The sequence below is a fragment of the Thermosyntropha tengcongensis genome, assembly GCF_055381335.1.
Genome location: NZ_AP042437.1, coordinates 115343 through 230685, shown reverse-complemented (window position 1 = coordinate 230685; position 115343 = coordinate 115343). Strand labels below are relative to the sequence as shown.

The 115343-nt window shown below is 46.2% G+C and carries 107 protein-coding genes, 1 other RNA gene and 1 pseudogene (2 of these 109 running past the window's edge); 25 read left to right on the top strand and 84 right to left on the bottom strand.

Annotated features, from left to right (window positions below; translation table 11 throughout):
- Positions 1–1357, top strand: partial view of a long-chain-fatty-acid--CoA ligase gene (locus tag ACZ42E_RS01135; RefSeq protein WP_464892629.1) — the 3' portion only. 275 nt of this gene lie to the left of the window's left edge; only the last 1357 of its 1632 coding nucleotides appear in the window; its start codon lies beyond the left edge, outside the window; it ends in the stop codon at positions 1355–1357.
- Positions 1358–1427: 70 nt separating this feature from the next.
- Here the strand turns inward: ACZ42E_RS01135 and ACZ42E_RS01130 are convergent, their stop codons facing one another.
- The 3 genes from ACZ42E_RS01130 to guaD all read right to left on the bottom strand — a co-directional run bounded on the left by ACZ42E_RS01130 (position 1428) and on the right by guaD (position 3796).
- The gene (locus tag ACZ42E_RS01130) at positions 1428–1895 is read right to left on the bottom strand and encodes a hypothetical protein (protein WP_464892628.1); all 468 of its coding nucleotides are present in this window, start codon (positions 1893–1895) and stop codon (positions 1428–1430) included.
- 3 nt (positions 1896–1898) lie between these two features.
- Positions 1899–2408 carry a macro domain-containing protein gene (locus ACZ42E_RS01125; protein WP_464892627.1) on the bottom strand — a complete coding sequence of 170 codons (510 nt, stop codon included), beginning with the start codon at positions 2406–2408 and terminating at the stop codon, positions 1899–1901.
- Positions 2409–2509: 101 nt separating this feature from the next.
- Positions 2510–3796 carry a guanine deaminase gene (guaD, locus tag ACZ42E_RS01120; RefSeq protein ID WP_464892626.1) on the bottom strand — a complete coding sequence of 429 codons (1287 nt, stop codon included), beginning with the start codon at positions 3794–3796 and terminating at the stop codon, positions 2510–2512.
- 477 nt (positions 3797–4273) lie between these two features.
- Here guaD and ACZ42E_RS01115 point away from each other — a divergent pair, with 477 nt between their 5' ends.
- The 5 genes from ACZ42E_RS01115 (at position 4274) to ACZ42E_RS01095 (ending at position 8448) form a co-directional block, all read left to right on the top strand.
- Positions 4274–5002 carry a MerR family transcriptional regulator gene (locus ACZ42E_RS01115; RefSeq protein ID WP_464892625.1) on the top strand — a complete coding sequence of 243 codons (729 nt, stop codon included), beginning with the start codon at positions 4274–4276 and terminating at the stop codon, positions 5000–5002.
- Complete coding sequence (locus ACZ42E_RS01110) at positions 4995–5696, top strand: cytochrome b/b6 domain-containing protein (RefSeq protein ID WP_464892624.1); 702 nt, start codon at positions 4995–4997, stop codon at positions 5694–5696. Before ACZ42E_RS01115 ends, ACZ42E_RS01110 begins: the two co-directional genes overlap by 8 nt.
- 25 nt (positions 5697–5721) lie before the next feature.
- On the top strand, positions 5722–6057 hold the full coding sequence (locus ACZ42E_RS01105; RefSeq protein WP_464892623.1) for a 4Fe-4S dicluster domain-containing protein: 336 nt from the start codon (positions 5722–5724) through the stop codon (positions 6055–6057).
- 80 nt (positions 6058–6137) lie between these two features.
- Positions 6138–6899, top strand: a complete 762-nt coding sequence (locus tag ACZ42E_RS01100; RefSeq protein ID WP_464892622.1) for a molybdopterin-containing oxidoreductase family protein — start codon at positions 6138–6140, stop codon at positions 6897–6899.
- Positions 6900–7041: 142 nt separating this feature from the next.
- Positions 7042–8448 (top strand): molybdopterin-containing oxidoreductase family protein, encoded by a 1407-nt coding sequence (locus tag ACZ42E_RS01095; RefSeq protein WP_464892621.1) that lies wholly within the window; start codon positions 7042–7044, stop codon positions 8446–8448.
- 384 nt (positions 8449–8832) lie between these two features.
- Here the strand turns inward: ACZ42E_RS01095 and ACZ42E_RS01090 are convergent.
- From ACZ42E_RS01090 to ACZ42E_RS01065, 6 genes and pseudogenes are all read right to left on the bottom strand, one after another.
- Positions 8833–10053 (bottom strand): annotated as a pseudogene (locus ACZ42E_RS01090) (IS256 family transposase).
- Positions 10054–10142: 89 nt separating this feature from the next.
- The gene (locus ACZ42E_RS01085) at positions 10143–10343 is read right to left on the bottom strand and encodes an IS3 family transposase (protein ID WP_464893450.1); all 201 of its coding nucleotides are present in this window, start codon (positions 10341–10343) and stop codon (positions 10143–10145) included.
- 357 nt (positions 10344–10700) lie between these two features.
- Positions 10701–11015 carry a transposase gene (locus ACZ42E_RS01080; protein ID WP_464892620.1) on the bottom strand — a complete coding sequence of 105 codons (315 nt, stop codon included), beginning with the start codon at positions 11013–11015 and terminating at the stop codon, positions 10701–10703.
- Positions 11016–11076: 61 nt separating this feature from the next.
- On the bottom strand, positions 11077–11958 hold the full coding sequence (locus ACZ42E_RS01075; protein WP_464892619.1) for a DNA adenine methylase: 882 nt from the start codon (positions 11956–11958) through the stop codon (positions 11077–11079).
- 11 nt (positions 11959–11969) lie between these two features.
- Positions 11970–13376, bottom strand: a complete 1407-nt coding sequence (locus ACZ42E_RS01070; protein WP_464892618.1) for a DNA double-strand break repair nuclease NurA — start codon at positions 13374–13376, stop codon at positions 11970–11972.
- Positions 13377–13406: 30 nt separating this feature from the next.
- Positions 13407–15425, bottom strand: a complete 2019-nt coding sequence (locus ACZ42E_RS01065; RefSeq protein WP_464892617.1) for an ATP-binding protein — start codon at positions 15423–15425, stop codon at positions 13407–13409.
- 824 nt (positions 15426–16249) lie between these two features.
- Between ACZ42E_RS01065 and ACZ42E_RS01060 the strand changes: the two genes are divergently transcribed.
- Positions 16250–17389, top strand: coding sequence for an ISL3 family transposase (locus tag ACZ42E_RS01060; RefSeq protein WP_464892616.1), 1140 nt, complete (start codon positions 16250–16252; stop codon positions 17387–17389).
- 169 nt (positions 17390–17558) lie between these two features.
- Here ACZ42E_RS01060 and ssrA read toward each other — a convergent pair.
- From ssrA to ACZ42E_RS00995, 13 genes are all read right to left on the bottom strand, one after another.
- Positions 17559–17914, bottom strand: a transfer-messenger RNA (tmRNA) gene (gene ssrA, locus ACZ42E_RS01055).
- Between the two features lie 78 nt (positions 17915–17992).
- Positions 17993–18463 carry an SsrA-binding protein SmpB gene (gene smpB, locus ACZ42E_RS01050; RefSeq protein ID WP_464892615.1) on the bottom strand — a complete coding sequence of 157 codons (471 nt, stop codon included), beginning with the start codon at positions 18461–18463 and terminating at the stop codon, positions 17993–17995.
- A 106-nt stretch (positions 18464–18569) separates the two neighbouring features.
- The gene (gene rnr, locus ACZ42E_RS01045) at positions 18570–20687 is read right to left on the bottom strand and encodes a ribonuclease R (RefSeq protein ID WP_464892614.1); all 2118 of its coding nucleotides are present in this window, start codon (positions 20685–20687) and stop codon (positions 18570–18572) included.
- A gap of 68 nt (positions 20688–20755) precedes the next feature.
- Positions 20756–21307, bottom strand: a complete 552-nt coding sequence (locus ACZ42E_RS01040; RefSeq protein WP_464893552.1) for an HDIG domain-containing metalloprotein — start codon at positions 21305–21307, stop codon at positions 20756–20758.
- The gene (locus ACZ42E_RS01035; RefSeq protein ID WP_464892613.1) at positions 21264–22085 is read right to left on the bottom strand and encodes an alpha/beta hydrolase; all 822 of its coding nucleotides are present in this window, start codon (positions 22083–22085) and stop codon (positions 21264–21266) included. The genes ACZ42E_RS01040 and ACZ42E_RS01035 overlap by 44 nt, the downstream gene beginning before the upstream one ends.
- A 91-nt stretch (positions 22086–22176) precedes the next feature.
- Complete coding sequence (locus ACZ42E_RS01030) at positions 22177–24159, bottom strand: sodium-translocating pyrophosphatase (protein WP_464892612.1); 1983 nt, start codon at positions 24157–24159, stop codon at positions 22177–22179.
- A 37-nt stretch (positions 24160–24196) separates the two neighbouring features.
- Complete coding sequence (gene secG / locus ACZ42E_RS01025) at positions 24197–24421, bottom strand: preprotein translocase subunit SecG (RefSeq protein ID WP_464892611.1); 225 nt, start codon at positions 24419–24421, stop codon at positions 24197–24199.
- Positions 24422–24454: 33 nt separating this feature from the next.
- A complete protein-coding gene (eno, locus tag ACZ42E_RS01020; protein WP_464892610.1) occupies positions 24455–25792 on the bottom strand; it encodes a phosphopyruvate hydratase in 1338 nt (445 codons plus the stop codon).
- Between the two features lie 28 nt (positions 25793–25820).
- Positions 25821–27362, bottom strand: a complete 1542-nt coding sequence (gpmI, locus tag ACZ42E_RS01015; RefSeq protein WP_464892609.1) for a 2,3-bisphosphoglycerate-independent phosphoglycerate mutase — start codon at positions 27360–27362, stop codon at positions 25821–25823.
- Positions 27355–28119 carry a triose-phosphate isomerase gene (tpiA, locus tag ACZ42E_RS01010; RefSeq protein WP_464892608.1) on the bottom strand — a complete coding sequence of 255 codons (765 nt, stop codon included), beginning with the start codon at positions 28117–28119 and terminating at the stop codon, positions 27355–27357. The genes gpmI and tpiA overlap by 8 nt, the downstream gene beginning before the upstream one ends.
- A gap of 96 nt (positions 28120–28215) precedes the next feature.
- Complete coding sequence (locus tag ACZ42E_RS01005; protein WP_464892607.1) at positions 28216–29418, bottom strand: phosphoglycerate kinase; 1203 nt, start codon at positions 29416–29418, stop codon at positions 28216–28218.
- Between the two features lie 35 nt (positions 29419–29453).
- Positions 29454–30458, bottom strand: a complete 1005-nt coding sequence (gap, locus tag ACZ42E_RS01000) for a type I glyceraldehyde-3-phosphate dehydrogenase (RefSeq protein ID WP_464893551.1) — start codon at positions 30456–30458, stop codon at positions 29454–29456.
- A 1-nt stretch (position 30459) separates the two neighbouring features.
- Positions 30460–31497 (bottom strand): sugar-binding transcriptional regulator, encoded by a 1038-nt coding sequence (locus ACZ42E_RS00995; RefSeq protein WP_464892606.1) that lies wholly within the window; start codon positions 31495–31497, stop codon positions 30460–30462.
- Between the two features lie 274 nt (positions 31498–31771).
- On the opposite strand from ACZ42E_RS00995, the gene ACZ42E_RS00990 reads away from it, so the two are divergent.
- The gene (locus ACZ42E_RS00990; RefSeq protein WP_464892080.1) at positions 31772–33211 is read left to right on the top strand and encodes an IS1182 family transposase; all 1440 of its coding nucleotides are present in this window, start codon (positions 31772–31774) and stop codon (positions 33209–33211) included.
- Between the two features lie 225 nt (positions 33212–33436).
- Positions 33437–34801 carry a rhodanese-like domain-containing protein gene (locus tag ACZ42E_RS00985; RefSeq protein WP_464892605.1) on the top strand — a complete coding sequence of 455 codons (1365 nt, stop codon included), beginning with the start codon at positions 33437–33439 and terminating at the stop codon, positions 34799–34801.
- A gap of 83 nt (positions 34802–34884) precedes the next feature.
- Here ACZ42E_RS00985 and ACZ42E_RS00980 read toward each other — a convergent pair whose 3' ends face one another.
- The 4 genes from ACZ42E_RS00980 to ACZ42E_RS00965 form a co-directional block, all read right to left on the bottom strand.
- Positions 34885–35571, bottom strand: coding sequence for a TVP38/TMEM64 family protein (locus tag ACZ42E_RS00980; protein WP_464892604.1), 687 nt, complete (start codon positions 35569–35571; stop codon positions 34885–34887).
- Positions 35572–35591: 20 nt separating this feature from the next.
- A complete protein-coding gene (locus ACZ42E_RS00975) occupies positions 35592–36263 on the bottom strand; it encodes a VTT domain-containing protein (RefSeq protein ID WP_464892603.1) in 672 nt (223 codons plus the stop codon).
- Between the two features lie 17 nt (positions 36264–36280).
- Positions 36281–37249 (bottom strand): sulfurtransferase, encoded by a 969-nt coding sequence (locus tag ACZ42E_RS00970; RefSeq protein WP_464892602.1) that lies wholly within the window; start codon positions 37247–37249, stop codon positions 36281–36283.
- A 97-nt stretch (positions 37250–37346) separates the two neighbouring features.
- Entirely contained in the window at positions 37347–37772 is a 426-nt protein-coding gene (locus ACZ42E_RS00965) for a hypothetical protein (RefSeq protein WP_464892601.1), read from the bottom strand.
- A 124-nt stretch (positions 37773–37896) separates the two neighbouring features.
- Here ACZ42E_RS00965 and ACZ42E_RS00960 point away from each other — a divergent pair, with 124 nt between their 5' ends.
- The 10 genes from ACZ42E_RS00960 to ACZ42E_RS00915 all read left to right on the top strand — a co-directional run bounded on the left by ACZ42E_RS00960 (position 37897) and on the right by ACZ42E_RS00915 (position 48214).
- Positions 37897–39033, top strand: coding sequence for a (Fe-S)-binding protein (locus ACZ42E_RS00960; RefSeq protein ID WP_464892600.1), 1137 nt, complete (start codon positions 37897–37899; stop codon positions 39031–39033).
- A gap of 3 nt (positions 39034–39036) precedes the next feature.
- On the top strand, positions 39037–39717 hold the full coding sequence (locus ACZ42E_RS00955; RefSeq protein WP_464892599.1) for a TVP38/TMEM64 family protein: 681 nt from the start codon (positions 39037–39039) through the stop codon (positions 39715–39717).
- A gap of 14 nt (positions 39718–39731) precedes the next feature.
- Positions 39732–40979: an ABC transporter substrate-binding protein gene (locus ACZ42E_RS00950; RefSeq protein WP_464892598.1), complete on the top strand. Its 1248-nt coding sequence runs from the start codon at positions 39732–39734 to the stop codon at positions 40977–40979.
- On the top strand, positions 40963–41841 hold the full coding sequence (locus ACZ42E_RS00945; RefSeq protein WP_464892597.1) for an ABC transporter permease: 879 nt from the start codon (positions 40963–40965) through the stop codon (positions 41839–41841). The genes ACZ42E_RS00950 and ACZ42E_RS00945 overlap by 17 nt, the downstream gene beginning before the upstream one ends.
- On the top strand, positions 41841–42644 hold the full coding sequence (locus ACZ42E_RS00940) for an ABC transporter permease (RefSeq protein ID WP_464892596.1): 804 nt from the start codon (positions 41841–41843) through the stop codon (positions 42642–42644). Before ACZ42E_RS00945 ends, ACZ42E_RS00940 begins: the two co-directional genes overlap by 1 nt.
- Positions 42645–42657: 13 nt before the next feature.
- A complete protein-coding gene (locus ACZ42E_RS00935) occupies positions 42658–43683 on the top strand; it encodes an ABC transporter ATP-binding protein (RefSeq protein WP_464892595.1) in 1026 nt (341 codons plus the stop codon).
- Positions 43684–43731: 48 nt separating this feature from the next.
- The gene (locus tag ACZ42E_RS00930; RefSeq protein WP_464892594.1) at positions 43732–44316 is read left to right on the top strand and encodes a CDP-alcohol phosphatidyltransferase family protein; all 585 of its coding nucleotides are present in this window, start codon (positions 43732–43734) and stop codon (positions 44314–44316) included.
- Between the two features lie 299 nt (positions 44317–44615).
- Positions 44616–45230, top strand: coding sequence for an ABC transporter ATP-binding protein (locus tag ACZ42E_RS00925; RefSeq protein WP_464893550.1), 615 nt, complete (start codon positions 44616–44618; stop codon positions 45228–45230).
- Positions 45220–46908 (top strand): COG1361 S-layer family protein, encoded by a 1689-nt coding sequence (locus tag ACZ42E_RS00920; protein ID WP_464892593.1) that lies wholly within the window; start codon positions 45220–45222, stop codon positions 46906–46908. The genes ACZ42E_RS00925 and ACZ42E_RS00920 overlap by 11 nt, the downstream gene beginning before the upstream one ends.
- Positions 46895–48214 carry an ABC transporter permease gene (locus ACZ42E_RS00915; protein ID WP_464892592.1) on the top strand — a complete coding sequence of 440 codons (1320 nt, stop codon included), beginning with the start codon at positions 46895–46897 and terminating at the stop codon, positions 48212–48214. Before ACZ42E_RS00920 ends, ACZ42E_RS00915 begins: the two co-directional genes overlap by 14 nt.
- A 69-nt stretch (positions 48215–48283) precedes the next feature.
- On the opposite strand, the gene rpoN is transcribed toward ACZ42E_RS00915, so the two are convergent.
- The 29 genes from rpoN to ACZ42E_RS00770 form a co-directional block, all read right to left on the bottom strand.
- On the bottom strand, positions 48284–49672 hold the full coding sequence (rpoN, locus tag ACZ42E_RS00910) for an RNA polymerase factor sigma-54 (protein ID WP_464892591.1): 1389 nt from the start codon (positions 49670–49672) through the stop codon (positions 48284–48286).
- 64 nt (positions 49673–49736) lie between these two features.
- Positions 49737–50681 carry a DNA-binding protein WhiA gene (gene whiA / locus ACZ42E_RS00905; protein ID WP_464892590.1) on the bottom strand — a complete coding sequence of 315 codons (945 nt, stop codon included), beginning with the start codon at positions 50679–50681 and terminating at the stop codon, positions 49737–49739.
- A 54-nt stretch (positions 50682–50735) separates the two neighbouring features.
- Complete coding sequence (locus ACZ42E_RS00900; protein ID WP_464892589.1) at positions 50736–51692, bottom strand: gluconeogenesis factor YvcK family protein; 957 nt, start codon at positions 51690–51692, stop codon at positions 50736–50738.
- 23 nt (positions 51693–51715) lie between these two features.
- Positions 51716–52585, bottom strand: a complete 870-nt coding sequence (rapZ, locus tag ACZ42E_RS00895) for an RNase adapter RapZ (protein WP_464892588.1) — start codon at positions 52583–52585, stop codon at positions 51716–51718.
- Positions 52552–53334: a PHP domain-containing protein gene (locus tag ACZ42E_RS00890; protein WP_464892587.1), complete on the bottom strand. Its 783-nt coding sequence runs from the start codon at positions 53332–53334 to the stop codon at positions 52552–52554. Before ACZ42E_RS00890 ends, rapZ begins: the two co-directional genes overlap by 34 nt.
- Positions 53335–53358: 24 nt before the next feature.
- Entirely contained in the window at positions 53359–54393 is a 1035-nt protein-coding gene (locus tag ACZ42E_RS00885; RefSeq protein ID WP_464892586.1) for a bifunctional phosphoglucose/phosphomannose isomerase, read from the bottom strand.
- Positions 54394–54474: 81 nt separating this feature from the next.
- A complete protein-coding gene (locus ACZ42E_RS00880) occupies positions 54475–55278 on the bottom strand; it encodes a Cof-type HAD-IIB family hydrolase (protein WP_464892585.1) in 804 nt (267 codons plus the stop codon).
- 18 nt (positions 55279–55296) lie between these two features.
- The gene (locus ACZ42E_RS00875) at positions 55297–56100 is read right to left on the bottom strand and encodes a Cof-type HAD-IIB family hydrolase (RefSeq protein WP_464892584.1); all 804 of its coding nucleotides are present in this window, start codon (positions 56098–56100) and stop codon (positions 55297–55299) included.
- Positions 56101–56180: 80 nt separating this feature from the next.
- Entirely contained in the window at positions 56181–56534 is a 354-nt protein-coding gene (locus ACZ42E_RS00870; RefSeq protein WP_464892583.1) for a phage holin family protein, read from the bottom strand.
- An 89-nt stretch (positions 56535–56623) separates the two neighbouring features.
- Positions 56624–58417, bottom strand: coding sequence for an excinuclease ABC subunit UvrC (uvrC, locus tag ACZ42E_RS00865; protein WP_464893549.1), 1794 nt, complete (start codon positions 58415–58417; stop codon positions 56624–56626).
- 12 nt (positions 58418–58429) lie between these two features.
- On the bottom strand, positions 58430–61291 hold the full coding sequence (gene uvrA, locus ACZ42E_RS00860) for an excinuclease ABC subunit UvrA (protein ID WP_464892582.1): 2862 nt from the start codon (positions 61289–61291) through the stop codon (positions 58430–58432).
- Between the two features lie 42 nt (positions 61292–61333).
- Positions 61334–63313, bottom strand: a complete 1980-nt coding sequence (gene uvrB, locus ACZ42E_RS00855; protein WP_464892581.1) for an excinuclease ABC subunit UvrB — start codon at positions 63311–63313, stop codon at positions 61334–61336.
- A gap of 107 nt (positions 63314–63420) precedes the next feature.
- Positions 63421–64479 (bottom strand): hypothetical protein, encoded by a 1059-nt coding sequence (locus ACZ42E_RS00850; protein WP_464892580.1) that lies wholly within the window; start codon positions 64477–64479, stop codon positions 63421–63423.
- Between the two features lie 14 nt (positions 64480–64493).
- The gene (locus tag ACZ42E_RS00845) at positions 64494–65441 is read right to left on the bottom strand and encodes a hypothetical protein (protein WP_464892579.1); all 948 of its coding nucleotides are present in this window, start codon (positions 65439–65441) and stop codon (positions 64494–64496) included.
- Positions 65442–65479: 38 nt separating this feature from the next.
- Entirely contained in the window at positions 65480–66628 is a 1149-nt protein-coding gene (locus tag ACZ42E_RS00840; RefSeq protein WP_464892578.1) for a S41 family peptidase, read from the bottom strand.
- 134 nt (positions 66629–66762) lie between these two features.
- Positions 66763–67917 carry a murein hydrolase activator EnvC family protein gene (locus ACZ42E_RS00835; protein ID WP_464892577.1) on the bottom strand — a complete coding sequence of 385 codons (1155 nt, stop codon included), beginning with the start codon at positions 67915–67917 and terminating at the stop codon, positions 66763–66765.
- A gap of 23 nt (positions 67918–67940) precedes the next feature.
- Positions 67941–68813, bottom strand: a complete 873-nt coding sequence (gene ftsX, locus ACZ42E_RS00830) for a permease-like cell division protein FtsX (protein ID WP_464892576.1) — start codon at positions 68811–68813, stop codon at positions 67941–67943.
- Positions 68810–69490 carry a cell division ATP-binding protein FtsE gene (gene ftsE, locus ACZ42E_RS00825; protein WP_464893548.1) on the bottom strand — a complete coding sequence of 227 codons (681 nt, stop codon included), beginning with the start codon at positions 69488–69490 and terminating at the stop codon, positions 68810–68812. The genes ftsX and ftsE overlap by 4 nt, the downstream gene beginning before the upstream one ends.
- Before the next feature lie 78 nt (positions 69491–69568).
- The gene (locus ACZ42E_RS00820) at positions 69569–70510 is read right to left on the bottom strand and encodes a transketolase family protein (protein WP_464893547.1); all 942 of its coding nucleotides are present in this window, start codon (positions 70508–70510) and stop codon (positions 69569–69571) included.
- Between the two features lie 24 nt (positions 70511–70534).
- Complete coding sequence (locus ACZ42E_RS00815) at positions 70535–71368, bottom strand: transketolase (protein ID WP_464892575.1); 834 nt, start codon at positions 71366–71368, stop codon at positions 70535–70537.
- A gap of 51 nt (positions 71369–71419) precedes the next feature.
- A protein-coding gene (prfB, locus tag ACZ42E_RS00810) for a peptide chain release factor 2 (protein ID WP_464892574.1) occupies positions 71420–72521 on the bottom strand; the annotation gives its coding sequence in 2 pieces (ribosomal slippage) (positions 71420–72451 and positions 72453–72521; 1101 coding nt in all).
- Between the two features lie 30 nt (positions 72522–72551).
- Positions 72552–75041: a preprotein translocase subunit SecA gene (gene secA / locus ACZ42E_RS00805; RefSeq protein WP_464893546.1), complete on the bottom strand. Its 2490-nt coding sequence runs from the start codon at positions 75039–75041 to the stop codon at positions 72552–72554.
- 105 nt (positions 75042–75146) lie between these two features.
- A complete protein-coding gene (gene hpf / locus ACZ42E_RS00800; protein WP_464892573.1) occupies positions 75147–75686 on the bottom strand; it encodes a ribosome hibernation-promoting factor, HPF/YfiA family in 540 nt (179 codons plus the stop codon).
- Positions 75687–75947: 261 nt separating this feature from the next.
- The gene (locus ACZ42E_RS00795; protein ID WP_464892572.1) at positions 75948–76241 is read right to left on the bottom strand and encodes a zinc-ribbon domain containing protein; all 294 of its coding nucleotides are present in this window, start codon (positions 76239–76241) and stop codon (positions 75948–75950) included.
- A 141-nt stretch (positions 76242–76382) separates the two neighbouring features.
- The gene (locus tag ACZ42E_RS00790) at positions 76383–77123 is read right to left on the bottom strand and encodes a DUF5698 domain-containing protein (RefSeq protein WP_464892571.1); all 741 of its coding nucleotides are present in this window, start codon (positions 77121–77123) and stop codon (positions 76383–76385) included.
- Positions 77124–77174: 51 nt separating this feature from the next.
- The gene (gene flgN / locus ACZ42E_RS00785; RefSeq protein ID WP_464892570.1) at positions 77175–77645 is read right to left on the bottom strand and encodes a flagellar export chaperone FlgN; all 471 of its coding nucleotides are present in this window, start codon (positions 77643–77645) and stop codon (positions 77175–77177) included.
- A 68-nt stretch (positions 77646–77713) separates the two neighbouring features.
- Complete coding sequence (locus ACZ42E_RS00780; protein WP_464892569.1) at positions 77714–78127, bottom strand: hypothetical protein; 414 nt, start codon at positions 78125–78127, stop codon at positions 77714–77716.
- Positions 78128–78134: 7 nt separating this feature from the next.
- Positions 78135–78557: a flagellar export chaperone FliS gene (gene fliS / locus ACZ42E_RS00775; RefSeq protein WP_464892568.1), complete on the bottom strand. Its 423-nt coding sequence runs from the start codon at positions 78555–78557 to the stop codon at positions 78135–78137.
- 93 nt (positions 78558–78650) lie between these two features.
- Positions 78651–79043: a flagellar protein FlaG gene (locus tag ACZ42E_RS00770; RefSeq protein WP_464892567.1), complete on the bottom strand. Its 393-nt coding sequence runs from the start codon at positions 79041–79043 to the stop codon at positions 78651–78653.
- A 294-nt stretch (positions 79044–79337) separates the two neighbouring features.
- Here ACZ42E_RS00770 and ACZ42E_RS00765 point away from each other — a divergent pair, with 294 nt between their 5' ends.
- The 4 genes from ACZ42E_RS00765 to ACZ42E_RS00750 all read left to right on the top strand — a co-directional run bounded on the left by ACZ42E_RS00765 (position 79338) and on the right by ACZ42E_RS00750 (position 82530).
- Positions 79338–80249, top strand: coding sequence for a formate/nitrite transporter family protein (locus ACZ42E_RS00765; protein ID WP_464892566.1), 912 nt, complete (start codon positions 79338–79340; stop codon positions 80247–80249).
- A gap of 111 nt (positions 80250–80360) precedes the next feature.
- Entirely contained in the window at positions 80361–81008 is a 648-nt protein-coding gene (locus ACZ42E_RS00760) for a rhomboid family intramembrane serine protease (protein WP_464892565.1), read from the top strand.
- 212 nt (positions 81009–81220) lie between these two features.
- Positions 81221–81346 (top strand): hypothetical protein, encoded by a 126-nt coding sequence (locus tag ACZ42E_RS00755; protein WP_464892564.1) that lies wholly within the window; start codon positions 81221–81223, stop codon positions 81344–81346.
- A 134-nt stretch (positions 81347–81480) separates the two neighbouring features.
- Positions 81481–82530: a hypothetical protein gene (locus tag ACZ42E_RS00750; RefSeq protein ID WP_464892563.1), complete on the top strand. Its 1050-nt coding sequence runs from the start codon at positions 81481–81483 to the stop codon at positions 82528–82530.
- Between the two features lie 128 nt (positions 82531–82658).
- Here the strand turns inward: ACZ42E_RS00750 and ACZ42E_RS00745 are convergent, their stop codons facing one another.
- From ACZ42E_RS00745 to ACZ42E_RS00660, 18 genes are all read right to left on the bottom strand, one after another.
- Positions 82659–84098 (bottom strand): IS1182 family transposase, encoded by a 1440-nt coding sequence (locus ACZ42E_RS00745; protein ID WP_464892080.1) that lies wholly within the window; start codon positions 84096–84098, stop codon positions 82659–82661.
- Positions 84099–84233: 135 nt separating this feature from the next.
- Positions 84234–84431 carry a YjfB family protein gene (locus ACZ42E_RS00740; RefSeq protein WP_464892562.1) on the bottom strand — a complete coding sequence of 66 codons (198 nt, stop codon included), beginning with the start codon at positions 84429–84431 and terminating at the stop codon, positions 84234–84236.
- Between the two features lie 14 nt (positions 84432–84445).
- A complete protein-coding gene (locus ACZ42E_RS00735) occupies positions 84446–84811 on the bottom strand; it encodes a DUF8042 domain-containing protein (protein ID WP_464892561.1) in 366 nt (121 codons plus the stop codon).
- Positions 84812–84897: 86 nt separating this feature from the next.
- On the bottom strand, positions 84898–86361 hold the full coding sequence (gene fliD, locus ACZ42E_RS00730) for a flagellar filament capping protein FliD (protein ID WP_464892560.1): 1464 nt from the start codon (positions 86359–86361) through the stop codon (positions 84898–84900).
- 42 nt (positions 86362–86403) lie between these two features.
- Positions 86404–86652 (bottom strand): carbon storage regulator CsrA, encoded by a 249-nt coding sequence (csrA, locus tag ACZ42E_RS00725; RefSeq protein WP_464892559.1) that lies wholly within the window; start codon positions 86650–86652, stop codon positions 86404–86406.
- Between the two features lie 3 nt (positions 86653–86655).
- Positions 86656–87123, bottom strand: coding sequence for a flagellar assembly protein FliW (fliW, locus tag ACZ42E_RS00720; RefSeq protein ID WP_464892558.1), 468 nt, complete (start codon positions 87121–87123; stop codon positions 86656–86658).
- A gap of 21 nt (positions 87124–87144) precedes the next feature.
- Complete coding sequence (locus tag ACZ42E_RS00715; RefSeq protein WP_464892557.1) at positions 87145–87705, bottom strand: DUF6470 family protein; 561 nt, start codon at positions 87703–87705, stop codon at positions 87145–87147.
- Between the two features lie 28 nt (positions 87706–87733).
- Positions 87734–88639: a flagellar hook-associated protein FlgL gene (flgL, locus tag ACZ42E_RS00710; RefSeq protein WP_464892556.1), complete on the bottom strand. Its 906-nt coding sequence runs from the start codon at positions 88637–88639 to the stop codon at positions 87734–87736.
- Positions 88640–88663: 24 nt separating this feature from the next.
- Positions 88664–90571 (bottom strand): flagellar hook-associated protein FlgK, encoded by a 1908-nt coding sequence (gene flgK, locus ACZ42E_RS00705; protein ID WP_464892555.1) that lies wholly within the window; start codon positions 90569–90571, stop codon positions 88664–88666.
- Positions 90572–90610: 39 nt separating this feature from the next.
- A complete protein-coding gene (flgN, locus tag ACZ42E_RS00700) occupies positions 90611–91117 on the bottom strand; it encodes a flagellar export chaperone FlgN (RefSeq protein ID WP_464892554.1) in 507 nt (168 codons plus the stop codon).
- Positions 91118–91134: 17 nt separating this feature from the next.
- A complete protein-coding gene (flgM, locus tag ACZ42E_RS00695; RefSeq protein ID WP_464892553.1) occupies positions 91135–91431 on the bottom strand; it encodes a flagellar biosynthesis anti-sigma factor FlgM in 297 nt (98 codons plus the stop codon).
- 161 nt (positions 91432–91592) lie between these two features.
- Complete coding sequence (locus ACZ42E_RS00690) at positions 91593–92009, bottom strand: TIGR03826 family flagellar region protein (protein WP_464892552.1); 417 nt, start codon at positions 92007–92009, stop codon at positions 91593–91595.
- A gap of 30 nt (positions 92010–92039) precedes the next feature.
- Positions 92040–92759 (bottom strand): double zinc ribbon domain-containing protein, encoded by a 720-nt coding sequence (locus tag ACZ42E_RS00685; protein ID WP_464892551.1) that lies wholly within the window; start codon positions 92757–92759, stop codon positions 92040–92042.
- 399 nt (positions 92760–93158) lie between these two features.
- Positions 93159–93755, bottom strand: a complete 597-nt coding sequence (locus ACZ42E_RS00680; protein ID WP_464893545.1) for a response regulator transcription factor — start codon at positions 93753–93755, stop codon at positions 93159–93161.
- Between the two features lie 38 nt (positions 93756–93793).
- Positions 93794–95221 carry a phosphoglucomutase/phosphomannomutase family protein gene (locus ACZ42E_RS00675; RefSeq protein ID WP_464892550.1) on the bottom strand — a complete coding sequence of 476 codons (1428 nt, stop codon included), beginning with the start codon at positions 95219–95221 and terminating at the stop codon, positions 93794–93796.
- Between the two features lie 112 nt (positions 95222–95333).
- Positions 95334–96446 (bottom strand): non-hydrolyzing UDP-N-acetylglucosamine 2-epimerase, encoded by a 1113-nt coding sequence (gene wecB, locus ACZ42E_RS00670; RefSeq protein ID WP_464893544.1) that lies wholly within the window; start codon positions 96444–96446, stop codon positions 95334–95336.
- A 78-nt stretch (positions 96447–96524) separates the two neighbouring features.
- Positions 96525–96746: a hypothetical protein gene (locus ACZ42E_RS00665; RefSeq protein ID WP_464892549.1), complete on the bottom strand. Its 222-nt coding sequence runs from the start codon at positions 96744–96746 to the stop codon at positions 96525–96527.
- An 86-nt stretch (positions 96747–96832) separates the two neighbouring features.
- Positions 96833–97252, bottom strand: a complete 420-nt coding sequence (locus ACZ42E_RS00660) for a hypothetical protein (RefSeq protein WP_464892548.1) — start codon at positions 97250–97252, stop codon at positions 96833–96835.
- Between the two features lie 385 nt (positions 97253–97637).
- Here ACZ42E_RS00660 and ACZ42E_RS00655 point away from each other — a divergent pair, with 385 nt between their 5' ends.
- Together ACZ42E_RS00655 and ACZ42E_RS00650 are read left to right on the top strand one after the other, a co-directional pair.
- Positions 97638–98054: a 4Fe-4S binding protein gene (locus ACZ42E_RS00655; RefSeq protein WP_464892547.1), complete on the top strand. Its 417-nt coding sequence runs from the start codon at positions 97638–97640 to the stop codon at positions 98052–98054.
- Positions 98047–99801 carry an aldehyde ferredoxin oxidoreductase N-terminal domain-containing protein gene (locus tag ACZ42E_RS00650; protein ID WP_464892546.1) on the top strand — a complete coding sequence of 585 codons (1755 nt, stop codon included), beginning with the start codon at positions 98047–98049 and terminating at the stop codon, positions 99799–99801. Before ACZ42E_RS00655 ends, ACZ42E_RS00650 begins: the two co-directional genes overlap by 8 nt.
- A gap of 52 nt (positions 99802–99853) precedes the next feature.
- Here ACZ42E_RS00650 and ACZ42E_RS00645 read toward each other — a convergent pair whose 3' ends face one another.
- The 11 genes from ACZ42E_RS00645 to ACZ42E_RS00595 form a co-directional block, all read right to left on the bottom strand.
- Entirely contained in the window at positions 99854–102661 is a 2808-nt protein-coding gene (locus ACZ42E_RS00645) for an S-layer homology domain-containing protein (RefSeq protein ID WP_464892545.1), read from the bottom strand.
- A 131-nt stretch (positions 102662–102792) separates the two neighbouring features.
- Positions 102793–103557: a transposase gene (locus tag ACZ42E_RS00640; protein ID WP_464892544.1), complete on the bottom strand. Its 765-nt coding sequence runs from the start codon at positions 103555–103557 to the stop codon at positions 102793–102795.
- A gap of 169 nt (positions 103558–103726) precedes the next feature.
- Positions 103727–104128 (bottom strand): hypothetical protein, encoded by a 402-nt coding sequence (locus tag ACZ42E_RS00635; RefSeq protein ID WP_464892543.1) that lies wholly within the window; start codon positions 104126–104128, stop codon positions 103727–103729.
- On the bottom strand, positions 104121–104981 hold the full coding sequence (locus ACZ42E_RS00630) for a ParA family protein (protein WP_464893543.1): 861 nt from the start codon (positions 104979–104981) through the stop codon (positions 104121–104123). The genes ACZ42E_RS00635 and ACZ42E_RS00630 overlap by 8 nt, the downstream gene beginning before the upstream one ends.
- 10 nt (positions 104982–104991) lie before the next feature.
- Positions 104992–105114, bottom strand: a complete 123-nt coding sequence (locus ACZ42E_RS00625) for a hypothetical protein (RefSeq protein WP_464892542.1) — start codon at positions 105112–105114, stop codon at positions 104992–104994.
- Positions 105111–108269 carry a S8 family serine peptidase gene (locus ACZ42E_RS00620; RefSeq protein WP_464892541.1) on the bottom strand — a complete coding sequence of 1053 codons (3159 nt, stop codon included), beginning with the start codon at positions 108267–108269 and terminating at the stop codon, positions 105111–105113. The genes ACZ42E_RS00625 and ACZ42E_RS00620 overlap by 4 nt, the downstream gene beginning before the upstream one ends.
- A 90-nt stretch (positions 108270–108359) precedes the next feature.
- Positions 108360–108932 (bottom strand): TetR/AcrR family transcriptional regulator, encoded by a 573-nt coding sequence (locus tag ACZ42E_RS00615; RefSeq protein WP_464892540.1) that lies wholly within the window; start codon positions 108930–108932, stop codon positions 108360–108362.
- An 81-nt stretch (positions 108933–109013) separates the two neighbouring features.
- On the bottom strand, positions 109014–112103 hold the full coding sequence (locus ACZ42E_RS00610; RefSeq protein ID WP_464892539.1) for an efflux RND transporter permease subunit: 3090 nt from the start codon (positions 112101–112103) through the stop codon (positions 109014–109016).
- Positions 112104–113195: an efflux RND transporter periplasmic adaptor subunit gene (locus tag ACZ42E_RS00605; protein ID WP_464892538.1), complete on the bottom strand. Its 1092-nt coding sequence runs from the start codon at positions 113193–113195 to the stop codon at positions 112104–112106.
- A gap of 115 nt (positions 113196–113310) precedes the next feature.
- Positions 113311–114384 carry a TolC family protein gene (locus ACZ42E_RS00600; RefSeq protein ID WP_464892537.1) on the bottom strand — a complete coding sequence of 358 codons (1074 nt, stop codon included), beginning with the start codon at positions 114382–114384 and terminating at the stop codon, positions 113311–113313.
- Positions 114385–114508: 124 nt separating this feature from the next.
- Positions 114509–115343, bottom strand: the 3' portion of a protein-coding gene (locus tag ACZ42E_RS00595; protein ID WP_464892536.1) for a copper amine oxidase N-terminal domain-containing protein. The gene runs 1376 nt beyond the window's last position; 835 of the gene's 2211 nt are visible here — the last part of the coding sequence; its start codon lies beyond the right edge, outside the window; the stop codon is at positions 114509–114511.

Sequence of the window (115343 nt, the reverse complement as noted above, 5' to 3'; positions counted from 1 at the left end):
CCTCTATAAAATTGGGGCTATAGCCGTCCCCATGAACCCCAACTATACCCTGCACGAACTTACCCATCAGTTCAATGACAGCGGAAGCGAAACAGTAATCATAGCTGCCCCGTTTGCCAGCAAGGCTGTGGAACTGCGCTCAAGCAATAAAACCCCGCTCAAAAACATAATTGTGGTGGATTTGGCCTCCAGCAGCCTTGACCAGCCTGACCTAATCGACTTTTACGCCCTGATAGAAAAATCTCCAGAAATTGAGCCGGATATAGAAGTATTCCCGGAAGATATAGCCATGCTGCAGTATACCGGAGGCACTACCGGATTGTCCAAAGGCTGCTGCCTTACCAACTTCAACCTTTTAGCCATAGCCTACCAGGATTATGTATGGTTCAAGCCGGCCTTTCCTGACAACAATATGGTTAATCTGGCAGCTATCCCTTTCTACCACATTTACGGCTTTAATACCAGCATAAACATTAACATGATAGCCGGCGGCACTATCGTAATCGTCGACCTGCCTACTCCCGACAACCTCCTGGAAAATATAAACCATTTCAAACCCAACTTCTTCGCTGCTGTCCCTGCCATGATATACGCGCTTAACCAGCACCCGGGAATAACCAGTTCGGAGATAAAATCTATAAAAGGGATGATATGCGGTTCATCTCCCCTGGCTGTGGAAGCCATGAAAAAATTTGAGGAACTGGCCCAGACGGTCATAACAGAAGGATACGGCATGTCTGAAACCTCCAATGTTCTAACCTGCAATCCCATGTTTACCAAGCGCAAACCAGGGACTGTCGGCATACCCTGGCCGGATGTCGACATAAAAATTGTGGACCTGGAAGATGGAGTTACTGAAGTTCCTATCGGCGAACCAGGGGAACTTATTGCCCGCGGACCCCAGATAATGATCGGCTACTGGCAAAATCCCGAAGAAACTGCCAAGGTATTCCGCGACGGCTGGCTCTACACCGGCGACATTGCCACCATGGATGAAGACGGGTATATAACTATTGTCGACCGCAAGAAAGATATGATTCTGTGCAGCGGCTTTAATGTTTATCCGCGGGAGATTGATGAAGTGCTTTACGGCCATCCTAAAGTGCTGGATGCCTGTACTATAGGCATTCCCGACCCCAAACGGGGCGAAACCCCTAAAGCGTTCATCGTTCTAAAACCTGGCGAAACCATGACCGAAGAAGAAGTAAAAGAATACTGCCGCCAGTTCCTGGCCCCTTATAAAGTACCTACAGAAGTGGCATTTATTGACGAACTCCCCCGCACTTCCGTAGGCAAACCTATGCGCCGCGCCCTGCGGGACCAGGAATTAGCCAAACTAAAAGAAAAGCAGCAGTAGCGTTTATCCCCTTTTCTCTCCAAATAAAAATCAGCCAGAGCCGGGAATCCCCGGTTCTGGCTGATTCATTTCATTCTTCCGCCTCCGGCTTTCTGTCGTCATGCCCCTTGGGCACCGTTATAACCCGGGTAACCCCTCCTGCTACATAGGTTCTCCCGCATTCCGGGCAGGTGCCTATGATAAAATTGACACTTACCCCTGCCACTTCCCGGCCTTCCCTTTCTGCTCTGGCCTTTTCCCTCACCACATGTTCATTTTCATGCCTGGCGACTGCCACCCCGGACATGCCAGCAGGGACATAGGCCGGTGTCTTAAAAGATACCCCGGGATCATTTGAAACATCAACATAGCGGCGCGATTTGCAGGTTTTGCACTCCTTAATCCCCAGCTGTTTATCTATCCTGTCTTTCGCGTCTACGATTTCCCTAACCTCTTTCTCCTTATCCGGAATATACATACCCGCAAACCTTTGTGCATAAACACTATTATTTATCCCTGCACCATCCATTAAACATCCCTTTCCTTCGCCTACAAGCACCTTCTAAACCCACAGCTCCGGAAACATCTCCCGGCTCAGGCTTACCGCCTCTTCATCCAGCAGAACCAGGCAGACCTGCATATCTTCCTTTTGCAAAAACTCTCTTATAGCTGAAACCGCGATTTCTAAAGCCTCTTTTTTGGGATATCCGAATATGCCGGCAGAAATGAGGGGAAAAGCAACCGAATGGCATCCTTTCTCCCTGGCCAGCTTAAGGGAATTGAGGTAGCAGGAATAGAGCAGCTTATCTTCTCCTCTACTTCCTCCCTGCCACACCGGTCCCACGGTATGGATTATATAGCGGGCAGGAAGCCGGTAGCCTCCGGTTACCACCGCTTTCCCGACATCGCATCTCCCTATCCTGTCGCACTCTGCCTGCAGCTCCCCTGCCCCGGCAGCAGCAAAAATAGCCCCACATACCCCTCCTCCCCGCTGCAGGGAAGAATTGGCAGCATTCACCACCGCATCAACCTCTATCCGGGTTATATCCCCCTTTATTATCTTGAGCGGCAAACAAGCTCCCCCCTTTCTTATCGCCTTGTAATTTAATTTTATATAAAATGCTGTTTTTTACCAACAAAAAAAGGGAGGCTTTTCGCCTCCCTTCCCGTCATCTAAAACTGGGGTTCCTCCACTTTCTGTCCGGCTACATATCTGGCTACGATATTCCGGTCATCTCCGATATAGATAAACCTCTGCAGCCTTTCCTCAATAGTGCGCGGGTTTACATCAGCAAGGGAACTGTCGTCGATAACCAGGGCATCAAACTCATACCCTTCTTCAAAGCTTCCCACCTTGCCGAAGAAGCTGCCTCCTCCCTTGGTGGCCAGGTAGAAGAGCTCTGCTGTCGACAGCGGATCCCCATTCTGGCTGTTTTCCACCCATTTCAGCTTGGAAACCTGGGCAGCGGCTACCATAACGCTGGGAATCGATACATCATGGCCTCCCGATATATCGCTGGCCAGCCCTACCGGCACCCCTGCCTCTACCAGCTTCCTTATCGGTGATATCCCGCTTGACAGATTATTGTTGGAATGGGGTGAGTGGGCCACATACACTTTATTTTTGGCCATCAAGGCAATCTCCTCATCAGTCAAATAGATGCAGTGCGCCATTACCGTCGGCTGCTGGCCAAAGAGCCCGAATACATCATATACACTGGCGTAATTGGCACATTCCGGATGCAGTTCCTTAACCCAGGCTACTTCCGACCTGTTTTCCGACAGGTGGGACTGAACCGGCACATTATACTTTTTGGCAAGTTCTGCCAGACCTTTCATGAGATCAGGGGAACAGGTCGGAACAAACCGGGGGGTAACTATCGGTTTAACCTTTTCATACCTGTTTACCGTCGCCTTCAAAAATTCTTCCGTATCCCGCAAAGAATCCTCGGTAGACTCAATCAATATGTCAGGGGAATTCCTGTCCATATTGACCTTGCCTACATAAGCGGAAAGCCCTGCCTTGTCCAGCAAATCCATCAGCTTGATGGTGGCATCCTTATGAATGGTGGCAAACAGAACTACCCGGGTAGTCCCCATTTTCCACAATTCCTTGACCACCTTTTTATACGCCTTTTCCGCATATTCCAGATCCTTATATTTGGATTCTTCCGGGAAAGTGTAAGTTTCCAGCCAAGGCAAAAGCTCTTTATCAAGCCCCAGACCCCGGTTTACAAACTGGGGGGCATGAAAATGCAAATCCACAAAGCCCGGAATTATGAGCTTATCGCCATAGTCTACCACTTCACAGTTCTGATATTCTGCCGGTAAAGCCTGATAAACGCCCTTTACCCTGCTTCCTTCCACTGCAATATAGCCGTTTTCGATTATTTCGTACCTGCCAAATGCAGGAGTAAAAACAACATGTCCCTTATAAACCTTTACATCCACTGCCGACATCTGACCATCTCCTTAATTTTTTTAAAGTAAAAAAAGCCTGCTCTGACTAAAATTATGCCCCTTCACTATTGATTTAATTTGCTGGCAACCATAAGCCTATTTAATTTTTCCGCCCGCAACCTGGATTATGCTGCCGTTTTTTCCGCTTCCAATTCCCCCTTGCCTTTCTAATATTATCCAAATAAAAAGGGCAGGTATGCCTGAAATACCCGCCCAAGTATATCCTTTTTATTATTTTTCATGCCTGAAGCCTGCTATATACAAGCTTTTCCTTATTTATAAAAAATTATCCCCTGACTTTATTCCATCACACCATGGTTAATTATATCACAGGAAGGGGATAAAGTGGTTTAAAATTTTTTATTAATCTATCATTCGCCAAAATATCCCATAAAAAGAACTTCCTCCAGTAGATCTCTTGACAAAGTGTATAGTGTATATATACACTATACATAACTAGGGTTAAGGGGGGCAGTCATGACAAAAGAAACCAAATTATACAAAATGAGTGATTTAGTACGTTTATCTGGCGTATCTAAACAGACAATCCACTTCTACATCCGAGAAGGTCTATTGTTGCCACCGATACGTACCAGCAAAAATATGGCCTATTACGATGAGTCAACAGTGGAGGATATCCGCTTCATCAAAGAACTGCAGGAAAAACGTTACTTACCCCTGGCAGTTATCAAAAAAATCCTGGAGGCAAAGCGTGAAGGCCATGATCTCTTAGAAGAAGATCACCTTATTTTATTTGATCATCTATTCAACCAAACCCAAGTTGATGGACCTAACCAGCAATTTGATAAGTCATCTTTTTTAGCAGAAACCGGCCTTAGCGACAGGGATTTGAACCAGTTGATCGATATGGGGCTCTTCTCCCCGTCTTTTGAAGAAAATGGCTTTCAGTTTAACAGGTTTGATCTTATGGTAGCACGAGCCTTAAAAGAATTAATATCCATGGGTATGAAACTACAGGATCTCGAAATCTATAGCATTTTCCTGCAATGCGCCCGCAAGGAAGCTGAGCTAGTTCATGACAGGATCATTCACCAAGATAAGGAAGAACAACACCCACCCATCAAGGAAATTTATTCAAGGTTAGAAAAAATAAAAAGCTTGCTTACAGCTAAAGCCTATCGTGAGTATTTTATCACCCATGACCATGCTGAAAAGGTTAAGAAAGGAGCATATGGAAATGATTGAGTTTTACGGTTCACACAAGTTGTTGGTATGGAGCACTGCTATCCTTCTATCCATAGCAAGTTGCCTGCTCTATTATATAAATTTCGGGCCTCATCCAATATCCAGCGATGAGAACAGTCCAGATATTCTGGTACGTAGATTCAGGCCCCGGGAATGGATTTCTCATTGGTTAATGCTGCTTGGATTTTTAATATTAGCAATTACTGGTTTGATACAGGTTATTCCCAGTATAAAAATGGGACATTTAGGCCCATTTCATGGCTGGCTGGGATTTATATTTTTTATCATTTCATTGATAACTTTGGTCGGGTGGATTCCTGATGCCCTTTTTAAGAGGTATGATTGGTCCTGGCTACTAAAAATGGGTGGATATTTTTCCCATAATACTGAACCAATAGTAGCTGGGCGATTTAATGCTGGGCAAAAGATATATTACTGGTCCATATTACTGGTCTTGATCGGCTTACTGGTCACCGCTATTGTGATGGAACATGGTTCTCATAGTTCGGCAGGGAGAAAAGAATTGTTCTGGTGCCTTCATAGGCTGCTCGGCTGCCTGGCCACCATGATGGTTATAGTTCATGGCTTTCTTGCTCTTTTCGTCAATCCTGATACATCTCGGGTATTAAGAGATGGACGAATTTCCAAAGCATATATTGATAAGCATCATCCACTCTGGAAAATCCCACAGTAGGTCAATAAAGGAGGTAACTAGCAAAATGGGCAAATCTACGGATTATATTTTGATAAACACAAAAAATTGCGATTCCTGCGGCAAATGTATTGAAGTCTGTCCAAAAAAAGTACTTGGTACAGTAACTGTTATTTTTCACAAACATGTCCATATAGACGAACCAGAACAGTGCATAGGATGCTTGAAATGTGTCAAAACATGTCCACAGAACGCTATAATCTCTCGCCGCGATACAGAAAAAGAGAATACATCATATGCTACTCCTGCCCATAGGTATAGGAGAAACCGCCATCTTAAACATTGGGATATTAATATAGACCTAATATCTTACCCAAAACACTCTAGGCTTTTAATATCTTGAAAATTAACAATCAAGCAATGACTTTCAATTAAAAGCTACAATAATTAACCAGCTATATTGGCTGGCCGGAGGTGAACAATATGCAAAATACCAGGATAATTAAATCAGCATGTCGTATGTGCCACGGAGTATGTCAGGTTCTGGTTCATATGGAAGGAGAACGGGTGGTAAAAATCACTGGAGATCCGGAAAGCCCTACCAGCCGCGGCTACATCTGCCGCAAGGGGGCTGCTTCTGTAGAGTTGCTGTATCACCCTGACAGAGTACTGCAGCCGTTGCGCAGAGCAGGTAAACGCGGCGAAAACAAATGGACGCCAATATCTTGGGATGAAGCGCTGGATGAGATGGCGGAGCGGCTGCTCAAAATAAAACGCGAAAGCGGACCGCAGTATTTTGCTATGATGCACGGAACAGGACGGCCTTACGAAAACCTGGGGGCTCGGTTTGCCAACGCTTTTGGTACTCCTAACTTCACTGGCGTAGGCCACATTTGTTTCTGGCCGCGCGTTTACGCTAATATATTTACTCAGGGAATGTCTGAGCTGCCGGTGTGCGATGTCTACGGACAGGGTGGAGTGGCCCCCCAATGTGCAGTTATATGGGGATGCAACATCACTGGTCCTAAGGGGCATAATTCGTCCGATGGAATGTGTGAGGCACTACTGCAAAAGGCTATAAAAAATGCCCAAAAAGTAATAGTAGTAGATCCCAGACGCATTTCCCCTGCGGAAAATGCCGACCACTGGCTGCAATTGAGGCCCGGGACTGATGGAGCATTGGCGTTGGCTATGATCCACGTCATTATTGTTGAAGACTTGATCGAGCAGGAATTCGTTAGTTAGCAAATATACTGTTGGATTTGAACGTCTAAAAGCGCATATAAAGCATTTTACACCTGAATGGGCAGAAAAAATAACCTGGGTAAGAGCTGAAGATATCCGGGCAGCAGCAGCACGTACTTACGCTACTGTCAAACCAGCCTGTATGCAATGGGGAAATGCCATCGATCACAGTATGTGCAATTTTCATACAGCACGCTCGCTGTTGATACTGCGGGCAATCACAGGCAACTTACATGTACCTGGTGGAGATATTATATTTGAGCGTCCTCAGGGGTTGCGCGTGAAATTTCCCTACCTGGACCCTGATTTTGCTGGGTTTCGTTTTATGCCTTTGCAGAATTACCAGTATGCCTTGGATGGGAATCATGTAAAACAAAATACATCTTCAGGGAAAAGATTTATCCAGGATCTAGCACTTCAGTCTTTGAACTTACTGAAATACAATTTTTACCCGTTACTCAAAAAGTCTACCCAGGGAGAAATACAGGCAATTAAACTGATATCCAAATTAAAAGGTGCACGTTATCCCTTAAGTCCAGTTATTCATCCGCCGACCTTCTGGAAATCCATCGTCAACAATGACCCATATCGCATTCGCGCTTTGTGGATTATAGGGGCTAATCCCCTCCTCACCATGAGCAATTCATTATTAATAGAAGAAGCTTTAAAACTAATCGAGTATGTTGTAGTTTCCGATTTCTTTATAACTCCAACAGCTCAATATGCCGACTTATTTCTTCCCGCATCAACATGGCTGGAATATGACGAGGTTCACAACTCCGGTGCGCACACATTTAGTGTATTTCCAAGGAAAAAAGTTGTCCAAATAGGGGATACCCGTGATGACCAGGAAGTCATCATACAATTGGCCAGGCGGCTAGGCATGCATGATGCTTTTCCCTGGCGCAGCCATCAGGAACTTACCGATTGGATGCTGAAAGGCACCGGTCTTAGTTTTGAAGAATTTTGTGAAAAAGGCATCTTAACCGGTAAGGCCAAATATTATGCTTATGAAAAAGCGAAACACTTTTTCCGCACGCCTTCAGGAAAATTTGAGATATATTCTAAGACTCTGGAGTCTATGGGAATTTCTCCGCTACCCATTTATCGTGAGCCGGCTTTTTCTCCAGTTTCAACTCCCCAAGTTGCCGAAAAGTATCCTTTGATACTGATTGGCGGGGTAAAAATAGCCGATTATTTCCACAGCGAAGGCCGCCAGATAAGTTCGCTGCGCCGTAAAAATCCAGATCCACTGGTCGAAATAAATCCGAAAACTGCTGCATCTATCGGATGTTCCGATGGTGATTGGGTTTGGATCGAAACCCCACATGGCAGGGTAAAAATGCGGGCCAAACTATTTGACGGCATAGCTGAGAATGTAGTATGCGCTCAATATACATGGTGGTTTCCTGAGGAAACACCGCCTGAATACGGCTGGAAAAAATCAAGTGTCAACCTAATTTTCGGTGAGATGGATTATGATCCGGAAACCGGATCGGAATCATTAAAAAGTATGTTATGTAGAATATACCCGGTACAAGATAGTTAAATGGCTTTACATACCGCCCACCTTAGCACATTATTTATGTAAAAAATCTGTTTAAATCTAATACCCTTTAAAAATTACATAAAATCACAGGCTACTGGGGAAATAAGTTTGAGGCTGTAAAAAATTTTGTGCTTTTATAAAAGCTAAGCCTTACTCCAGTCTGGCAAAATTTATTTCCCAGTTTTAAAAAGCCAGAATTTTATAGGGATTTGCCTTTTATAGGACTTATTTTTTCTTTTTAAAGCTTTTTTATTCATAAAAATGAATCCAAAAGGAAATAATTATTAATAATGGGGTATTTTGCATGAAAATTGAATTTTAGCAACTTAGGCACATTTATTTTCCTTAAGGGGATATTTCGCCTTAAGGAACCCTTGCTATTATTTACTGCATATAGGGCTCAAGCCTGTCCTCAAAATAAATTAACAGCTGATTTAATACTAAGTTCCAGTTTTTATACCGTGTAGTCCATTTTCTAATTACGTTTTGAGCTGCCAAATAAAGCATTTTTCTAATGCCTGGCCTGATGTAAATACTGCTTTTGTCCTGGTTGCTTTCCTGAATTGCCGGTGTACACTTTCTATATTATGTTAGTGGTATACATTATTTTTCTTATTTCATCAGGAAACTTGAAAAACGGCGATATTACATTCCAATTGTTATACCAGCTTCTTAAGGCAAACGGATATTTCTTACCCCACTTTTCTTCCAGCTCTTCTAATGCTTTATATGCTGTTACTGCGGTATAAACATTTTTGAAGTCTTTTGCAAATTCTTTTATATCTTTGTAAGATACATATTTGAAATTTGAAAGAATTTCTTAGCTGATGAATTATGCATCTTTGCATCTCCGCTTTTGGATATACAGCCTGTATTGCTTCCTTTATCCCACCTAACCCATCAACACTAAAAATTAATACATCTAAAACTCCTCTATTCTTTATTTCATTTAAAACTCCCAGCCAAAATTTTGAACTCTCATTCCCACCTATCCAGATACCTGAAATATCCTTGTTGCCTTCCAGAGTTATTCCCACTACTGAATAAGCCGCTTTGTTCTGTATTTGATTATCCTGCCGTACTTTGAAATGAATGGCATCCATGAATATAAAAGGGTAGATGGATTCTAACGGCTGGTTTTGCCATTCTCTTATCTGAGGCAATATATTATCTGTTATCTTGCTTACCATTTCTGCTGAGACTTCTATACCGTATAAGTCTTTTATTTGTTCATGTATATCCCGGGCGCTCATTTCCCCGGGCGTAAAGTAATATTATTTTATCTTCCATGCCAGCAATGTCCCGTTTGTTCTTGGGAGCTATTATGGGTTCAAATTCCCCATTGCGGCCTCTTGGAATTTCAAGTTCCATTTCCCCAGTACTGGTTTTTACAGTTTTTTCGGTATACCCGTTGCGGCGGTTATCGGTATTTTTGTTTTTCCGATCTCCTTTACTATACCCGAGTTCTGCCTCCATTTCTGCTTCTAAAAGTTCCTGGATAAATTCTTTTAAAAGATCTTTAAAGTAATTGTTGAGATCCTGGGCAGTTCTGATGTTTTCCTGTTTGGCAATTTCTCTTATTAATTCTTTTGGTATAGTTCCCATTTTTATACTCCTTTCTGTTTATTGTTATTTTTGCCAGAAAGGAGTATATTTTCCCTAAAGCACAAATTTTTCACACTACCATAAGTTTATTAAGTAACAGATACCAAAATATCTTTATCCCTGTTAAGCTCATAATAATCAGCAAGGTTATGGTATCCTAAGCTTCCATGTATTCTCCGGTTGTTATAATACTCTATATACTGGCTGATAATTTCATACGCTTCCCTGAAATTTAAAAATTCATTACAGGCATAACATTCTTCTTTCAAAATAGAACGAAATGCTTCTATATAAGTAATTAATATTAGGAGTTTTTACAGGTATTCTATCATGAATCAGCTTTAATTCCTGATACTTTTTTCAAACTCGGCTACTATAAACTATGGCCCATTATACATAGGCAAGAACATAGCCGGATATTATTAAGGATTATTTTTTCATCGCTTATTTTTTCACCAGTTTTATTTAAAGAATGGCTTGGTATTTGACGGTCCCTTTTTTCAGGATTAGTTCATTTATCTGAGGTTGTTTTTTCAGTTTTCTTTATATAAGCATAATAGGTGGATTGGGTTATTTAGGCAGAGTTAAGGACTTTACAGGTTTTATATCCTTTTTCTATCCACCTTCTGGCTATATTAACTCTGCCTTCACCTCGGGTTTTTGGTATTAGTCAACTCTTTTAAAATAGCAAGTTCTAATTCTTTTTCAGCAAGTAATCTTTTTAGCCTGTCGTTTTCAATGCTTACTTGTTGAAGCTGCTTTTCCAGGATTTTATTTCTATCCTTTTCGCCTCTGGGTAAGGTTTTCATAGACCCGGTTTTGCGATATTTTTTAATCCAGGAATGAATAGTGTTGGATGAAATATTATAGCGCCGGGCTACAATAGCTACATTGCCTGTTTCCTGACATTCTTTAATGATTTGTTCTTTTAGTTCATCGCTATACTGCTTTTTACCGCTCATTAATATCTACCCCCATTTGCTTAAAAGTTATCATATTAGATACAGATTTTCTTCAAAGGTTTTAGGGGGCTAAATAGACCTCATTTGTTCTTATTCGTGGAGGTATTCTAAGATTTGATATTAAAAGTTCCGGCTCTTTTTTTCTGCATCTTAGAACATAATCAACATAGATTCGTCTTAAAAAAGTATCCTGGCAGTATAATCCTCTTATATCCTCATGATCGTCATAACTGACCAGCCAGGGTACTTTTGAACGCAACAGTATCTCGGCTAATCGCTCATGTTGAAGCTTGTTATGCCAATAACGATATAAAATCTTTCCTTTATTATAGTAAGGGGGATCCACATACAAAAAAGTTCCCTGAGAAGAAAAATTGTCAAGGTTTTCGGTCAAAAAATTAAGAGCATCACCAAAATGTAACTTTACTCTCTTTCTTAGAGTCGATATCTTCTGTATCTGTTTAATAACAGTGGTCTTGTTAAAACGACAGCTTATTGAATACTGGGATTCTTGCTTTTGTCCTCCCAATGGTCCAGCATTAAGAATTCCAGAATAGTTACACCGGTTATAAAATAATCCTGCTAATCCCATATCTATAATTGGATAAGTAGTAATGTCATCCGTACGCAAGTAAGGCTGAAATTCATGCCATGTTTCAAGGGTTATTGGCGTTTGTTCGATTTTATGAATTAATTCATCAGTTTTTTCGAATACGCAAAACCAAAATGAATATATAAGCGGATCGCGTTCAACCAAAACAGCTCTTTCCATTGTTCCATTAAATAAAGAAAGAATAGAAATTATAGCACTTCCTGCATAAGGTTCTATTATCGTACAGCCAGCAAGATTATTCTCAAAAATTATTGCCTGAATGTAATCAAACAGTAACGCTTTGCTTCCTGGATATCGCAGAGGACTAATATGCTGAACTCTAGCAGGCATAGTCGAAACACCTACCTTTGCTGGTTTGATACAAAATTCTTTGTTAACAAATCCAATACTTTTCCACCGGGCTGCAGACTGATAGCAGTATATTTATGTGCCAATGCAACTGGAATAAGCGCATTTTCGTACAGTTCAGTTTCAAAATTTTTTATTATTTTTAATGCCTTTGGTAATCCAGGATAATTGTTTATATTTATCTTGTTTCTTAAAAACGTGTCTTTATCAGGCACGTTTTTTTCAGCACAATAATATGGCAGAGCGAATACAAACATTTTTCCTGAAGAAGTCTTATAAATAAAATCCTGACCATAATAAGTCTCATAACCAAAACCGTTTGAAGAACGTTCTCTGCTTGGGGTTATATAATTGTAACGGTAGTCATCGCTCACAGGGAGCAAACTTTCATTAGGAACATATTTATCTATCAAATTTAAATGCTCATAAATTTGGCCACTTTTTTGCAGCCCAATTACTAAAACTTCCGGCAATCCTCTATCTTTTAATTCATTATTAACTTTGTGTAGGTATTTCAACATTACTGCATGTAGCCAGGCGCCATTTCCGTAAATGGCTAAAGGCCCATCAATAATGAAAGTTACTGCAGATAAAGCATTTAGAGAAAGTTCTCTTAAAATGCGAATATAATGAAAAGTTAGCAAATGTTCCATTTGTTGCATCAAACGAGTTATCGCCACCGTATTAGACTGATATTCATGTACTTCTTCCCAAACTCTTAAACAATCTGAAGGATAAACATGCTTGTTACAGTAAGGACAAGATTGTTCATCGGGTATATCGCGTACTTCTACTGGCCCCTGCTTACATGAAGGACAAGTATGTAGCAATATGCTTTGAGGCTCCCCAGTTTTCAAAGGTCCTGATCTTAAGGCAGCTAAAGCAAACAGTGTACTTCTCAGGCTGGTTTCTGGTTTTGTATTATCGGACCTTATTTCATATAACTGTTTGTCCAGAGCTGCTCTGAAACTGTCACAGACTGAAGAATACCCCTTTTTTATTACATTGGAGCTTGGCAAAACTAATGATATGGAAGCATTATCTTTCTGTATTTCGGCAAATTTGAACGGATCTATAAATTTACGATTATACGCCCATAAGTTGCTTAATTTCTGAGTATCTATCAGTAAACAGCTAAATTTTAGATAAATTATTCTGGTACTTGGAAACCTATCATCAATACTAGCTTCATATGAACTACCGTCAGTTGCGAGTATATATCTCGGTATATCTATTTCGGAAAAATTTGGTACAGATATAAACATCCTTGCTATTCTTTCGCCTTCTATGTCTGAAGGAGGAGTCATAAGCTGACAGTTTTCTAAAAAAACTTGTACATCCGAGTTTTTTATTATATCCACATGAGAAGTTTTGCTCGCCTTTTCATTCTTATATCCCATCTGCATCCTCCCGATTAATTACAAGCTACTTTAACCTTCTTGAATCGAATTAGTAGAAATGTCTATAAAACTGCTAGGATCAAATCTATCAATTTGAACAGGTACTACAAAAGGACTTGAAAGCATTTTAACCCTATCAAAACCTACGTCTTGGGCCCTTAGAATTGACCGTTTAAAGTCATCGAAATCATAAAAACGTGCCAGTTCATTTATTTCTCGAGCATTGTTAAGATGGGAAATAAACCAGTTTTCTGTATTGGCCAAAATATTCGGATGTATTGATGATACTTCCTGGGTAGCATAAACTAGTGCAATTCGATACTTTGCGCCTTCTTTAGCCAGCCGGGGCCATGTATCGGTCAATTCATTATCTTTACCAATCAAGTTGTGAGCTTCTTCAATGTAAAAGACTATGTTTGGAGGAATGTTGCCCTCTACAAAAATATGCATGGATCGGTTAAAGATATATTCTGCAATCTGTTTGCTGATTTTATCACGAAGCAAAGGATCTCCAACTGACAGATCAAGAATAACAATACGACCATTAACAAGATGCTCATATATTTCTTCCCCTACCTCTCGATTGCGCCGAGGTGAATGATATGGTCTTGCATCAATGATTGTCTGATACCCTCGAATATATTGTCCATGGTTGTTTTTCTGAACAATAAGGTTTAACAGAGCATTAGTAGCTTCGTCAAGCCAGGGGCCTCCACTTGAACTAAGCAGTGTTTGGCGGCTATTTGCTTCACGTGCAGCAATGAACCACTGTACAGCCTGTTGCAAATTCAATCCATTATTAGGATCAGGAACATAAAGTTTGCGCTCTGCTAACACTTTGTTAACAGCCTCTCTGACTTCCTGATTTGCTGGAAATCTAACTGTATGATTGGGAGGAGCTTCAAATCCTGCTATGAAAAGAAGTGCTTGATAGGCAGCCGTTCTGACCTGCCATCTATTATGCTCGCTATATTCTTGAGGACTCGGTTCATCAAGTGACATTAATGTCAACTGGTTAACATCCGGCTGATTATCATAACCTCGTTCTCTGACTACACGAGCGATTTGGCTCAAACCCTCGTTAAGTTGCAGGTAAAAATTATTCTGCAGTTCATTGAAACCGGGCGTTCTTAACATCCTGTACCTTACTGTTTCGGTCGGATAGATATTGGCCAGTGCCCCTCGGTCCTGTTGGTTAGCATTAGCGTATTCCCCGTTTATATCATAAATAATCTGTCCAATATTTACCCCGCTTTGGCGAGATACCCTATGAACTACTGATACCAGTTGTTTAATCATATTTGATTTGCCGGTTCGAGTCATGCCTAATACTGCGGTTCTCCGGGCTAAGAAATCTCCTGGTTGAATATATACGGGAACCAGTTCTTCAGCAGAACTCCTATGTAAGCGATCAGTTGAAGTATATCTTACCGTCCCAATTTTGAAAGGCTCTATAGTTTGTGTGATTCCCATAGCTGCAAGTTCTTCTTTAATCCTATTTCTTTGAACAGGATCTACATAATTTACAATAGTTCTAAGCGCATCTCCGCGAGGACGATATACAGTAAGATGCAGTCCGTTATAAAAGTTTTCTAAATCACTACCTAAACAAAGGGTTCCCTCACGGTTATAAAAAGTTCCAAGAACCCTGCACTCCAATCCGCTCAGTTGCACATAATTCTGGGTTAGAGCATCATATCCTTGTATATTTTGATTTATATTGGGACCTGTCTGCTGTAAAAAATGATCTATTTTGGTTTTAATCATGTCATCGTCTTGAGGTAATTTACAGGAACCAACAACTCGTAGCAAAATAACTTCTCTTTCCTCAGGGGTTGATAATTCAAATTCATTAGGGCGCATAGCACTGGCTACCAAAAAACAATTGTGAGGAATGCCTAAAACCCGAGCTTTCCATAGATCACTGGTTAAAACATAAGCAACATCATAATCAATGTTATAAACCCACCCAACAAAATTTTCTTCCTGAATAAGAGTCATCAGAGGATCGCTCCCCCGGATGATCTGCCCAACGTTAGACATATTCATAATCTCATCTCCTTATTACCAGTTTATCTTCTGTTGCCTTCAAATTATTGATTAATAATGCTGGTTATAATCTAGTTATATCCATTTATTGATATTTTTGTAAGACTATCGTACATCAAGTTTTGCTTTACCAATCATTGGGAAAATAGTATAATGGCAAAAACTTCCCCCTTTAATTTAGGAAAAATGAACGGTAATCGACAATATCAAGCTTAAATTAACTAATTTGTTATTAAGCCCCTCAGTAAAAATCTCAATACCAAATATAGTTCCTTTGACTTATTTTACTCAGCCGTTTTCTTCCAACAAATAATTAAATAATTCTTTTTACAAGTATTTCTGTCTAGCTTGTTTTAGTTAAAAGAATTACTCTTGACATCATACAATCTTTTGAGTAAGTTGCAGTTATTATGAGCAAAATTCTTGTTATAATAAGGTTCTATCACAAAATGAAAATATAAATATAAAAATGCTATTTCCACAAAATTATTTCACCAAAAAATAGTAATTCCCTTCTAACAATAGGTAATTTTTATAAATTATATAAAAAATTACATATTCCTGCTATTTTATTGTAAAATCCATTCTTCGTTTACCAGCATGGCAAAGGTTACCTTCAACTCAATTGAAAGCAATTTGGGATTCCTTAGCAAAGTACGGGAAGTTAGGTATAAAATTATTCCATAAAAAACGGTTCTATAATAAATGTTGGGGTAGGAGGGAAATAAAAAGCATTGGGTCGAATACCTGTGTATAATCCCCAAAACACATAAAAGGAGGTATTCTTCCCAATACAATTTCAGTTTAACAAAAATTTGCTTTTTTTGAAAGATGTAAACATCGACAGTATAAGGCAGTATGATAACTATTATGAGATAAGTATTTCCAAGCCGGTAAGTTCTCATAAATGCCCGGTTTGCGGAACACAGACTATAAAAATTCATGATTACAGGTATCAACGTATAAAAGATATTCCTTTTTTAAACAAGCCCTTACATTTGTTATACCGCAAACGCCGCTACAGATGTACCGAATGTGGCAAAAGGTTTTATGAAACAGCTGATTTTATTGGCAAATATCAAAGAATGACCCATCGCCTTATTGAAGCTATTATTGAAAAATTAAGAACTAACTACAGCATGACTTCTATAGCTAAAGATTTCGGTATTTCTTCGAGTACGGTAGCCAGAATCTTTGATTATATTTCATATAGTATCAATGAACTTCCAGAAGTCATATCAATTGATGAATTCAAGGGTACTACTGATAAAGGAAAATATCACTGTATATTAGTTGATCCAGTTAACTCAGTTGTTTTAGATATTTTAGACCGGCGTAACTTTGACTTCCTGGTTAAATATTTCAAAAAATTTACCAGCCGGGAAAATGTTAAATATGTGGTTATTGATATGTGGAAACCTTATAAAGAAGCAGTAAAGAAGGTTTTTCCCCAGGCAACCATAGTTATCGACCGTTTTCACTATGTAAGAAACTGCATCTGGGCTATAGATAAATTTCGTAAATATACTCAAAAAGATCTGCCATATGAGAAAAGTAGATTTCTAAAAAAGAACAGGAAGCTTCTGCTCCGTAATCGGAGGAAGTTAAGTGATGACGATAAAATAAAACTAGCTAATTTACTCCGCTTAGATGAAAAACTGAGATTAGCCTATGTATTAAAAGAAAAGTTTATGGATTTCGTGAATGCTGCTAATTCTGGTGAAGCTGAAATAAAACTTAATGAATGGCTTGAGCTGGTAAAAAGATATAAAATCGAACAATTCTCCTATCTTGCTAATACTATTAGCAACTGGAAAGAAGAAATATTGAATTCATTTGATGTACCCTATACGAATGGATGTGTTGAAGGATTTAATAATAAAATTAAGGTTATTAAGCGCAATGGTTACGGCTATAGAAATTTCTCCAGATTTCGTAATCGTATACTGCATTGCTGTACATAAAAAGAAGGTAGCAGGTATTTGACCACTACCTGCTACCCCAAATATTGACAAAGAACCAAAATAAAATAAAAAACACCGTCCAGCGACGATGCTCTATCTTAAGCTCAGGATTAATACACCTCCCGATAATACCAGGATTTTGCGCTGTATTAATCCTTGCGTACTCATCTGGTGGAGGCGGCGGGAATCGAACCCGCGTCCGAAAGAAAGACCAGCAGAGTCTCTCCGAGCGCAGTCCGTGTTTTAGGCTTCGCCCTTAAAACGCCCACGGACAGGCTTTTTAAAGGCTATCCCCGATAGTTTTCCCTTTTAGCCCCTCAGGGCTGAAGGCTAAAGGGTACTCCCGCTTGGTGACGCCCTGCACTGGCCCGCGGGTGAAGCCAGCCGGACGGCTGCCTTAAATTAGGCAGCTAAAGCGTAATTTTCTTCTGCAGTTATTTTTAATTTCACCTTTTTAACGAGCTGGCGAACAACTCGGCTCGCTACTCTACCCATCTTTTCCCCCGTCGAAACCATTACGCCCCCTTGTATAACCAAATATCCTTTATATATTATAGCAGAAGAAGAGGATTTTTTCTTCTGCTACATATTGTAAGCTCTCCTTTAATAAACCTTTTTGTCTTTCATCGCTCTCTCAATAGCCCGTTTGGCATCGCGGGCAGCTATGTCCTCACGCTTGTCATACATCTTTTTACCTACCGCCACGGCCAGTTCAACTTTGGCCCAGCCGTTTTTAAAATATACCTTGAGCGGAACCAGGGTATAGCCTTTTTCTTTGGTAATCCCCACCAGCCTGTTTATTTCCCGCCTGTGCAAAAGAAGCTTTTTGGGCCTTAAAGGGTCATGGTTAAAACGGTTGCCTTTTTCATAAGGGCTTATGTGGAAATTATTAAGCCATACCTCCCCATTCTTTACGACGGCATAAGCGTCCTTTAAGTTCCCTTTCCCCAGGCGGAGGGATTTGACCTCTGTTCCTGCCAGCACCAGGCCGGCTTCCATAGTTTCCTTTATATGATAGTCATGCCTGGCCTTGCGGTTGTCTATCACCTGTTTTATTCCTTTTTCTTTAGCCATACTGCACCTCAAAAATAATCCCGGCCTTTATAAGCCAGGGAGTTTACATAGGTTCAAATTTTATTATAGGTCATTTTTTCTCTTCAGTCAAGAATATATGTTCGGTTTAATACTCGGTAAGTTCAAAATCAATCTTGGCATCATCCACATCTACCCTTACCAGCTGTACCCGCACCTCATCCCCCACCGAGAATTTGCGCCCCCGGTGCACGCCAATCAGGCTGTAAGAACGCTCATTAAACTCATAGTAGTCATCTTCAATGCTGGATATGTGAACCAGACCTTCCACCGTATTGTCAAGTTCCACAAAAAAGCCGAAAGGCTGGACAGAAGATATGCGCCCGACAAATTCCTTCCCTACAAACTGCTGCATATACTGGGCTTTTTTGATGCCCTCCAGCTCCCTTTCCGCTTCTTCGGCTTTTATCTCCTGCTGGGTAGACTGTTCACCGTAAAGCGGCATCTTTTTCTCCAGGGAAATCCGCTTTTTGCCTTTTAGGCCACCTTCCAGCAGCAAGGTCAGCACCCGGTGCACGATAAGGTCCGGATACCTTCTTATGGGGCTGGTAAAATGGCAGTAGTATTTGGATGCCAGCCCGAAATGGCCTAAAGGATCCGGCATATAGCGGGCATGTTTCATGGAGCGCAGGAGTATCATGGAAAGCAGCCCTTCTTCCGGCTTGCCTTTTATTTCTTCCAGTATCCGCTGATAAGTCCTGGGTTCTACTTTGGCATGAGGAGGTATTTTATAGCCAAAAACCCCCAGCACCAGGTTTACCTTGGATAAGGCTTCCTCATCCGGCTTTTCATGAACCCGGTACAGGATGGGAAGCTCCTGCCAGTACATATGTTCAGCCACCACTTCATTGGCCCTGATCATGAAATCTTCTATGAGCATTTCTGCCGGCCCGCGCTCCCGCTTCTTTATTTCTACCGGCCATCCTTTTTCATCCACTATTATCTTGGCTTCCGGGAAATTGAAATCTAGGGCGCCCCTTTTCATGCGCTCCTCGCGTATTATGTCGGATAATTCTTTCATAAGGAGAAAATCTTCTACCAGATAAGCGTATTTTTCTTTGGTAGCCTGGTCATCCTCTACCAGTATTTTATTTACATCCGTATAGGTCATGCGTTCATTCACATTGATAACTGATTTGCATATATCATAGGAAACCACGCGCCCTTTTTCGTCTATATCCATGATGCAGCTTATGGCCAGGCGGTCTTTGCCGGCATTAAGGCTGCATATATCATTGGAAAGCTCAGGAGGCAGCATGGGCAAAACCTTGTCTACCAGATAAACACTGGTGCCCCTGAGGAATGCTTCTTTGTCCAGCTTACTTCCTTCCTTCACATAATGGGAAACATCAGCAATATGCACCCCTAAGCGGTAGCCTTTTTCGGTTTTTTCGATAGACACTGCATCATCCAGGTCTTTGGCATCTTCGCCATCAATAGTTACCATCCGCACCCGGCGCAAATCTTTTCTCCTGGCTATTTCTTCCTTGGAAACCGGCTTGGCAACTTCTTTGGCCTCTTTTATCACTTCGGGAGGAAATTCCGCGCGCAGGTTGTGCTTCTTTATCACCACCTGCACATCAAGCCCTACTTCCCCCTTGCGGCCTAACACTTCAAGTATCTTGCCCTCCGGGTATTTGTCTTTATCCGGCCAGGCCGTTATTTTTACCAGCACCTTGTCCCCGTTGTTGGCTTTTATCTTGCGGGAAGGCTTCACATAAATGGGGTAAATCTGCCGGGGATCGTCAGGCACCACCTGCAGTGTATGCTTGCCTTTTTTGACTGTTCCCACCAGTTCCTTATTGGCACGGCTTATAGCCCTTACCACTTCCCCTTCCGGCCTCTGGCCCCCTATCCGCTCCAGGCTGTGCACCCTTACCATTACCTTGTCATTGTGCATGGCTCCATTCAGGTTGCGGCCGTAGACAAATATTTCCCCTATCTCCGGATTGTCAGGCACCAAAATCCCGTAGCCCCACTGGCTGAGCCGGATAGTCCCCTTTACCAGATTCATCATCTCCGGGAGCCCGTATTTGTTTTTGCGCGTCTTTACAATTTCCCCCTCTTTTTCCAGACGCCCCAAAAGTTTGGCAAATTTGGCTATTTCCTCGTCTTCTATCTCGAAAACATCCAGAAGTTCTTCATAAGTAAGCGGACGGTAGCTCGCCTGCCGCATATAAGCAAGCACTTCTTCTCTAGTAACCATAAAATCCTCCTTAAATTGCCCCCATGAGCTTTTTAGTATATTAATTCCCCTTTAAAGGGTAGTTTAGTCTATAAACCAAGGTCATCTGCAATTTTCTGCATGCTTTTTAAGGCAATTTCCAAAAATTCATCCAGGGTAAGCCCCAGTTCACTGCAGCTGGCCATCTGTTCGCGGCTGGCCCCTTTGGCAAAAGCCTTCTCCTTAAACCTCTTTTTGAGTGAATTGACATCTACCGCTGCCAGTTTTTTCTCGGGCCTTATAAGGGCAGCAGCCGTTATGAACCCGCTTACCGGGTCAGCTGCCCATAAAGCCTTGTCCATAAGGCTTTTTCTTTCCAGGTCGTGATATTCATTGTGGGCTTCTACCGCATACACTACATCATCCGGCAATCCATGGTCCCTTAATATCTGGGCCCCCAGCAGGGAATGCAGTTTGGGGTCATTAGCAGTGCTGTCATAGTCGATATCGTGCAAAAGCCCTGCCAGACCAAATTTTTCCACATCTTCGCCCAGCCTTTCTGCCAGCCCTCTCATGACTGCCTCTACAGCCAGGGAATGTTTGATAAGGTTTTCATTTTTAAGGTATCCTTTCAAGAGTTCCAGTGCCTCGTTTCTGGTCATCATTCATCTCCTCCTTTTCTGCTCCTTTTGTCCTCTCTATAAACCTGATTATTTCCGCAGCTACTGTTTCTGGTTCTTCCATGGTGGCTATATGGCCGGAACGGCAAAGTTTCACTCCCGTTACCTCTGCTTTTTGCGCGTTTTGGACGATAAAGTCAAGGCTCTTCATGTCTACTGCCTCATCATAAACTGACTGCATGGCCAGGATAGGTATTTCTATGAAAGGCAGCTCTTTCATGACCATATTCCGCAGCTCCTGCATGCTGCGGAAAGCCTTGACCGGATTGCAGTCATAGGCAAACCTTCCCCTTCTCTCAAGTTCCTGCATCGTTTTGTCCTGCTTTTTTGGGAAATAAGGTTTTACAACCTGTATGAGGGGAGCTAAAAAAGTCAAAACCGGATAGCGGTTGTACAGGGGAGCGTTGATAGTTATCGCTCCGCGCAAACCCGGAAGCGAAAAAGCAGTATGTAGTGACAAGAGCCCTCCCATAGAAAGCCCGGCTATATAGACATTTTTATAATGGGAGAGCAAATAGGAAGCTTCCTTAAAAGCCGCATCATACCAGTCCCGCCAGGTAGTCCGGTTTAAAAAACGGGGGTGAGAGCCGTGCCCGGGAAGTAAAATACCGCTTATTGTAAAGCCTTTTTGCTTATGCAAAAAATGGGCTGCTGGCAGAACTTCGGACGGGGATGCAGTAAAACCGTGCAGGAAAAGCAGAGCGGTTTCTTTTTCCCCATCCAGGAAAAAAGGTTCTGCTTCCGGATAGACATATATCATAATTAACCTCCACCCTCAATAAAAACCGCCATATGCTAAAAAGCAGGCAGAAAAACTCTACCTGCTTTTGGCATGCTCTCTTTTCCGCTTTTTATAAAAGCGGAGCAATCAAAACCAGAGAAACGATAGCCATGAGTTTTAAAAGGATGTTAAGGGATGGTCCTGCAGTATCCTTGCAGGGATCGCCTACGGTATCCCCTACTACGCCGGCAGCATGGGCCTCACTGCCTTTACCACCGAAATTGCCGGATTCGATATACTTCTTGGCATTGTCCCAGGCACCGCCAGCATTAGCCAGAAGGATAGCCAGGCAAACCCCGGATACGATGGAACCTGCCAGCATACCAGCCAGGGCCTCTCCTCCCAACACAAAACCAACTATGATAGGAGCAACCACAGCCAGAACGCCGGGGAAAATCATTTCTTTTATAGCTGCTGCGGTGCTTATGTCAACACAGCGGGCATAGTCAGCCCTGCCGGTTCCTTCCATAAGCCCAGCAATTTCCCTGAACTGCCTCCTCACTTCTTCTACCATCTGGGAAGCTGCCCTTCCCACTGCTCCCATAGCCAGGGCACAGAAGAAGAAGGGAAGCATAGCCCCGATAAGGAGGCCGATAACTACATACGGGTCAAGCAGATTTATATTTTCAATGCCTGCTACATTGGCAAAAGAAACGAGCAGGGCCAAAGCGGTCAAAGCCGCAGAACCTATGGCAAAGCCTTTTCCGATAGCTGCCGTGGTGTTGCCCACGGAATCCAGCCGGTCAGTAGTCTGCCTTACATGCTCGGGCAGCTGTGCCATCTGGGCAATACCGCCGGCATTGTCAGCAATAGGCCCATAAGCGTCAACCGCCACCACCATGCCGGTAGTAGCCAGCATTCCTACTGCCGCCAGCGCTATGCCATATATGCCGCCGGTAAAGTATCCAAGGAAAATGGCAGCTACGATAATTAAAATCGGGATCATGGTAGAGCGCATCCCTACTCCCAGTCCGGAAATAATAGTGGTAGCCGGGCCGGTAGTACAGGCCTGCGCAATCTCCCTTACCGGCTTGTACTCATCAGAAGTATAGTATTCGGTTACAAAACCGATTATGGTACCTGCCACCAATCCGCCTACCAGAGCCCAGAATATACTGAACATGTCAGCAGGCAGGATATACCTTACCGCAAAGAAAGCGCCGATTACCAGAAGCACTGCTGAGCTTATCGTTCCAGCGTTCAAGGCTTTGAGCGGGCTGGAATTTTCATCAGTGCGCACAAACAAGGTTCCTATAATAGAAGCTACCACGCCGATAAAGGCAATAACCAGAGGCAGAATGACCGGCCCTAATCCTAAAGCCGGAGCCTTGGCTACCATAACTGCTCCCAGGGTCATGGCAGCTATGATAGAACCTACATAAGACTCAAAGAGGTCAGCTCCCATTCCTGCTACGTCCCCTACATTGTCTCCTACATTGTCGGCAATAACCGCCGGGTTGCGGGGGTCATCCTCAGGAATACCGGCTTCCACCTTGCCCACCAGGTCAGCTCCTACATCAGCTGCCTTGGTGTAGATGCCGCCGCCTACGCGCCCAAACAGAGCGATTGAGCTGCCGCCAAGGGCAAAGCCGTTTACTATGGTAGGGTCTTTAAAAATAAGATAGAGTATCCCCAAACCTAAAAGCCCCAAACCGGAAACTGACATGCCCATTACCGCGCCTCCGGAGAAAGCGACGCCCAGAGCTGCATTCTGCGAAGTACGGGCGGCACTGGCAGTGCGCACATTGGCTCTGGTAGCTATGGACATGCCTATGTAGCCGGCCGAAGCAGAACAAACAGCCCCTATAAGGAAACAAACCGCGGTCTGCCAGTCAATAGCCAGAAGGAGCACTACAAAAATTATCGCTACAAATATGGCTAAAGCCTTGTACTGACGGGAAAGGAAAGCCATAGCCCCTTCATGGATGTAATCGGAGATTTCTACCATTCTTTCCGTTCCCGGATCTGCTTTTTTGATTTTAGAAGCCAGATAAACGGCAAACAGAAGAGCCAGAGCCCCTCCCAGAGGAGCAAACAAAGAAAGGTTTTCCATACTGGCAACAACTCCTTGTTAAATTTTTGCTGCTGACCTAAATCAGGGCTAAAGCAAGCGTAGTTATTACAAAAACCGCAGCTACCCATCCAGTAATCTTTTCTAAAAATTCATTTACCGTTTTGGCCTTGCTGCCGAACAAAGCCTCACTTCCTCCAGCTATGCTGCCAGACAGGCCTGCGCTCTTGCCCGGCTGCAGGAGGACTACTGCTATAAGGGCCAAGGCAGAAATTATCTGCAGGATAAGAACCAGTATCTTCATGTGTTCACCTCCATCACCTTTTACAAAGCCAAGCTATATTCTAGCACAAGTATACAAAATCCAACAAGACTTACCTTGCAAAGCTTTTTTGAAAAGATTGTAAAAAGCTTTCATTCCCGGATATCTGGCTACCAGATCCAGATCTTCCTCAATCCGTAAAAGCTGATTATACTTGGCTACCCGGTCAGTACGAGCCGGAGCCCCGGTTTTTATCTGTCCAGCATTAACAGCTACCGCTATGTCTGCAATCGTGGAATCTTCAGTTTCTCCGGAACGGTGAGAAATTATGCAGGTATAGCCTGCTCTTTTGGCCATTTCTATCGTCTCCAGAGTTTCCGTCAGGGTACCAATCTGGTTAACCTTTATAAGGATGCTGTTGCATATGCCCTCTCTGATGCCGCGGGACAGCCTTTCCGTATTGGTTACAAACAGGTCATCCCCTACCAGCTGGACTTTGCTCCCCAATCTTTCCGTAAGTTCCTTCCAGCCAGCCCAGTCATCCTCAGAGAGCCCGTCTTCTATGGAAATAATGGGGAATTTTTCTACCAGTTTAGCATAAAAATCAACCATTTCTGAAGAAGTAAGCACCTGGTCCGTGCTCTTTAAAACATATTTGCCATCCTGATAAAGCTCACTGGCTGCCACATCGATAGCCAGGTAAACATCTTCCCCCGGCTTGTATCCTGCCGCTTTAATGGCTTCCACAATCACTTCCAGGGCTGCTTCATTGGAAGGAAGGTCCGGGGCAAAGCCTCCTTCGTCACCGATAGAGGTAGCCAGATTTTTGCTGCTCAATACCTTCTTTAAGGCATGATACACTTCCACACCCATGCGCAGGGCTTCCGCAAAAGTTTCCGCTCCTACCGGTACAATCATAAATTCCTGTATATCTACATTATTATCCGCATGTTTTCCGCCGTTAAGTATGTTCATCATGGGAACCGGAAGCTCCCTGGCATTAACCCCGCCTATATACTGATAAAGCGGAAGCCCCAGGTAATTGGCAGCTGCTCTGCTTACTGCCAGTGATACTCCTAATATAGCGTTAGCTCCCAGGTGCGATTTGTTGGGAGTGCCGTCCAGTTCCAGCAAAAGGGAGTCAATCTCCGCCTGTCTGGTGGCATCCATGCCGATAATTTCCGGAGCAATAATATTATTTACATTATCTACGGCATTAAGCACCCCTTTGCCATTATACCTGCTCTTGTCGCCATCCCTGAGCTCTACCGCCTCATAAGCTCCTGTAGAAGCGCCGGAAGGGACAATAGCCCGTCCCATAGTGCCATCTTCCAGGATCACTTCCACTTCCACCGTAGGATTTCCCCGGGAATCCAGAACTTCACGCGCATAAACATCAGCAATTATGCTCATATATTAAATCCCCTTTCCTGTTGGTTTTTTATTTCCGCAAAAGAGGCTTGCCCGTCATCTCCTCCGGTATATCTATTCCCATCAAATACAGCAAAGTAGGTGCTATATCCCGCAAAGCCCCTTCCTCTTGCAAATTATAACCTATATAATCATCATCTACCAGTATAAAAGGAACTTTTTCACAGGTATGGGCTGTAAACGGCTGCCCGGTTTCCGGACAAACCATCAACTCACAGTTGCCGTGGTCAGCAGTGATTATAAGGCTGCCTCCTTTTTCCCTAACCTTTTTAACCACCTTGCCCAGACAGTCATCAACCGCCTCCACTGCCTTCACAGCCGCCTCCAAAACCCCGGTGTGCCCTACCATATCCGGGTTGGCATAATTAAGGATAATAACATCATATATATCTTTATCTATCTCCTCTATTACCCGTTCGGTAACTTCATAAGCGCTCATTTCCGGCTTCAGGTTATAGGTTTCTACCCTGGGAGAAGGAATAAGTATGCGGTCTTCTCCCGGATTAGGCTCTTCCACCCCTCCGTTAAAGAAGAAAGTTACATGGGCATATTTTTCGGTTTCCGCAATCCTTAGCTGCCTTAAACCTTTTTTCGATAAAACTTCCCCCAAAGTATTGCTCAAATCCTGCGGAGGGAAAGCTACTGGAGCTTCTATGGTTATGTCATACTGGGTCATGCAGACAAAATAAACCTCGGGGTGCTTTTTTCTCTTAAACCCATTAAAGTCCTTATCCACAAAAGCCCGGGTAATCTGCCGCGCCCGGTCAGCTCTGAAATTGAAGAATATTATACTGTCACCATCCTGAACAGTTCCTGCAGGCTGGCCTTTTTCATCAGTTATCACTGTCGGTTCCACAAATTCATCAGTAACCCTTTTTTCATAACTTGCCTGCAGGGCAGCATAAGGATTGGGAGCTTGCAAGCCTTCTCCCAGCACCATGGCATCATAGGCTTTTTCTACCCTTTCCCATCGCTTGTCCCGATCCATACCATAAAACCGGCCGCCGATAGTGGCAATTCGGCCTATCCCCATGGCCTGCATCTTTTTTACCAGTTTGTCTATGTACTCTTCGGCTGTCTGCGGGCCTACATCCCGCCCGTCCAGGAAGGCATGTACATATACCCGGTCTATGTCCTGCATTTTAGCAAAACGCAGGAGGGCAAAAAGATGTTCAATATGGCTGTGTACCCCGCCGTCAGATAAAAGCCCCATCAAATGCAGAGCCCCATTATGCGCCCTGGCATATTCAGCCGCCTTTAAAAACTGCGGGTTAGTAAAAAATGATTCATCCTCAATCGCTTTCGTTATGCGGGTTATTTCCTGATAAACTATCCTTCCAGCTCCCATGTTTAAATGCCCAACTTCCGAATTTCCCATCTGGCCATCCGGCAATCCCACATCAAGCCCCGAACACCTGAGCAGGGTATGCGGATACTTCTCCCACAAGGATTCGAAATTGCGGGGATCAGCCAGATAAACCGCATTGGCTTCTTTTTCTTCACGATGTCCCCATCCATCCAGAATAACCAGCATCATAGGCTTTTTACGCATAAACACTCAACCTCACTATTTCTGCAAAAGAATAAGGGTCAAGGCTTGCTCCCCCTACCAGGGCGCCGTCGATATTCTCTTCCTTAATAAAACCTGCTATATTTTCAGGTTTTACACTTCCTCCATATAGTATGCGCACATGGGAGGAGACTTCCTCATCCCACATATGGGCAAGCAACCCCCGGATAAAAGAGGCCATCTCTTCAGCATCTTCCTTATCCGCATTAACTCCTGTGCCGATGGCCCATACCGGTTCATAGGCTATAACCAGGCTGCAGGTCTTTTCTACCCCTTTTAAAGCCTCCCTGAGCTGCCTTTCCACCACTTCCCTGGCCCGGTCTTCCCTTCTTTCTGCCAGGGTTTCCCCTACACAGAGAACCGGCAGCAGATTATGCTCAAGAGCTGCCTTTACCTTGCGGTTTATCATCTCATCAGTTTCCCCCAGAATGCTTCTTCTTTCCGAATGCCCGATTATAACCAGTTCACATCCGGCATCAACAAGCATAGAAGGGGATACCTCTCCCGTATAAGCCCCTTTTTCCTCCCAGAACATATTCTGGGCTCCCAGCTTTACCCCCGAAGAGGCAAGAAGCTTTTTAAGCAGAAAAAGGCTGGTAAAAGGCGGGCATATGCCTATATCCGCTTTAAAGTCCTTTACCCGCGGCAGAAAATCATTTATAAAATCTTCTGCTTCCCTTAAAGTTTTATGCATTTTCCAGTTGGCAATCAAAAAAGGCTTTCTTATTTTAACCACCACGCTTTCATAAGCTTTAGACTCTGCTCATAAAATGGAGTATATAAAAAATATTTACTTAAGAAAAGATATCTTTTCTTAAGTAAATATTTGCTCAGACTAAACAGTATATACTTCGGAAATGTCTTCTCTTTCACATACAGCTACCCCCGGAAGCTCCAGCCCCTCCAGAAACTCCAGAGTTGCCCCTCCTCCGGTAGATATATGGGTAATGGCATCTGCCAGGCCCAGCTTCTGTACTGCAGCGGCTGAATCTCCTCCGCCAATTACGCTTACTGCATCTGATTCGGCTACTGCCTTGGCCACTCCATAAGTACCGCTGGCAAACTGTTCATATTCATAAACCCCTAAAGGTCCATTCCATACGATAGTATGGGCCCTTTTTATCGCTTCGGCAAACCTTTTCACCGTTTGCGGCCCTATATCAAGAATCATCATATCATCCGGAATATTATCCACATCCACTACCTTGCATTCAGCATCGGCAGATAACCTGGAAGCTACCACTGCATCTACCGGCAGCAGGAATTCCACCCCTCTTTTTTCCGCTTCTTTGAGTATTCTTCTGGCTTCCTCCAGGAGTTCATCTTCACATAAGGATTTGCCGATATTCTTGCCCTGGGCCTTAAGGAAAGTGTTGGCCATGCCTCCTCCAATAAGTATTATATCCACTTTTTCCATAAGATTATTTATAAGCCCTAATTTATCTGCCACCTTGGCCCCGCCCAGTATTGCCATGCGCGGGCTTTGCGGGGAATCGAGAACCGCCCTTAGCATATTTACTTCCTTCTCCATAAGCAGCCCGGCATAGGCAGGTATAAAACGAGCCACCCCTTCTGTAGAAGCATGGGCTCTATGAGCAGTACCAAAAGCATCATTTATATATATATCGCCTAAAGCTGCCAGTTTCCTGGCAAATTCCGGGTCATTTTTCTCTTCCTCAGCATGAAAACGCACATTCTCCAGAACCAGAATTTCGCCCGGCACCAGGTCAGCTGCCAGAGCCTCCACTTCTTCTCCCACACAGTCCGGAGCCATCTTAACCGGAGCCAGAACCAGCTGGCTCAAACGCTGAGCCACTTTCTTGAGGCTGTACTTTTCGTCCCTTTTCCCTTTCGGCCTTCCCAGATGGCTCATCAGGATAAGGGCTGCCCCTTCCCCCAGTATATATTCAATCGTGGGCAGAGCTGCCCTTATTTTGGTATCATCGATAATCTCATTATCTTCATTCATCGGCACATTGAAATCTACCCGCATCAAAACCTTTTTGCCCCTGATATCAGCTTCCCGCAAAACCCGCATAAGCGCACCTCCATTTTTAATGCCAGCCTTTAAAATTAGAGTCCTTTAGAAGCCATATAGAGAACTACATCCACTACCCGGGCAGAATAGCCCCATTCATTGTCATACCAGGCAATAATCTTGGCCATATTATCCCCCATGGTCATGGTAAGCAGCCCATCAACTACTGCAGAATGGTTTTCTCCCCGGTAGTCGCTGGAAACCAGCGGTTCTTCCGTATATTTCAGAATGCCTTTAAGGTAAGTTTCGCTTGCTTCCTTAAAAGCCTGGTTTAGTTCCTCTCTGGTCGCCGGCTTAGCAAGTTCCACCGTCAAATCAACCATAGATACTGTCGGGGTAGGCACCCTTACCGCCATACCGTCCAGTTTGCCCTTAAGCTCAGGTATTATCAGCCCTACAGCAGTAGCTGCCCCGGTGGTGGTAGGAATCATAGAAAGAGCAGCCGCCCTTGCTCTCCTCAAGTCATCATGTTCCAGATCCAGCACCCGCTGGTCATTGGTATAAGAATGGATAGTATTCATGAGTCCTTTTTTAATGCCAAACTTGTCGAGCAGAACCTTGGCTACCGGTGCCAGACAGTTGGTAGTACAGGAAGCATTGGAAACCACCTGGTATTCCGGCCTGTACTCTTCGTGATTTACCCCCATAACTATAGTCAGGTCAACATCTTTTCCCGGAGCGGTAATAACAACCTTTTTGGCCCCTGCTTCCAGATGTTTGGCCGCCTTATCCCGCTTCCGGAAAACCCCGGTGCTCTCCACCACCACCTCTACTCCCAGTTCTTTCCAGGGAAGCCTGGCCGGGTCTTTTTCATTGAGATACCTTATCTTTTTTCCATCAATTACCAGATAATCGTCTTCGACCTTTACTTCCCCCTGGTAAGCTCCATAAAGCGAGTCATACTTGAACAGATGGGCAGCTGCCTTTATATCGCCCAGATCATTTACCGCTACCAGTTCAATATCTTTATTTTGCAGAGCAATCCTTCCTACCAGGCGTCCAATCCGCCCAAAGCCGTTAATCGCCACTTTAACCGCCACTTTAAACATCCCTTCCCTTCATCATGCTCACAATTTTCTCTGCAGCACCTTCATCAGTTATCAAAACCCGGGGGCCGCCATGTCTTAGAACCGCAGCAATCGCTTCCGCCTTATTCTGTCCCCCGGCTACCGCTATAACCTTCTTGATGTGAAAAAGGTCACTCAATTCCAGGCCTATACCTGGCACGGCATAAACAATATTCCCATCCCCATCCAGGTAATAGCGCAGAGCTTCCCCTACCGCTCTTTTTTCCTCCAGATGGCTTATCTCTTCCATCGTAAGCCCGCGGCGGGCAGCCATCTCCATAGCTGAACCTATGCCGTGTATCAGGATGTCACATGCCTTTATCCTGGCTACCACATCTTTTATATGCACATCTTCCTTAAGGATTTCGGCCGTATTCTCTTCCAGGTTATCCGGTATATGGAGCAGACGATACTGGGCACCTATCGCTTTGGCTATCTTGGCAGCAATAGTACCAGCCTGCAGTTCCATCTCTTCTCCCAGACCCCCCCGGGCTGGAACTACCAGGACATCAGGATACAGGATATCAGACCCTGCAGCTTCTGACATCTCAGCCAGCGTAGTCCCTCCAGTAACAGCCAGCACTGCCCCCGGGTAAAGCGCCTTTTGCAGATAACGGGCAGCTACCCTCCCCAGATCCTTCTTGGTTACATAATCCCTGAAAGAATCACCGGGGACAATAACCACCTCTTCCAGATTAAAAAGGCTTTTAATCTGTTTGGAAAGATACTGGGTATTAAATAAAAACGGCATCACCTCATCTATTTCCCGCAAAAGCTCTTCTCCATACGCGGTAAGAACAATTCCTGCCGGCAGGATACTTACCGCCCCGCGGGCCCGCAGGATGTCAATCTCCCGGCGTACAACCCTTTCTGTATAGCCCAGATCGCGGGCCAGCTGCCTTCTCCCTACCGGTGCCTTATGCTTTATATGCCTTACAATCTGGTATCTTATCTCCAGCATCTCCTTGGCTTCCGGCACCAGTCGTTCCAGAATAGTAAAAATCCTTTCCATCCAGAACTACCTCATCTATATTTTATTCCTGCCAGGACAAAAATGTCCCGCAGGGTTAAATCTATCCCGCCAACTTCAAAAACAAACAGCTATTGCTTAATTATTATATCATATTTGTCACAAAATGATACACAAAAAAGCAGGTGAAACAGGGGACGGTTCTCTGTTTCACTAAAGTGAAACAGAGAACCGTCAGACTGTGTGAAAAAACTTTCATCAGAAAGAGGGATTAATGCAAGAAAAGTCGAATACAGGGTGATAGAGAGGTGAGAAAATGGGATACATAGAAGGAGAAAATCGGGAACTTATCACCCTGTTTCCTGAAGCAATAGATGATTATATTACACCTGACAATCCAGTAAGAGTGATAGAAGCATTTGTAGAATCTTTAGATATGGAAGCGCTTGGTTTCAAAAGAGCGATACCCAACCAAAAAGGCAGACCATCATATGATCCCAGAGACTTATTAAAATTATACTTATACGGATACCTGAATAAAATCAGATCCTCCAGAAGACTAGAAGATGAAGCAAAAAGAAACCTTGAAGTAATTTGGCTATTACGCAAACTAAAGCCAGATTTCAAGACCATAGCTGATTTTAGGAAAGACAATCCGGAAGCAATAAAAGCCTTATTCAAGCAGTTCACACTATTATGTAAAGAGTGGGACTTGTTTGGGAAAGAGGTACTGGCTGTTGACGGTTCCAAATTTAGGGCCAGCAATTCCAAGCACAACAACTTTAACCAGAAGAAAATACAAAGGCATTTAAAATATATTGATGAAAAAATAGAAAACTATTTAAAAGAATTAGACAGTAGTGATCATGAAGAAGCTAATATCCATATTCCAAGCGCAGAAGAAATTCAGAAGCGAATAGAGGAGTTAAAAGCGAGGAAAGAAAAATATACGGCTTTGCAAGAGCAGATGAGAGAAACAGGAGCGACAGAGATATCAACTGTTGATCCAGATGCGCGTTTAATGGCAGTTAACAATAACGGTTTGGAAGTAAGTTATAATGTACAAATAGCAGTAGACCATAAACATAAGCTGGTAGTAGATAGTGAAGTAATAAATAATCCTTCAGATCAAGGGCAACTGAGCAACATGGCCAAAAAAGCCAAAGAAATACTTGAAGTGGAATCGATAAAAGTTTTAGCGGATAAAGGCTATTATTCTACCAGCGATTTAATTGAATGTGAAAAAAATCAGATAGAAGCATATGTAGCAAAGCAGAGATTTACTGGCAATATAGCTGACCCGGAATTTCAACCTGACAAATTTATATATGATAAAGAGAAAGACATCTACATCTGTCCAGCAGGGGAGACATTATATCCAAGCAAAATACGGCAAGAAAAAGGAGTAAAATACCAGGTATATAAAAATAGCCGTGCATGCAAACAATGCAGCTTAAGGGATAAATGTACCCAATCTAAAAATGGCAGGACTGTTAGTCGCAACTTAGCACAGTCATTGTTAGAAGTAGTAGATAAAAGGACCAAAGAAAACAATCAACTGTATATACAGAGGAAAATGATAGTAGAGCACCCATTCGGCACAATAAAGCGGATATGGGGATATGGTTATTTTCTGACAAGGGGATTAGTTTCTGTAAATGCAGAGAATAAACTGCATTTACTGGCCTATAACTTAAAAAGAGTAATAAATATCCTGGGAGTTAGGGAAATAATTGAGAGGCTGGCTCTGGTATAGCAGAAGCCAGCCTATTTTTTATATCTTTTTCAATAATAAAAATAATGCTTTTAAAATAAACAGCCAAGTTATTAAAAGAGCAGATTCTCACACAGTCTGCCGGTTCTCTGTTTCACCTGCTTTTCTCCAAAAATAAATTATTATATTGATTACATTCAGTTATTTGAGGCAAAATATAAATGTAAGTTTTTTCTGCCCATCTAATTTAATAAGGAGGAGGAATTTATGTTGGCGTTTAAAAAGAAGAAATTTTTAAGCCTGTTTACCCTGGCTATCTTTGTGCTTACCCTTGCTGCCGGCTGCGGGAAAAAAGCACCCACTACACCTTCTCAAGCCGCACAGGCCAAAACCATCAGCAGCGAGGAGCTCAAATCCAATCTGGACAACCCCGACTATGTAATCGTTGACTTAAGGCCTGATGAGGCCTACAACGGCTGGCAGACAGAAGGAATAAGCCGGGGAGGGCACATCAAAAATGCCGTGCAGTTTACATCATCCTGGCTCAAGGAAGTCCAGGGCAAAGACCTACCCCGGCTTTTAGAGGAAAAAGGCCTTAAAAAAGACAAAAAAATTGTTCTTTACCACAGTAAAAAAGAAGAGATAGACAAAATGGCAGAAAAACTTACCGCTCTTGGTTATAAAGAGGTTTATAAATTTGAAGAGCTGAAAAAATGGGCAGACAATGACATGCCCATGGAATCGCTTCCCAATTATCAAATACTTGTCTATCCGGAATGGGTAAACAAGCTCATTAAAGGGGAAAAACCTGCTACCTATCAGGGGAAAAACTTTGTGATTTTGCACGCCTCCTGGGGAGAAGTGTCGGAAGAATACAACAAAGGACACATACCTGGTTCCTTCCATTTTAATACCGATAACATAGAAACTGATCCCGACTGGAATTTGGGTCCACCCGAGAAAGTAAAAAAATCTCTGGAGAAATTCGGTATAAGCCCCGATACTACCGTGGTAGTCTATTCTGAAGATGTATCGGCAGCTTCCCGGGTAGTATTTGCCCTGCTCTGGGCTGGGGTTAAGGATGTAAGGCTGTTAAACGGCGGCATGAAAGCCTGGCAGGATGCCGGTTTTAAAGCAGAAACCAAAGAAAACAAACCTACCCCGATTGCCGATTTTGGTATCAAAATACCGGCACGGCCTGAACTATCGCTTCCTTATCCGGAAGATGTACTGGCCAAACAAAAAGACCCCAACTTCCGGCTGGTCAGCATAAGGAGCTGGGATGAATTTATAGGCAAAACCAGCGGCTACGACTATATAGAAAAAGCCGGAGAACCTAAAGGCGCTGTCTGGGGACATGCGGGCAGCGATGCTTCCCATATGGAAGAATACCTTGATCCTGATGGCACCCTGCGCAATCCTTACGAAATCGAAAAACTCTGGGCCGAATGGGATATCAAGCGGGATAATGAGGTCAGCTTTTACTGCGGAACTGGCTGGCGGGCAACCGTAGCCTGGATAGTAGCCCACATGCTGGGCTGGGAAAAGATAACCCTTTATGACGGCGGCTGGCTCCTGTGGTCTAAAGATCCCAAAAATCCTGTACAAATCGGGGATCCCAGGAAAAAATAGCCTACTAAAAATAAAAGGGGCTCGGCATAAAAGCAGAGCCCCTTTTCCCATTTTATGGTGAAACAAAGAACCGTCCCCGCGTTTCACGCTTTTTTATCCTGCCACACCTGTTTTAGCATAAAAATGAACGCACTCAAGGCAAAAAGGGTTAAAAGGCCAAAGACAAAAGTTCTGGCACTACCCACCAGCATGTCCCCCACATAGGAGTATATGAGGGTGGCCGGGAGCTGTCCCAGGCCGGTTGCCCACATAAAAGGCCAGAATCCCATTCCGGTAAGCCCGGCAGCATAGCTCACAATATCGAAAGAGACAAAAGGCAAAAGCCTGGCAATAAGAACCGCCCACCTGCCGTAGCGTTCAAAAAATATGTCTACCTCAGCCAAAGCCTTATTGGTGGTAAACTTTTCTACCACTTCCCGCCCGTACCAGCGAGCAATGCCAAAACATAGAGCTGCTCCTGCCATGGCACTGGACCAGGAAAGCACCGCCCCTTTAACCCATCCAAAAAGCCCGGCATTGGCAAAGGTAATAAGGAAAGCCGGCAGGGGAGCGGCCACCGACTGCAGAACCATGAGCATAAAAGATATTGCCGGCGCCCATATGCCGAAGGAAAGGATATATTCTTTAACCCCTTCCAGGTCTACTTTGGAAAGAACAGCTACGGCATGGTTGACAGCTTCCCTTACCGGAGCCAAGAAAAGATAAATCAAGACCAGTATAAATACAACGCCTACTTTTAGCCCTAACTGGCCAAACTTTTTATTCTGCATACGTGTTCCTGCCTTTCCCATTATAAAGACACATATTCTCTTTCCTGGCTTTTTTCTTCAATTCTGCCCGCTTTTACAAAACCACCAGCTATAAAAGCCCCGGCTGTTATCCACAAAATAACCCTGCACAGCAGGGGAATATTTTCTCCATAACAGAAAATAATCAACAATAGAGGCCATTCCGAAAGCAGCAGGGCTTTTATATAATCCTTCCAGTCTATGCCAGTCACTCCAGCAAGCAAATACATTATATCCCCGGGCCAAAAACCAAAAAATCTGGTGGCTACAAAAAGATATATCATAATTAAACTTATTTTTTTATTTTGCACCCAGGCTTTAAAAAGAGGGCTTAAATAAGCCCTCCCTATCATAAAGGCCAGTAAACCTGCAGTTATCGTTCCTGCCCAGGCATAGCCAATGCCATTCCACCCAAAAACATCCCTCGCCGCCAGAAGCGGCATTATTTTAGGCAGAGGAGGGTACAGGGCCTGTAAAAACATGCTAAGCGCCACCAGGATACCGGCATTATCCCCCCAGCCAGTAAAATACATGCGCAAGCCTTTCACGTCATTATAGGCCAGCATACTGCAGGCCCGGTTTACCTGCACGGTAATTTCAGGATATTTCCAGTAACTAAAAGCGAGCAGGGCCAAAAGTGCAGTCACTACCAAAAACAGCCTGTTCTGTTTCATTAATTATATAACCCCTTTTATTTTTCTACCGGATTGGAATCGTCTCCACACCATTCACTGAAAGAGGCATTATAGTTTTTCGCCTTTTCATATCCGCACATGCGCAGAATTTCTGTAAGGTAACCGGAGCGAATGCCTACTGTACAATATACAACAATATCATCTTCCGGTTTTAATCCCAGGTCAGCAAACATTTTCTTTAATTCCGGTATGCTCTTTACATAACCGTCATCTGTATAGGTATCGCGGTAATGCAAAAGGATAGCCCCCGGAATATGCCCGTATTTCTTTTCTCCATGATTGGTCTCCCCGTTGTATTCTTCTGGCGAACGAGCATCTATCAATTTAATCTTGCCCAGGTTCTGTTTTACATAATCAGTAGTGGCAAGCAGCGAATAATCCGGATTATCTATCTTAAATTCCACCGGCTTAATCTCCGGAACTTCTTTGGTTATTTCGCCCCCGCTGTTCTTCCAGGCTGGGAATCCCCCATAAAGCATGCGGGAGTTGTCAATCCTGGCTATCCGCAGCATCCAGAGTACTCTACCCTCTTCTCCCAAACCGGCAGGGTCATTATATACTACCACCATTTTGCTGCCGTTGATGCCAAATTCTCCTAATTTCTTGGCCAGTTCTTCCGGGGGAAGCACTACCCCCCATCCCGGTTCGCCCTGCTTGGGCTGCATATTGGACAGGGACTGCCAGGTTACATTAACAGCGCCCGGAATATGCCCGCTTTTATATTCTTTTTCCGGCCTGGCATCGACAACAACTACCTTATCCAGATTTTCCTTCAACCAGGGTACATCGACATAATAATCAGCCATGTCAGAAGTGATAGTTTTTGCACTACCTTCAGCCTGCTGGCTTTCAGAAGATGAAGGCGTTTTACTCCCTCCACAGCCAACGGCAGCCACCACCAGCACCATCAACAATAAAACAGCTAACCACCTTGAAGAAAACCTCTTACCAAACTTCCCCAACACTTAAAACCTCCTCCTTAAAAGTGTTTTCTCAAACATCATAAATTATAATTAACTTTACTTAATAAGTCTAATTAATAATATTTATAGTTTGTCATTTTTATTCTCCATTCATCCTGGCACACACAAAAATAATTCTTATTGTTTGAACAACAATATTTGCCGCGAAAGATATAAATAAGTAATATAATGCTTTAAATTCATTTATATTATTAAGACTAAAATAAACTGCGCCTATCATAAAAAAGATTAGCAAGATAAAATTCAGGCTTATTCCCCACGTTTTTCTCTTCTTTCGAAAAAAACACCAGCAGGAAACCAAAAAAATAGCTCCCAAAATAACCTGATATATCAGCATCATCTCAGAAGTAAAATATCTGTCCAGCTGGGCGTTTTTATAGACCAGATAACGGTGCATACCCATACGGCGGCTGGAGAAATACTGCATTAAAAAAGCCCCGGTTATTAATAAAATTTGCCCTGCATAAATGAGCATATTTATTCCCTTTTTTAAATTTCTAACCATGCCACACCACCCATAAAAATTTTTCATTTTATTATTTACTGTGTTTAATGATATAATGCTTACGACATTTGATTATACTATATTTTAGATTGTTTTCGTCCACAAACTTGCATAAGGTGGTAAAATGCCTAAGAATATAAAGCTTCCTGAATCTGAAAAATATCTCCGCGAAGCCAAAAAATGCAGCAACTGCGGGGCATGTACTGCTGGCTGTCCCCTTTATGCATACAGCGGCACCATGCCCGGCGACCTGCTTTTCCGGATAGCAGAAAAAGGGGAAATAAGCCCTTTTGTCCCCTATTTCTGCACTTTATGCGGCTACTGCAGCTTTATCTGCCCTCAGGGGGTAAAACTGGACCAGGTAATGAAAGAACTCCGCCTGCAGGCTGCTACAGAAGAAGGCAAACTTCCGGAAGGCATAAACTACAGGCCGGTAAGGTCGCACCAGAAATACAGTTTTTCTCCTTTATTTAATGCCAGCTATATCCCCGGCAACTATACCGGTATTATATTTTTCCCGGGCTGCAGCCTGCCGGCTTTTCGCCCGGACCTGACCAGAAAAACTTACATTTATCTTAAGGAAAAAGTAAAAGGAACTGGCATAATGCTCAATTGCTGTGCCAGGCCTACTCTGGACATGGGAGATAAGAAAACTTTTGACAAATATTATAAACATCTAAGACAGGAACTGGAAAAATACAGGGTAAAAAAGATTATTACCGCCTGCCCCGGCTGCTATCATACCCTAAAGGTAAACAGCCCTGATATAGAAGTGGCCTCTATATGGGAAATATTGGCCCTGGCAGGCATTCCGGAAACATTAAGAAAAGAAAAAATAAAACCTGATTTTACCACGGCTCTGCACGACCCCTGCCCTACCCGCAGCTATCCGGCAGTCCACGATAGTGTGCGCCATATATTAAAAGAACTGGCAGTAGATTTTGCAGAATTTAAATTTAACCGCCAAAAGACTTTATGCTGTGGAGCCGGGGGAATGCTTAATATCACCAATCCGCAAGCGGCATTAAGCTGGATGCAGAAAAGGGCTGCCCAAACAGAGGCAGAAACTATAGTAACTTACTGCCAGGAATGTGTAGTATCCCTGCAAAAAGGCGGCAAGAAATCCCTTCACCTGCTGGACCTGGTTTTTAACCCGGATACTCTGGCAAATAAAATAAATAGGAATCCTGGCCTTCTTGCGCGCTGGTACAACCGGTACAAAACAAAAAAGATTTTAAAAAGGGAGGTAAAGAAAAGCTGAATTATGGATAAAAAAAATCAATATAACAAAACATTAAAAAGCTTTCTGGTATTTCTTCTGCTGGCCGTCCTGGTTGTTTTTATAAACTACTATATGAGACAAACCGGCTATACAGCCGAAGATATAAAAAATTACATCTCTTCTTTTGGCCTCTGGGCTCCACTGGTATTTATAATGCTCTTTACCCTGGTTCCTTTAACCCTTTTCCCCGATGCCCTGCTGGCCATTGCAGGCGGCATGGCTTTCGGTCTTCTCCCCGGTTTCATATACACAATGATCGGTGCTGCATGTGGAGCTACCCTGGCTTTTATGATTGCGCGCCTGGCCGGCAATACCGTGATTAAAAGATTTAAAAACCACAATCTCAAACAGCTGCAAAATCTCTTCAGCAGAAACGGCTTTTTTATCGTGCTTTATTTAAGGCTTATCCCCCTCATCCCTTTTGACATCATAAGCTATGGAGCAGGCCTGGCCTCTATAAAGTACCGTGATTTTATCATGGCTACCCTTTTGGGCATCATACCCGGGGTTCTGGTTTATGTAAACCTGGGTGATAAATCCCTGTCCCTGGGCTCTACCGATTTTTATGTATCGATAGCCCTTTTAATAGGCCTTGTCAGCCTGGCCTGGCTTTTGAAACAAAAAATCCAGCTGCCCCAGGCGGAAAAAATAAACAAAGAATAAAAGGAGGATGGTCAATGTTCAAGAAAATCCTTTCTTTATTGGCAATTATCAGCCTGCTTGTCTATCCTGTAACCGGCTGCCGTCAGGAAAAAGCCCTTTCTTCCGACAAAGAGCTTTTAAAAGCCGACTTTGCTCAAATACTAAAAGAAGCCCGGGGGCAAACGGTTAGTATCTATATGTGGGGAGGAGATGAAAGCGTAAACCGCTATATGGATGAATGGGTAGCTCCCCGGGCCGAAAAAGAGCTGGGGATAAAATTGAAAAGGGTCCCCATAAATGACGCCCGGGAAATGATTAACAAGCTCCTCACCGAAAAAGAGGCAAACCAGACAAAAGGCAGCATAGATATAATGTGGATAAACGGGGAAAATTTTAAAATGGCCAAGGAAAACCGCCTTTTATGGGGCCCCTTCGCAGACAAGCTGCCCAATTACAATAAATACATAAACCAGGACGACTCACAGCTTGCATATGATTTCGGCGAGCCAACCGAAGGGCTGGAAGCTCCCTGGGGCAAAGCCCAGTTCGTGCTTATCTATGACAGCCAGAAAGTGCCCTCTCCCCCGGATACTGCAGAAGCTCTGAAAGCCTGGGTCAAAGCTAATCCAGGCCGCTTTACCTACCCGGCACCGCCTGATTTTACCGGCAGTGCTTTTATCCGCCAAATCCTGGCCGGGGTGAGCGACAATTACAGCCAGTACCTTGCTTCTCCCCTTGACCGGGAAAAGCTAAAAAAAGAGCTCGTTCCCCTGTGGGATTATCTAAACAGTATAGAACCTTACCTCTGGCAAAAAGGCAGCACCTATCCGGAAAACATAGCCAAACTTGATGAGCTTTATGCCAGCGGGGAAGTCTTAATGACCATGTCCTATAACCCCTACCACGCTGACCAGATGATAAAGCAAGGCCGTTTTCCGTCAACTACCCGCACCTTTGTTCTAAAAAGCGGCAGCCTTGCCAACACGCACTATCTGGCTATCCCTTTTAATGCCCCTCATAAGGCAGGGGCTATGGCAGCAATAAATTATCTCCTGTCTTTTGAAGCCCAGGCTGCCAAGTTTCAGCCCAGGTGGTGGGGAGATATGCCGGTTATATCCTATGAAAAGATAAGTGCAGAGGAAAGAAAAACCCTTACTCAGATTGAAAAGGGCAGGATTGCCCTTCCGCTTGGCGAGCTTGAAAAATACAAACTGCCTGAACTTGCGGGGGACTATGTAGATGCTATTGAAGAAGGCTGGTTCGAACATGTGGCCAAAAATTAAGCCTTATTTTCTCCTATTTCCCTCCCTCTTTGCCACTTTAGCCCTTTTTGGAGGGGGGATAACTGGAGGGATAAAAGAAAGCCTTAAAGCAGGCAGCATATCCGGAATAAGCTTTGCTTCCTACAAAGAAGTCCTGATTTCCCAGGACTTCTGGGCTTCTTTCTTTTTTACCCTGCGCTATGCGGGGTTAACGGTGGTTTTCGCTTCTCTGCTGGCTTTGACTGTTATTTTCTGCCTTTTTTATATACGCATGGAAGCAAACAGCCGCCTGTCCCTTTTCCTGGCCCGGATTTTTCAGCTTCCCATGCTTTTTCCTTTTCTGGTAGCCGCCTATATCATATTTATTCTGCTTTCTCCTCACGGCTGGCTTTCCCGTCTGCTTTTTAACCTTGGCATTATCGGGGAAAAAGCTTTTCCCCTGCTGGTAAACGATCCCGGGGGCTTTGGAATTATAGCTGCCTATGTTTTTAAAACCTGCCCTTTTATAATCCTTATGCTCTACCCGGTAATCCTTAAAATACCCAAAGCCTGGCTGGAAGCAAGCCGAGTAAGCGGAGTAAGCCTCATCCCTTTTTTTGCCAGAATAGTTTGGCCCCTGCTCTTTTCTCCTTTAAAAATGGCAAGCTTTATCGTGTTCGCCTATACTTTCCTGGCTTTTGAAGTGCCTTACACACTGGGAGTAACTTATCCAAAAGCCATCCCGGTCTATTCCTATCAGCTCTACAGCAGCGGCCGTCTGGAAGACAGGCCCTATGCCCTGGCCATAAACATAATTTCACTCTTTTTTATAATGCTCACAGGCTACCTTCTGCATACAGCAACCCGAAAAAGCAAAAGCTTTCCAGGGAGGGAAAAACTTTAATGTCCATCAGAATACTTAAATTAAGCATAGCCATTTTCCTGGCTGTTCTTATACTGCTCAATATAATCCCCCTGACCCTGCTTATTCTTTTAAGCCTGGGCAGAAGCTGGAGCTGGCCGCAGCTTTTTCCTTCATTTTCTGCAGCTGCCTGGCATTATGTCTTAAACCCTGCCTCCGGAAGCCTTGAGGCTTTTCTGCTAAGTTTTAAAATAGCCCTTGCCGCAACTTTCATAAACCTGCTTCTCGCCCTGCCGGCTGCCAAAAGCCTTGCCCATTATAAATTCAAGGGGCAGAAAACACTGGAAATGCTTTTGCTTCTTCCCGCCCTTTTCCCTCCCTGGGTGGTTATATCCGGCATTCACCGGACATTTATAAAAATAGGGCTTACAGATACCATAAGCGGAGTCGTACTGGCACATATAATCCCCACCCTCCCCTATGTTATCCGTACCCTGACCACCAGCTTTACCAGCATAGGGTATGATTTGGAGGAGCAAGCTTGGCTGCTGGGAGCCAGCCGGTTAAAAACCTTTTTCATTATAACCCTTCCCCTGTTGCTTCCCGGCATAGCAGCTGCCAGCATACTATCCGTGCTCATATCCTTGAGCGAATACCTGACTACCCTTATCATAGGGGGAGGAAACATTTTAACCTTAACCCTTATCATGTTCCCTTTTGTAAATGGAGGAAACCCAACCATCGGTGCTGCCTATGCGGTTCTTTTCGCCCTTATGGCTGCAGCAACCATGGCCACCATGGATACCTTTATAAACCGCTATTACAGCGAAAACAAGCTTTATTAAAAGGAGAAGAGCCATGTCAGGTATAGTGGTAAAAAACCTTCACAAATCTTTTCCACCGGCATTTTCCCTGCAAATAGACGAACTGGCTGTAAAAGAGGGAGAATTTTTCGGCATCATCGGGCCTTCCGGATGTGGCAAAACTACTCTGCTAAGGATCATAACCGGCCTTACCCGCCCCGACCGGGGCAAAATATATATTAATGGACAGGAAATATCCCATCTGCCGCCCGAAAAGAGGAATATTGGCCTTATCTTTCAGGAGCCCAGGCTCTTTCCACATTTGACCATAGAAGAAAATATCGGATTCGGCCTTAAGATAAAAAACATCTCGCTGAAAAAGGCCAAAATAGACGAAATGCTGGATATGGTAGGCCTGGCCGGTTTTAACCACCGTTATCCTTCCTCTTTAAGCGGAGGGCAAAAACAGCGGGCAGCCCTGGCCAGAGCCCTTGTCCTGCAGCCAGCTGCCCTGCTGATGGATGAGCCTTTCAGCGCCCTGGATCCGGAACTGCGCGAGGAGATGCGCCAGCTTATCAAAAAACTGCAAAAGGAGCAAAAAATAACCACAATTTTCATAACCCACGACCGGGAAGAAGCTTTTACCCTGTTTGAAAACATGGCCGTCATGCAAAACGGCAAAATCCTGCAGACAGGCAGGCCTGTTGACATATACCATAATCCATCCTGTACTGAGGTAGCTGGATTCCTGGGCATAAACAACATTTTCGCCGGCTATGCCAAAGAAGGCTGTTTTCATACCCCGGATTTTAAAATCATCCTTAACCGGGATACAAAAAGAGATGTTTCCTGGCTGGTCTTAAAGCCGGAAAGCCTTAAGGTAAAAAACAAAAAAGACACTCCTTTTTCCCTGCCTGCCAGGATAGAGGAGGTTTCCTTCCGCGCCGGCTTTTATTACATAAAAGCCCGGACAGGAAACAGCCTGTTTAATATAGTCCAGCAATATCAGGGAGAAACAGCCTGGGCCCCCGGGGAAGAAGTTATTCTGGAATACAATCCAGAACAGGTTATTTTGTTATAATTATTCGCTTGTGTCAGTTTTTCAGAAACTAAACAGGAGAGTGAAAAAATGCTTGACACCTACGGCCGCAAATACATAAACCCTTTAATCGATTTCTTTGCCGATAAACTAACAAAAAAAGGGATAAACCCCAACCATATAACTATTGCCGCCCTCATCCTGGGTATATTATGCTTTTTGTCCCTGCTTGCCGGTAAAAATATCCTTGCCTTCATTTTTCTCTGGCTCTCCGGGTTTTGCGACACTCTGGACGGGGCAGCAGCGCGCAAGAAAGGGACTCCTACTCCCTGGGGGACTTTTCTTGACATAACCTTTGACCGCCTGGTGGAAACCAGCATAATAATAGCACTGGCTGTAAAAAACCCTCAGGCTCTTTTTTCCCTTTTGTTCCTCACGGTTGCCATATTGATTTCCATAACCATATTCCTCACCGTAGGGGCTTTGGCCCGCCAGAAAGGTATCAAATCCTTCTATTATCAAGCTGGGCTCATGGAGCGCACCGAAGGGTTCATCCTTTTTTCCCTCATGATACTTTTCCCTGCCCATCTTATAGCTATAACCTGGATTTATACCCTTCTTATCGGCATAACCATCCTGCAGCGAACCGCCGAAGCCAAAAAAATCCTATCCTGAAGCAGGTGAAACAGGGTGAAACAGGGGACGGTTCTCTGTTTCGCTTTAGCGAAACAGAGAACCGTCCCCTGTTTCACCTCGTCCCCTGTGTGTATATGCAGTATTAGTACAGATATATTGCAAAAAACCCGAAACAGGTTTAATATTAACTAAGAAAAAATATTTGAGCAGATTCAGAAGCGGGGTGATGAAGTATAAGAAATGCATTAGAAATAAAAGGGCTGCGCAAAGTTTACAGGATAGGAGATGAGAAAATTGTCGCCTTAAACCGCATCGATATCGCCATTCCTCCTGGAGAAATAACTGCTATACTGGGCACTTCCGGTTCCGGCAAGACAACCCTGCTCAACATGATGGCCGGCCTGGAAAAGCCTACCCGGGGGGAGATTAAAATCTGCGGCCTTTCGGTCGATAAAATGAATGAGGACCAGCTGGCCCGTTTCCGGCAAAAATACATAGGTTTTATATTTCAGTCCTATAACCTCATCCCTTCTATGACCGCCCTGGAAAATGTGGCCCTTCCTCTCATTTTTCGCGGGGTTCCCCGCAAGATAAGGGAAAAAAAAGCCCTGGCCATGCTCAAAGCCGTAGGCATAGCCAAATACGCCCATCATAAGCCATCCCAGATGAGCGGTGGCCAGCAGCAGAGAGTGGGAATAGCCAGAGCTTTCGTCTGCCATCCCCGGGTAGTTTTCGCTGATGAACCGACCGGCAACCTGGATTCCAGAACTACCCGGGAAGTCATGGAGCTGATGGTCAGAATAACCCGGAAAAACAAAAGCAACCTGATTATTGTCACCCATGACATAAATGTGGCTTCCTATGCAGACCGCATCATCCACATCCTGGATGGTGATATTGAAAAAATCGAAGAAAACAAATTTTCAAAGGAGGACTCATCCCATGCCCTTTAAAAAATATACCGCCTTAATCCTGCTGTTTTTTTTCCTTTTGGGCACAGCTCCCCTGCATGTCAAAGGGGAAGAAGTCCCTGCCCTGCCTGAGCTTCCCAGGGAAGATCCACATCTTATAATCGCTCACGGCAGCTGGATACCGGAATTTAAAGCCGGGGAAAAAAATACCCTTTCCATCCCGGTTGAAAATACTACCAATGCAGCTGCCCGCCGGGTAAATGTATCCTTAAGCATAGGGGCTGATTCTCCTCTCAAAATAAATACCATGGCACTCAATCAGTTTGCCTATTCCATAAGCGGATACAGCCGCTGCCTCTTCAGTTTTGACTTTTTTGTCCCCCCTACTGCCAAACCCGGCACCTATCCGGTAAATGTGAATGTTTCCTATCAGGGGGAAAAGGGTGGAGGAGGAAGCGCCTCGGAAACCATATATATAAAAATAGTGAATGCCAAAAAATCCCCGGTTATTAAATATTTAGGCCTGGAAATGGAAAAAGGGAAGCTTTTAGCCGGGCAAAGCGGCCTTATGAAGTTAAGGCTGCAGAATGACAGCGATTTTGCCCTGCAGGATATAGAGTTTAGACTGGAAGGCTTTTCCCCCAACGGCATCAACCTTGACAGCTGGCCGGAAACCCAGTATGTCAAAACCATGAAGCCTGGAGAATTTAAAATGCTGGAATACCGCCTTACAGCTGACGCCAAACTGGAAACCAGCACTCAGGCTTTAACCCTTAATATGTCCTATAAAGATGAATTTGACGGCAGCTACAGCAGCCAGGCCAAAGTCTACATCCCGGTACAGGGAAAAAACGAAAGCAGTGATGAACTCATCCCCCGCATTATAATAGACAATTATGACTTTCCCTACGGCATTGAAGCGGGGCAGGAATTTCCCTTAACCCTGTATTTCCTGAATACCAGCGAAAATAAAACTGTCCGCAATATAAAGGTAAGCTTCAGCTCTGAAAATCAGGTATTTATACCCTATGGAAGCAGCTCTTCCTTTTACATAGCCAAAATCGAGCCCGGGGAGCGGGTAAGCCGCACGGTAAACCTCAAATCCAAAGCTGACGCAGAAGCCAAAAACTATCCCCTGAACTTTGAAATAGACTATCAGGACAGCAAAGGCAATAAATACAATGAAAAAGAGACCATCAGCATCCCCCTCAACCAGGAAACCAGCTTGAGCCTGTCAGCGCTGGAAATACCACAGGATATAACCGTAGGCAACCCGGTAAACCTTACTATTGATTTTTACAACACCGGCCGCACCATTATACGCAACCTGCTCATAAAAACCGAAGGGGATTTTGACATTCAGGAGGGTACCCTTTTTGTAGGCAATCTGGAGGCAGGAAAGAGCAGCTATTATGATGTAACTGTCTTCCCCCGCCACGAAGGGGTAGCAGAAGGCAAAATAATATTTGCCTATGAAGACGCAGAAGGAAGGAGCTACTCAATAGAAAAGCCTTTTAAGATAAATGCCAGCCCGCCTCCTGAAGAACCCCCAGCTCCTGAAAACCCTGTTCCTCCGGAAGGGAATAATAAAGAAAAACTTAAAAAATACCTTCTTCCCGGAGGAATAGCTCTGGCCGCTATAGCCGCCGGGGTGGCAATCTACCGCCGCCGCAAAAAGAGAAAAGAATTAGAGGAAGTTGATATCGATGAAGAATTCTGATTTGATAGGCATGAGCTGGCAAAACCTGAAACGCCGCAAAGTACGGACTATACTCACTATAATCGGGGTGGTTATAGGCACCAGTTCTATTGTGGTCATGCTGTCCCTTGGTTTTGCCATGGACCAGGCCTTTAAAGAACAGATAGCTTCTATGGGTGATTTGACAATAATAGAAGTGTACCCCTTTTTTGAGCCAGGTACGGCAGGCAGCTCAAAAAACCAGCTCCGCCTGGATGATAAAGCAGTAGAAGCTTTTTCCCGGATACCCGGCGTTAAGGCAGTAATGCCGGAAAAGCGTACTTCCATGCGCATAGTGGCTGGCAAAATGGTGTGCGACACCCAGGTAGTCGGCATCCTTCCTGAGAAAATGAAGGATTTCGGATTTGAGATAAAGGAAGGCCGTCTTTTAGAAGCCGGGGACAAAGAAGCCCTGGTATTCGGCAGCTATGTGAGCCAGAACTTTTTCAACCCCCGGCTTAAAGACCCCTACATGAACGGGCCGGTTTCCGTAAACCTGTTAAGCAATAAACTGCTCATGACGGCTGATTTTGAATACGGGCAGAGGCAGCGCAGCAACAATGACCCTGGTTATAAGCCTCCTCCTGTCCATGAAGTAAAAGGGGTAGGCATCCTTAAGGAAACCAATGATGAAAAAAGCTACAGTGTATACATGAACCTGTCAGCACTGGAAAAAATACTGGATGAAGATAAGCGCCAAACCCAGCAGCAAACCAGGGAAAGGGACAACAGCCAGAACAAATATGATGCCATAAAAATAAAATGTCACAATATTGAACAGGTAAAACAGGTGCAGGAGCAGATAAAAGCTATGGGCTATCAAACCTACAGCCTTACCGAAATGGTTGAATCGGTGAAAAAAGGCTACCGCACCATGCAGCTTATACTGGGCGGTATAGGGGCCATAAGCCTTCTGGTGGCTGCACTTGGCATTACCAACACCATGATAATGAGCATTTACGAACGTACCCGGGAAATAGGGGTGATGAAGGTCCTGGGAGCGGAACTTAACGACATCAAAAAAATGTTTCTCCTGGAAGCAGGCATGATAGGATTTATAGGTGGGATAACCGGGCTTGTTTTAAGTTATATAGTGTCATTTATCCTTAACAAGGTGGGCAGCACCATGCTGGGCGGCATGGGAGGAAGCGGCAAAATCTCCGTAATTCCCATCTACCTGGCTGCCGGGTCAGTAATCTTTGCCACCCTGGTAGGCATAACCGCCGGCTACTCACCAGCCAGAAGAGCCATGAAGCTGAGCGCCCTGGAAGCCATAAGAACCGAATGAAACAAGGGGACGGTTCTCTGTTTCGCTAAAGCGAAACAGAGAACCGTCCCCTGTTTCAACCTGTTTCAGTTAATACCTTCTTCTAGCCATGGCAGCGGGGATGCCAATTTCCTGCCGGTATTTGGCTACGGTACGGCGGGAGATTTTTATGCCTTTTTCCGCAAAGATTTTGGCTATCGCCTCATCGCTCAAGGGATTGGAACTGTCTTCATTAGCGATGATATCCTGCAGCATATGTTTTATGCTGGTAGAGGATACTTTTTCTTCGCCAGCTCCGGCCTGTACTCCGCTGCTGAAAAAGAACTTCAGTTCAAAAAGCCCCTGGGGAGTCTGCATATATTTGTTGGAAGTGGCACGGCTTACCGTTGATTCATGGACATTTACCATCTCGGCCACCTGTTTTAGGGTCAAAGGCTTGAGATAGGCTATGCCTTTTTCAAAAAATTCTCTCTGCATATCCACGATACAGCGCGCCACTTTATATAGAGTCATGCGGCGCTGTTCGATGCTTTTTATGAGCCACAGGGCAGCCCCCATCTTTTCCTCCAGGTATTTTTTGGTCTCCAGGGAGAAATCCTCCGGGCTTTTCAAAATTTCCTCGTACACATGGTTAATCATCAAGCGGGGAAAATTAAGGTCATTTATAATAACAATATATTCTCCCTCTATCTTTTCCACCAGTACATCAGGCACCACATACTTGATCTCTTCATCATTGCTGTACTGCAGCCCCGGCTTGGGATCCAGGGTGCGTATAAGGTCACATATATCCTGCACCTCTTTCTGGGATACGCCCAGTTTCTGGGCTATTTTATTTATCCTGCCCCTGGCTACATCATCCAGGTGGTGCTGAATAATCTCCCGGGCCAGATCGCTTTCCTTGCCATAATGCATGAGCTGCAAAAGCAGGCACTCTGCCAGATCCCGGGCACCTACCCCATAAGGGCTGAAGGTTTGGATTACCTTGAGCACCCTTTCCACATCTTCTCTATCCTTATTCAGATGGGAAGCCATTTCTTCCACTGATACTGTCAAATATCCGTTATTGTCAATGTTGCCAATAATATAATCCCCTATTTCCAAATCTTCCCTGTCCTTTAGGGCCAGACTAAGCTGGAAATGCAGGTGTTCATACAGGCTGGGCTGACGGGTAATATAATTCTCAAAATTCTTGTATTCCTCTTTTTCCCGCACATTTATTCCTATATCCCGGTCGTTATAATATTCCAGCCAGTCTTCAATCCTGTCTTCATCAGAGGATGCCTCTTCTTTTTCTTCCCGCTCCTCTTCCCCCTCTTCATTTTTTTCTTCCAGAAAAGGGTTTTCGGCAAGCTCGCGGTTTATATATTCCTGCAGCTCCAGTGCTGACATCTGCAGAACAGCTATCGCCTGGCGCAGTTCAGGTGTTATCATAAGTTTTTGCTGCTGTTCTATAAAAATTTCATGGGTTATTTTCATAAATCTCCCCCGCTTTCATAACTAAAAAAGTCCGCTTATCTCTATTTTTATGCCCGGTATCCTGTTATGATTCATTGAGCAAAGATTCTGCGGTTTTTTCCAGCTTGCGCATGCGATAAGCTACTCCTGACTTACTTAAAGGCGGGTCCAGCATCTCTCCCAGCTCTTTTAGAGACAAATCAGGATATTCTATCCTGAGCCAGGCCAGTTCCCTCAAGGGAGGAGAAAGGATATTAAAGCCCTTCTCCTTTTTAAGCCTTTCCAAAAGCTCAATCTGCCTTACGGAAGCGTCTATGGTTTTAGCCAGATTGGCTGTTTCACAGTTTACCTGGCGGTTGACATCATTGCGCATCGATTTTATAATGCGCACATTTTCATAATCGAGCAGAGCTTTACTGGCACCTGTAATCCGGAGAAAATCTGCTATCTTTTCGCTGTCTTTTATATAAAGTACATGGCTATTTTTCCTTTCCACTTTTTTAAAACCGAGCCCCAGTTTTTGTGCAGTTTTCTGCACTTCCAGGGCTAATCTGCTGTCAGGCAGGGTAATTTCCAGATGATACTGCTCCTCAGGCTTGCTTATAAAACCCCGGCTCAAAAAAATGCCTCTCATATAAGAACGCCGGCAGCAGTTGCGGCTTACCAGTTCCCTGATTACCCTTCTTGCCATTATCTCCCCTTTACTGTCCAGAGGCAGCATCTCATTTAAAAATTTATAATCCTCCGCTTTTACAAGCGGCACATTTACCACATAAACCCGCTCTTTATTAAATCTCTTCCTGTTCTCCATACGCACTGCCGGCTGTAAAAGGCTGGCTTTTTTTATAAGCAAAAAAACCTTGCGGGCACTGGAGGCACTTTCTGTCTCTATGCGCAGAAACACCTGCCCCTCTTCTTTCCTTATGGCTGCTGCGGTCGCCAGCACCGCTGCCAGTTCCGCCTTCTGGCAGCATATTTTATCCGGCATTACCCGGGTAAGTTCATTTTTTACCTCCTGCGAAAAGCTCATAAGCCTACCTCTACTCAATTTATAATAAATTAAGCGCTGCTGTCATATTTGATTTTACGGCAAGGTTTTAAGCACATCAATTATAACCCTGGCCAATTTATCAGGATCATGCCAGGCCAGTTCATCATCAGCCACCAAATCAGCCTCAATCACCTTTATCCCTAATTTTTCAATCTTCTCCTTATCTGCTCTGACCGGAACAGCATTTTCTTCCCGGTAGCGGTTGAGCCTCGCCTCATCGATAGTTCCGGAATTTACCACCACATAATCTATAACCTGTTTTCCCAGATGTTCATTTATCGCCTGTACATGGTCAAAAGCTGTATAATCATCGGTTTCCCCTTTTTCCGTCATTATGTTGCTTATATAAAAAGTTGCCCCTCTGGCTTCTTCTATAGCTTCTTTTATCCCTTTCACCAGGAGATTAGGCAAAACACTGGTATAAAGGCTGCCCGGCCCTAAAATCACGGCATCCGCTTCCCTTATCGCTTCCAGGGTGTCCGGAACCGGCTCACAGGTATCAGGCACCAGAAACACCTTTTTTATCTTGCCCCCATAATTGCGGATAGCGGTTTCTCCCAGCACCGTGCTCCCATCTTCCATATAAGCCCCCAGCACCACATGTTCCAGGGTAGAAGGAATAACCCTTCCCCTTACTGCCAGCACCTTGCTGATCTCCTTTATGGCAGTAATAAAATCCCCGGTTATTTCCGCCATGGCCACCAGAAGCAGATTTCCCATACTGTGCCCATTAAGGCTGCCTGCCGTTTTAAACCGGTGCTGAAACACTTTATCCATCAAGGTTTCAGTTTCCGCAAGGGCCACCAGACAGTTCCTTATATCTCCCGGCGGCAGAACTCCCATCTCTGTGCGCAAGCGTCCGGAACTTCCTCCATCATCACTGACCGTAACCACTGCTGTAAGGTGGGATGTATACTTTTTAAGCCCTTTCAAAAGTACGGAAAGCCCGGTACCTCCTCCCAGCACCACCAGCTTTAAATCATCTCTCATTATCAGTTTGCTCCTCCGTAACATCACCTGGGGATATCCCGGTGCCTTATATTAACATTATATCCCATATCCTTAAGGTGTTTTCCGATATATTCCGCCAGCACTACCGACCGGTGCTGCCCCCCTGTACATCCCAGGGCTATTTCCAGATTGGTCTTGCCTTCATCTATATAATGGGGTATGAGAAACTTGAGCATATTCAAGAAACGGCGGACAAAAGACATGGTTACCGGAGAAGAAAGCACATAGTCCACTACCGGCTTATCCTTTCCTGTCATTTCCCGCATAACCGGATCATAAAAAGGGTTGGGAAGAAACCTGACATCCATGACTATGTCGGAATCCATAGGGATTCCCTTCTTATAGCCAAAAGAAGTTATATTAACCGTAAATTTGGCCTTTTTGCTTTCACCGGCAATTTCTATTATCTTTTCCCTGAGCTCTTTGGGAGTTAAATGGGAAGTATCAATTATCAGGTTAGCCCTGCCCCTAAGCTCTTCCAGCATTCTCCTCTCTTTCTGGATAGCCTCCAGAAGCCTTTCATCATTAGCCAGCGGATGCCTTCGCCTGGACTCTTTAAACCTGCGCACCAGCACTTCATCAGAAGCCTCCAGAAAAAGTATGTCAACTTCGACATCTTCCCGCTTCAAATCTGAAATCGCATCATAAATATTCCTGAAAAACTGCCTTCCTCTTACATCCAGAACCAGGGCAATCCTGTCTATCTTTCTTTCCGACTCCATAATAAGCTCAATAAATTTGCGCAGGAGCAGAGGGGGAAGATTATCCACACAATAATAGCCCAAATCCTCCATACAGTTTATAACCTGGGTCTTGCCAGCCCCGGATAAACCGGTGATTATAAATATATGCACCGCTTCTTCTTTACCCATGATATTCCTCCCCCCTCTTCCAGGTTTGCTACGGTATCGGGAGCAAGGCCTGCCTTTTCAATAACATAAGCCCCATAATCCAAGTCTCCAACCGTATCTTTAAAATGAGCATCGCTGTTTATTATGAAACAGGCTCCTGCCTGCTTTACTTTAATTATATCAGATAGAGAGGGGTGTTTATGCCCGCAATTTATTTCAAAAAGGGTTCCGGTTTTGCTGCAGGCTTTTCCCACTTCCCCATAATCCACCTCAAAAAACAAGCCCGGATGAGACAAAATATCCAATCCGGGGTTATTATACAAAGCCTCAATACAAGCCTTGGTATTATTATTTATCGCCTGTTCCCGGAAGCCTTTTCCCAGATGGCGCAGGCTGTTTTTTACCTGCAGTTCAAAGCCGTCTTTAAGGGAAGCAGGGTAAGTATAGGGATGCAGCCCGGCTATGGCTACATCCAGTTCCTCCATAAGAGAAGGGGAAATGTCAATTTCCCCTCCCATTCCACATATATTAGCTTCTGCCCCCAGGTAAACCGTAACTTCTTCCTGCCGGGAATTTATCCCGGCAATCCGCTCCTTAATCTGGTAGTAAACCTGTTCATCTTTTACCCCTATAACCATAACCGACGGCCCATGCTCGGTAATGGCAACCTCTTTTAAACCCTTTTTTTTGGCCTCTTCCACTGCTTCTTCCAGTTCCTGCTTCCCATCACTATATGATGTATGCACATGGTAATCACCATAAAAACGCATAGATATCTCCTCAAACAAAAATGGTTAAACCCTGGCCAGCTCCGCTTTCAGATAGTCTATTACCGCCACCGGAGTAGGGTTAATCCCATAATCCAGGGCCAGATACACGCTGGCATAATCCCCTGTATATATCAGGGAAAAAAGCCTGGCCAAAAAAGAATGCCCCTGGCTCTTAACCCGGATTACATTTTTTACTTTTTTCTCCACTATACCGCTGGTTATCTCTATACGTTTCTTTATGCGCGGGTGGTCATATTCATCTTCCAGAATAACCACCACCACTCCAGACAATATTTCATCCGGCACTTCAAACCCTACAATTTCATTATGGTTAAGTTCGGGAAAAACATTATAGTAAGCAGGGCTCTTGGCATTTTCATTTATCTGTGCCTTAAAGCGCATAGCCGCCACTCCGGAAACTCCTGTAGTTCCCCATATTACAGGCAGATACCCTTTCAAGCCTTCCGCTAAAAGGCGCGCTTTATTGCCGGGGGGAGAAACTTCCGGATTCAGTTCATCCCTGAGCCTTCTTAAAACTTCTACCGTTTCTTCTATTTCATCTTCTGCATCCGGCAAAAACCCTAACTGGCACAAAATAAAAAGCAGAGGACAAAAAAGATAGCCTATCGCTGCCCGGGGAACCAATCCAGAAGGAATTTTTACCACTCCAAATCCGTCGTTATTTCCCAGCTCTTCAAGCCTTCCCCCGCTGGTTACGCATATTATGTCAGCTCCCCTTGCCTTAGCCTCGTTATAGGCACTTATAGTTTCTTCCGTATTTCCCGAGTAGCTTACCGCAAAAAACAGGGTATCCCCATTTACAAAATTAGGTATCTCATAGCCGCGGTTTACTATAACCGGCACCCCGGCCCTGCCTTCGGCATATGATCTTAAAATATCCCCGCCAACAGCTGAGCCTCCCAAACCGGAGACGACAATAGATGCATACTGTTTCCTGTACTTTTCAAGAAACGGAAAATTCATCTCCCGGCTCTTTACAAACTGCTCCGGCAGCTCGTAAAGATAATCCAGCATTTTTTCTGCCGTCATCAAAGACATCTTTTCTTCCCCCCATCAGTTCACGCAAAATTTATTCGGCCCATTCCTCGTTTTATATAATATACCACAGGCCTTCCCCTTTTATCCCTGTAAGACCCACCTTCGCAGGGCATAAGCTACCCCGCATTCATCATGGGAAAGGGTAACATAATCGGCTGCCTTTCTAACCTCCAGGGGGGCATTGCCCATAGCTACCCCCATACCTGCCCACCTAAGCATCGGTATATCATTATAGCCGTCGCCTATCGCCATCACCTCTTCCCTCTTTACCCCGTAATGGCTGCATATCACCTGCAATGCTTCCCTTTTGGTAGCCTCTTTGTGCATAATCTCAATATACCTGTTTTTCAAAAGGCTTACATGAATATCATCTTTCCATCTTTCCTTAAGCATTTTTACTATCTCTTCCAGCTTTTTCTCTTCCTCAACCGCCACCATAATCTCAGTAATCTCCCCTTCCTGCACCAGGGAGGGAAGTTCCCTTTTTACCACAGGTTCAATACCGGAAGCCCGGTAAAAATCGACCCATCCGGTAATCTCTTTCACATAAAGGTGGTCACCGGAATAAACATGATAATAAACCTCGATATCTTCCAGAAAAAACATCACTTCTTCTGCCAGAGGCCCGGGAAGGTTTTTGTAATACAGGAAGCCTCTTTCCTCCCTCTTTTTTACCCAGGCGCCCTGATAGGCTATAACCGGCATGGTAAGCCCCAGCTGCTCGGCAAAAAACAAAGCCGACCTCATCATCCTGCCGGTAGCCAAAACCACCATGACACCCTGTTTCATCGCCTGATGAAGTGCTTCATAACATGCCTTTTCTATTTCCTGCCTCGAATTAAGCAGAGTATCGTCCAGATCAACCGCTACCAGTTTGATTTCCATAATATTCCTTATGTCTCCTTATATTTTTGTAAATTTTTGTAGAACCATGGCTACCCCTTCTTCTTCATTAGAAAGGGTTACATAATCGGCCACCTGCTTTACTTCCAGGGGGGCATTGCCCATAGCTACCCCTATGCCTGCCCATTTCAGCATCTCTATGTCATTATAGCTGTCGCCTATGGCCAGTACTTCTTCCCTTAAAATCCTGTAGTGTTCGGCTACCACTTTCAAAGCCTCTGCCTTATTCCCCTTTTTATGCATTACTTCCAGAAAATAAGGCTTGGAACGGGTGATAGTAAGCTCTTCCCCGTATCTTCCCTTTAGCTCCCTTTCCAGCTCCCCAATCTTTTCTATATCATAGGATATGCCGGTAAGCTTTATAGAACCCTGTTTCCTGACTTCTTCCGCCAGAGTCTCCATTACCCTGGCCTCTATGCCGGCCAATTCTATATAATCCCTTCCTTCCGGGGTGATCCTTTCCATATACAAACAGTCATCAAGATAAGCATTATAATGCATGCCCTTTTCCCTGAAAAAATCTATTATTCTCCCGGCTTTTTCCGGCTCTATCGGCTTATAATACAAAACTTCCCCGCTTCCGGAATCTTTTACCAGAGCCCCATGGTAAGTGATCAAGGGGAGCTCCATATTAAGCTTTCGGGCATAAAAAAGAGCGGAAGAATACATCCTTCCGGTGGCCAGAGTAACCAGTATCCCCTGCTCTCTTACTTCTTGTATAAGTTCTGCCGTTCTGGCGCTTATTCTCCCCTTCCCGTCCAGAAGCGTATCATCAAGGTCAATAGCTACCAGTTTTATCCCCATAATCCTCCCCTGCTCTCCTGTCCGCAAATAAGCCGAGCACAGCGGCCCGGCTTTCCTTAAAGTTTAGTTTTACCTATAAATTAAAACCTGAATTCCCTGTCTTCCACAAAATAGCTGATAACAAAGCTTACCAGGCTCAAAACAATAGCGGTAAGAATAGCCCAGCCAAAGCCAGTAATATCAAAACCTTTTATCGTAGCTGAGGTAAGCCACAGCATAAGGCCATTAATAACAAAAGTAAAAAGCCCCAGGGTTAAAATATTGAGCGGAAGGGTCAAAATAATCAAAATCGGCCTTATAACTGCATTTACAATCCCCAGAAACACCGAGCCTACAATAGCTCCCCAGGGGGTAACCTGAAAACCTTTCAAAAGCGCAGCTGTCAGTATTATGCCTATTATATTCAAAATCCACCTTACAACCCAGCCCCGCATAAAATCCCTCCTCACATTAAGCCTGTTTTTAATCTATTCTACCTTTAATGCCCGCATTTTTCCATCTTTTTTCCCAAAAAATTATCCCTTCACTCTCCCAGCCTTTCCTTAATCTTTTCCGCCACCTTCCGGTTCATGCCGGGAAGGGAGGCTATTTCCTCCAGAGAAGCCTTCTTTATCCTTTCCACCGAGCCAAAATGCTGCAAAAGAGCCTTTTTTCTCTTTTCTCCCACTCCTTCAATATCATCCAGAGTGGAAGCTCTGAGCTTCTTTACCCTCCTCTGCCGGTTATAGCTTAAGGCAAAGCGGTGAGCCTCATCCCGCATCTGCTGCAGAAGGCGAAGAGCCTCATCCCGCCTGGAGAGCAAAAGCGGCTCACTTATGCCCGGATGATATATCTCCTCATTCCTTTTGGCCAGGCCTATCACCGGAATATCTATTCCCATCTCCGCAAGCACTTCCTGTACCCGGTTTACCTGCCCCAATCCCCCGTCAATAAGGATAAGGTCAGGTTCCGGCAGAAAAGAAGGGTTGCCCTGCCTGCTTGCTTCAAAACGGCGCCTTAACACTTCAGCCAGGGAAGCAAAATCATCATTTTTATCTTCAGTAATCTTAAAACGCCGGTACGATTTCTTATCCGGTTCCCCTCCGGTAAAAACCACCATGGAACCTACGGTTTCCGTGCCTCCCAGATGGGAGATGTCATAGGTTTCTATCCGCTCCGGTACCCCTTCTAAATCAAGTATCCTCGCCAAACGGAGCAGGACTTCTTTTTTCTTTTCTTCCCTGTCATATCTCTCCTTAAAAAGCAGCCTGGCATTCTCTAAAGCCATGTCAAGCAGGCTCTTTTCCTCTTCTTTTTCTATCCCCCTTATCACTACCTTCTTATCTGCTCTTTCCTCCAGAATCTTTTCCAGCAAGCCGGCATCAGATGGCAAAATATTAAGCAGTATTTCTGAAGGGATGTCATAATTCTCCTCATAATAGCGGTTGAGGAAAAATTCCATCTCTTCCCCGGCATCCTCAGAAAGAGCCCTTTTAAGCCAGAAGGTGTCCTTGCCCACCAGCTTGCCGTTCCGCAGGCGAAAAACCAGCACCAGGTTTTCTTTCTCCCCTTGCCACATAACAACCAGGTCAAAATTGCAGTTTGCTTCCAGGCTTACCTTCTGTTTGTCCTGTATCTTCTTTATATTGGCTATCTGATCCCTTATGCGGGCTGCCTTTTCAAATTCCAGCCGCCTGGCAGCCTCTTTCATCTCTTCCTCTTTTCTTCTTAATATATCCTCATAATCCCCTTCCATAAAGCGGATAAAATCGTCTACCACCTTCTGGTAATCTTCCTTCCTGATTTCCCCGCTGCAGGGCGACAGGCACTTTCCGATATCCCGGTTAAGGCAGGGCCTTTTTCCCTTTCTTAGAGTCCGGCAGCTGCGCAAAGGAAACAGGCTTCTTATGACCTTTAAAGTCTCCCGTAAGGTCCCTACATCAGGATAAGGCCCAAAATAGCGCGATACCCCGTCTTTTTCCTCCCTGGTTATATAAAGGCGGGGAAACTCTTCTTTCAGGGCCAGCTTAAGATAAGGATAAGTCTTGTCATCCCGCAGGTTTATGTTGTATTTAGGCTTATATTCTTTAATCAGGTTATTTTCCAGTATAAGGGCTTCTACTTCCCCGGCGGTAACAATAAAGTCAAAATCAGCCACCCTTTTCATCATAGCCCTGACCTTGGGATGCAGGTGGTCAGGAGACTGGAAATAAGAGCGCATGCGGTCGCGCAGTCTTTTAGCCTTTCCTACATATATAACCCGCCCGTTTTCATCTTTATAAATATAAACTCCCGGTTTTAAGGGCACCTCTTTCAGCCGCTGCTTAAGTTCTTCCAGAATATCCAGATTTTAAGCCTCCTTTCCCATCCCCAGAACCTTGCGCAGATACTGTCCGGTATAGGAACAGGGATTAAGGGCTACTTCTTCCGGAGTGCCTGTAGCTACCACCCTTCCCCCCTCATCTCCCCCTTCCGGTCCCAGGTCTATAATATAATCAGCACATTTTATAACATCCAGGTTATGTTCAATAACCAGCACCGTATTGCCTGCATCCACCAGGCAGTTCAATACATATAGGAGATGGGCCACATCATGCATATGCAGGCCAGTAGTAGGCTCATCCAGGATATATAAAGTTTTTCCCGTAGAGCGGCGGGAAAGCTCAGTGGCCAGCTTTACCCGCTGGGCTTCCCCTCCTGAAAGGGTAGTAGCCGGCTGCCCTAAAGTGATATATCCCAAACCTACATCCTGCAGCACCTTAAGTTTGCGGTAAATCTTCGGGATAGCCTCAAAAAACTCTACCGCTTCATCAACCGTCATGTTCAGGACATCAGCAATATTCCTATCCTTATACTTTACTTCCAGGGTTTCCCGGTTGTACCTTTTGCCTTTGCATACCTCACAGGGGATATAAACATCAGGCAGAAAATGCATCTCAATCTTTATTATCCCGTCTCCCTGGCAGGCTTCACACCTTCCTCCCCGCACATTAAAGCTGAAGCGTCCCGGCTTATATCCCCGCATCCTGGCTTCCGGGGTGCTGGCAAAAAGCTCCCTTATACTGTCAAAAACCCCGGTGTAGGTAGCCGGATTGGAGCGGGGAGTCCTGCCAATAGGGGACTGGTCTATATTTATCACCTTATCGATAGCCTCTATCCCTTTTATCTCCTTATATTTCCCCGGGCGGTAAAGCGAACGTCCACTGGATGCCCCTTTATAAAGCTTCTGCATAAGGGCAGGATAAAGAATCTCTTCTATAAGCGTGCTCTTTCCCGAACCGGAAACCCCGGTTACCGCTACCAGCTTGCCCAGGGGTATTTCTACATCTATATCTTTAAGATTATGTTCAGATGCCCCTTTTATTGCTAAATACTTCCCGTTTCCCGCCCTTCGCTTTTCGGGTACTTTTATCCCCATCCTTCCTGCCAGGTAGGCACCGGTAAGCGACTTTTCCTCTTTCATAATCTCATCAAGGGTCCCCAGGGCCACTATCTCCCCTCCGTTAACCCCAGCCCCAGGCCCAATATCAACTATAAAATCAGCACTGCGGATAGTGTCTTCGTCATGTTCCACCACAATAACAGTATTCCCCAAATCCCGCAGCCTCTTTAGCGTATTTATCAGCCGGTCATTATCCCGCTGGTGCAGGCCAATACTTGGTTCATCCAGCACATAAAGCACCCCTACCAGGCTGGAGCCTACCTGGGTAGCCAGCCGGATGCGCTGTGCCTCCCCTCCGGACAAAGTGCCTGCTGAACGGTCAAGGGTAAGATAATCAAGGCCTACATCTATAAGAAAATGCAGGCGGGATTTTATCTCTTTTATGACCTGCCTGGCTATCAGCTGGTCTCTCTCGTTGAGCTTAAGGTCAGCAAAAAACCTGGCTGCTTCCTTTATCGACATGGCCGTTATGTCAGCAATAGATTTTCCTTCTATTAAAACCCACAAAATCTCGGGCTTCAGACGTTTTCCCCTGCAGAAATGGCAGGGGGAAGAAGTCATATATTTTTCAATCTCTTCCCGGGAAGCTTCCGATTTCGTTTCCCGGTAGCGGCGGCTCAAGTTGTTTATGACCCCTTCATAGCTCGTCCTGAAAACTCCGGTTTCCCCGTAGGAATTGGTATAGGTTACCTTGAACCTCTCATCCCCGCTCCCGTAGAGGATAATGTCCAGCTGTTTTTTGGTAAGCTTTTTCAAAGGTTTATCAAGCGGTATATCATAGAAAAGCGCCATACTGGTCAGTACCTGCTGGTAATAGGCATGAAAGCCGTTCGCCCAGGGGATTACCGCCCCCTCCTGCAAACTCTTGTCCATATCAAGGACTAAAGCCGGGTCAACTTCAACCTTTTCCCCCAGCCCGTCACATTCCGGACAGGCCCCATAGGGGCTGTTAAAGGAAAACATGCGCGGGCTTAATTCCGGCAGGGAAAATCCGCATTCCGGGCAGGCAAAATCCCGGCTGAAAACCTTAAGCTCCTCTTTCCCGTCATCCCCTATGATAACTACCTGAACCAGTCCTTCCCCCAGCTCAAATGCCAGCTCCACCGCCTCAGCCAGGCGGCTTCTTATCCCTTCCTTGATGACCAGCCGGTCAACAACCGCGCTTATATCGTGTTTTTTATTCTTATCCAGCACAATCTCTTCATCAGAAGTATATTCAAAACCGTCTACTATTACCCTTACAAACCCGTCCCTGAAAAGATTCTGCAATACCTTGCGGTGTTCCCCTTTTTGCCCTCTTATAACCGGTGCCAGAACCTTTATCCTGGTCTTCTCCGGCAGAGAAAGCAGGCTGTCCACCACCTGGTCTACCGTCTGCCTTTCAATAGGCACCTTGCAGTTAGGGCAGTGAGGCTTTCCTATGCGGGCAAACAAAAGCCGCAGGTAGTCATATATCTCCGTCACCGTGCCTACGGTGGAACGGGGATTGTTGGAAGTAGATTTCTGGTCAATAGATATAGAGGGGGACAAGCCTTCTATATAATCTACGTCCGGCTTGTCCATCTGCCCCAAAAACTGGCGGGCATAGGTAGAAAGGGATTCCACATAGCGCCGCTGCCCTTCGCTGTATATGGTGTCAAAAGCCAGGCTCGACTTGCCGGAGCCGGAAACCCCGGTAAAAACAATAAGCCTGTCCCGGGGGATTTTAAGCTCGATATTTTTTAAATTATGTTCCCTGGCTCCTTTGATGTATATATAATCCCTGGACAATTTCACCTACTCCTTTGCATCCGATGTATCAGCCATTTGCAGCTATCTTATCTTCAGCTCTTTCTTTAGTTCTTTTATCATGTCCCTTATCTGGGCAGCCCTTTCAAAATTAAGTTCTTCTGCCGCTCTAAACATCTCAATTTCCATATCCCTTATCATCTTCATCTTTTCTTCAAGAGGCATCAGCTTATAATCATCCTGCCGGTATTTGCCTTCTTCCTCTGCGATAACTGCCGCTACCGGCGCATAAACAGCTTTCTTTATCGTCCGGGGGGTTATGTTGTGCCTGCGGTTGTACTCTATCTGCAGGCTGCGGCGGCGGTTAGTCTCATCGATGGCTGCCTGCATGGCCGGGGTTATACGGTCCGCGTACATCAAGACCTTCCCTTCCGCATTGCGGGCTGCCCTTCCTATGGTCTGGATAAGCGAACGGGTCGAACGCAAAAATCCTTCCTTATCAGCGTCCAGGATGGCAACAAGCGCCACTTCCGGCAAATCCAGCCCTTCCCGCAGCAGGTTGATTCCCACCAGTACATCAAAAACCCCCCTGCGCAAATCCCTTAAAATCTCAAGCCTTTCCAGGGCATCTATATCAGAATGCAGGTAGCGCACCTTTATCCCGGCATCACCAAGGTAATCGCACAGGTCTTCAGCCATCCTCTTGGTAAGGGTAGTAACCAGCACCCGAAAGCCCTTATCTACCCTTTTCCTTATTTCTTCCATCAAGTCGTCAATCTGGTTGGCAGTTGGCCTTACTTCGATCTCCGGATCGACAAGGCCGGTAGGCCTTATTATCTGTTCCACCACCTGCTCGCTTACCTTAAGCTCATAATCCCCCGGAGTAGCACTCACATAAATAACCTGGTTTATCTTCTGGTTAAACTCGTCAAAGGTAAGGGGACGGTTGTCCAGAGCAGAAGGCAGCCTGAATCCGTATTCCACCAGGTTGAGCTTGCGGGACCTGTCCCCTTCATACATAGCCCCAATCTGAGGCACGGCAATATGGGACTCATCTATGAAAAGCAAAAAATCAGGCGGAAAAAAGTCCAGCAGGGTGTAAGGAGGCTCACCCGGCTTCCTTCCTGTAATATAGCGGGAATAATTTTCTATTCCCTTGCAGTAGCCTACCTCTCTTATCATCTCCATGTCATAGCGGGTGCGCTGCTCCAGCCTCTGGGCTTCCAAAAGCTTGCCCTCCGCGCGAAACCTGGCAAGCTGCATGTTCAGCTCTTCCTCAATTTCGCTGGCAGCTGCCAGCATCCTGTCCCGGGTAGTTACAAAGTGCGAAGCCGGAAAAATCATGACATGCATCCGGCGCCCCAAAACTTCACCGGTAAACGGGTTAAATTCAATTATCCGGTCAATTTCATCCCCAAAAAATTCAACCCTCACCGCATTTTCACCGGTAGAAGCCGGGAAAATCTCGACTATATCCCCTCTTACCCTGAATTTTCCCCGTTCAAAACTTATCTCATTTCTTTCATAGTGGTTCTCGACAAGCCTTTTTAAAAGCTCATCCCGTCCAAGCTCCATCCCCGGCCTTAAAGAAACGGCCATTTTATAGTAGTCATCAGGCGAACCTAAGCCATATATACAGGAAACGGAAGCTACAATAATAACATCCCGGCGTTCCAGAAGCGAAGCAGTGGCTGAGTGCCTGAGCTTGTCTATCTCGTCATTTATGGAAGAATCCTTTTCAATATAGGTATCAGTGGATGGCACATAAGCTTCCGGCTGATAATAGTCATAATAGCTTATAAAATACTCCACCGCATTATCGGGAAAAAACTGCTTAAATTCCGCATAAAGCTGGCCGGCCAGCGTCTTGTTGGGCGCTATCACCAGAGTCGGCTTTTGCACATTTTTTATAATATGGGCCATGGTAAAAGTCTTGCCTGAACCGGTAACCCCCAGAAGGGTCTGGTGCCGGTAGCCTTTTTTTATCCCTTCCGTAAGCTTTTTTATCGCCTTTGGCTGATCCCCGGTCGGCTTATAGTCAGAATTTATCCTGAACTCCTGCATGGATTTATCCCCACTTCCCTTAGTCTGGCTGGTTATTATTACATTATAACCATTTAATATATATTCCCGGCAAGACTTGTACTCAATGGCCTGAACCTGGTTTATCCTTATTTTAGCAAAAATCTGCTGAGCTCTTCCCTTTTTCCCTCCAAAAGCTCAAAATCTATCGCTTTTTCATATATGCTGTTTATCTCTTTAAGATAACCGTCCCATTTTTCCAAATGTTCCCTGGCCTTAATAAGTTTTTCTTCATGTCTCCTGCTTAGATTTATATACTGGTAAGCTTCTTCCTGGCTGTAAAACTTAAGCGCACTTCCCATGTCTATCACTACATCGCCAGGCCTGGCAACCAGCCCTTTTTCTCCTCCATCTATAACTGCAATGTCAAGGTTTTCTACTATAATCATATCCAATTTTTCCCCATCCAGCCCATTATGGTAATACTGGATGCTCAGCCCTTTTTCCCGGCAGAAAGCGGCTAGGTTGCTTATAACTGTAGATTTGCCGCTGCCGGAAGGCCCTTTTAATATATAGCGGCGGCTGCAGCTCCGGCTTATCTCTTCCAGATAGCTTACCAGCCCTTCCCGGGTAAAAGAGGAGGCAAAATAATGCTTTTCCTTTCTATACTCTCTTTGAATTTCCCTGGTCAGCCTTTCCGTAATCCTCTTTATCTCTTTCATATCAAGCCTTCCCGCACCCAGGCTGTACATCTCTTCCTTTATCTTTCCGGCTTCTTTAATCATTTTCAAGGCTTTTTCCTTTTCCTTTTTGAGCAGATGAGCTATTTCATCAAGTTTTTCTGCCTCTTTCTCATCTATTTCCCGGACTATAAAATCCCCCAAATTTATAAAATAGGTTCCAATTCCGGGATAGCAGGGCTCTACTGGCTCCGGAACATTTCCCTTGATGACGGCAGTTTCCAAAGCTGGCACATAGGCCCCATCTACCCGGGAGGGATCCAAAGCCCCCACCCAGAATTCGACTGCACATCCCTTTTCGTAAAAGAATTCTCCCCATCTTTTGATAAAATCCGACAGTACATTATCGGCAGCGCCTTTTAATACATAAACCTTTTTCAGATGGCCGACTAAATCGGCAATAAAACTTACAAAGCCATCCCGGGTATGGCTGCTCACCAAAATATACCTTATTTCAGGATTTTTCATCCTCTCCACCTCATCTAAGACTTCTTTGCTCTTAGTCTATTCATAAGGTATATAAAAAGTGAACATTCCCGGTAGTTAAATAGTTTTTCCCCTTCTTCCTTCGCCCCCAGCCATATCACCACCTCATGCCCCAGCGGTGAAGCCAGAACCGTGAGCGGAACCAAAACTTCCCACCGGGAAGCGAGAAGCGCGAGAGAAAGCAAAAAAAGGCTGAAAAATAAAAGGTGGCGGGAAGATCGGCGGGATTTTTCCCTCGGATTCTCCTGGTAAGTTATTTCTCCATATCCCAGAACCGCCAGAACCGGTACAATTTGATAGTTTAAATGGGCGACATCCTGACTGTGGGCGAAAAGAGGCCACCAGTCAGGCATGTACAGGCTTAAAGAAACCGGGCTATACCCTGTGCTCACCAGGACCAGAAGCGGCAAGGGCCAGAATTTCTGAAGATTAAACCCTTTTCTTACTATCCCGTTCTGCTTGATTTCCACCGGCAGAGGATTAAAATAACCGTTAAGATAAATAAGAATGCTCTCCACCAGGTGCAAAACCCCTATCAGGGCCATAAGGTGCGGGATATTTATGTCAGGACAGCCAAATAAAAGGCTTATAAGCCCTACCACCCCTCCAGCATAGGCAAAACACAGATAGCGCGGATTTACGAGCATCAGCAAAACGGCAGCTATCCACAGATAGCTTATGCCTACCAGAGCCAGGTCAATCCCGGCAAGGATAAGGAGAACACTCCCGGTTACACCTCCCAGAAGCCCGTAAAAAGCAGAAAAAAGACTGCTCATAAGGGCAGTCCCCCTTAAGGCTAAATATTCTTCCTTTTTTTCCAAACGGGCATACTGCCAGGTAATAAGGCTGAAAAGCAGAACATAAATAATGACAAAAAGGGGCGAGGTAAAAGCATCTTTGGCTACCTGCCCCAACATGTGCCAGAAGTAGATAAATGTATGCAAATCAACAACCTCCGCACTTTTATGAAGGTCTATCCCACCTAAAATATCTGTTTTTTAAGGATTTCTACCGCCTTATCCAGCTGCAAATCCTTGTCCTTCTCCCCTTTTTCCACTTCATAATCGGGATGGATTCCTATTTCATTTATATCGGTTCCGCTGGGAGTAAAATACTTCTGGGTGGTAAGTTTTAAAGCCCCTCCATCCCTTAAGGGATATACCGTCTGCACCAGGCCTTTGCCGAAAGTAGTCTTGCCGACCAGAATTGCCCTCCTGTTGTCTTTCAGGGCTCCGGCCAGAATTTCTGCCGCACTTGCGCTATCCTCATTTATGAGGACTACTACTGGTATATCTATATTACCTCCGGAAGATTTATATACCTCTTCCCTTCCTTTGCCATCCCTTACGCTGACAATCTTTTTGCCTTTATCCAAAAACAGGCTGGCAATTTCCAGAGCGGCATTAAAATCACCGCCCCCATTATAGCGCAGATCCAGAACAATCCCCTTCATCTTCTTTTCCCCTACCAGGTCATTGATGGCATCTGCCATTTCCTGAGCTGAATGGGCATGAAACTGGTTTAATGAAATATAGCCTATCCCGCTTACCGTATCCAGAATTTCATAATCTACGGAAGGAACATTTATTATCTCCCGGGTAATCTTGAATTCATGCTCTTTGCCGTCAGATTCCCGATAAACGGTAAGCAAAAGCTGGGTTCCCGGATCCCCGCGCATCAGGCTTACCACTTCATCCTGGGTCATGTTCTGCACACTTTCCCCGTTTATCTTAAGGATAATATCCCCATTCTTTATACCAGCCCTATAAGCCGGGGTTCCTTTTATAGGAGATACAATCTTGAATTTCCCTTTGCCCTCTTCCAGAACATAAACCCCTATGCCGCCAAATTTTGCTTCCAGCCTTATCTTAAGCTCCTGCCAGGTATCTTTGTCCAGGTATTTGGAATAAGGATCATGCAGGCTGTCCACTATGCCGCTGGTGGCTCCCAGAACCATCTGCCCCACGGTAGGCTCATAAAGCCCCTGGGTTTTGACAAGGGTTATCACACTTATTAAAGTGCCGACATGGCCTGCATTGGTGGCAAAAAACCATATAAGGCCTGAAGAGAATAGAAATCCCAGCAGGGCAAAGAAAACCAGAATCCCTCTTGCTAACCTGTTTTCTCTCAAGACATCATCACCACATCACCATTTTATTTTTTAACAGACAATATTATGTTACTCCAAACCGGGAAATAAAACAATTTTTAGACCAAAAAATTTGCGGCTATTAAATCAAGAAGGCAGGTACCCTTTCCTGCCTTCTATCTTATATATCCCATAGGGTCAACCGGGCTTCCGTCTTTGCGGACCTCAAAATGCAGGTGGGGTCCGGTGCTAAATCCTGTGCTCCCTACCTTGCCTATAACCTCCCCTTTGGACACCGTTTGCCCGTTTCCAGCTACAAAACGGGACATATGGGCATAAAGGGTAGACATGCCGTTGCCGTGGTCAATTATTATCATATTTCCATATCCTCCATTGTACCCGGCATAAATTACTACCCCGCTGTCTGCCGCTACTATATTAGCCCCCATGGGTGCCCCTATATCCACTCCGGTATGCAGTTTTCGCACCTGGAGTATAGGATGGAAGCGCATGCCAAAAGGAGAGGTTATCGTATAATAGCCAGGGGTCGGCCAGGTATATGCCCCGGTTCCCAGCGCCTGGCCGCTGTTTTTGGCCTGCAGCTGCCTGATAACCGCTTCCAGCTGTCTTGACAGTTCTTCCAGCTCATTTAAAGCCTTTTCATACTCTTTGGCTTCCATCTGCAGCTGGTTAAAAAGTTCAGCTTTTTCCTGCTTTTTCGCTTCCAGGGCTTCTTTCTCCTCTGCCTGTTCTTCTTTAATGCTTACCAGCTCTCTCTTTTTTACCTCCAGATCGCTTTTCTGCATCTTGAGCCTGTCGCGTTCCGCCTCAATCTCTTCAATAAGCTGGCGGTCCTGTTCCACAATCATGCTCAGCATATCATAACGGGTTATAAAATCTTTAATATCGGTAGCTGAGAAAAGGACTTCCAGATAAGATACATCACCGGTTTCATAGATAAAGACCAGGCGCTCGCTCAAAACCTCTACCTTTTCATTGAGCTTTTCTTCCGCTTCGGCAATCTCCTTTTCCTTTATGTCGATATTAGTCTCCAGAACGCTAATCCGGTCATCAAGCTGGTTAATCCTGCTTTCAGCAGCCATAATGTCAGACTCGATGTCCTTTATCTGTCCCCAAACCGAATTGGCCTCTTTCTTTTTGGCCTTTAACATCATCTGGTTAGCTTTTATCTGGCGGCTTACTTCATTGAGCTCTCTCTTCTTCTCTTCCAGTTCATCGGCATAAGCCGGGAAAATAAAGGTAAGCAAAAGACACAGGGTACCCAAAAAGGCTAAAAACCTTCTTTTCCTCTCCCCAAAAAAACGGATCATACAAAAACTACCTCCTGCCAGAATCAAACCTTAAGAAAGCGGTTTACCGAAATAAAAGTCCCCAGGATGCCTAAAAGGCTTCCTACCCCTATAAGGCTTAAATAAATCCGGTTTACCACTTCTGCCTTAGCTACCAGAGGCAGAAAAAACACAGTCTGCATATTGCTGATAAGCGAATTATAGGCCAAGGCCAGAATGCCTACCGCTACCAGGGCCCCTAAAGTCCCCAGAATAAAGCCTTCGATAAAGAACGGCCATCTTATAAACCAGTCCGTAGCCCCGATAAGCTTCATCAGGTAAATTTCCTTGCGCCGGGAAAAAATGGCCAGCCTTATCGTCGTAGCGATCAGGAATACCGCTCCCAGCCCCAAAAGGACAATTACAGCCGTGCTTACCACCCTCACCCAGCGGGTAACCTGAAAAAGCCTTTCCACTACTCCCTGTCCGTATTTAACCTTGTATATCCCGTCTATTTTTTCAATCTTCCTGGCAATTCCGGGAACTTTATGCGGGTCTTTGGCCTTTATCTCATAGGTATCGGGGAGGGGATTTTCCCCTATAGTCTCCTTAAGGTTTTCAGTCCCCATCTTCTGCTGCAGCTTCTTTAAGCCTTCCTCTTTCGATACAAATTTTATCCTGTCTATCCCGGGAATAGCCCTTATCTCCTCCTCTATCCCTTTTACCTGGGAAGGGGTAAGGGACTTGTCGATAAAGGCAACTATTTCGACATCAGATTCCAGGTGTTTCATAAAATTGCCCGCATTGACGGTTATCAAAAGGGCTACCCCTAAAATAAGCACACATATGCATACGGTAGAAACCGTAGCCAGGGTAAGCAGCCGGTTGCGGGAAAGCGAACGCAAAGCTTCCCGAAAAAAATAGATTATATTTCTCATGCCAGAAACTCCCCATCAGGATAATCTCCCACAACCCTGCCTTTTTCCAGCATAATTACCCTTTTGTGTGCATTTTTGACCAGCTCGCGGGCATGAGTAGCCATAATAACAGTAGTCCCCCGGCGGTTTATATCATAAAGGAGTTCCATAATCTCCAAAGAAGTATCAACATCCAGGTTGCCGGTAGGCTCATCAGCAATGAGCACCATCGGCTGGTTGGCCAGCGCCCTGGCTATGCCTACCCGCTGCTGCTCCCCTCCGGAAAGCTCCCCGGGAAAGCACTTTTCCTTGCCTTTAAGGCCTACCATCTTCAAAAGCTCAGGTACTCTATATTTTATGTCATTAGGTTTGGCCCCGATAACTTCCATGGCAAAAGCCACATTTTCATATACCGTCTTATTTTCCAGAAGCTTAAAATCCTGAAAAATTATGCCCATAGTCCGCCGCAGTGCCGGTATCTCCTTTCTCTTCATGCGCACTATGCTGCGGGAAGCGATAAATATCTGGCCCCGGCTTGGCTTCTCTTCCCTGAAAAGCATCTTTATCAAGGTTGATTTTCCGGCTCCGCTTGGCCCCATCAAAAAAACGAACTCACCGCGATCTATCTTCAAGGAAACATCATCAAGCGCTTTTACCCCATTGGGATATATTTTGGAGACATTGTAGAACTGAATCAGCATCTGTCTTCCTCCTTGCCAAAAAAAAGACCACCATTTAAGGTGGTTCTACAAAAATATCCAAAAATCCTCTTTTATTCAGGATTTAATTTTCAGTAAATTATGCACATTATTACATATTTCGGAAACCGTAAGCCTGTAATATTCCAAAAGCTCATCCGGCGCACCTGACTGCCCGAACACATCATTAATGCCCATCCTTTTTACCGGTACCGGGCATTTTTCACTTACCGCTTCACATACAGCGCTCCCCAGTCCTCCTATAATGTTATGCTCTTCCACGGTAAGGATAGCCCGGGTTTCCTCAGCTTTGCGCAGAATAAGCTCCTCATCCAGAGGCTTTATCGTATGCATATCTACCACTGATACATCAATGCCTTCCCTGGCCAAAACTTCAGCCGCTTCCAGAGCTTTGCCCACCATTATGCCACAGGCGATTATCGTCACATCTTTGCCTTTTCTGATTTCTATTCCCCTGCCTATCCTGAAATCCAGGCTGTCATCATATATTACCGGAACTGCCGGCCGCCCCAAACGCATATAAACCGGCCCCTCGTGATGATAGGCTGCCAGCACCGCTTTCCTGGTACTTACCCCGTCAGCTGGCACTACTACCGTCATATTGGGAAGGGAGCGCATAATGGCTATATCTTCCACTGCCTGATGGGAGCCCCCATCTTCCCCTACCGTTATACCGGCATGGCTGGCACAGATCTTCACATTAAGCCGCGCATAAGCCACAGAATTTCTGACCTGTTCAAAAGCCCTGCCTGCCGCAAATACTGCAAAAGAACTGGCAAAAACCTTTTTTCCAGTAGTAGCAAGGCCAGCTGCCATCCCTATCATATTCTGTTCCGCAATACCGGCATTAAAAAACCTTTCCGGAAACTCCCTGGCAAAATCAGAAGTCTTGGTAGACTTTGACAGGTCAGCATCCAGAACTACCACATCATCATAAAGCCTGCCCAATTCAGCCAGCGCTTTGCCATAAGCATCCCTGGTAGCTTGCTTTTCCAAAATAAAACTACCTCCTTCTTGCCCCTCTTAAGCCAGGCCCAGTTCGGCCAGAGCCTTTTTAAGCTCTTCTTCTTTCGGCGCTACTCCGTGCCATTCAGCCCGGTTTTCCATGAAAGAAACCCCTTTGCCCTTGACGGTTTCGGCAATAATGGCAGTAGGCCTTCCTTTTGTTTCCCTTGCCTTGTTCAAAGCCTTAAGTATAGCTTCTATATCATGGCCGTCAATATTTACAACTTCAAAGCCAAAAGCCTTAAACTTGTCCACCACCGGTTCCGGAGACATAACCTCACTTATCCTGCCGTCTATCTGCAAGCCGTTGTGGTCAACAATAACCGCCAGATTATCCAGTTGGTAATGGGCAGCAGCCATCAAGGCTTCCCATACCATGCCTTCCTGCAGCTCGCCATCGCCCAAAAGGGCATAAACCCGGTAATCCTTTTTATCAAGCTTTCCTCCCAGTGCCATGCCTACTGCCCAGGATATGCCCTGTCCCAGTGAGCCGGTTGATGCTTCCACACCAGGGAGCTTTCGCATATCCGGATGCCCCTGCAGAGGGCTTCCCATCTTTCTCAGGGTAGAAAGCATATCCAGCGGGAAAAACCCTTTTTCTGCCAGGGCCGCATAAAGCACCGGAGCCGCATGTCCCTTGCTCAATACAAAGCGGTCCCGGTTCTCATCCCCCGGGTTTTGCGGATCTACATTCATTTCCCAGAAATAGAGGCAGGCTACTATATCGGCAGCCGAAAGAGAGCCTCCGGTATGTCCGGAACCTGCCCTGGCCAGCATCCTCAAAATATGCCCCCGTAAAACCCTGGCCTTTTCTTCCAGACTTTTTACCACCTCAGCACTTATCTCTCTCACCTTACTCCTCCTTTGAAACAGGGGGACGGTTCTCTGTTTCACCATCTCCCCTTACTTAAAAGCCTTGTTTTTAAGGCAGGCATAGATAAACTCGTCTATTTCGCCATCCAGCACCGCGCCGGCATTGCCTATCTCTACCCCGGTGCGGTGATCTTTTATAAGGGTAAACGGATTCAAAGTATAGGTTCTTATCTGGCTTCCCCAGGCTATCTCTTTATATTCTCCCTTCAAACTCTGCAGATTATCCTCCAGCTCCTTCTGTTTAAGCTCATAAAGCCTGGCCGCCAGTATTTTCATGGCACTTATCCGGTTGGCATGCTGTGACCTTTCATTCTGGCACTGCACCACAATCCCGGTAGGTATATGGGTTATCCTTACAGCAGAATCGGTTTTATTGACATGCTGCCCTCCTGCTCCCCCTGCCCGGTAGGTGTCAATCTTCAGATCTTCCGGATTTATATTTATCTCAATCTCTTCATCAATCTCCGGCAGCACGCTTACCAGGGCAAAAGAGGTATGCCTCCTTCCTGACGCGTCAAACGGGGATATGCGGATTAAACGGTGCACCCCTGCTTCACACTTGAGTTTGCCGTAAGCATAAAGCCCTTTTACCATAAAAGTGACACTCTTTATCCCGGCTTCTTCCCCTGCCAGATAGTCCATTATCTCCACTTCATACCCTGAATTTTCCGCCCACCTGGTATACATGCGGAAAAGCATCTCTACCCAGTCCTGGGCTTCTGTTCCCCCTGCCCCGGCATGCAGGGAAACAATAGCATTTTTGGCATCATGCTCGCCGGAAAAGAGGGTTATAAGTTCAAACTCCTCGAATCTCCTTGCCAGGCTTTTGAGCTCTCCTGTCATTTCCCTGACAAGCTCTTCATCCTCTTCATCCTCGGCCATGGCAAGCATATCCCTTATATATAATGCATCATTAAGCAGGTTTTCATAAGCTTCAATATCAGATTTAAGGCTGCTCATAGCCTTTAGCACTTCCTGGGCCTTTTTGCTGTCATCCCAGAATCCTTCCTTAAGGCTTTCCGCTTCCAGTTCTTTTAGCCTTTCCTTTTTATTTTCTATGTCAAAGAGAAACCCTCATCTCTTCAAGGCGGCTTACTATCTCTTTAGCCGTCTGCATCGGATTGTCAAACATCAAAAAGCCCTCCTCATATAATTAAAATTATCAGCTTGCTTCCCTTCCACAGCATTTTTTGTACTTTTTGCCGCTCCCGCAGGGGCAGGGATCATTTCTGCCTACCTTTTCCCCTACCTTTACCGGCGTTTTAACCTCATCCTCGCCGTGGCTGGCAAAAGTCTTTCTTTCTTCCAGCTTCTGGGCTACCCTTACCCTTAGTATATAGCGTACTACATCTTCTTTAATACTGAAAACCATATCCTGGAAAGCCTCATAGGCCTCGAACTTATATTCAATGAGCGGATCCTTATGGGCATAAGCCCTTAAGCCTATCCCTCCCCGCAGCTGGTCCATGGCATCGATATGGTCCATCCACTTTTCGTCAATAATGCGGAGCATAATCCACTTTTCAATTTCCCGCATATTTTCACTGCCGATTTCCTGTTCCCTCTGGTCATAAAAAGCCTTGGTCTTTTCAGATATAAAAGCCTTAACTTCCCTTTTGGTCATGCCTTTCAGGTCTTCTTCCGTAAAATCAGGCTTCGGCAGTATATTCTGCTCTACATAATTCATAAGGCCAGGAAGGTCCCACTCGTCCGCATACCTGGCTTCCCCGGCAAAACTGTCCACTACCCTGTCTACTACATCATCAATCATGCTGAAAATTGTATCTTTTAGGTTTTCGCCGAAAAGAACCTTGCGCCTTTCTCCATATATAACTTCCCGCTGTTTATTTATGACATCATCATATTCCAGCACCATCTTGCGGATGTTGAAGTTGCGGGCTTCTACCCTTTTCTGGGCATTTTCTATGGCTTTGGTCACCAGATTGTTTTCAATCGGCATATCGTCATCCATGCCCAGCCTGTCCATAAGCCCTTCTATATTGGCAGAGCCAAAAAGCCGCATGAGGTCGTCTTCCAGGGAAACATAAAAGCGCGATTCCCCGGGGTCTCCCTGTCGGCCTGACCTACCCCTAAGCTGGTTATCTATGCGCCTTGCCTCATGCCTTTCCGTACCCAGCACATAGAGCCCGCCCAATTCTTTTACCCCTTCGCCCAGGACAATATCAGTACCTCTGCCTGCCATATTGGTAGCAATAGTTACAGCATATTTCTGGCCGGCTTTGGCGATAATTTCCGCTTCCCTTTCATGGTGCTTGGCATTAAGCACCTGATGGGGGATACCCCGTTTGGAAAGCATCTTGCTTAAAAGCTCCGATTTTTCAATGGATATAGTCCCTACCAGCACCGGCTGTCCCTTCTTATACCTTTCCGCAATATCTTCCACTACCGCCCTGAATTTGCCCATTTCAGTGCGGTAAACCACATCCGGGCGGTCAATGCGAATCATGGGCTTATGGGTGGGGATAACCACCACATCCATGCCGTAAATCTTGCGGAATTCCTCTTCTTCCGTCTTGGCAGTACCGGTCATTCCAGCCAGCTTGCGGTACATGCGGAAATAGTTCTGGAAAGTTATGGTAGCCAGGGTCTGGGATTCCTTTTCAATCTTAACCCCTTCCTTGGCTTCAATCGCCTGGTGCAGGCCGTCGCTGTAGCGGCGTCCAAACATAAGGCGTCCGGTAAATTCATCAACAATAATCACCTTGCCGTCTTTGACTACATAATCCCTGTCCCGGTGCATGAGAAAATGAGCCTTCAGCCCCTGGTTTATGTGATGGGCAAGCTCCATATTTTCGGCCAGGTTTTCCACCCCAAAATACCTCTCGGCCTTCTTTACCCCTTCTTCCGTAAGGGTAACAATATGGGATTTTTCATCTACCTTATAGTCCACATCCCTTTCCAGACGCGGCACAAACTTGGCAATCTGGTAATAAAGATTGGTAGGTTTATCCCCTTCTCCCGAAATTATAAGCGGGGTGCGCGCTTCATCTATGAGGATGGAATCCACCTCGTCCACGATAGCATAGTGAAGATCGCGCTGCACCATATTTTCCGGCCTTATAACCATATTGTCCCTTAAGTAATCAAAGCCGAACTCATTATTGGTGCCATAAGTAATATCACAGCTGTAGGCATGTTTGCGCTCTGCATAATCAAGCCCGTGTACAATAACCCCTACCGTAAGGCCGCAGAATTCATAGACAGGGCGCATCCACTCGGCGTCGCGCCTGGCCAGGTAGTCATTTACTGTTACTACATGCACCCCTTTGCCTTCCAGAGCATTAAGATAGGCAGGCAAAGTAGCCACCAGGGTCTTTCCTTCCCCGGTCTTCATCTCTGCTATCCGCCCCTGGTGCAGGACTACTCCTCCAATAAGCTGGACATCAAAATGCCTCATTCCCAGAGTGCGGCAAGCTGCTTCCCTTACCAGGGCAAAAGCTTCCGGCAGTATGTCATCAAGGCTTTCCCCATGGCCAAGCCTTTCTTTAAACTCCTGCGTCTTTCTGGGGAAATCTTCATCCTTTAATTTCTTGATCTCCGGTTCCAGAGCATTAATCCTTTCCACCGTTTTGGAAATCTTTTTAATCTCCTTTTCATTGTCATCCAGAATCCTGGCAAGAAATTCCCTTATCACCTTTAACCAACCTCTTTTCAAAAAAACAAGGAACCTTAATGGTTCCCTGTAATATTCCTCATCTAATTTTATATAATAGCACTTTTATACCTTCAACTTCAACTAATCAAAATTTGGCTCAATCAGGCCATAGTTGCCGTCATTTCTTCTATATACAACATTTACCTCCTCGGTTTCCGCATTGAAAAATACGAAGAAATTATGTCCCAGAAGGTTCATCTGCATGATAGCCTCTTCCGCATCCATAGGCTTTAAAGCAAAACGTTTGGTGCGTACAATCCTGAAGCCTTCTTCATCTTTGGCAGCTTCATTTTTGATCTCTTCCACTACCGCCTGCTTAAAGCCTATCCCCTTATGGTGTTTATAAAGTTTCGTCTTATATTTGTCTATCTGCCTTTCCAGCTTTTCCTGCACAGCGTCAATAGAGCTGTACATATCATCGGTGGCCTCTTCTCCCCTCAATATTATACCGTTCAGGGGAATAGTAACTTCAACCTTATGCTTTTCTCCTTCTATGGAAAAAGTAACCTGCGCTGTCCTCACATCCTCGATATATCTTTCCAGTTTGGAAAGCCTTTTTTCTGCGTAATCTTTAAGGGCCTGGGTAACCTCAATGTTCTTCCCCCGGAATTCAAACTTCATATAACCACTCCTTCCCTTATCCTGCAGGTTCATCTGGGCATATTTGAACCTTGTGCTCTGCACCTTCTTAAGGCCAAAGCACAAAAAGCAACATCACAATGAATTGCAATTGCTCTCTCTTTGCACTATCTTTACATATATTTTACCATATGTTAAAGATTCTACTCCAGTTAAACAAAATCCTGCACAAAACAAGTTTTATTGTCAAAATTTTTCTAAAAAATACAAAACCGGGCTTAAAGCCCGGCAAATATTCCTTTATTAATACGCTGCTTTTCTTTGCATCTGGAAGCAATCCATGCAGTAAACAGGTCTGCCATCTACAGGCTTAAAAGGAACTTTGGTATCGGCTCCGCAGCTGGCACAAACTGCACTGTACATTTCCCTGGGAGCACGACTGCTGCGGCTGCCACTGCTGCGGCGCGCACCTCTGCACTCCTTGCAGCGCTTAGGTTCGTTTTCAAAACCTTTTTCCGCATAAAATTCTTGTTCTCCGGCAGTAAACACGAATTCCCTGCCACAATCCTGACACACTAAAGTTTTGTCCTCAAACATCTGAAAGAATCCCTCACTTTGATCTTAGATTTCCTGTTGCAGATATTTCCTCACACCTGAGGGATATCCAACTAACAGTATGTTCATTATATACCTTAACCAAAAAAATAGCAAGGAAACTTATAATTTTAATATAAATTTTTATGTATTGCCCTCTTTGTCCCTCAATATCCCGCGATATACATCATCTTCCCATACCGCGTCAATACCATATTCATCCTCTACCCACACCCGGCTGCGCAGGTCAGCTATAGGGGAAGGCCTTTCCCTATCTTCTCTCATCCTGTCTTTTTTCACCTTTTTGCGCCGGCTTATATTCCCTTTGGCGGCATCCAGCCTTTTTATATACATATTGAGATGGCGGTCGCTTTCCCGGATAAGGTGGTTTAACAAAGGCCAGTTGCGGCGGGTGGTAACTACCGTCAAAATAAGGCTCTGCCTTCCGTTTTCGTCATACCCTACCTGCATGGTAACCGGAAAACCATAATATTTAAGCTGTTCAGCCAGTTCCTTCCCCGTATCCATATGTTTATAAACAACCACCTCAATAGCCCCCAAAGCCAGTTTGCCCTCTATCCATCCCCCGACATATATGCCGCAAACCCTGCCCATGGCAAAAGCCAGCACATAGGCAAAACTGTCCCCTTTAGCCACCAGGGTAACTGAATAAACAAAAATAATCGAATCGATAAAAGTAGTTATATAAACCGGCTTAAGTATACGCTGGGAAAGAAATATGGTCCGCAAAGTCCCCAAACAGGTGCTGCTCAAATTGAGCAAAAAAACCAGCCATATATTAAGGTCAGCAAAAACAGAAAAATAAGCTAAAGCCATTTTTATGTAATACATATAATCACTTCTTCCATCATATCTAAAACCCATTATAGAATAAGTCCAGAAAAATAAAAGCGGGCTTTCAAAAAAGCCCTTTCTTCAGTTCGGCCTTTTTTCCTGCATAACCTTCCGGTAAAGATTTTCCGCTTCCTTATATCCTCCCTGGCTGTTGCGATAACGCACTCCTGACCAATCCTTGAGTATAACGCTGTTCTCATGGTCAACTTCGCTTATCTCCAGGAGCACCCTGTTCAGTTCCGATATTGCCCATCTTAGCTCTTCCCAGGAATTCTCCTCTATCCTGCCTTTAAGTTCGGAAAGGGTAAAATTGTCAATGCCCAGAAGAGATACTGCCGTTCCCCTCAGTTTTACATTTTCCTGGCTGAGCCTGCTTATCTCATCCATAATAATGTTGCGTTCCTTAAGAAGGCGCAAAAAACCTTCTATATCCATGTTTTTGCGGTCGGACAGGCACGCTTTCTGTTTATATGCCAGATCCCTCATTTCCGAATAGAGCTTGTGCTGTTTCCGAAAATTGTCTATTACATCCCGCACAAAATTTTCTCCCATAAGCTACACTTCCTTGTAATACTATATCCTGTATACTCTTTGCCGCCCCCTTGCCGCATCACATTTTTTTACCTGCGGCCATCAAAAAACCAGCCTTCACTTTCCGCCTCTTCCCCGGCATAGGCTTTGCGCGCTTTTTCACTCTGCCTTAAAGATTTAAGCTTTTCCCCCAGGCTGGCAGCCTTCTCCTTTAAAACCTGCTGGCTTCTTTCTTCCTGCTGTTTTATAAAAAGCATTATTTCCCTTATTTCCGGATCTTCCTTAAGAGAACTGGCAGCTTCCCCCAGGCGGGAAAATATCTCATCAATATGGGAAATAGCCTGGTCTTTTTCATCCAGAACCGCCAAAAGCTCTTCTTCCCATCCCGAGGCATCATCGCTTATGCTTTCCACCAGCATAAGCTGGCGGCAGGATATATCAAGGAGATACATAAAAGCTGCCTTAATCTCTTCCCTTCCTTCAAAAGCAAAATTGTCCATCATATCACATCTACCCTTTTATGCTGATATTCTGCGGACGGCTGTTTTCTATCATGCTTGCGGACTGCTTCTTGACTGCTTCCTGCCAGGTATCCCGCAGTTCAGTCAAAAAAACTTCCACTTCATCCAGGATAGCTGCATCTTTTTTGACATTGGCCTCCACCATGCGCCGGTACAGATAATCATATATGCTGTAAAGCTGTTTGGCTATATCATATTCCATATTCAGGGTAACCATAAGTTCAGTAACAATATCCTGGGCCTTTATAATATGGTTATGGGCCTTGTTGTAATCCTTTTCCCCTATGCCTTCCCTGGCCAGCCTCACATTCCTTATCGCTCCATCATAAAGCATGAGAAGCAGTTTTCCCGGGGACAAAGTCTCAATACTCGTCTTTTTATACTGGTCATATGCCTGGGCATACATATTCATCCGCCATCAAGCCTCCCTTAAAGATATTTTTTATAACCGCTGAAAATCCTCTTCCCTTTTTCTCCCTTTTTCTTACATTTTTAAACATCATGTCTAGACCAGGGCATCTACAAAAACCCCCAGGAACTTATCCAGCACTTCTTTGATGCGGGCTGAAATCTCCAGCATATACTCAGGCGGAATCTCGCGAATAACCTTGTTAGAGTCAGTATCTACCACTTTTATCTGATATTTGCCGCTCTTTTCATGCAGCTGAAACTCCAGGTGGTAATTGCTGATGCGGAAAGCTTCATTGGCGGTATCTACTGCCTGTTTAAGCACTTCCGGGTTAAGGCCCTTTTCTCTTTCGCCGTGGCTGCCATTCTTTTCTTCACTAACTGCATTTTGGGGAACTGGTTTTATGGAAAGCTCCTCTGCCGGTTCATTTTTTACCCTGAAATCCTGCCTTATATAATCAACAGCTGCTGCCGGCCCTTCAATCCGCATAAGCTCGCCTCCTCAAAAAATCTCCTGTATTAAATATCGTTATATTTATACAAAACTTTAACCCTTTTTACAGGGACAGTTCTCTGGTTCACCCTGTTATTGTTGTCGAAATCTTAACACTATATTTAAGCCCTTTTGGCCTATCCTTTTCACTTTTTTGTTGAAATTTGGCGAAAATAAGTTACAATATATCTTGTTGTGCTAATTTTCACAATCACTAATGTGCTTGCGGGATAACGGGTACCACAGGGGTAGTTCTGGTGGTCCTGCCCAACAAAAAAAGAAGGAGTGGAAATGATGAATTTTTACACCCCGGAAGAAACAGCAGCTATCGCGGTAAGTGCCGGCGCCAAAAAAGCTTCGCTCCCCATCTATAAAATGCTCCTTTTGGGCATCCTGGCCGGTGTCTATATCGGCTTTGGAGCCACTATCGCCATAAAAATCGGCTCTGCGCCTGACAGCAACACGGCTTTGGGCATCTTTCTCTATGGAGCAGTATTTTCGGTAGGGCTTATGCTGGTTATGATCTGCGGAGCTGAACTTTTTACCGGCAACAACATGACCTGCTTTATGGCTGTGCTGGACGGTAAAGCCAGCATATCCGGACTTTTGCGCAACTGGTTTTTTGTATATATTGCCAATTTTATCGGTTCTGTGCTGTTAGCCTGTATCGTTTTTTATGGAATGTTCTGGCTATCTCCTGGTACATCAGGCGCTCTTGCCTTAAGCCCCATAGGTGAAAAAGCTGTTTATATAGCCAAAAGCAAGATGAGCCTTTCTTTCTCGGCTGCCTTTATGCGGGGAATACTCTGCAACTTTTTGGTATGCCTGGCCGTTTTAATGGCTCTGGCCGCCAAAGATATAGCTGGCAAAATACTGGGCATATTCTTTCCCATCATGGCCTTCGTAAGCAGCGGCTTTGAACATTGCATAGCAAATATGTTCTATGTTCCATATGCCATCATGATTGCCAGGGCTTCTCCGGAAGCAGTAGCCTCCAGCCTAGGCATGACGGCAGCTGAAGTAGGCCATGTTTTCACCTACAGCCACTTTATAACCAGCAATCTGATCCCGGTAACCCTGGGGAACATCCTTAGCGGCTCTATTCTGGTAGGCGGTTTTTATTATCTAATCTATATCAAAAAACAGGTAGCCAAAGAAGCGAATACTGAATGGCAGAAGGTTAAAAGCCTGAAACAAGCCTAGCTGAAAAACTGAAAAAGGAGGCGGTTTTCCGTTTTATCGAAAACCGCCTTTTTATATCTTTATATTTCCAGCAAAAAATGCTACATTTTAATAAAAAAAGAGAGGTTTGCTATGATTCCATTAAGAGACAGCACCCCCAGCAGTTCTTTTCCGCTGGTTACCGTGCTTATCATACTTGCCAACATCTATATTTTCTACCTGCAGATAAGCGGCGGCCTGGCCGGCATGGAAGCCATGGTTTATGAAGAAGGCTTTATCCCGTCCCGTTTTCTATATCACCCTTCGTCGGCAATAACCTATATGTTCCTGCACGGCAGCCTTATGCACATAATATCCAATATGTGGATGCTGTGGCTTCTGGGCGATAATGTAGAAGACCGCATGGGCAAAATGCGCTTTCTGCTTTTCTATATCCTGTGCGGCACTATAGCTGCTCTGGTTCACTATTACATAAATCCCCATTCACCTATCCCGGTAGTGGGGGCATCGGGAGCTATTGCCGGAGTTATGGGGGCCTATTTTATCATGTTTCCTCGCGCTCGCATCCTAACCTGGGTTCCTCCTTTCTTTCTTTTTACTTTTCCAGCCTGGTTCTATCTGGGAATATGGATTATAACCCAGCTGTGGGCCGGCCTGGGAAGCCTTGCTGGATTAGGCCAAAACACCATCGCCTTCTGGGCTCATATAGGGGGATTTGCGGCAGGAGTAATCCTGCACCCGTTCTTTACCAGAAAAGAAGAGCATCCCTATTACTACTAACTGCAATACACAGGATGCAAATATACTTAAAGCCTTTAAATAAAAGCTTCTGCTTCTCACCTTTCTTCATCTTTTAGGGGGAATTCATTCTTCAGCAGCTTCCATCCCTTTCCCGGCTTGCATATAGTTGTGAAAAATAGTACAATTGTCCACGGTACAAAATATAAGCAAACAACCAGGAACAAATCGGTACAGGAATGGAGGCATGGTACATGCAAAGGGAAAAAGATGAATGGCTGGCCCGCTTTGTCGATGAAGCCATAAAAGCTATGGATGAAAAAAATTTACAGTCCAAAAAAGAAAGCCTTTTAAAAAAAATATTCAAGAAAAGCAAATAAAACAGGCAAAGAGGGGATTTCCCCTCTTTTTAATTTATGCTCAATCTCCTTAATTTTTTTACCGATAATATCCATATAAACCTGCTGAGCAGGAAAAACGTCTGCTTGTTTTGGCCCTTCAGGGAGGGGATACCATGATTATTCAAAACTCCACGCTTTTTATGGAAGCCAGGAGAACATACCGGGAAGAAAACAGCATAACAGAAAGGCTGGCTATATGGTCAGATGCTCCACCAGACAGCAAAATACCCAATTTTTACAATGATGTGCTTGCACTTTCCAAAGAGGCAAAGGAAATGCTGAAAACCAAACCGCCAGAAATAGAAGAGGATGAAGATATGCTGCTTCTTTCCCTGGAAGACAGGCTTAAAATAAAAATCCTTGCCGCCTTCATCGAAAAACTTACCGGCCAAAAAGTGCGCATCCTGGTTCCCAGAATACCCAAAAATCCGGAAAAGATGGAAAAAATACTTTCCAGGCTGGAACAGCTTAAGAATAAGCCGCAAAGCGACCGTGCCGGCTGGGGGCTTATTTATGATTATGAAAGGGATTACAGCGAAGAAGAAACCGTGTCTTTTAAAGCCAACGGGATAGTGAAAACCGCTGACGGCAGGGAAATAAACTTTGGCTTACACTTTAACATATCCCGTTCCTTCAGGTTGAAAACCGCAATACATTTAAGAGCTGGCGACGCACTGAAAGACCCGCTGGTTATAAACTTTGGCCGCAGTTTTGCAGCTCTTGGCAGCCGAAAGTTTTCTTTTGACATTGATGCTGACGGCAGGGAAGACCAGGTTTCCTGCCTCCTTGATGGCAGCGGCTTTCTGGCTATAGACCTTAATGGGGATAACATTATAAACGACGGGGGTGAGCTTTTTGGCCCCCGCAGCGGCAATGGATTTGCAGAACTGGCTTTCTATGATGACGATAAGAATGGCTGGCTGGATGAAAACGACCCTGTATTCGATAGGCTCCGCATCTGGGTTAAAAATGAAAAAGGGGAGGATAGGCTGCTCCTCCTTGGGGAAGCTGGCATAGGTGCAATATACCTTGGACACATCAATACCCTTTTTCACATCAAAGATGAAAATAACCTGGAACTGGGAAGAATAAGAAATACCGGCCTGTTCCTCAAGGAAAACGGCCAGGCAGGGACTATCCAGCAGATTGACCTTAAGATTTAAGGGGACGGTTCTCTGAAACAGGGGGACGGCAGACTGTGTGAGAATCTGCTCTTTTAATAACTTGGCTGTTTATTTTAAAAGCATTATTTTTATTATTGAAAAAGATATAAAAAATAGGCTGGCTTCTGCTATACCAGAGCCAGCCTCTCAATTATTTCCCTAACTCCCAGGATATTTATTACTCTTTTTAAGTTATAGGCCAGTAAATGCAGTTTATTCTCTGCATTTACAGAAACTAATCCCCTTGTCAGAAAATAACCATATCCCCATATCCGCTTTATTGTGCCGAATGGGTGCTCTACTATCATTTTCCTCTGTATATACAGTTGATTGTTTTCTTTGGTCCTTTTATCTACTACTTCTAACAATGACTGTGCTAAGTTGCGACTAACAGTCCTGCCATTTTTAGATTGGGTACATTTATCCCTTAAGCTGCATTGTTTGCATGCACGGCTATTTTTATATACCTGGTATTTTACTCCTTTTTCTTGCCGTATTTTGCTTGGATATAATGTCTCCCCTGCTGGACAGATGTAGATGTCTTTCTCTTTATCATATATAAATTTGTCAGGTTGAAATTCCGGGTCAGCTATATTGCCAGTAAATCTCTGCTTTGCTACATATGCTTCTATCTGATTTTTTTCACATTCAATTAAATCGCTGGTAGAATAATAGCCTTTATCCGCTAAAACTTTTATCGATTCCACTTCAAGTATTTCTTTGGCTTTTTTGGCCATGTTGCTCAGTTGCCCTTGATCTGAAGGATTATTTATTACTTCACTATCTACTACCAGCTTATGTTTATGGTCTACTGCTATTTGTACATTATAACTTACTTCCAAACCGTTATTGTTAACTGCCATTAAACGCGCATCTGGATCAACAGTTGATATCTCTGTCGCTCCTGTTTCTCTCATCTGCTCTTGCAAAGCCGTATATTTTTCTTTCCTCGCTTTTAACTCCTCTATTCGCTTCTGAATTTCTTCTGCGCTTGGAATATGGATATTAGCTTCTTCATGATCACTACTGTCTAATTCTTTTAAATAGTTTTCTATTTTTTCATCAATATATTTTAAATGCCTTTGTATTTTCTTCTGGTTAAAGTTGTTGTGCTTGGAATTGCTGGCCCTAAATTTGGAACCGTCAACAGCCAGTACCTCTTTCCCAAACAAGTCCCACTCTTTACATAATAGTGTGAACTGCTTGAATAAGGCTTTTATTGCTTCCGGATTGTCTTTCCTAAAATCAGCTATGGTCTTGAAATCTGGCTTTAGTTTGCGTAATAGCCAAATTACTTCAAGGTTTCTTTTTGCTTCATCTTCTAGTCTTCTGGAGGATCTGATTTTATTCAGGTATCCGTATAAGTATAATTTTAATAAGTCTCTGGGATCATATGATGGTCTGCCTTTTTGGTTGGGTATCGCTCTTTTGAAACCAAGCGCTTCCATATCTAAAGATTCTACAAATGCTTCTATCACTCTTACTGGATTGTCAGGTGTAATATAATCATCTATTGCTTCAGGAAACAGGGTGATAAGTTCCCGATTTTCTCCTTCTATGTATCCCATTTTCTCACCTCTCTATCACCCTGTATTCGACTTTTCTTGCATTAATCCCTCTTTCTGATGAAAGTTTTTTCACACAGTCTGACGGTTCTCTGTTTCACTTTAGTGAAACAGAGAACCGTCCCCCTGTTTCATTTTTTAGGCCCTAATATCGATATTAGCCCCCAGATGGGGCATTACCGACTGTTCCATAGCCTTGACGCCTGTTTCCATAACCTTCAGCATATCCTGCATCTGCACCTGCGCCTGCTCCATAGCCATTTTTAACACTGACACCCTGGCACTCTGCACGATTTTGGCCTGACTCAAATTTATCGACCAGGCAGCTATATCCATAAGATCACCTCTTTTCAGGAAACCACATAAGGCCTGAGTTCTTCCTCCAGCACCTGTTTCCAGCCCCTAAAAGCCGGTTCCAGATTTCCCTCAAAAATTTCAAGGATTCTGTACCCCTTATCTTCCTCATAGTACCTGACGATAAAATCAAAGGCTTTTTTTAAATCATCAGTAGCTATCCTTATTCTGCCACTGGCCAGGTCAGGTGACATGAAAATCAGGCTGTTTTCAACCGCCAGAAAAGCTTCAATAGTATCATGGAGAATGCCCATGGTAGCTTCTACGTCCAGGGCTTCAAGCTTTTCCCTGATATAGTCCAGGGCTTCCTGCATGGTAGACAAAAGCTCCAGTATATTTTGCACTACCGTTTTATCCAGCATACAACACCTGCTTTCCCGGGTATTCCTTACCCCCCTTTTTATATATTTCTACCTCTAGCTCTCAATATCCTGCTGCCGTTTTCCCTTTATTTTCCTCCACTAAGCTGCATCACAAGCCAGTCGCCCTGGCTCTGCATCCTGGCCAGCGCTTTTTCCATAGCCGTAAACTGCCTCCAGTATTTTTCCTCGGTTTTGGCCAATTTTTCCTGCATCTGCAGAAGTTTTTTCTCCTGCTGCAAAATCTCTTTGCCTAAAAGGCTGTTGTCTACCTTGTAATCATCACGGCCGGCTTTAGCAACCACCTGACTTATGGCAGTATTAACCCCGGTATAAACCTTCTGGGCTATGCCATTCTGGCTGCTGTTGGTAAAGAGGTTCATTACCCCTTCCATATCCTGGCTAAGTGCGCTGCGCAGCTTTTCCTCATTTACATAAAGCTTGCCCTTGTCATTCCAGGAAAGGGTAGTTATCCCTACCGAACTCAAGGTCTTATAATCCCCCTCCAGTCCGGAAACAGCATCCATGGCTGCCATCCTGATATTGCCGGCTATTCCCGAAAGCAGGGAATCGGAGTTTAAAAGCCCGCTCCTTGCTTTTTCTTCCCACAGCTTAATCTCCTCTTCTTTCATCTCTTTCTTCTGGGCTTCCGTCAAAGGCGGATAATCCCGGTACCTCTTTTCGGTAAGCTTGGTGTTTATCTTTTCCATAACCCCATTATAGGCTTCCACAAATGCTTTTATCTTTTCTACCGCTTTATCTATATCCTGGCTTACAGTAACCTGGGAAGTCCCTTCTCCTTTAAGGATCATGCTTATGCCCATAACCTTTACCTGATTGGAGCTGAAACTTAAGGCATCACCGCCGTTTATCCTTATAAGGGCATCCTGCCCCTGGCTTAAAGTAACTTCTTCGCCCACATTATAGGTGCCTCCCAGGAGGCTTCCCAGATCAGCTGCCCCATTATCATCCACGGCCTTTACTTTGATAACAGCACTGCTTCCGGTATCCACCGACATAAGGAAAAGCCGGTTCAAATTCTGGTCATAAACCGCCCTTACCCCGGTCGCGTTAGTCTGCGCATTTATCCTGGAAGCGACTTCTTTAGCCCCTTCCCCGGCAGCCAGGCTTATTTCATAACTCCCCTTGCTCCCGGCGATGATAAACTTTCCGCCCAGGGAAGAAAAGCTGCCAGTTGAAGCCTGGTAGCTGGCACCTTTGGCCAGCTGCTCCACCTGTATTTCATAATTGCCAATCGCAGTATCCGTATCTGCCCCGGTGGCCTGCAGCACGCTCTCCTGGCTGGAAACTACCCTGCGCCCCAGAAAAGTGCTCTGCAGTTTCAAATCAAAGGCAGCATTGCGCAAAGCAAGCAGCTTGGTATTTATTTCCCGGTAGTCGCTTCTTTTCCACTCCAGAAGCTGCTTTTCCTGGGCAATGCGGTCCACCCTGGTCTGTTCAAGCTGCATGAGCTGTTTTACTATCTTTTCGGTATCCAGCCCGCTTGCCATACCACCAAAACGGATGTTGTTGACATTATTCGTGTAGGACATGGTATCCCTCCTTCAAAACCCTCCTGCCTGCGTTAAAACAGGCTACTCGCCAGACCCTGCATCTTTTCCTTCTTTCCACCATCTGCTTAAAACGCCAGCTTCCTTCAGGTTGCGGACAGCTTCCATATTAGCTTCCCTGACCTCTTCATATATCTCCTTGCGCACTATGCTTACCTGGCGGGGAGCATTGATGCCGATTTTCACTACATCCTTCTGAATATCGATTATGCTTATTTCGATATTATCCCCGATGATTATGCTTTCCCCTTTTTTGCGTCCCAGAACCAGCAAACTTTATCTTCCCTCCCCCGCCGCGCACTTTGCCTTTTCCCCCTCCTGCGGGAAAATAAAGTGCTTGGTATTATAATCGGAATCAACCGCCACAAACTGAAGGCCTATTTTTTCTTCGGTATTTATGACTAAGGGAGCCAGAAGATTGGCCGTCGTCAAACGGTAATCTTCCGGAACGGTAAGAATGACAAACACCGCGATATTCTCCCCTTTTTCCCCGGCCTTTAAGCGGGATGCTTCCTCTTCCCCCAGCTTTATCTCATAAGATGGGAAAAATACAAACGGATTGGCCAGCATAAAACATAATTCCCGGTTATTGACCGACTGCATATAATAAAAAGGGGCTTCCTCGTCAACAGGTATAATTACGAATTCCTTTTCCTCTTCAAAAGCAGGAAGCCCTTCGGGAAACCTTATTATATTCTGGCTGTCTATTTCAATTTCTCCCAGGATACGGCTTGCGATCTTCATTAAAAATCCCTCCAAGATTTTTTACACCCTGATATCCAGGTTTTCCCCTACCCAGTCTATCTTTATGTAATTCTTCTGTTCCAGATAAACCTCCACCTTGCCCGGCTCGAAAAGGTTTTCCACCCTTCCCCGCCTGAGCTCAAGTTCTACTTCTCCCGGAATAAACTCAATCTCCACAGGACGCACATCCCAGACAATATCCGGCATCTGTTTGGGAATAGCAGTGACATTAAAGTCTGCCGCTTCGCCAAAGCCTTTTTCCGCAATGTCTTCCAGCTTAACGCCTTTTTCGATACTGGCCAGCATATCCCCTTCTTCCGCTATGTCGCCAATCGCCTGCAGGGCCTTTTCCCTTCCCAGCTGGGCATGATAGCGCAGGAACTCATCCAGGGTGCGCTTTTCCATATCGGCAAAACATCTGCGCTGGTCGATATATACCCGGGGGCGGGGATTATGCAGCTTAAGTTCCGGCTCTTTTATGCTGAGTTCAATCTGCGGCCCTGTTGTCCGCAAAGGCAGAAAAGGCTTTTTTATATTAAGCCCGATGCGGGCAAATTCCTGTTCAATCCTGAGCCTAAGCATCCTCTATCCCCTCCCGCTTTCTATCACTCTAGCGGAGGAAATCTACCAGGCTGGGCTGGATTATGCGCGCCCCTGCCGCCAGAGAAGCCCGGTAAACATTTTCCTGCATCTTGAGCTGCATGATGACTTCTGCCAGGTCAGCGTCTTCATTGGCAGCCAAAAGTCCGGTAAAAGAAATCCCTGTCGATTCAAGGCGGCTCCTCTGCAGTTCCAGCCGGTTCACCTTGGCCCCAATTACCGAACGGGCAGTCAGCATATCGCTCATCTTGTCATCTATCTTGCCTAAAGCCGAGCTTATCTTATCCAGTTCCCCATTCTTTATATCATTTACCAGATTGTCAAGCAGGGTAAAAATCCCTTCTTTTACTTCTGTCCCATCATCATGGTCGGTAAAGAAATAATTCATATCCTTATTGGTTATATTGATGGGTACAGTAATCCCTACCCCAATCTCCAGCTCCAGGTATTCATCATTGCCCTGCCAGCTGTTCCCCTTGCAGGGGGGTTCGGTAACATTGCGCCCGCCGAAGACATGTTTGGTACCATAGGTAGTATTGGCTATTAGCTTTAGCTGTTCGTTAAGTTCCCTTACCTCATCAGCTATGGCCTGGTGGGCACCCGGGTCATTGGTTCCATTGGCTGCCTTCACCGTAAGTTCCCGCACCCGGTGCAGAATCTGGGTAATATTGTCCAGAGCTGAATCGGTAGTTTCCATAAAATTTATAGCTTCCCCTATATTGGCCAGGTATTGTTCATTCTCCACTATATTGGTGCGCAGTCGCAGCGATTTAACCAGTCCGGCCGGGTTATCGGAAGGGGCGTTTATCTTGCGGCCGGTGGCCAGCTGCCGCTGGTATTTATCCATCATCCGGTAGTTATTATTCAGGTTGCGCATAAGGTCATTTACCAGCATATTGTTGGTTACGCGAATCATCCTGTCAGCCCTCCTTCATAAGGCTTATCTGCCCACCAGCCCCAGGCGGTTTACTATGACCTCCAGGGCTTCATCCATGGCTGTTATATAACGGGCAGCAGCATTATAGGCATGCTGGAACTTTATCATGTTGGTCATCTCTTCATCCAGGGAAACCCCGGAGATAGACTGCCTTTTCGTCTCCAGCTGGTTTATAAGAATCTCCTGGCTTTCCACCATCCGCTTGGCTTCCGCTGTCTGCACCCCTTTGTTGGCAGTAATGGCTCGCCAGTAGTCATCACCGGTAACATGGTTTATAACCCCGCTTAGGGTATTATTGGCATCAATATCTGCCGCTCCCACGACTGCTGACAAATCAGTCGGCACACTTCCTTTATACAGGGTAAGCCCGCCTAAATTTATAGCTGTAAAATTTTCCCCGGCTTTAAATACCAGCTTATCACCGCTGCATAAGACCTCAATCATTATATTATTAGCTTTCAAATCCGCATCTGCCTGCAGCTGCTTCTGCAGGAAAGCAGCCAGTTCAGCCAGATCGCGAAAAACCGGCGGCGGATTCATGCTGCTGGTATCTATGCTTATTGTACGGGAACCGCTGCTCCCGTATTTTACCACAATGTCTCCCGCTATCCTGTCATAAGGGAAACTAAGTGCCGAACCTAAAGAAACCGTCTCTGCCCATACATATCTGGCATTAAGGTCGTGCTTGAGCTGGGCAATCCTCAGCGCATTAGCCCCATCGCCAAAATTATACTTGCTCAAAACCCCGCTCCCATCATCCCAGGTTCGGTAAAAAGCAGCAGCTATATTCTTGGGGTCAGTAACTATATCCCGGTTTACGCTTATATACTCAGCCCAGTTTTTAATTCCATCTATATCAGCCATATTGTCCGGAGCATTGAAGAAATTGATCCCATCCGGGAATTTAGTCTGGTTATTGAGGCTAAAGCCGCTCCGGTGCAGTTCATTGGTGCGCAAAACGATAGTCTTGGCCAGGGCATTGAGCTGGTCAATCATCTCCGGAACAATCTCCCGGTAGGGGGAGACAGCAGGTTCTTCCGGCCTGGCCGTTTTCCCCCTTACATCCAGGAGGCCTTTAAGCTCTCCTCCCTCGATAATGGCTCTTACCCCGGTATCTTTCCATATCACCATATGCATGCCGTAAATATCCTGTACCGTAGAAAGCTCATAGTACTCCACACCCTGTACCAGGGTGCGGCCTCCCATCTGCACTGCCACCATACCGTTCTGTTCCTGTACAATATTAACCGAAACAAGCTTGCTGAGCTGGTCTAAAAGGAGGTCCCTCTTATCCAGAAGGTCGTTGGGCTGCTTGCCGGCAATAGTTATAGACAAAATCTGCTGGTTCAGGTCGGCTACCTGCTGGATGATAGAATTTATCTCCACTACCTTTATGTCCACAGAGGCATTTACATCTTCCCTCAGTTCCTTAAGCTGTTTATAGGTATGGTTGAAAGTGTCAGCCATGGCCATAGCCCGCTGCACAACGGTAGCCCTTACCGCTTCGCTTTCCGGATGGGTCACCAGATCCTGCCATGACTTCCAGTACAGGTCCATAACCGAGCGCAGTCCGTCCTCCGAAGGCTCATTCAGTATAACCTCAATCTTGGCTAAGGCATCATATACCGCATTCCAGTAGCCGGAACGCTTGTTTTCATTCCTTATCTGGGCATCCAGGAAACTGTCCCTTACCCGCTGGATATCCTTAACCGTAACCCCGGTACCCAGCTGGCCGGCCTTGCCGCTGCTTACCATCACCGGGGTGTGGTAAGGGCGGGTGGTCTGCAGATTAGCCTTCTGCCTGGTATACCCTTCGGTATTGGTATTGGCCACATTATGTCCGGTAACCTCCAGGGCCGTCTGCTGGCTCATTATAGTTCTTTTTCCTATTTCAATGCCAAAAAGCGACATCAGCTGTACCTCCAGATTGCAAAATAGCCTTTATAAAGCCTATACTTTCTTATCAATCAGGTTTATCCTCTTAAAAGCCGCTTCCGCCTGCTGTACATTTTTATCGTAAATCCCCGGTTTATCCCCTTCCAGCATGGCCTGCACCGTTTCTATATACTGCAGGGCCTGTTCAATAAGTTCATTATTGTGCCGGTTAAGATACTGAAGATAGCTTACTTCAAGGGTAAGCTCCTCTATCGCTTCCGCAAACGGGGGGTAAAAAAAGGGAAAAGAAGCCTTTATCCCTTCTAAAAGCCTTGCTGCTCCCAGCTCTTCTCCCTTAACCTGCCAGTAATCAGCCAGTTTTTCCTGCAGTTTCATCCTTTCCTCTTCCAGGCGGGCAAGATTGGCCAAAAGCAGGTTTTCCCTGGGCAGAAGCCTATCCAGTTCCCTTATGTTATCAGCAATCACATACCCCTGCTTTAACTTCCCGCACTCTATCAAATCCTTAACTATCCCGGTTTCTTTCTGTATAACCTGCAAAAGCCGGTTTAAGATTTCTTCCACCTGATACTCCTCCATTTTTAAACCAGTTTATCGACAATAGCCCGCTCTATCATTTTTTCCGCCACTTCCCCGGCTTCCACGGTATAAGTGCCAGCTGCTATCCGCTCCTTAAGCTCCTCCACCCTGTCAGGCCTTATATCCGGAGCCTGCTTTACAGCTTGCAAGGCCTGCTGTTTAAGGCGGCTCTCCTCGGAAATAGATATGCTGTCCTGCCTGGATGACGGCTTTACTACCTCTTTTTTGTTTATTTTGTTATTTGCCTGGCTCCCATACGCCTTTAATATATTCTGAATCTGGCTCTTGGAAATAATCATGGGCTCTTCTTCCTTCCTTTACGCATACTTGGCTTTATTATATTTTCGCATAAAAAAAAAAGATTATTAAGCCGATAAACCATAAATTTGGCTTAATATCTTTCTCTTTCTTGTTATTACTTCATTTTTCAGGCACAAAAACCAGGTATCGGGAACAAAAACTAGTCTTTCCGCCAGTAGCCGTCTTTGGTAAACATCCTGTCTTTGGAATCCCTTTTTATTTCCGGCTGTTTAACGGTATTCTCCCTTACCACGCTCTTGATCTCTTTTTCCATTTCCTTTATGCACTGCGGGCAGTATCTGCCAGCTGCAATCTTCTTTCCGCACCTTTCACATTCCAGAGCCATGGCCAATCCTTTCGACTGCAGCCTTCCTTCCCGCAGAAAATGCAGAATTTTTTCCTCTTCTACCCCGGTAGCTTCCGACACTTCAAAAACAGTGGCTCCCGGATTATCCCGCACATATCTTCTGACTATCATATATTCATTTTCTTCCTCTTCCTGGCATTTTTTGCACAGATTGCGCCCCTGATAGGCAAAAAGCCTTCCACACTGGGGGCAATTCCTGAGTTCCGCCATCAGCAAGCCCTCCTTCTAAAACATATACCCTTAAAAACCATGTCCAGTAGCCCAGGTGACAACAGCCACCCTTTCCGCCCCTTCCCTAAGGAGCGTCCGGGAACATTCCCGGCTGGTGGAACCGGTGGTATACACATCATCAACCAGTAATATATTCTTTCTATATATCTTTTCTTTATCCTGCACCGCAAAAGCGCAGAGCAGGTTTTTTTCCCTCTCTTCCCGGGAAAGCTCCCTCTGGGGAGGGGTTTCCTTTACCCTTATCAATACCTTATCATCCATCTTTACTTTGAGATGCTTGCCGATAACCCTGGCCAGCTCGGCGGTCTGGTTGAACCCCCGCTGCTCTATATGCCCCTTGGAGGCAGGGACCGGAATTATGAGGTCAATGGGAAAAAAGCGGGGCTCCTTTTCCACCACCTCCGCCATCATCCTTCCCATAACCACCGCCAGATTTTTTTTGCCCAGAAACTTCAAAACCTTTATGGCAATACGGCAGGAATCCTCATACGGCCCTACAGCCCGGGCAATAGCAAAAGGCGGCTCTTTCTCCATACAGTCCCGGCACAAAAACTTGTCCTCAGCTATAACCTTGCCGCACCGGTCACATATATGCATCTTTTCATGCATATTCCTTATCGCCTCTTCACACTCATCACACCAGGGCCTGGCTGTACTGTACCTCCCCGGCTTCTGGCAGAGGCTGCATCTATCCATAGGAAAAATGATATCCAGCAAAAAATCAAGCACTTTCCTTACCCCACCCCAAAACTTTACAGTACATATTATTCATATCTGTATAAAACTGTTACAAAATAGACAGGATAATAACTTATTATAACATAATCCGCCAAACCTTTAAAAGAGTGAAACAGGGGACGGTTCTCTGTTTCACAGCTTTCTCAGTGAAACAGAGAACCGTCCCCTGTTTCACAGCTTCCTTTCTTCACATTTGCCCTTTAACCTTTTTCCCCTTTTTATCTTCCACCAGATGGCTGCCGACAATAAGAGCTGCCATCATAACCACCCAGATGGCAAAACACAGCAGTTTGAGAAAAGTGAGCATAAAAAAACTCCTTTCCGCCGCTTTAATACATAAATATGCGAAAAGGAGATATGCCGATTACTGACATAATTTACAAAACCAGCCTAAACAATTCCTTTTTTCAGGGCATACAGGGCTGCCTGGGTCCTATCCTGCACCCCCAGCTTGCGGAAAATGGAAGTCAGGTGGTTTTTTACCGTCTTTTCGCTTATACATAAAGCTTCTGCAATCTGCCGGTTGTTTTTTCCTTCCGCAATAAAGGCCAGCACATCCCTTTCCCGCCTGGTAAGCCTCATATCCCTGTCCTTAAAATCTTCCTCATCAGCAGGTTCCAAATCCTCATCTCTCTCTTCAAATGCCTTATGTACTGCCTCCAGAAGCTGTTCCTCCACAACATTCTTGAACAGGCAAAAACAAGCGCCCGCCTTTAACATCTCACTTGCTTCATCTTCCAGCACTGCCAGCCCTATTATCCTGATTTCCGGAAATTCCCGCAAAATCACCCTGCTTGCCCATATGCCATCCGTTCCCGGCATATTGGCATCCATAAGGATAACATCCGGCTTTATCTTGCGGGCCATATTTATGGCTCCCTGCCCATCCCCCACTTCAGTCAAAAATTCAATCCCCGGATCAGACTTCAGCAGTTTTTTAAGCCTTTCGCGTACGGCAGCATTGTCATCTGCCACCACTACCCTCACCTTATCCAACTTCTTTCCTCCTCGCCAGACGGAACATCCTATAGATAAGCAAACCCCAGCTCCTTTAAAACCTGTTCTTTTATCTTTTCCATCCCGTCTTCTTCATCAACCTCAAAATAAACCCTGAACAGCGGCTCTGTCCCGGAAGCCCTTACCAGAAACCAGCTGCCATCTTCCAGAACCACCTTTTTCCCATCCAGGGTGCTTATGTTAGTTACCTTGAGGTCAGCTACCAAACGGGGCATATATTCTTCAATATTCTGCATAATCTTAGCTTTTTCCTGCTCCCTCACCTTTATATCAAAACGTTTGCTAAAAAGCATTCCGTATTCTTCTCTAACTTCCGCTTTCAGCTCTGCAATAGTCTTGTCGGAAGCTGCCAGCATCTCGGCAGCCAGCAGGCAGGCAAGTATGCCGTCTTTTTCGGGAACATGCCCGAAAATACTCAAGCCTCCGCTCTCTTCCCCTCCCATAAGGCACCCTTTTTCCCGCATGCATTTTCCTATATATTTAAACCCTACCGGTGTTTCTATAACTTCCAGGCCGAATTTTCTGGCTATAAAATCAAGCATATGGGTAGTAGCCACCGTCCTGGCTACTGGCCCCTTATAAGTGCGAGTCTTTAAAAGGTGCAGAAGCAGAAGGTACATAAACTCATTGGCTGATACAAAATTGCCTTCCCCATCGATAATCCCGAAGCGGTCGGCATCGCCATCCAGAGCCAGCCCAATATCCGCATTATAGGCAACCACCGCCCTCTTAAGGGTTCCCAGCAGGCGATCGACAGGCTCCGGCATAGACCCTCCAAAAAGCGGGTCCCGGTAGTTGTTAACCGTTTTGACCTCGCATCCCAGGCCTTCCAGAATCCTGTCCAGATAGCCGATGCCTGCCCCATACATAGGGTCAATCACCACTTTTAGCGGCTTTAAGGCAAAGCATTCCTTATTTATAAGCCCCAGCACATGCTCAATATAGGCATCTTCCATCTCTATCTCCTGCCAAAGCCCCAAACGTTCTGCCTCCACCACGCTCAGCTCATAGACCTTGCCGGTTTCCATGGCCCGGTTTACCTGCTGTTCTATAATATCAGTAACATCAGGCATAGCCGGCCCTGCATATTCCGGTATAAACTTTATCCCATTATATTCAGGCGGATTGTGGCTGGCAGTAATCATGACTGCCCCGGCCGCATCCAGTGCCCTGATAGCAAAAGCAGTAACCGGGGTGGGCATAGCCCTTTTCCCTATATATACCTTTATCCCGTTGCCAGCTAAAACCTTTCCGCATTCATGCGCAAAACTTTCCGACATGAAGCGGTTGTCATAGCCGATGACAACCCCTTTTTTACCAGGATTGCGGCTGTTTACATAGGCAGCAATGCCCTGTGCCACTGCCCGGCAGCCTGCAAAAGTAAACTCATCAGCCATCACTGCCCGCCAGCCGTCAGTTCCAAACTTTATCGGCATCAAGCTTTTCCTCCTTGCAGGACCAGAGGGACAGCTCCTTTGGCCCCGGTAGATAATTTCAGACAATATACCCTACCTTACGTCAAATTCGCCCCTCAAGCCAGAAATCCTTCTAGCTCGCCCCGATTCGCACATATAAAAATTCCCGGATAACCTTGACAATCCTTTTGGCTGCCCTGCCATCACCATAAGGATTGATAGCCCTGGCCATCCTTTCATATTCTTCCCTATCGGTAAGCAGCCGTTTGGCCTCCGCATAAATCTTCTCCCTTACCGTCCCCACCAGCTTGACGGTGCCAGCCTTAACCGCCTCCGGCCGCTCGGTAGTATCCCGCAAGACCAGAACCGGTTTGCCAAGAGATGGTGCTTCCTCCTGCAGCCCCCCCGAATCCGTGAGGACCAGATAAGATACATTCATGAGGTTGGCAAAAGGTTCATAATCAAGCGGCTCCAGAAGATGAATCCGCTCCCTGCCTCCCAGCATCTCCTCCGCCAGGTTTTTTACCACCGGATTCCTGTGCACCGGGAAAACTACCTCCACATCCGGGAACTCTTCCACCAGATCAATCAAGGCCTCATATATACCTTTCATCCTTTCTCCCCAGTTTTCCCGGCGGTGGGTAGTCACCAGAAGGATGCGGTTATTAAAATTAATCCCCTTAAATTCCTCGCCAAACTGGTAATCAGGTTTTACAGTAGCCAAAAGGGCGTCAATAACAGTATTCCCCGTTACCCAGATTTTAAAAGAAGCTGTAGATTCTGCCAGCAGGTTTTCCCGCGCCGTATCAGTAGGGGCAAAATGAATCTCCGCCAGCCTCCCGGCCAGGGTGCGGTTCATCTCTTCCGGAAAAGGCGAATACTTGTTGCGGGTCCTCAAACCTGCCTCCACATGCCCTACCGGAATCTTTTCATAAAAAGCCGCCAGGGCAGCGGCAAAGGTAGTCGTGGTATCCCCGTGCACCAGCACCAGCTGCGGCTTCTCCTTGCGCAAAATATCCTTCATCCCGCTTAAAACCCCGGTAGTTATGCTGAAAAGATCCTGTTCCTCCCGCATAAGGTCCAGGTCATAATCCGGTTTAATATTGAAAAGGTGCAAAACCTGGTCCAGCATCTCCCGGTGCTGGGCGGTAACTACCACTACCGTATCCAGGTCTTCCGCCTGTTTAAGCTCATTCACCACCGGTGCCATCTTGATCGCTTCCGGCCGCGTGCCGAAAACTACCATAACCTTGCCTAAATGTATCAAGCTCCTTCCTCCTTCTCCTGTGAAACAAGGGGACGGTTCTCTGTTTCACACATATGTTCAAAATATTAGCACAGCTGAAGAATATTTTATTTGCCAGGGCGGCCGGCATGTCTTAAAACCGGCAAACCCGCCGTGTATAATGCTGATGTCCCCATTTTGCCTATGAAGCAGGCATACTAATATTATATGCCCGGCAATCCCCCTCTCAATCCTGCGCTTCGCTTTCCCGCCTGCCAGCGGGTATATTACAAATCCGCAAGCTTTAAGCATTCCGTCCATTCGCAATTTTCCCGGCAGCAGCCAAACCCCTGCTTACTGTCTGCCGGTATGCAAATTTTCGCAAACAATAAAGCCTCTTTCTGCTTTTATCCATCCTGTCCCTTCTTGAGCATCGATACGGGAAGTATATCTGTAATCCTGAACACCAGGCAGTTTTTAAGGGGGAAAGAAGCATACCTGGTTTTCAAAAGCCTTTCCCTTATCCTTTCATAGTATTCCCCTTCCGTATAATCGCCTATCAGTTCAACATAAACCCTTATCCCGTCCTTGCTCTTTTCCCCGTCTGTCAGCAATACCATAAATACACCCTTGCCGGTTTCCTTAAGATTAGCATATGTCTTATCTGCCCCAAAACGTGCGCAGATAATCGTCTCATCGTCAATCATCTCCAGAATCGAAATCACCGCAATATTTACATTATAATCCCTATCCACCGTGCTCAAAGTCGTGGATATATAATTTGCATTTAAAAGTTCCCTGGCCTTCTCCACCAAAGCCCTATCCATCAAACTCCCTCCCTTAAAGCCTGCGGGACAGCTCCATAGCCCCGCTTTTTCCCTGCTTTTTAAAAAAGCTATATTATAAAGAAATTTTTGTCAAGCGAAACAGGGGACGGTTCTCTGTTTCAAACATATGTTCAATTCGGCAGGGTTTAGAAATATTTTTACTTTAGGCCCCTTTTCAAAAACCACCCTGTAAAAATTCACCGCCTGCCGCCTTAATCCTTCCCGGTTTTCACAAGTTTTTACGCTTAAAAGCTGATTTCCCGCTTTTAGCTGCTTTCCGCCTTAATTCCTCCCGGCATTTACAGTTTCCTCATCCCTTAAAATATAGTACAATACCATAAAAGTTATTTCCATCACAAATTAGCCTTAAAAAGGGGGTACCTTAATGCCCAGAGTGCTCAAAACCAGAGAAATGGAACGGTGCATAGGCTGTTATTCCTGCATGCAGGCCTGTGCCCGTGAAGTTTTTAAAACCTTTTCCCTGCAGTATGCCGCCATCCGCATCAAGACCCGCGGCGGCCTGCAGAGCAAGATGACCGCAGATATCTGCCGCTCCTGCAAAAATCCCCCCTGTGCAGAGAGCTGCCGTTTTGGGGCCCTTGCTGGCCGGCCTGGCGGAGGGGTAAAATTTTCTCCTTCCAGGTGCAACGGCTGCGGCGACTGCATAAATGCCTGCCCCATAGGTTATATAAAGATGAACCCGGAAACCAGAAAAATCATCATGTGCCTGCACTGCGGCATCTGTGCCGACTACTGCCCTCATGATATAATAACCCTGGTGGAGGTGGAAGAAGATGCTTAACCTTCCGGCCATAAGGATTTTAAAAATAGACCTGACTTCCCGCCAGTTTGAAATCCAGGAACGGGAAGACCTTGTCCCCTATCTGGGCGGGGTAGGAGTGGCCATGAAGCTCCTGGATGAAGAGCTGGCCTACGATAAGGAACCGCTTTCCCCCGAACAGCCGATAATATTTGCTATCGGGGCCCTTTCCACCATCTACCCGGTAATAACCAAAACCGTATGTGCTTTCCGTTCCCCCCTTACCGGCAACCTGGGCGAAAGCTATGCCGGCGGAAGGCTGGCCATGGCCCTTCTCTATTCCGGCTATGATGCCGTCATAATCAAGGGCAAGGCTGACCGCCCCGTTTACATAACCATCGGCTCCCATCAGGTAGCCATCAAAAATGCTGACCCCCTCTGGGGCACTACAGTAGAAGAAGCCGGCCGCTACCTCAGGGAAAAAGAAGGGACACGCGGCATACGTTCCATAATCCGCATCGGCCCGGCAGGAGAAAAAATGGTGCGCTTTGCCGGCATAAATGTGGACACCTACCGGCACTTCGGACGTCTGGGAGCAGGGGCCGTTTTCGGCAGCAAAAACCTGAAGGCCATAGTGGTAAGCGGGGACAACTACTATCCCATCCCCGCCTCCTGCTTCAAGGCTTACCGCCAGGTATACCGGGAAATCTATGAACAGGTCACGGATACAGAAATCATGGAAAAATACCACGACCTGGGAACCCCCGCCAATGTGCTGCCTTTAAACGACATGAAGGCTCTTCCTACCCGCAACCTGACCTCCGGCAGCTTTGAATTCGCGGAGGAACTCTCCGGGGAAGCCTTTGCCGAAGAAGCCCTGGTGCGCAAAATGGCCTGTGTCGGATGTCCGGTAGGATGCATCCACATCGGGCAGTACCGCACCATGTTCGACCAGTACAGCCATGAATACGCTTCCAATTCCTTAAGCTACGACTATGAGCCTATTTACGCCCTGGGAAGCTTTATCGGCACCCGGACCAAAGCCGAATTTTTCCGCATCCTGGAAAAGGTTGAAAACTACGGGTTCGACGCCCTTTCCGCCGGGGTTTTAATGGGATGGATGACCGAAGCCTATCAAAACGGCCTGTTAAAAGAGGAAGACCTCGGAACCAGCCTTGCATTCGGCTATACGGAAGGCTACCTCAAAGTCCTGGAAAACCTTGTTAAAAACGACAATGAACTTTATCAAACCCTGCGTCTGGGAGTAGAAGAGGCAGCTGGCAAATACGGCGGCCTGGACTACGCCATGGCTCTGGGCAAACACGAAATGACCGGCTATCACACCGGCTACGGCGCAGTTCTGGGACAGGCTGTGGGCGCCAGGCATTCCCACCTGGACAATGCCGGTTATGCCGCAGACCAGAAATACAGCATCGAAGACCGCGACCAGTTCGTAGATGCCATATTCAACGAAGAAGTGGCGCGCTGCCTGCTAAACAGCCTTATAATCTGCCTGTTTGCCCGCAACGTATATACAGTCGACATGGTAGAAAAAGCCTTTAAAGCTGTAGGCCGCGATATAAGCAAAGAAGAGCTTTTAAAAACAGCCCGGGAAATCCTGAAGCTCAAACTTTCCATAAAATACAAGTTGGGCTTTGACTTTAGAAAGCTCCGCTTCCCATCCCGCTTTTTCCAAACCGAATACCACGGGGGCAAAATGGACCCCGACATCATGCAGGACCTTCTGGACTGCTACATAATGCGGGTTGAAAAACTGATGCAGGAATAAAAGGGACGGTTCTCTGTTTCACCAAAGTGAAACAGAGAACCGTCCCCCTGTTTCATCTGTACTTCCACTTAAAAACCCTGTACAGCAGGGAGGCTGCCTGGGCCCGGGTAAGCTTATCCCGCGGGCAGAAGCGGCCATCCGGCATACCTCTGACAATTCCCATTCCCAAAAGCTCTTTTACCGCCTGCCTGCTCCAGGGAGCCATTTCATCCTCATCTACAAATCCTGCATCGCTTTCCCCTTCCCTGCTTCTGAGCAAATTTTCTCCCATAAACCGGTACAGGACAGCTGCCATCTCTTCCCGGGTAATCCCCTCTTCAGGTAAAAAGGCCTTTTCGTTCCTTCCCGCAAGCCAGGAATTTCCCTGCGCTTTCCTTACCGCATCATAATACCAGGCACCAGGTGAGACATCAGCAAACCCTGCCCCCTCTTCACCTTTTTTGCCGCTTAGGAAACCGCCATTTCCTTCCTCCATCCTGACCAGCATGGCTGCCACCTCTGCCCGGCTTACCTTCTCATCCGGAGCAAAAACCCCCTTTTTCTTTCCTGCCACCACATGATGGACAGCCAGAAACTCTGCCGCCTCTTTTGCCCAGTGGCCTTTTAAATCAGCAAAACCTGCCTTAACATAAAAAATCCCGTATACCCCATCCCCTCTATACTCCAAAATCCATAAACCATCCTTCTCCCTTGCTATCCCGGCATAGAGAAAATTATCACCTTTCCCCTTAAAAAAGCCGGCTATCATTTCTGAAGCTTCAAAATCCCTGCCTTTATCCAGCATAATAAAACACCTGAGGTTATCGGCAAGCCCTTCCTTTCTAATCTCCAGCTTCCACAGGCTGGAGGCCGGCTTCAGGTCATGATAGGCTGAAGATGCATTCTCCTCTTTAACCTCCGTTAAACCAGCAGCCAGATAAGCTTTATCTTCATCCCTTACTTCAATACCTTCAAACCTTATAAGAACTCCATCCTTCTTCACAATCACTTCCCTGTTTTCCAGACCCCTCAAAACCTTCCCCTTAAAAACCACTTCCCCTTCTTCTCCCAACTCAAAAACCAAAACCCCATTCGCCTCTGCAACAGCCGGCACAGCTTTCTCATCTTCCCAGGCTTTCGTTTTTTTGCCCTCATAACCCTGGCTTTTACCATCATCTTTATTTTCCGGCAAACCATCTTCCCTGCCAGGCCCATTATTAATTACCCCGGAACCGGAAGTACTATCCCCTCCAGCATCTTCCCCTTTTCCTCCGCTATCTTCGCCTTTTTCGCCTGTTTTATCACCTGTCTCCCCTTCAGAACCCCCATTTTCTTTCCCACTTCCAGCCTGCGGGGACTCTTCCTGCCCTGCCCCTTCTTCTCCTTCACTTTCATCCCCGCTTCCATTTTCCCCGCCTGCAGCTGCATTTTCCCCCTCCACCTTTATATCTAAGCTGACCTCCAAACCGCCATAACAGGCAGTAAGCACATCTTCTCCATCCTTTTCCCCATAATAAACCCCATCTGCAACTGGATTTTCAAGCCGGCTTATCCATGCTATCCCTTCTTCCACAACCTCAAAAGCGCCGTCCGAATAAACCCCACCAAGCTGCAGAGGAAGGCTCTGCCCCTTCTTAATAACCGCCTCCCCGGCAGGAACCAGCCTGAGGCCGGTAAGTTCAACCACCTTCACCCCGCCTGCAGCCTCTTTTCCTTCATAAAAAGCCTTAACCAGCACATCTCCTGCCCTTATCCCCCTAACCTTTCCTCCTGCTATATAAACCTCACCTTCCCCTTCTGTCTCCCAGGCTGCCTGTTCAGATACCTCCTCCTCCCATCCATTCCGGTAAAGCGCTTTAAGGCTGAACTCACGCTCCTCTCCCTTCTTTATCCTCATTCCGGAAGGCTCCAGGCTCAAAAAGGCCAGCCCCGCATGCCAGACAAGCTTGTAGTTCTCATCAAGCCAGAAAAAATCTGTGCCGCTGGTGGCAAAACAGAGAGGTTTTACCCCCTTTGCCAGAACCTCCTCCCCGGTTCCGGCAGCCATATTAAACCGGCAGATATTATCACCCATCCTGTAATACACAAAATCCCCATAAAGATATACAAAACTTTTTCCCGCATCGACATCTATCCCCAAATACTCCGGCACTAATTCCTCACCCAGCCTCACCCTGAAAAGCTTTCCCGTGCCGCTTTCCGCATAAACCAGAGTATCTCCCCACAGGCTGATCATGCCAAAAACCGGCCTTATGCCCGATGCCTCCCTTACCTGCCTTTCATTTATATCCATAAACTTCAAAACCCCGCTGCCGTTTATCCACACCAGCCAGCTTAATCCATCCCGGTTAAAAAAACACATATCCTTCACACTGTCAGAAAAAAGCGTCTGTCCACCAGCTTTCCCTATCGTTTGCAAAACACATTCCTTGGTTATTGAAGAGCCTTTAAAATATACCACCTTTCCTCCGCTTATCCGGAAAAAAGGGCTTATCTCCCCTGCTGCCAGCAACCCCTTCTGTCCGGTTTTCCAGTTCTTAAAACACAGATTCTTGCTGCTATCCCGGTAAACAGCCATCTCCCCGTCTACCCTCACTTTTTCCGCATTGGGCAGTTGAGTTTCCGCGTCCAGAACCTGCGGCATGCTCTTTCCGACAACAAAAAAGCAGGCCCGCTGGATTCCCCCTACCTTCTCGCTCCAGACCGCTGTATCCCCGGCTGCATCCGGAGCCGAAAAACTATATCCATCGCCTGCCTCTAGATATTCAATTCTTCCCTCAGCATCCCACGCTGCAGCAGGGCTGCCCCAAACTGCCAGCCATCCTAAAACCGCAAAAATTCCCCAAACAAAAAAAGACGCCCTGCGCCCTCTTTTCCCCACTTTTCCTCCCCCCCTGACTGCCTGCCATAATCATGCAAAATATCCCTTTATTTTTCATTAATTCCATTTATATATATTTTTACAACAAATTCCTTCCCTGTCAAGCAAAAATTTTTACCTTTCCGCCAATTTCAAGCCCGGAAAACCCGGCTTACGCTTAACCCGGTAAGCCTGGACAGCTGCCTTACCGAAATCCCTGGTTCCTTTTTCAAAGAACGCAGAACCTCTCTCTGCCTGGCCGGCGAAACATCCCTTATCCTGGCCAAGTCCAGCCCATACATCTTTTTGGCCAGTTCCATTACTTCCTTATCCGGCAGCATACTGTCCCTTTCGTCATCTACATCCAGACATACACCATCATTTACCTCATTATTAAATTCCGCAAACATTTTTAACGCCTCTTTTCTGTCCCGGGCAAACATCCCCAGAACAAAATCGGCATTTACAAGAAAAGGCCTATCAAAATACTCACCATAACTGCTCCACTTGTAGGCTCCTGCATAGTCCACTATTCCCGCCTTAACAGGATTCTGGTGAATATAGCGCAGTACAGTCAAAAAATAGGCATCATCCTCTACCGGCTCGCTCCTGTAGCGATCCTGAAAAAGATGCCCCTTTCTCCCGTACTGCCAGTTATACCAGTAAACATAGCTCACCCCTATCCGCTTCACGCTCCGGGAAAGCGGTTCCATCCCTTCCTTTATCAATAAATGCAGATGATTTCTCATCAAACAGTATGCATATATCTCAAACCCGCATTCCCTGCGATACCTGTCCAGTATCTCCAAATATTTAATGCAGGCCTCATCTTCTACAAATATATCCTGCCCTCCTACCCCCCGCATCATAACATGATATATACCGCTTTCACTCCTCACCCGGGCTCCCCTGGGCATACCCCTCCCTCCTTTTTCATAAATCTACATTATAAGGCAAAAAATGTCAAGCCCGAAACAGATAAAACAGGTTGATGAAACAGGGGACGCATTGAAACAGGGGACGGTTCTCTGTTTCACTTTAGTGAAACAGAGAACCGTCCCCTGTTTCAGAGAACCGTCCCCTGTTTCAATCACCAAAAGCCTTGCCTCTTTCCGCGCCTGCCTTTACTTTTTCCACAATCAATTCCATAAGCTTCTCCGGCTTGCGCCACCTGGTGTAGCTTCGGGAAGGGTCCAGGGAAAAATGGGCAATCACCGCCTTAAGGGCAGCAGTGTCAAAAGAAGACAAAGCTTCATAAAGCCCTACCCTGCCCCGGTCATAATAGACCTGGAACGGGTCAAACCCCTCCGGCAGCGCCGCCTTTGCCTTTTTCCCCTTCTTCTCCTTAACAGCCCCTTTTTCCCTGACCTCCTCCAGAAAATCCTCAAAAGGGACCGCAAGCCTTTTGGCCAGGCTCCGGTTGTTTTCCACTTCCAGCGCCAAAATCCTCAGAAAATCCGCCATCGCTGCTGCCAGATCCTTAGACATAGGATAAGACCTCCTCCGCCAGCGCCCTATATTCTCTGTAGGGCCGTTCATTTTTATAGCCATACTTATCCTCCAGCCGGCCAAAAGAATGATGAAAATCCATCACCGCCGCTGCCTGGTTGTTTTCCGAAATCACCGTGTCAAAAACCCTGCGGTAGCCAGCCTCCCGTGCCCTGGCCTTAAGCAAGCTGAGCTGCCCTTTGTGGATGCTGGACTGAATCCGGAACTTGCTCACCACTATCCCCAGCGGTTCAATCCCGACACCGGTTTTCCTCTTCAATTTTTCAACCCGGCTTATAATCTGGGGAATGCCGTAAGTAGAAAGGATATCCGGGATAACCGGTATCAGGTAGTAATCGCTCATATAAAGGGCATTGCGGGTAATGAACCCCAGGTCAGGAGGGCAGTCGACAAGGACCATGTCATAAAAAGGCAGCACTTCTGCCAGCCTTTCCTTAAGCAGGGACGGCTTAAAAACTTCTGCGTAATTGTGAGCCTTATACAAAAACTCTTCCTGAAACTCAATCAAATCCAGGCTGGAAGGCAGAAGGTGAAGATTGTCAATCCCTCCCCCGATATTGGAGACCTTCTTCACAATCGCCTCTTTAGCCGAAAAAACCTGGTACTTGTCCACCGCATCCTTGAAAATACCAAGGAGGGTTTGTCCCTTGACATTGCGCCGCTTCCACTCCTTCTCGTCCATAAGCGCGACGGTCGCGTTGGTCTGGGGGTCGGTATCAATTATCAAAACCTTAAGTTCGTACAGAAGGCTGAAAAATTCCCCCAGAGCTACCGTGAGGGTGGTTTTACCCACCCCGCCCTTGAGATTTATAAGGCTTATAATCTTCGGCATCGCCTTCACCTCAACAAAGCAAACTTACCCCCGTTCTGCTAATAATGCCTGCCAAACTGGACATATCATCTTTAAAGGTTTCCCACTCGGCAGGAGTATATATGACAATATCCAAAACCGTCCCCTGTTTCACCTGACTACCCGGCCGCCGATGATTTCGTACAAGCGGTTTTCGAGCAAAGCCATGCCTTCCCCTGGAAGTTTCGTATTGTAGTGCCAGAAGAAGAGGGTAAGGGGAGTGCCTGCCCTTTCCGCCTTTAATGAGCGGCAGGCAGTCACCAGATACTGATAAGGCTTGCCGCTTTCAGGCTTAACTTCCCCATCCAGGGAAGCCTCCAGGGTATACAAAGACTCCTTAAGCCCATACAGGCTCAAGGTCGCCGAACTGTAAACCACTACTTCCCAGGTGCCAGCTGCCGGATTGGGGAATATAAGCTGCACTTCAGAAGCGGTGTTGGCTTCCCCTACCCCGGCATAGGTGCTCACCGCCTGCTTACTGTCCGGGGATACCACATGCATCCTTACCCGCCCGCTTTCCGCACACAAAAGCCGCAAATGGAGCTTTTCCATGCCTGCCGGCACCTTTATAAAATACCTCTTGAACTTGCCCGCTTTAAGATTTCCAGCAAGCTTTAAGCTTTTATCTTCCCGCAGAGCCAGATCATAAGGCACAGCTACCGTCTGCAGGATAAAGGCATCCCAGCCTACCGTATCATAGTCGTCAGCCACTATAAAATCGCTGTAAAGCCCGGGTTCATCAGGAATGCTGTAGTTTACTAAAAGGCTTCTCTCCCCGCGGGGGGCAATGGTAACCCCGTACTGCTCAGGCTTCATAAAATCGCCCAGAGCTCCCACGGCCAGGCTTTTCGTTTCCCCTACATAGCTTTTGATGTCCACTTTAAGCTTTCCAGGCACCAGCTCCCGGCTGTAAAAGCCGTAGCCTTTTTCCCCCGCCGCACTGCTCTGGGTCAGCACATACCCTTCCGGCCTCTTGCTGTGCAGCTTAAGCTCCCGCCAGGAGTTGTAAAGGTTGACAGCCCCAAAACCCTGTTCTGCTGCCTGATAGCCGGGAAGCTTCACCGCTCCTGCCAGCAGGCTGTGGTAGACCAGAGCCGGGTCGTGCCGGTGGAGCTTTCCGCTCATCGCCTGCATAAGGAGGGCTGCCCCCCCTGCCACATGGGGAGCCGCGATGCTGGTCCCCTCCACCAGCTTATAAGGGCTTCCGCTCCAAAGGGGATAAGTGGTGCAGGCACTGCCGGGAGCTACCACCAGCGGGGATGCCATGCCGTCGCTTCCCGGCCCGGCCGAGCTGAAATACCAGATGATAGGCTCATCCACCGCAAGCCCGTAATCGTGGGCAAGCATCTCCGGAGTCGCATAAGCCCCCACGCTTATAACCCCGCCCACCGCCGAAGTCTGGGCTACCGTACCCAGCCCCGGCCCCTGGTTGCCGGCTGCCAGGCACATAATCATGCCGTACTGGTAGTACATCTGCCCGGCAATTCGCCTTATATAATCCTTCTGCTCTCTGGTCAGGCTGTACTGCCCCATGCTTACAACCGCAATGCGGGAGCCGGCCTGGGCCGCCCTCTTTAAAGCCTCTTCCAGGTGGCTCAAATACGCCATTCCCATGCCATCCATCACTTTTATCGCTATCAGCTGGGCTCCCGGGGCTATTCCTTTTACTACCCCGCTGGCCGCCGCTGCCCCGGCCACTGCAGTGCCGTGGCCCAGGCTGTCAAAGCCCCAGACCATATATCCCTTATTTTCCGGGATTTCCGCTGCCACCAGGTTAAACCTGCGCCCCTGCCGGTCGACTATAGTTGCCACCTGGTGTTCCAGGCTGTACTTTTTAAGGGCTTTTTCGTCATTAATCTGCCCGTCGCCGTTGGTGTCGATATAAACCGTGTCATAATACCCCGGATAGCGGGAAGCTGTGGCCACCACCAGAAACCTGTCAGCCGGCAGGTCTGCCCTTATCGAAGAAGGCAGCTGCCCTGCCTGCAGGTACCCCCACATATAATCGGCATCTTTATTGGCAATAGCCCGCACATCGACCTTATTCCCGTCAATATGCAAAAAACCTTCCCTGGCTGGCCCCCAGTTCCTGAAATAAACTTTTCCTTCCTCCGTAAGGTCTATAAAATCCACAATTTTGGCAAAGCCATCCTCCGTTTTCAAAAAATCCGGATGTCCCGCGTCTATTCCGCTGTCGATAACCGCGATAAGCTGTCCCCGCCCATTGGCTTTGGTTTCCCGGTAAAAAGCTTCGCCAGCCATCGCCTGCCAGGTAAGCTCCAGGCTGCGGCCCGGATAAGCCTTTTCTTTCCCTTCCGGCAGCTCATCTTCCCCTTCCAGCCTGACCAGGACATCTTCCCCCTCGCTTCTGGCTTTCTGCCCGTTCAGCGCAGCCAGATTAAGCTCTATCCTGGCACCTTCCTCTTTTTCAGCTATATAAATAAAAGCTATCTTCCCCTGCCGGTTGAGGTCAAAATACCCCGCAAGCGGCAAAACCTTAATATCCGGTTCCGGCTCCCTGCTGCCTGCGCTGTAAATACGTACCCTGTCATCCAGGGCAAAAACTTCATCTCCCCAGGCAGTTTCCAGTCGCACCTGTTTCAGGTAAACATTGTGCCCTACCAGCTTCCCGTAAAAATGGTGCTTCTGCCCGGTAATATCCAGAAACTCCTCCATCAGGGAAGCCACTTCCGCCCGGGTAAGGTTTCTCTCCGGCCTAAAAGTCCCATCCGGATAGCCGGCAATAAGGCCGTAGTTTGCCCCCCAGGCCACCGCATTCCTGGCCCAGGCCGCTATTTCATCCCTGTCGGCAAAAGCAGTCTCTCCGCTTTCCCTTGCTGCCCCCATGCCCCAGAGGCAGTTTGCCAGCATGGCTGCCGCTTCCTGCCGGGTTATGTACCTTGTCGGGTAAAACCTTTCCCCATCCCCGCTTGCGTAGCCAAGTTCGCGCGCCAGTTCAATATAGCCACCTGCCCAGTAGCCAGGCGGCACATCCCTGAAAGAAGAAGAGGCCCCTTTAAGCTTTTCCGCCTCCTCCCCCCTGTTCACCACCTTAATGAGCATGGTAACAAACTCAGAGCGGGTAATATAGCTGTCCGGACGAAACTTCCCATCCGGATACCCGTTTATAATCTCCCGCGCGTTGAGGTGGTCAATCTGCATCCGCGCCCAGTGCCCTTTAGTGTCCGAAAACGCCAGGACCGCATGAGAAGGCAGACAAAACCACAGCCCCAGACAAACCGCGATTGCCAGAACCAACCTTCTCCTCATAACTCCCCACCTTTTTTGTCAAAAATCTGCATGCGGGACCGCCAGAACCCTTCCCTGGGCCCTGGTGAAACAGAGAACCGTCCCCCTGTTTCATCCTATCCCGCTGAAGACGATATCTATAAGCTCATCCGCCAGTTTTTCCGCTTCTATCTCCCAGTTTTCCAGGGTAAGCGGTGCCCAGATGGAAGCCAGGATGCCGGATATGACAAGGCTTAACACCTCCGGGTTTACCCTCCTTATCTCCCCGGTTTCCATCCCTTTTGCGATGACCTTTTTGAACTCTTCCTCTTTTTCCTTACGCTTTTCATAGCACCAGGCTTTCAGCTCCTCATCCATAATTTCCGTATCCCAGAAAACTACCCGGGTAAGCTCCCTGTGCTCCCGGCAGAAATTGATATGGCTCAAGAATACCGCCTTAAGCCTTTCCCGAAAACTCAAGTCTTCCTTCCGCTCGCCGATAAGGGAATTATAATATATATCCCGGCTCCTTTCCAGCATTTCCTGGAAAAGGGACAGTTTGCTGTCAAAATACTCATATATGGTGCCTTTGCCTATTCCGGCCTCCAGGGCAATCTCCTCCATCCTGGCTTTGTGATAGCCCCGCCGGGAAAACACCCTGACTGCCGCCTCAAGTATCAGTTCCCGCTTATCTTTTTCCGCCACATTTCTCACCCCTTCTTGAGCTGAAACAGGGGACGGTTCTCTGTTTCAAAATGAAACAGAGAACCGTCCCTGCGTTTCACTTTAGTGCTTTCTTATGCGCTGGGCCAGGTCGTCAAATACGGAATAGACTACCGGCACCAGCACCAGGGTTATGAGGGTAGATACCAGAAGCCCGCCGATAACTACCGTGGCCAGGGGGGCCTGGGATTCGCCGCCTTCGCCCAGCCCCAGGGCCAGCGGCATCATGGCCAGGATGGTGGAAAATGCGGTCATGAGTATGGGACGCAGCCTTACCCTGCCGGCTTCCAGAATGGCCTCTTCCCTTTCCATCCCCCGCTCCCTCAGCTGCTTCAGGTAATCCACAAAAACGATGGCATTGGAAACCACTATCCCGACCAGCATGATAACCCCGATAAACGCCGGGACGCTGAAGCTCCTGCCGGTTATGAGCAGCCCCAGGACTACCCCGATAAAGGCCGTCGGCACGGAGAACATGATGACAAACGGGTTGAAGAACGACTCATACTGCACGGCCATTACCGCATAAACCAGTATGATAGCAAGAAGCAGCGCCACCGCCAGGCTGGAGAAGCTTTCCATCATGTCTTCCGCCTGCCCGCCGAACTCGATGGAATACCCGGCCGGCAGCGTGAGCTTGTCGGTTTCCCTCTTTATGTCATCCATGACGCTCTTTAAATCCCGGTTCAAAAGATACCCGTTTATATCCGCCTGCCTTACCTGGTCTACCCGGGTTATGCTTATCGGCCCCTGCGCCATTTCAAAAACAGCCAGGGAAGAAAGCTTGACCCCGCCCATCGGGGACATGATAGTCAAATTCTTAAGGCAGTCTATATCCTGATAGCCAGCTGGCACATACCTAATCCGCACATCCACCTCTTCCCCTTCCGCCTTGTAGCGGGTAACCACCGTGCCTTCCAGGGCATTCTTTACTTCATTCGCGATCTGCGCCGGGGTAAGGCCGAAAGCTGCCGCCCGTTTGCGGTCAACCTTTATCCTCATCTCCGGGCTTCCGTCGGTAAGGGAACAGGTGACCTCCCGGGTGCCGGGAACCTTCTTTACAATCTCCGTAACCTGTGCGGAAATCTCTTTTAATGTGGCAAGGTCATCCCCCCGCACCTGGATATTTATGGGTCCTCCGCTTCCCGACATCATGCCGCTCGTCTGGTCAAGAACGCTGACCTCAATCCTGGCTCCCGGGATATCCTGCAGCTTTTTCCTTATCTCTTCCGCTATTATGTCTACCCTGCGCTCCCGGTTTTTCCTGTCCGTAAGCTTTACATAGAGGAGCGAACTGTCGCTGTGCCCCCCTCCAGTCATCATAAAACTGGACTGCCCCACGCTGGAGAAAATAACCTCTACCTCGGGAACTTCCCGGATTTTATCTTCCACTTCCCTGGTTATCCTGTCGGTAGCCGCCAGGCTGCTTCCCCGGTCCGTCTTTATCTTGACCGAAATCTCCCCGGAATCTATCATGGGCATAAACTCCGCCCCGATAAGGGGGACAGCAAGGAGCGAACCTGCCATGAGCAGGGTAACCACCAGCGCCACCAGCTTGCGCCTCTTTAAAGCCCGGGCAAGGAAATCCCTGTATCTTTCTCCCAGGTTGTCCATAAAATCGGCAAACTTCTTGACAGCCCCCCCAATCCTTCCCTTCGGCTCTGCTGCCCTCTGCATGGATTTGTCCGTCAGCACCCGGGAAGAGAGCAGGGGGATAACCGTCAGGGCTACCAGGAGCGAACAGAAGATGGCAAAAGAGATAGTAACCGCCAGGGGCTTGAATATTACCGAAGCCAGCCCTTCCACAAAAACGATGGGGAAAAATACTGCAATTATGGTAAGGGTAGCCGCCAGAACCGCCCCTCCCACTTCACTTGCCCCTTTTACCGCCGCTTCCAGGGGAGGTACCCCCAGGCTCCGGTGACGGTAGATATTTTCAAAAACCACGATGGAGTCGTCCACAATCCGCCCTACCCCCAGGGCCAAACCGCCCATGGTAAGCAGGTTTACCGAATAATCGGTAAAATACATCAGGATAAAGGTGGCAATTATGGAAAGGGGGATAGATGTAAAAATGACCAGGGTGCTGCGCATGTTGTGCAGGAAAAGGAACAGGACCAGCATGGCAAGGAGCGATCCTTCCAGAATCATGCGCACCGTGTTGTTTATCGACCGCTTTATGAAATCGGCCTGGTCAAAGATAACCTTTATCTCGATATCATCCCCCAGCTCCCTTTCGAGCTTTTCAATCTCCCGGTGCACCGCCTTGCTGGCTGCCACCGTGTTGGCCCCGGTCTGCTTCATCACATGGATGCCCAGGGCCGATTCCCCGTTTATGCGGGTCAGCTGCCCCTTGTCCTTGTATCCTTCGCTTATGGTGGCAATATCCTTGAGGTACACCACATTCCCGCTCGCGGTGAGGATAGCCACCTCCCCGATGTCGCTTACCTTTTCAAACTCCTGCAGGCTGCGGACAAAATACTGCCTGTCCCCGCTGTCCGCCGTGCCGGCTGACTGGTTGAAATTCTCCATCTGCAGGACCTGGGCTACCTGCGCCATAGAAAGGCCGTAGCTCTCGAGCTTTACCGGGTCCACCTCCACCTTTATCTCCCGGGTGTCCCCCCCGGTCGCGTAAACGGTGGCCACCTGCGGAATCCGCTCCAGACGCGGGATAATAATGTCTTCCGCTATGTCCTGCAGCTTGTCCGGATTTTCCCTGGAGCTTACCCCCAGCTGCACAATCGGCATCAAACTGGGGTCCATCTTCAAAACCATCGGCTTTTCCGCCTCTTTGGGGAGCCAGGTTTCAACCAGCCCCAGCTTTTCCCTTATGTCCTGCATGGCCGCATCCATGTTGGTTCCCCATTCAAAATAGGCTACCACCATTGAATTTCCGGCACTGGAAGTCGACTGCACCTTCTTTATGTTGCTTACCGTAGCTATAGTCCCCTCAATCGGCTTGCTTACCCTTTCCTCCACCTCTTCCGGCCCCGCACCCGGGTAAGAAGTCATGACCAGGGCTACCGGAAGCTGCATGTCAGGGTAAAGGTCTACCGGCAGCCTGGAATAGGTAAAAAAGCCCAGGATGAGGAGGACCGCTATGGCTATAGTCATGGTGACCGGACGTTTTACCGCAAATTCCACTATTCTCACCTATCTGCCACCCCCAGCCACCTTAACCAGGGTTCCCTCATCCACCAGGGTATTCCCCTTTATGATAACCTTTTCCCCTTCCCTGAGGCCTTTTTTTACTTCCACATAATCCCTGCCCTCAAGGCCAGTCTCCACATCCTTCATGCGCGCCCTGCTGTCCCTGTCCACCACAAAAACTACCGTGCGGGAGCCCTTCGGCACCACCCCGTTTCTGGGTATAGAAAGCACATTACCCTTGCTGCGCGCCGCTATTTCCACTTCCGCAAACATGCCGGGCTTTATCCTGTCATCCTTGTCAGCAATCCGCACCTTAACCGGGTAACCTTTCTTCACCGGGTCCGCAATGGGGGATATCGCGTCCACCACTCCCCGGTACGCCTTTTCCCGGGCCGCCTTTATGACTACCTCCACTTCCCTGCCTGAAGCCAGGTAGTTGATGTCGCTTTCCCCCACCATAATCTCCACCTGCAGGTAAGAAACATCCGCCAGGGTAGTTATAGGCACCTGGGAGGAAACCATGCTCCCTTCCGCCACATTTACCCTGCCGGCCACCCCGCTTGCGGGAGCCGTTACCGTGCAGTTGTTCACCTGGACAGATGCCGCATCAATGGCTGCCAGAGCCTGCTTTACCCCCAGACGCGCCGACTCTACTGCCGTTTCTGCCGCTTCCAGCTGCTGTTTGGAAGCAGCCCCTGCCTCATAGAGCATGCGGGTCCTCTCCAGGTTTGTCTCCGCATTCTCAAGCTGCACCTCCGCCATCTCCCGGCCAACTTCCGCCTGCCTGAGGGCCACCTCATAGTCGCTGCTGTCAATTACCGCTATAACCTGCCCCTTCTCTACATAATCCCCTTCCCTAACATAGACGGCTGCCAGCCTGCCGGCTGCCTTCGGGTAAACCGCAACCTCCGACGCCCCTTTTACAAAGCCGGCATACCTAACCTTCTCCACAATGTCCCGCATTTTGGCCTCAGCCACGGTAACCGTAAGCGGAGTCTCCTTCTCCTTTTCTTCCTTCTTCTTGCAGCCCGGCAGGATAAAAAGCATGAATACAAGCAAAGCTGCCAGGCACTTACTCCCTCTCTTTTTGTCCAAAAAACTCCCCTCCTTTTTTAGGGGACGGCTTCTGGGTTTCTAAAAAAGAGCCCAAAAACCGTCCCCTTCCTCTTTCACCCTGCTGGGAAGTGAAACAGAGAACCGTCCCCGTGTTTCAGTTGGCCCAGGGATGATAGAAAGCGTATTTCAAGACATGGTGCTGAAGGGCTATTTTGTTCAAATCTGCCCTGGCCTTTGCAAGCTTCAGTTTCGCCTTGTCAAGTTCAAGTGCGGTAGTCATGCCTGCATTATACAAGGCTTCCGTGTTATGGCATTCCATCTCCGCCATATTTACAGACTCCAGGGCAAGATTGTAGGCTTCCTCCAGCTGCTTGATGGACTGGTACATGCTGTACAAACCGTCCCGCATCTGCTGTTTCACTGTCCGGGCATTGAGCTCTGCCTTTTCCACATCTATTTCTTTGGCCCTGTACGGCTCACGGTTGGGATCACTCCAGCTGTACAAATCAAGGCTCAATTTGGCAAGGTTTACCTGCTGTTCTGCCAGCCAGACCGCCGGATTGCCGTCCATTATCCTAGTTATCTCCATGTCAACATTATCAACATTAAGGGGAGCAAACCCTTCTTCCCACACCAGTTCATACCTTTTTTCCGGGGAAAATCCCAGCAGGAGATTCAAGTCCTGGTAAGCCTTGTCAAGCTCTACCTTTGCCGCAGCCAGCGCCCTGTCATTCGTCCGGTTTCCCGCACTGGCAAGCTGCAGCTGGTTTTTGCTTATCACGCCGGCATCATAGGAAAACATGCTTATGCGAAAGCTCTTTTCCCCCACTTCCTTCGAGCGAAGGGCACAATCATAAGCTTCCTTGGCTTTCAGAACTTCCAGATACTTCTGCAAAACCTGCATGTAAATCCTGTCTTCTTCCAAAGTCCGGCTCTTTTTCGCCATCATGAGGGATACATCAGTCATTACCAGCCCCGTCCAAGCTGCCGCCACTGCCGGGTCCGTAGGCCCGGAGGGTATATACATTACCCTTTCCGCCGCTGATTTCCTCACTTCTTCGGTCCTTTCAATATCAAGCTCCAGCTTCTGCAAACTCTTGCTGTTCTTTTTAGCCAGCATAACTGCTTCATCCAGGGTAAGCTTTTCCTCTGCTGCTGCTGTAAGGGGAAATGCCAGAATATTGAGCAAAAACACTCCCAGAATAATAAAACCAAGCTTTTTTTTCAAAACCTTCTTCCTCCCCGCCTAATATTTTTTCCATTATAACCCTTTTCCGACCCGCGGGTCAACCATGAGCAAAGAAAAACCCTGCACCTTACGGTACAGGGTTTTTTCAGACCTTGCGGCCTAATTATTTCTGAATGAGAACAGTCTTAGTAGCTGCATCCCAGCCAACCTGTGCTCCGAATGCTTCAGCTACGAAGCGAGCAGGCAGCATGGTTCTGCTGCTTACGATTTCAGGAGCTACATCAGCAGCCTTGGTTTCACCGTTTACGGTGTAGGTGGTGCTGCCGATGGTGAATACCACAACATCACTGCCCTTGGTTAAGGTTACAGTTCTTGCAGCGTCATTCCATACAACTTCAGCACCCAGGATTTCGCCGAGGTATCTCATCGGTACATAGGTTCTGCCATTCTTTACATAAGGAGCTACATCCATTACTTTGGCAGCATTGCCAACATAGTAGATGTTGGAGCCGATCTTGAACTGACCACTTGTGGATGCATCCGGAGCAGGGGTGATGGCATTAGCAACAGTTACTCCTCCAACCGCGAGATCACCAGGGAAAGTTCCATTAGCATAAGTTATATTAACAGCAGAGCCAGTTATCGCAACAGTAATCGGACCTTCCGCTACTGTTCTGTCTACGGTAGCATACAGATTATCAAACTTAATTTTTGCAGGTTTCATGCTGGTAGACTTTACATTTACAAAAGCATACCAACGACCATCACTCAGTTTGTTTACGCCACGGCTAGAAATATCTACAGTCATATCGCCTTCCAAGACTTCAACCGTCATTGTGCCAACTTTAGGTACAACACCCTGCGGGAATACAAGCATCAACTGATTTTCGCCTGTTTTAGCACTTATAGCTTCTTTTTGAGTTTCAGTAATGATTATTGCAGGTAGTTTCTGGTCAGCTACACCTATTTTTACATCAGCTGGCTTATCAACACTGCCT

Bases quoted from the DNA above. Each gene is read 5' to 3' on its own strand.
- guaD (WP_464892626.1), bottom strand. From the start codon at position 3,796: ATGTCGGCAGTGGATGTAAAGGTTTATAAGGGACATGTTGTTTTTACT.
- ACZ42E_RS01115 (WP_464892625.1), top strand. From the start codon at position 4,274: ATGACAAAAGAAACCAAATTATACAAAATGAGTGATTTAGTACGTTTA.
- ACZ42E_RS01110 (WP_464892624.1), top strand. From the start codon at position 4,995: ATGATTGAGTTTTACGGTTCACACAAGTTGTTGGTATGGAGCACTGCT.
- ACZ42E_RS01105 (WP_464892623.1), top strand. From the start codon at position 5,722: ATGGGCAAATCTACGGATTATATTTTGATAAACACAAAAAATTGCGAT.
- ACZ42E_RS01100 (WP_464892622.1), top strand. From the start codon at position 6,138: ATGCAAAATACCAGGATAATTAAATCAGCATGTCGTATGTGCCACGGA.
- ACZ42E_RS01095 (WP_464892621.1), top strand. From the start codon at position 7,042: ATGCAATGGGGAAATGCCATCGATCACAGTATGTGCAATTTTCATACA.
- ACZ42E_RS01080 (WP_464892620.1), bottom strand. From the start codon at position 11,015: ATGAGCGGTAAAAAGCAGTATAGCGATGAACTAAAAGAACAAATCATT.
- ACZ42E_RS01075 (WP_464892619.1), bottom strand. From the start codon at position 11,958: ATGCCTGCTAGAGTTCAGCATATTAGTCCTCTGCGATATCCAGGAAGC.
- ACZ42E_RS01070 (WP_464892618.1), bottom strand. From the start codon at position 13,376: ATGGGATATAAGAATGAAAAGGCGAGCAAAACTTCTCATGTGGATATA.
- ACZ42E_RS01065 (WP_464892617.1), bottom strand. From the start codon at position 15,425: ATGAATATGTCTAACGTTGGGCAGATCATCCGGGGGAGCGATCCTCTG.
- smpB (WP_464892615.1), bottom strand. From the start codon at position 18,463: ATGGCTAAAGAAAAAGGAATAAAACAGGTGATAGACAACCGCAAGGCC.
- rnr (WP_464892614.1), bottom strand. From the start codon at position 20,687: ATGGTTACTAGAGAAGAAGTGCTTGCTTATATGCGGCAGGCGAGCTAC.
- ACZ42E_RS01040 (WP_464893552.1), bottom strand. From the start codon at position 21,307: ATGACCAGAAACGAGGCACTGGAACTCTTGAAAGGATACCTTAAAAAT.
- ACZ42E_RS01035 (WP_464892613.1), bottom strand. From the start codon at position 22,085: ATGATATATGTCTATCCGGAAGCAGAACCTTTTTTCCTGGATGGGGAA.
- ACZ42E_RS01030 (WP_464892612.1), bottom strand. From the start codon at position 24,159: ATGGAAAACCTTTCTTTGTTTGCTCCTCTGGGAGGGGCTCTGGCTCTT.
- secG (WP_464892611.1), bottom strand. From the start codon at position 24,421: ATGAAGATACTGGTTCTTATCCTGCAGATAATTTCTGCCTTGGCCCTT.
- eno (WP_464892610.1), bottom strand. From the start codon at position 25,792: ATGAGCATAATTGCTGATGTTTATGCGCGTGAAGTTCTGGATTCCCGG.
- gpmI (WP_464892609.1), bottom strand. From the start codon at position 27,362: ATGCGTAAAAAGCCTATGATGCTGGTTATTCTGGATGGATGGGGACAT.
- ACZ42E_RS01005 (WP_464892607.1), bottom strand. From the start codon at position 29,418: ATGCGGGTTTTGCGGGAAGCTGATATCAGGGGCAAAAAGGTTTTGATG.
- ACZ42E_RS00995 (WP_464892606.1), bottom strand. From the start codon at position 31,497: ATGGAAAGGATTTTTACTATTCTGGAACGACTGGTGCCGGAAGCCAAG.
- ACZ42E_RS00990 (WP_464892080.1), top strand. From the start codon at position 31,772: ATGGGATACATAGAAGGAGAAAATCGGGAACTTATCACCCTGTTTCCT.
- ACZ42E_RS00985 (WP_464892605.1), top strand. From the start codon at position 33,437: ATGTTGGCGTTTAAAAAGAAGAAATTTTTAAGCCTGTTTACCCTGGCT.
- ACZ42E_RS00980 (WP_464892604.1), bottom strand. From the start codon at position 35,571: ATGCAGAATAAAAAGTTTGGCCAGTTAGGGCTAAAAGTAGGCGTTGTA.
- ACZ42E_RS00975 (WP_464892603.1), bottom strand. From the start codon at position 36,263: ATGAAACAGAACAGGCTGTTTTTGGTAGTGACTGCACTTTTGGCCCTG.
- ACZ42E_RS00965 (WP_464892601.1), bottom strand. From the start codon at position 37,772: ATGGTTAGAAATTTAAAAAAGGGAATAAATATGCTCATTTATGCAGGG.
- ACZ42E_RS00960 (WP_464892600.1), top strand. From the start codon at position 37,897: ATGCCTAAGAATATAAAGCTTCCTGAATCTGAAAAATATCTCCGCGAA.
- ACZ42E_RS00955 (WP_464892599.1), top strand. From the start codon at position 39,037: ATGGATAAAAAAAATCAATATAACAAAACATTAAAAAGCTTTCTGGTA.
- ACZ42E_RS00950 (WP_464892598.1), top strand. From the start codon at position 39,732: ATGTTCAAGAAAATCCTTTCTTTATTGGCAATTATCAGCCTGCTTGTC.
- ACZ42E_RS00945 (WP_464892597.1), top strand. From the start codon at position 40,963: ATGTGGCCAAAAATTAAGCCTTATTTTCTCCTATTTCCCTCCCTCTTT.
- ACZ42E_RS00940 (WP_464892596.1), top strand. From the start codon at position 41,841: ATGTCCATCAGAATACTTAAATTAAGCATAGCCATTTTCCTGGCTGTT.
- ACZ42E_RS00935 (WP_464892595.1), top strand. From the start codon at position 42,658: ATGTCAGGTATAGTGGTAAAAAACCTTCACAAATCTTTTCCACCGGCA.
- ACZ42E_RS00930 (WP_464892594.1), top strand. From the start codon at position 43,732: ATGCTTGACACCTACGGCCGCAAATACATAAACCCTTTAATCGATTTC.
- ACZ42E_RS00920 (WP_464892593.1), top strand. From the start codon at position 45,220: ATGCCCTTTAAAAAATATACCGCCTTAATCCTGCTGTTTTTTTTCCTT.
- ACZ42E_RS00915 (WP_464892592.1), top strand. From the start codon at position 46,895: ATGAAGAATTCTGATTTGATAGGCATGAGCTGGCAAAACCTGAAACGC.
- rpoN (WP_464892591.1), bottom strand. From the start codon at position 49,672: ATGAAAATAACCCATGAAATTTTTATAGAACAGCAGCAAAAACTTATG.
- whiA (WP_464892590.1), bottom strand. From the start codon at position 50,681: ATGAGCTTTTCGCAGGAGGTAAAAAATGAACTTACCCGGGTAATGCCG.
- ACZ42E_RS00900 (WP_464892589.1), bottom strand. From the start codon at position 51,692: ATGAGAGATGATTTAAAGCTGGTGGTGCTGGGAGGAGGTACCGGGCTT.
- rapZ (WP_464892588.1), bottom strand. From the start codon at position 52,585: ATGGGTAAAGAAGAAGCGGTGCATATATTTATAATCACCGGTTTATCC.
- ACZ42E_RS00890 (WP_464892587.1), bottom strand. From the start codon at position 53,334: ATGCGTTTTTATGGTGATTACCATGTGCATACATCATATAGTGATGGG.
- ACZ42E_RS00885 (WP_464892586.1), bottom strand. From the start codon at position 54,393: ATGTCTTTGATGACGGCAGAAAAAATGCTGGATTATCTTTACGAGCTG.
- ACZ42E_RS00880 (WP_464892585.1), bottom strand. From the start codon at position 55,278: ATGGAAATCAAACTGGTAGCGGTTGATCTGGACGATACTCTGCTTAAT.
- ACZ42E_RS00875 (WP_464892584.1), bottom strand. From the start codon at position 56,100: ATGGGGATAAAACTGGTAGCTATTGACCTTGATGATACGCTTCTGGAC.
- ACZ42E_RS00870 (WP_464892583.1), bottom strand. From the start codon at position 56,534: ATGCGGGGCTGGGTTGTAAGGTGGATTTTGAATATAATAGGCATAATA.
- uvrB (WP_464892581.1), bottom strand. From the start codon at position 63,313: ATGCAGGAGTTCAGGATAAATTCTGACTATAAGCCGACCGGGGATCAG.
- ACZ42E_RS00850 (WP_464892580.1), bottom strand. From the start codon at position 64,479: ATGAAAAATCCTGAAATAAGGTATATTTTGGTGAGCAGCCATACCCGG.
- ACZ42E_RS00835 (WP_464892577.1), bottom strand. From the start codon at position 67,917: ATGATCCGTTTTTTTGGGGAGAGGAAAAGAAGGTTTTTAGCCTTTTTG.
- ftsX (WP_464892576.1), bottom strand. From the start codon at position 68,813: ATGAGAAATATAATCTATTTTTTTCGGGAAGCTTTGCGTTCGCTTTCC.
- hpf (WP_464892573.1), bottom strand. From the start codon at position 75,686: ATGAAGTTTGAATTCCGGGGGAAGAACATTGAGGTTACCCAGGCCCTT.
- ACZ42E_RS00795 (WP_464892572.1), bottom strand. From the start codon at position 76,241: ATGTTTGAGGACAAAACTTTAGTGTGTCAGGATTGTGGCAGGGAATTC.
- ACZ42E_RS00790 (WP_464892571.1), bottom strand. From the start codon at position 77,123: ATGGGTTTTAGATATGATGGAAGAAGTGATTATATGTATTACATAAAA.
- flgN (WP_464892570.1), bottom strand. From the start codon at position 77,645: ATGGGAGAAAATTTTGTGCGGGATGTAATAGACAATTTTCGGAAACAG.
- ACZ42E_RS00780 (WP_464892569.1), bottom strand. From the start codon at position 78,127: ATGATGGACAATTTTGCTTTTGAAGGAAGGGAAGAGATTAAGGCAGCT.
- fliS (WP_464892568.1), bottom strand. From the start codon at position 78,557: ATGAATATGTATGCCCAGGCATATGACCAGTATAAAAAGACGAGTATT.
- ACZ42E_RS00770 (WP_464892567.1), bottom strand. From the start codon at position 79,043: ATGCGGATTGAAGGGCCGGCAGCAGCTGTTGATTATATAAGGCAGGAT.
- ACZ42E_RS00765 (WP_464892566.1), top strand. From the start codon at position 79,338: ATGATGAATTTTTACACCCCGGAAGAAACAGCAGCTATCGCGGTAAGT.
- ACZ42E_RS00760 (WP_464892565.1), top strand. From the start codon at position 80,361: ATGATTCCATTAAGAGACAGCACCCCCAGCAGTTCTTTTCCGCTGGTT.
- ACZ42E_RS00755 (WP_464892564.1), top strand. From the start codon at position 81,221: ATGCAAAGGGAAAAAGATGAATGGCTGGCCCGCTTTGTCGATGAAGCC.
- ACZ42E_RS00750 (WP_464892563.1), top strand. From the start codon at position 81,481: ATGATTATTCAAAACTCCACGCTTTTTATGGAAGCCAGGAGAACATAC.
- ACZ42E_RS00745 (WP_464892080.1), bottom strand. From the start codon at position 84,098: ATGGGATACATAGAAGGAGAAAATCGGGAACTTATCACCCTGTTTCCT.
- ACZ42E_RS00740 (WP_464892562.1), bottom strand. From the start codon at position 84,431: ATGGATATAGCTGCCTGGTCGATAAATTTGAGTCAGGCCAAAATCGTG.
- ACZ42E_RS00735 (WP_464892561.1), bottom strand. From the start codon at position 84,811: ATGCTGGATAAAACGGTAGTGCAAAATATACTGGAGCTTTTGTCTACC.
- fliD (WP_464892560.1), bottom strand. From the start codon at position 86,361: ATGTCCTACACGAATAATGTCAACAACATCCGTTTTGGTGGTATGGCA.
- fliW (WP_464892558.1), bottom strand. From the start codon at position 87,123: ATGAAGATCGCAAGCCGTATCCTGGGAGAAATTGAAATAGACAGCCAG.
- ACZ42E_RS00715 (WP_464892557.1), bottom strand. From the start codon at position 87,705: ATGCTTAGGCTCAGGATTGAACAGGAATTTGCCCGCATCGGGCTTAAT.
- flgL (WP_464892556.1), bottom strand. From the start codon at position 88,639: ATGATTCGCGTAACCAACAATATGCTGGTAAATGACCTTATGCGCAAC.
- flgK (WP_464892555.1), bottom strand. From the start codon at position 90,571: ATGTCGCTTTTTGGCATTGAAATAGGAAAAAGAACTATAATGAGCCAG.
- flgM (WP_464892553.1), bottom strand. From the start codon at position 91,431: ATGATTATTTCCAAGAGCCAGATTCAGAATATATTAAAGGCGTATGGG.
- ACZ42E_RS00690 (WP_464892552.1), bottom strand. From the start codon at position 92,009: ATGGCGGAACTCAGGAATTGCCCCCAGTGTGGAAGGCTTTTTGCCTAT.
- ACZ42E_RS00675 (WP_464892550.1), bottom strand. From the start codon at position 95,221: ATGCCGATAAAGTTTGGAACTGACGGCTGGCGGGCAGTGATGGCTGAT.
- wecB (WP_464893544.1), bottom strand. From the start codon at position 96,446: ATGGTAGTTTTCGGCACGCGGCCGGAAGCGATCAAGATGGCACCGGTG.
- ACZ42E_RS00665 (WP_464892549.1), bottom strand. From the start codon at position 96,746: ATGGACGGAATGCTTAAAGCTTGCGGATTTGTAATATACCCGCTGGCA.
- ACZ42E_RS00660 (WP_464892548.1), bottom strand. From the start codon at position 97,252: ATGGATAGGGCTTTGGTGGAGAAGGCCAGGGAACTTTTAAATGCAAAT.
- ACZ42E_RS00655 (WP_464892547.1), top strand. From the start codon at position 97,638: ATGCCCAGAGTGCTCAAAACCAGAGAAATGGAACGGTGCATAGGCTGT.
- ACZ42E_RS00650 (WP_464892546.1), top strand. From the start codon at position 98,047: ATGCTTAACCTTCCGGCCATAAGGATTTTAAAAATAGACCTGACTTCC.
- ACZ42E_RS00640 (WP_464892544.1), bottom strand. From the start codon at position 103,557: ATGCCCAGGGGAGCCCGGGTGAGGAGTGAAAGCGGTATATATCATGTT.
- ACZ42E_RS00635 (WP_464892543.1), bottom strand. From the start codon at position 104,128: ATGTCTAAGGATCTGGCAGCAGCGATGGCGGATTTTCTGAGGATTTTG.
- ACZ42E_RS00630 (WP_464893543.1), bottom strand. From the start codon at position 104,981: ATGCCGAAGATTATAAGCCTTATAAATCTCAAGGGCGGGGTGGGTAAA.
- ACZ42E_RS00620 (WP_464892541.1), bottom strand. From the start codon at position 108,269: ATGAGGAGAAGGTTGGTTCTGGCAATCGCGGTTTGTCTGGGGCTGTGG.